Here is a 113,880-nt window from a genome sequence, read left to right on the forward strand (position 1 = left end):
TGGATGACGGATTTTGCGTCTTTCCGATCTGACCCTGTTCCCTGTGCAGGCTCGGGCTCAACGCAGTACGAGCCTGCGTCCCTGCTTACTTATGAAAACCACTTCCCGAACCAGCCATTGAATTTCATCATCACGAAATCAATCATCCGGCTGAAGAACCCGCCTTCCGGCACATCCTGCATCACCACCAGCGGCCGCTGCTCAATGGTTTTCCCGTCCAGCTGGAAATCAATGGTGCCGACCACCTGATTCTTCTTCAGCGGAGCTTCCAGCTGCGGCGTAGTGAGTCTGAAACTCGCCTTCAGATTCTTCATCTGCCCTTTAGGGATGGTCAGCGCAGCATCTTTCGCCACGCCCAGATTGACCTGGCTGCGATCACCGAACCAGACCCGCTGCTGCGCAAACGGTGCATCCGCTTTAATCGGCGTGACCGTTTCAAAGAAACGGAAGCCCCATGTCAGCAGCTTTTCACTTTCGCGGAAACGAATCGCATCGCTGGCGGTGCCCAGCACCACCGAGATCAGACGCATATCCCCTTCGGTTGCTGAAGCGACCAGGTTATTCCCCGCGCCTGAGGTGTGGCCGGTTTTGACGCCATCAACCTTGAGATTGGTGCTCCACAACAGGCGGTTGCGGTTGATCTGGCGAATATTATTGAAGGTGAACTCTTTCTCTTTATTCAGCGCGTACTCTTCGGGCACATCGCGGATCAGCGCCTGAGCAATCAGCGCCATGTCACGCGCGGTACTGTACTGCCCTTCTGCATCCAGACCGTGTACCGTCATAAAGTGGGTATTCTGCAGTCCCAGCGCCTTCACGTAGTTGTTCATCAGGCCGATAAACGAATCCTGACTGCCCGCCACATAATCCGCCAGCGCAATACAGGCATCATTGCCGGACTGGATCACGATTCCCTTATTCAGCTCATGCACCGGAATACGATCGCCCGGCTTGAGGAACATCAGCGACGAGCCGCGCAGCTTAGGGTTGCCGGTGGCCCAGGCATCCTGTCCGACGGTAACCAGGTCATCCGGCTTGATTTTGCCCGCTTTAATCGCCTGACCCACAACATAGCTGGTCATCATTTTAGTCAGACTGGCGGGGTCGAGGCGCTGATCGGCACTGGATTCGGTTAACACCTTACCGCTGGCGTAGTCGATCAGAATCCACGCTTTAGCATCAATGCCTGGCGCGGCGGGAGCCTGCTCAGCAAAAACGCTGACGGGGGCAAGAATCAGTAATGAAGTGGCAGCAAGGTGCCGCAGGCGAGATGTGAAGCGAGTGTTTGTCATGGGCTTGGCCGGATTGTCCTTGTTAAATCGAAATTCCAGGGGCAGAAAATTCTCACTCAAACGCTAACCCTTGACGGCAGCGAAAAAAACCGTCGAATCGTAAAGTTTTTTAGAGTTTAGTAGAGTAACCCTGGCATAAGTGCCGCGCGCGTGCCGCTTTTCCCCGATTCTGTCGCTATCAAAACTGCGTGAAATTCCGATTTTTCGCAGAAGAGTTAAGCCCGTCACAAATATCAGTTAACCTGAACGCCAGTCAGCCGAGGAGACCGACCATGGACTTAGCCCTTTTTGATCTGGATGAAACACTCATTTGTGAAGACAGCACCAGCCTGTGGCTGCGCTGGCTGGTATCACAGGGATTCGCTCCCAGTGAACTGATTGATCAGGAACAGGCATTAATGAGCCAGTACTATGCCGGTACGCTGTCGATTGAAGAGTATATGAATAAAACACTCTCCCCCCTGGCGGGCATGGCCACGCTTACCGTTGAAGGCTGGGTGCGCCGCTTCATTCACCGCGACATCATGCCACGCGTTTATCCTGCAGCCCGCGAGCGGATTGAGTGGCACCGGGCGCGTGGCGACAAGGTCATGATCATCTCCGCCAGCGGCGAGCATCTGGTGGTGCCGATTGCAGAAAAGCTGGGTGCCTGCGGCGCGCTGGCGATTGGCGTTGAAATCGTGGACGAGCGCTACAGCGGCAACACTTACGGCACCATGACCTATAAAGAGGGCAAAGTCACGCGACTGGGTGACTGGAAAGCGCTGCAGCAGGACGAGGCCTTTGACCGCACCTGGGCCTACAGCGATTCGATGAACGACCTGCCGCTACTGGAACAGGCCGATCATGCCCATGTCATCAACCCTGACGAACAGTTACACCAGGAAGCGTTAAACCGCGGCTGGCAGGTTTATCACTGGGCGCGCTGACTCAGAGCCTGGTCCATCAGGCGTAACTGTTGCTGGCAGCCTGGACACGGACAGCGCGGAACAATCCGTAGTACACGTAGTCCGTGAGGATTACTCGCTGCGCTCGCCCCTTCAGGGCCGCCCTGACGGGCGTTCAGGTTGCTAAAGCAGCCTGTGTGAGCACTGCCCAGGCCCAGACTGACCAATAAAATAGCCCGGGGACAGGCTCTTAGCCGCGGGACGCACCAGCGTCCTGCGCTAATCCCACTTTCAGCAGCTTGCCATTGGCCTCATCGGTCAGCACATAGAGCCAGCCATCCGGCCCCTGACGCACATCGCGAATGCGCGCCTTCTGATCGTCCAGCAGACGCTGCTCTTCCACCACTTTCTCGCCGTTGATACTCAGACGAATCAGGTTTTTCTCTTTCAGAGCGCCGATAAACAGCGAGTTTTTCCACTGCGGAAAACGGGCGCTATTGTAGAACGCCATGCCGCTGATGGCCGGAGAATCCTTCCAGTGATAAAGCGGCGGTTCGGTACCCGCAACCTGTGTGCCTTGTGACTCCGGCACTTTGTCACCGCTATAGTCGATGCCGTAGGTTGCCAGCGGCCAGCCGTAATTCTTGCCCCGCTCCATGATATTCACTTCATCGCCGCCGCGCGGGCCATGTTCATTTTCCCATATCTTGCCGGTCCAGGGGTTAAGCGCCAGCCCCTGCGGATTACGCAAACCATAGGCCCAGATCTCTGGCCGTGCGCCGCGCTGTTTCGCAAACGGGTTATCGTCCGGCACGCTGCCATCGGCGTTGAGCCGTAACAGTTTGCCCTGCAGCTTATCGAGATCCTGCGCAGCGCTGCTGGCAAAATTATCGCCGAAGGCGATCCAGAGATAGCCCTGGGTATCAAACGCCAGCCGGGTACCGATGTTGTTGCCGCTGGAGAGCATCGGCGTCTGCCGAATCACCTCGCGGAAATCGCTGAGTTGCCGGTTATCCTTGCTCAGCGTGCCAACGCCTACCACCGCGCCCGCTTTACCACTGCTGTTCGCTTCGGTATAGCTAAGCCAGACGCGACGACTGGTGGCAAAATCGGGTGCCAGCACCACGTCCAGCAGGCCACTCTGCCGTTCTGCCCAGACCTTTGGCACGCCCTGGATCGGCTGCGACAGGCCGCTCTCCGGGCTCCAGCTGCGCAGTTGTCCGCTACGTTCGGTAATCAGCAGCGTTTTGTTGTCGGGCAGGAAGGCGACGGACCATGGATGTTGTAACTTATCCTGTAATACCTCGACCTTTACGTCGGCGGCAAACAGGGGGGCGGTACAGAACAGGGAGCCACTTAGCAACAAGGCAGTTGAGAAACGGGCCATAACGATCTCCTGACGGGATAGAATGCCCTTAAGCGTAGTCAGCCCCTCTGCAATGATGTTGAGGATTTACAAAAGATTAATCAGGGCGACAGCGCTCTGCTGTCGCCCGTCAGAGTCAGGGCGCGTTAAAACTTACCGTGTCACGCACCATCGTATCGATACCAGGCTTCAGCTCGTCAAAGGTGATCGGCGTATTGCTGTTACTGACCGTTTTGCCAAAGGCTTTGCGAACCACCCGGATCATCGGTTTGCCCGTCACCGCATCGCTGGCTTCTATCTCCAGAAACAGTTCGCTGTTCTGAGTACGATGCCCTGACGCCGCCATGGTGCTGGCAACGACCGCGGCAACCGGTACCACTTCATAAAACTGCACGCCCTGATTTTCTGCTGACACGGCGGTAATGGCGGCCCTTACCTTCAGGGTATGCGGCGTAGCCTGATTCACCAGCGGCAGGCGGGTGGCTATCGCGCCTTTTAGCTGGATCTCGGTGTAACTGAGCACCTGATCCAGCGTTTGCTGAGTGACGCGTGGCGTGGGGTGCGCCGCCGGGTAGTAGATCAGCGATGTATAAAGCACATCTTTATAATGGCTGCTTTGATAGTCGGGTGATATCCAGCGCAGAGTCGGTTCACCACTGGCTGACGACGTCGGTTGCAACTGGCTGTAATCGCTTAAAAAACCTGAATATTGCTGCTTATCAGCAACATGAGAAGTACAACCACTGAGCAGCACGGCAGAGACCGCCAGAAGAGCAGCAACGGAAGTTTTACGCATCATCAACTCGCTTGTATCAGGAAGGTTTAAGCAAGCATAGATAAGCCAGAGGGGAAATGCAGAATAACAGAGGCGGTTTTACGCTGCTATGCAGAATAAATAGCAGGAAAACCCGCTGCAGAGCACAGCGGGCGAAAAAGATTACTCAAAGCAGGTATCAGGATTCTCAGACAGGGTGATGAACTGTTTGCCACCCTGGGTCAGCGCCATAATGGTGCCGCTTTCGATATCGTAAACCCAGCCGTGCAGACGCAGCTTACCGTTACGCAGCGCGACGGAGACGGAAGGATGGGTTTTCATGTTGTTCAACTGGGCGATGACGTTCTCTTTGACCATCTCGTTCAGCTTCTTCTCTGGTGAGTCATACTCACGCTGCTCAACCACCGCTTTTGCCGCATCGGCATAGCGCAGCCAGTGCTCAACCGCAGGCATGGTATCCATGCAGGCGCAGGAGGCGATGGCGTTCATGGCACCACAGTTAGAGTGACCACAGATGATGATGTCGGAGACGCCCAGCGCGACCACCGCATATTCGATAGTGGCGGAGACACCACCTGGCTCCGGGCCAAATGAGGGAACGATGTTGCCCGCATTGCGGATAACGAACAGCTCTCCTGGCTCCTGCTGCGTCACCAGTTCAGGCACCAGACGGCTATCTGAACAGGAGATGAACAGCGCTTTCGGATTTTGATTTGATGCCAGGCTTTTGAAAAGATCCTTCCTTTCAGGAAACACATTCTGCTGGAAATTCAGAAATCCGTTGATGATCTCTTTCATTATTTAGCTCTCACATTATCCATTTCATTACCTGAGGGGCATAGCCCCCTCAGTGGGGTTTGCCCGTTTATTATTAATGAAAACAAGTGAATATCAACCCGCCTTTTACCGGATGCTCTAAACAACGGCCACTGTCAGCGTTTCGCTTGTTCATCAGTCAGAGGCTCCGCAGCCAATTTCTTTTTATAGCACGGGAAGTTATTGGAAAAAGCACGGTTTGAACCGCCCGTTTTTTTGCCTGTGCTGTGGATCGGCTTTTACGCGTTTTTTCACTACTTTACGCCCCCGGCTCGCCAGCAGAAAAGGTTTCTCTTCTGCTGCTGTCTGACCTTATCTGGCAAGCGTGGCGGGCTATGGCGTTTTAGGGCATGGCGAAACGGCTGCGCATCTGGCAGCACGGGCGCTGCAGCAGAACCGTTGCAGCAAGGAATGAGGGATAAGATTGAGCAGGACGGGTTCATTAAAATAACCCCGGCAGCAGGGGTTAGCGGCTGCCGGGAGAGCAGGATTAACGCTTAGCCATACTGCTGCTGATGCGCTTTTTTACGTCGCAGATAGTCTTCATCTGCACGAAGTTTGTCCCAGTAGCCTTTGAAAACAGCCGCCGCCGCGGCTTTTTCCTCGTTGACGCCGCGCGGCAGCTCCTTGCCATCCGCGTCATATTTGCGTCCGCCCTTGTGGTTGCTGTAACGGCGCGCACGGGTATACCCCATCTGAATAAATTTGCGCGCCATATCCATGCCGACAAAATCATCTTTGCGCCGATACTCCTCAAACAGCGCCATGATTTTCTCAGCCGACTCTTCAGCAATGGGAACGGTACGAAAACGCCAGTGTGGCAGTATTTCGCCTTTATAAGGCTCGACCATCAGCACACCCTGCTCACCACGCCCGACCTGATAAAGCTCGGGGTGCTGGCGGAAGTCGATAGTGCTGAAGTCCTGATCATAATCGAAAGGTTTCATCTCTTTAGTTTAGGATCAAGTGCGTCGCGCAGCCCGTCTCCGAGTAAATTAAATGCCAGAACGGTGAGGAAGATGGCCAGGCTGGGGAAAATTGCCACGTGAGGCGCGATAACCATGTCGGCCCGCGCCTCATTCAGCATTGCACCCCACTCCGGCGTAGGCGGTTGCGCCCCCAGCCCCAGAAACGACAGGCTGGCCGCGGTAATGATTGAGGTACCGACCCGCATGGTGAAATAGACCACAATCGGCGATACCGTGCCGGGCAGGATATGCCGCATCAGGATAGTCCAGTCAGAAGCGCCGATACTGCGTGCCGACTCAATATAGGTCTGATGCTTCAGCACCAGCGTATTGCCGCGAACCAGCCGGGCAAACGCCGGGATACTGAAGATAGCGACCGCCACAATCACATTACTCATGCCGCTGCCCATAATCGCCACCACCGCAATCGCCAGCAGAATGCCGGGAAAGGCAAACAGCACATCGCAGATACGCATGGTGATGCGGTCCCACCAGCCTTCGTAATAGCCGGCTAACAGACCAAAGAATGTGCCGATCAGCGCGCCGATCACCACCGAAAAGAAGCCCGCAATCAGGGAAATCCGCGTGCCGACCAGCACCCGGCTGAAGATGTCGCGCCCCAGCGAATCGACGCCAAACAGATGCATCAGCGAGGGGCCGTCATTGAGCCGGTCATAATCGAAGTAATTCTCTGCGTCGAACGGCGCAATCCATGGGGCGATAACCGCCAGCACAATCAGTACCAGCACAAACAGCCCGGCCAGCAGCGCCACCGGCTGCCCTCTGAAACGCCGCCAGAATTCACGCCACGGCGTTCGCACCCGATTCTCCGCAATCAGCGGCATCGTTTTCAGTGCCGCTTCGCGTCGCCAGTTTTTCATCGCGACTCCTTAAAGCGAATAGCGGGATTAATCACCGCATAGAGCATGTCGACAAACAGATTGATCAGAATAAACTCCAGTGAAAACAGCAAAACTTCCGCCTGAATAACCGGGTAGTCGCGCATCGCCACGGAATCGACCAGCAGTCGCCCCAGGCCCGGCCAGTTAAACACCACCTCGACCACGATCGATCCGCCCAGCAGGAAACCAAACTGCAGCCCCATCATCGTTACCACCGGGATCATGGCGTTGCGCAGGCCATGCTTGACCACCACCAGCGACTCGCGCACCCCTTTGGCCCGGGCGGTCCGCATATAATCTTCCTGCATCACCTCCACGAACGAGGCACGGGTAAAGCGCGCCATCACCGCCGCCACCGCCGCACCCAGGGTGATGGAGGGCAGAATGTAATGTTTCCAGCTCTCTGCACCGACGGTTGGCAGCCATCCCAGCTCCACCGAGAAGACCTGCATCAGCAGCATGCCCAGTGCAAAGGCGGGAAACGAAATGCCCGACACCGCCAGCGTCATCCCCAGTCGATCGGGCCAGCGATTGCGCCAGACAGCGGAAACGATGCCGATTGCCATGCCAAAAATCACTGCCCAGATCATGCTGACCAGCGTCAGCCACAAAGTTGGCATAAAGCGTGAGGCGATCTCCTCCGCGACCGGCCGCTTCGAGACCATCGACTGGCCGAAATCGCCCTGCAGCGCATTCAGCATAAAGTGCCAGAACTGCTGCGGCAGCGGCAGGTCGAGTCCCAGCTCCTGACGCACCAGCGCCACAACCGAGGCATCGGCTTCCGGCCCGGCGATCAGACGCGCCGGGTCGCCCGGCAGCAGGTGAACAAACAGGAACACCAGCACCGCCACAATCAGCAGCGTGGGGATCAGCCCAAAGAGTCGTTTGAGAAAATAGTTAAACATGCAACATCCTGCAGCTGCGGCCAGCCTCACGGGCTGGCCGGCTCCGTTACTTCAGAGTTGCCTCATCGAAATTGAATGAGGTATCGGGCATCACATAAAAACCGCTGAGGTTTTTGCTGTTGGCAGAAACCAGCTGCTCAACCACCAGTGGGATCCACGGATGATCCTGCCAGATGGTATCCTGCGCATCTTTGTAGAGACGCGCTTTCTCGGCACGATCGGTGGTTTTCAGCGCATCTGCCAGATCTTTATCGACCTTAGGATTGCTGTAAAACGCGGTATTGAAGATCGCCGGTGGCCAGGCCGTAGTAGCAAACAGTGGCGTCAGTGCCCAGTCCGCTTCGCCGGTGGAGGCGGACCAGCCGGTGTAGAACATGCGCACGCCGCTCTCTTTCTGGCCCTTGCCTTCTACTTCAGCGGCACGCTGACCCGCATCCATCGCCGTAACTTTAACTTTCACGCCAACCTGCGCCAGCTGCTGCTGGGTGAACTGCAACACTTTCTGCGCGGTGCTGTGGTTGTGTGACGACCAGAGCGTGGTTTCAAACCCGTTCGGGTAACCCGCCTCTTTCAGCAGGGCTTTCGCTTTGGCCGGATCGTAGCTGATGGCCGGATAGGTCTGAGCGAAGTCGATGGTGGGCGGCACGATGCCGGTAGCAGGCGTGGCGTAACCGGAGAACGCCACTTTCGCCAGCGCCTGACGGTTGATGGCATACTCCAGCGCTTCACGCACCTTCGGATTATCGAACGGCTTCTGAGTGACGTTAAGGCTGATGTAACGCTGCATAATCGATGGCGTGGTTACCACAGCAAGCTTGCTGTTCTTCTCCAGCAGTTTTGCCTGCTCATAGGGCACCGGGAAAGCAAAGTTCGCTTCGCCGGTCTGCAGCATCGCCGCGCGGGTGTTGTTATCCACCACCGGTCGCCAGGTAATGCTGTCCAGCTTCGGATAGCCCGGCTTCCAGTAGCCGTCCCACTTTTTCACCTTCACAAAATCGGTCTGGTTCCAGGTTTCGAACACAAACGGGCCGGTTCCTACCGGATGGAAACCGATCTCTTTGCCATATTTTTTCAGCGCGGTGGGTGAAATCATCGCCGCCGCCGGATGGGCCAGAATGTTGATAAAGGCGGAGAACGGCTCTTTCAGCGTTACTTTTACCGTAGTTGGATCCACCACTTCGGTGCTGGCGATATGTTTAAACAGGTTGTAGCGCTTGAGATGGTTATCCGGATTGCTGGCGCGATCGAGGTTGACCTTTACCGCTTCCGCATTGAAGTCAGTGCCATCCTGGAATTTAACTCCGGAACGCAGTTTGATGGTGTAGGTCAGGCCGTCGGCGCTGGCCTGATAGCTCTCAGCCAGCACGTTAGTGAGCTTCATCTCTTTATCAAAGCCAAACAGGCCCTGATAGAAGGATTTCGCGACAGCCTGCGACAGCGTGTCGTTGGCGTCATAGGGATCGAGAGTGGTGAAGTTGGACGCGACGGCAATCACCGCATCCTGTGCTGCCCAGGCGGGCAATGCCATTGCGCTGCTTAACACGCCAGCCGCCAGTAACCCTTTACGCATCGTAATCTGCATCTTGTTCTCCTGTAATCCCTGTCGGGTTGGTCGCCGGGGCGACATCGTCACTGTTCAGGTCGCACTGATAACGTGGCGGGCGACGAAATGGCCCGGAGCCACCTCCATCAGCGGCGCCACTTCAGGTTCATCCCCTAACGCATGAATCGGGCTGGGGATCTCATCGACCAGTAAGGCTCGTTCGCGACGCCGGTGAGCCGGATCGGCTACCGGCACCGCTGCCATGAGTTTTCGGGTGTAAGGGTGCTGAGGCTGCTCAAACACCGCCTGACGCGGCCCCATCTCGACAATCTGACCGAGATACATCACCGCCACGCGGTGGCTGATACGCTCCACCACCGCCATATCATGAGAAATAAACAGGAAGGCGATGCCAAACTCGCGCTGCAGGTCGAGCATCAGATTAATAATCTGCGCCTGAATTGACACATCCAGCGCCGAGACGGACTCATCAGCGATCACCACTTTGGGATTCAGCGCCAGCGCGCGGGCTATACAGATGCGCTGACGCTGGCCGCCGGAAAACTCATGGGGATAGCGCTGAGCATGTTCCGGCAGCAAACCCACTTTATCCAGCAGCCAGGCGACGCGCTGCTCCGCCTCGCGACGCGGCATCGCCTTGTGGACAAGCAGCGGCTCCATAATGGAGAAGCCAACCGTCAGCCGGGGATCGAGCGAGGCGTAGGGATCCTGAAAGATAAACTGAATATCGCGTCGCAGATGGGCCAGCGCGGCACCTGACAAATGGTCTATCCGCTGTCCGTCAAAGGTCAGGGTGCCACCCTGACTGGCAACCAGCTTCAGCAGCGAACGCCCGGTGGTCGATTTACCACAGCCAGACTCTCCCACCAGCGCCAGTGTCTCACCGGCATAGAGATCAAAACTGACTTTTTCGACGGCATGCACCCGGCTTTTAACGCGGTTCAGCAGGCCGCCGCGAATATCAAAGCGGGTGACCAGATCGCGCACCTGCAAAATGGGTGGCTGCAGGCGGCGAACCGTATCCTGCGGCACGTCATCAACGGCATCGCTGTGCAGCAACGGAAATTTGGCCGGCAGGGGCTGGCCCTGCATCGAACCGAGCTTTGGCACCGCCGCCAGCAGCGCCTGGGTATAGGGCTGCTGCGGGGCGCTGAACAGTTCAGCGACCGGAGCATTTTCTACCACTTCGCCGCGGTACATCACCTGAACCCGATCGGCCATTTCGGCGACCACGCCCATATCGTGAGTGATAAAAATCACCCCCATCTGCATCTCTTTTTGCAGCACGCGGATAAGCTGCAGAATCTGCGCCTGAATGGTGACGTCGAGCGCTGTGGTCGGCTCATCGGCAATCAGCAGAGCCGGTTTGCAGCAGAGCGCCATAGCGATCATCACGCGCTGACGCATCCCGCCCGACAGCTGATGCGGGAAGCGGGATAATACATTTTGCGCATCCGGGATTCGTACCAGATCCAGCATCCGGCGCGCCTGGGCCAGCGCGCCGGCGTGGCTCAGGCCCTGATGCAGACGGATGGATTCCGCAATCTGCTCGCCCACGGAGAAGACCGGATTCAGCGAGGTCATCGGCTCCTGAAAGATCATCGCCATATCCGCACCGCGCACCCGCCGCATCTGACCTTTTGAGGCGCGCATCAGATCCAGCACGTCGCCGTTGCGACGCCGCAACAGCACCTCGCCGCTGACCCTCCCGCCAGCCTGCTCAATCAGCCGCATCAACGCCAGCGAGGTCACTGATTTCCCCGAGCCTGACTCCCCCACCAGCGCCAGCGTTTCGCCGCGAAACAGATCGAGTGACAAATGACGCACCGCGTCAGTGACGGTGGTTTCGTGCTGAAAACGCACATTGAGATCGCGCACCGCCAGGACCTGCTCAGGGGCCAGCGGCGGTAACGTTTGCCTGTCGCTCATCTGTGCTCCTTAACTTTCGCGATAGATAGCGACGTCTGCCACTTCGCCAACCCGCGCCACACCGCGATACATCCCTTCGCTGTTGAAAGGCAGCGCTACGTTGCCTGCGCGGTCGACGGCAATCAGCCCCCCGCTGCCGCCCAGCTCCAGCACACTGTCATGAATAACATTAACCGTGGCCTGCTGCAGTGAGCGCCCGGCGTAGCGCATCTGCGCTGCCACATCGTAGGCCGCCAGCGTCCGCATAAAGACTTCCCCGGTGCCGGTACAGGAGACCGCCACGCTGTCGTTACTGGCGTAGCAGCCTGCGCCCGGCAGCGGCGAGTCGCCGACCCGTCCGGCCTGCTTGTTGGTCATACCGCCCGTTGACGTGGCGGCCGCGAGGTTGCCCTCAAGATCCAGCGCGACGGCCCCCACCGTACCAAACTTACGGTCCGGGTCGAGCGGGTCATCGCTGTGCGCGGCACCATCATGGTCCAGCACCGCCGTATCGCTGTTCAGCGCGCGCTGCAACTGCTCCCAGCGTTCCGGAGTCGAGAAGTAATCAGGCGTGACCGTTTCCAGCCCGTGCGCTTCAGCAAACTGCTCTGCGCCCTCGCCGATAAACAGGACATGCTCGCTATGTTCCAGCACGGCACGTGCCGCCAGCACCGGATTCCGTACCCGCGTTACGCCCGCGACCGCCCCTGCACCCAGCGTGCGGCCATCCATGATGCAGGCATCGAGTTCATGGGTGCCCTGATGGGTGAAGACCGCGCCTTTACCGGCGTTGAACAGCGGGCACTCTTCCAGCAGCCGCACCGCTTCGGTCACCGCATCGAGTGCGCTGCCGCCCTGAGCCAGTATCTGCTGGCCCTGAGTGACAATATCGTGTAGCGCCTGACGATAGAGTTGCTCTTTTTCGGCGCTCATTGCTGAGCGCGTAATGGCACCGGCGCCTCCATGAATGGCGATCACTGCATTGACCATAACGATCTACCCTGTGGTTGCATCAGGACGAAAAACACTGATTTAAAATGGTTTTCACCCATTTTTGGTGATTTTTGACTATAGAAAGCCTGCTAAGTGTTGTAAAGCGGAAACTGTTCCTGTGGTTATAACCTTTTCTTACCGCCATATTTCACTTTGGCCACAACAACAGGCAAGTCAGGCCGACACCGATGTGACTCAGCGGCTAATTCCCACCATAATAGGCAGCATCTGAGATAACCAGGCTGGAATATCCATGGAAAGTTTTACTGCAGGCTTGATCTCCCTTGAGGAGGCACAACAAAAAATGCTGTCACAGCTGACGCCCGTCACCGACTCTCTTAGCGTGCCGCTGGCCGAAGCGGTCGGGCGTATCACCGCCAAAGCGGTGACCTCACCGATTGCCGTCCCGCCATTTGATAACTCTGCGATGGATGGCTACGCCGTCAGGCTGGCAGACGCCAGCAGCGGTCAGCCGCTGCCAGTGGCGGGTAAAGCCTTTGCCGGCGCACCGTTTAACGGTGAGTGGCCGCAGGGCAGCGTGATTCGCATCATGACCGGTGCGCCGGTGCCCGCAGGCTGTGAAGCAGTAGTAATGCAGGAGCAGACCGAAACACAGGGTGATGCGATTGTGATCACCGCGCCGGTCCGTCCCGGACAGAACATTCGTCTCATCGGCGATGATATTCAGCCAGGCACCGTGGTGCTGGAAGCAGGAACGCGGCTGGGCGCGGCGGAGCTGCCACTGCTCGCCTCACTGGGTATCGCGCAGGTCAGCGTGCTGCGAAAACTGCGGGTCGCTATCTTCTCCACCGGTGATGAACTCCAGCCGGTAGGCGAGCCGCTGGCCGAAGGCCAGATCTACGACACCAACCGCTTTGCGGTATCACTGATGCTGCATAAGCTGGGTTGCGAAGTCATCGACCTTGGCATCATCAAAGATGACCCGGCCGCACTGCGTGCTGCTTTCACCGAGGCCGATCGGCAGGCGGATGTCGTGATTACTACCGGCGGCGTCTCGGTGGGCGAAGCGGACTTCACCAAAACGATGCTGGAAGAGCTTGGTGCCATCAGCTTCTGGAAGCTGGCGATCAAGCCTGGCAAGCCATTTGCCTTTGGCCGCCTCAACAGCAGCTGGTTCTGCGGCCTGCCAGGTAATCCGGTCTCCGCCGCCGTGACCTTTTATCAGCTCGTTCAGCCGCTGCTTGCCACCCTCACCGGCCAGCAAAAATCAGCATTGCCGCCACGTCAGAAAGTGCGCTGCGCCTCGCGGCTGAAAAAGTCACCTGGCCGGCTCGATTTCCAGCGCGGTATCCTGCGACAGAACGCACAGGGTGAACTGGAGGTGGAAACCACCGGGATGCAGGGTTCGCACGTCTTCAGCTCCTTCGCCCAGGCAAACTGTTTTATTGTGCTGGAACGGGATCGCGGCAATGTTGAACCGGGCGAATGGGTCGAGGTGGAACCGTTCAACGCCCTGCTGGAGGCGTAAATGCTGCCTGAATTAAGCGATGAGGAGATGCTGCGCTACAACCGGCAGATTGTATTGCGCGGCTTTGATTTCGACGGTCAGGAGCGGCTGAAAGCGAGTCATGCGCTGATAGTCGGGCTGGGCGGACTCGGCTGCGCCGCTGCGCCCTATCTGGCGGCTGCCGGTGTCGGCAGCCTGACGCTGCTCGACTTCGATACCGTATCGCACTCTAACCTGCAACGGCAGATCCTGCATCACGATGCTGATATTGGTCGTGCCAAAGTGGACTCCGCCGCACAAAGCCTGGCCGCCATCAATCCGCACTGCCAGCTGCATCCTGTTAATGGACAGCTGGACGATGCAGCGCTGCTGGCGCTGATCGCCCGGCAGCAGGTAGTGCTGGACTGCACCGACAACGTTGCTGTGCGTGAGCAGCTTAACCGGCTCTGTCGTCAGCAGCGGGTGCCACTGGTCTCCGGCGCCGCGATTCGGATGGAAGGTCAGATCAGCGTATTCAACTGGCAGCCCGGCACACCCTGCTATCGCTGCATCAGCCGCCTGTTTGGGGAACAAACCCTGAGTTGCGTGGAAGCGGGCGTCATGGCTCCGCTGGTTGGCGTGATTGGTGCGATGCAGGCGATGGAAGCGATTAAAGTGCTGACGGCATTTGGCACGCCCGCCACCAGCCGGTTGCTGATGTACGATGCAATGAGCGCGGAGTTCCACAGCATGAAGGTGGCGCAGGATGCGCATTGTGAAGTGTGTGGTGGTAACGCGTAACGTCGGCAGGAACGCCTCTGCTCCCTGAAGCCCGTGCTGAACCAACAAACCACCAAAAAAAACGGGGTGACCTGCGCCACCCCGTTTCAATCAGACGATACCCTGACTCCGCAGGTAATCTTCGTAATTACCGGTGAAGTCCACCACGCGATCTGCTTTCAGCTCTATCACGCGGGTTGCCAGCGAGCTGACAAATTCACGGTCGTGTGAAACAAACACCAGCGTGCCTTCATACATCTCCAGCGCCATATTGAGCGATTCAATCGACTCCATATCGAGGTGGTTGGTCGGCTCATCCATAATCAGAATGTTCGGTTTTTCCATCATCAGCTTACCGAACAGCATACGACCCTTCTCTCCACCGGAAAGCACTTTGGCCGGCTTCTTAATATCATCCTGCGAAAACAGCAGGCGACCCAGAATACCGCGAATGGTCTGCTCATCATCGCCAGGCTGTTTCCACTGACTCATCCAGTCAAATACCGTCAGGTCATTGGCAAAATCATCGGCGTGATCCTGAGCGTAATAACCAATACGCGCATTCTCTGACCATTTAACGCTGCCGTTATCTGGCGTCAGCTGACCCACCAGCGATTTTAACAGTGTTGATTTACCGATACCGTTGGCACCGATCACCGCCAGCTTCTCACCCACTTCCAGCAGCAGATTTAAATTCTTAAACAGCGGACCGTTATCAAATCCTTTGGTCAAACCTTCCACTTCCAGCGCATTACGGAACAACTTCTTGTCCTGCTCAAAGCGGATAAACGGGTTCTGGCGGCTGGAGGCTTTCACTTCATCCAGTTTAATTTTATCCATCTGCTTAGCGCGTGATGTCGCCTGACGCGATTTAGAGGCGTTGGCGCTAAAACGACTGACGAACGATTGTAAGTCAGCAATCTGCGCTTTTTTCTTGGCGTTATCGGATAACAGACGTTCACGCGCCTGGGTCGCCGCGGTCATATATTCGTCATAATTACCGGAATAAACCCGCAGCTCGCCATAATCCAAATCAGCCATGTGCGTACAGACCATATTAAGGAAGTGACGGTCATGCGAAATGATAATCATGGTGCTGTCACGCTCGTTCAGCACCTGCTCCAGCCAGCGAATAGTATCGATGTCCAGGTTGTTCGTCGGTTCATCGAGTAACAGAATATCAGGATTAGAAAACAGCGCCTGCGCCAGCAGCACACGTAATTTAAAGCCCGGCGCAATTTCGCTCATCGGGCCATAATGCTGCTCAACCGGAATGCCGACGCCGAGTAATAACTCACCGGCACGAGACTCCGCGCTATAGCCGTCCATCTCACCGTAAAGTGCCTCAAGATCGCCGACTTTATACCCCTCTTCTTCGCTCATTTCTGGCAAAGAATAAATACGGTCGCGCTCCTGCTTCACTTCCCATAACTCATGGTGACCCATGATAACGGTGTCCAGCACGCTAAATTGTTCAAAGGCGAACTGATCCTGACGCAACTTACCGATGCGCTCGTTGGGATCGTAAGAAACATTGCCGCCTGAAGGCACCAGATCGCCACCCAAAATCTTCATGAAGGTGGATTTTCCGCTGCCGTTCGCACCGATTAAACCGTAACGATTACCGCCGCCAAATTTAACGGAGATATTTTCGAACAGTGGCTTGCTGCCAAACTGCATGGTGATATTGCTGCTAACTAACACGGCATTGACCTTTGTGAAGAGAATGGATGAAAAAACGGCGGCTATTATGCCAGATGTGACGCAGCGCACGCCAGCGTCAGCCGTGGATTCCTTGCGGGGTGATTGATATCCCGGCAGAAATAAAAAAGCCGGAAGGCCATGATGGCCCCCCGGCTCCCACTTACAAGGATTGTGTTGATCAATCGATCAGGAAACTGTCCAGGCTTTTACCGGAATCCAGCGCTTTTTTAATCGCTGCCGGGGTACGGCCCTGGCCAGTCCAGGATTTCTGCTCACCATTTTCGTCGGTGTAAGAATATTTAGCCGGACGCGGCGCACGCTTGGTACGTTTTTTCCCGCTTTCCAGTGCACCTAATAATTCATTAGGATCGATACCGTCAGCCAGCAGCATTTCGCGATATTTAGAAAGCTTTTCTTCTTTTTCGCGATTCTGCGTCTCTTCCGCTTCTGCTTCTTCACGGCGCTCAGTAACAACAACCGTTAATTTTTCCAGGATCTCTTCAAGATCGGTCAGTGGCAGTTCACGAGCCTGGGCACGTAATGTGCGAATATTGTTCAGTACCTTAAATGCGTCACTCATCACAATGTCCTTGATTAAGGGGGGTTAATAAAACTGTAGCGCCAAGACTACCTAATTCAAATAAAAAAATAAATTATTTTTACGCTACAGATAATTCCTAAGTATTAATTCGGCCGAAACAGAGCTATTAAAATCGGGCGTGCCTGACCTTTTATTAACGCTGAATTAACAACAAATGGCACTTTTACTCAGGAGTTGAAAACGATTTCAGGCAGATTATCCCGGCATAAGGCAGTTAACGCTATCAACTAAATGCGGGCCATGCAGCCTCATTATTTACGCTTACGGGCCGGAGATAACAGATTAAAAATGTGCCTGCCCGTGACCCCAGTCACACCAGCTTACAGATTATGCTTAAAAAGCCACCCCCGGCACCGTTAAATAGCGCAAAAGAATTAACGCTCTGGTAGCTTTTTTAATTATGCCCTTTGCCACCTGTTAACCATTTTTGCCGCTGCGATTTATAGCAGAGTCGGATTATTCGCAGATCGCTTAGCTGCGCAATAACAGTTCCGCCCGGCTCAGGCTGACTGAATAGCCTCACGCGCCCCCACTCGTTCAGTCGTAAGTTGCCTTAAAAAAACGTCAAAGAAATAAACTGAGAAAGGTGACAGAGCTCAAAAACCTGAATCCGGAAAGTGCCAGCAACATGAAAATAATCGCTCGCCGGAGGCGCTGATAATAACCCTGCGATTATCACTGTTTTATTTTCTGCTGGCTGCACCCGTTCCAGTGATGCTGAGAAGCTCTCTTTATCAACGGGTTAGATCATGATGAACAACATGGAGAGACAGGCAGCATCGGTTTAACGCTGCCGGAGGAGAGATAAAGCGGTAACTGCGCAGAGGCAGCTACCGCCGGATAACTAATTCGCCTGCGTGGCCGGGCCAAATACCGGATATTGCGGCATATCCACGTTCTGGTAAGTCTCCCAGCCGCCGCCCAGCGCTTTATAGAGCGCCACTAAATCGAGTGCACTCTGCATCCGCGCCTGTGTCGCCTGCTCCTCTGCCTGAGCCAGCTGACGCTGCGCATCCAGCACCTCCAGGAAGGTCGAGAGCCCCTGGCGATAACTGTCGCTGGCGAGATCAAACGCGCGCTGAAGCGCACCGGTTGTCTCATCCAGCGCGGTGACCCGCTGCTGATCGGCGCGATAGCTGACCAGCGCATTCTCCACATCCTGCAACGCCGTCAGCACCGTCTGGCGATAATCCAGCGCGGCACTGGCCTGCTGTGCCCGCGCTAACTTCACGCTCGACACCAGCTGTCCGCCCTGGAAAATCGGAATCGATAACGACGGGCCATAACTGTAGAAATGGCTGCTCCAGTTATCCAGATAGCTGACATCGGTGTTGCGCACGCCCAGCTGGCCGGTCAGTGACAGGCTCGGGAAAAGCTGCGCGACAGAAACCCCAATCTCAGCGGTTTGTGCATGCAGCGTCGCTTCAGCCTGACGAATATCAGGACGACGACGTGCCAGCGTAGAAGGAATGCCTACCGGGACAAACTGTGGCAGCGGGGGTAACGCTTTTGGCGTACTGAGTTCAGCATCCAGCGCCCCCGGCGTCTTGCCGAGCAGCACCGCTAACCCATTCATCGCCTGCCGTGCCTGCGACTGATACTGCGGCAGTTGCGCCTGCAGCGTGCTGAGCTGGGCACGCGCATTTTCCACATCGGTCAGCGGGGCCAGGCCATTACGCTGCTGGCTTTGGGTCAGCTCGGTCGTCTGCTGCGCCACCTCAATCTGCTGTTGCAGCGTCTGAATCGTGCTCTGCGCGCCACGCAGCTGCAGCCAGGCTCGCGCCACTTCGGCCTCCAGTGAGACCAGCGCATCGTTGCGCTGTTCTATCGCTGCCTGCTGCTGGGCATTGGCTGCCTCAACCTGACGGCGCACTTTGCCCCACAGATCCAGCTCCCAGCTGGCATCGAAGCTGCCCTGATAGAGGTTAACCGGCTGGGTCAATCCATTGAGCTGGCTGGCCACGTTGCTGTCGAGCTGATCGGTTGCGCCATTGGATTTCAGCAAGCCTTCCAGCCCGAGCTGCTGACGCGTCACTTTGGCTGAACCGCCCAGGGTGGGGAACAGGCTGCCCTGCGCCTGCGTCAGCTGTTCACGTGCCCCGGCAATGCGCAGCACCGTCTGCTGCAGGCTCAGGTTGCCCGCAATCGCGCGCTCAATCAGGCTGTCGAGCTGCGGATCATTGAAGCTGCGCCACCAGCGCGAATTAATCGCGGCATTTTGTGGCTTTGACGCCTCCTGCGAATCCAGGGTGTTGTAGCCACCCGGCACGGCAGGTTTCGGCGCCTGATAGTCAGGTCCGACGGCGCAGCCCGCCAGCCCGAGGGCCAGCAGTAAACTCAGGGGTTTCAGGCGATGAGAGTAAAAAACCTTCATGTTAGTGTGCTCCTGCACTGCCTTCGCTCTTAATCGGCGACAGCAGCCAACAAAATGGAATCAAAATCAGGGCGACAATACTCAGGCCTGAGAAGACATCGATGTAAGCGAGGATACGCGACTGCGCAATCATCTCCTGATAGAGCTGACCGGTTGCCAGCGTGACGGGATCGCCCACCGCCGAGGTAAAGTCGCGTATCGCCTGCGCCCAGTGCTGAAGCGTAATGTTGAACGGCTCATTCAGCGGCGTCATGTTATGCACCATGTGCGCTGACCGCACCTGTTCGCGCTCGGTAATGGCAGCGGTCGAGAGTGAAATCCCAATCGATCCGGCCACGTTACGGAACATGGTAAACAGCGCCGAGGCGTCAGCATTAAGCCGCTGCGGAATGGTGACAAAGGCGATAGTCGTCAGCGGGACAAACAGGAAACCCAGCCCGATTGACTGTGCGCTGCGCATCAACACCAAAGTGGTGAAATCGACGTTGGGCGTTAAGGTAGCGGAGTAGAGAAACGCCACGGCCAGACAGCTAAAGCCAAAGGCAATGATGTAGCGCGTCTGAACGATTGGCATCAGTTTCAGCACCAGCGGTATGGTCAGCACAATCAGCACCGCGCCAGGCGACAGCACCAGACCTGACCAGGTGGCGGTGTACCCCAGATCCTGCTGCGCCAGCTGTGGCAGCACTACGGAGCTGCCATACAGAATCATCGCCATCCCCGCCATCAACAGCCCGGCGACCCAGAAGTTGCGGTCTTTCATCACCAGAATATCGACCACTGGCTTACGGGCATACATCAGCCAGTAGATGGCGCCGACGATGCCAATCAAGGCCAGAATGGCGAACAGCACAATAAAGTGCGAGGCAAACCAGTCCTCATCCTCTCCGCGATCCAGCATCACCTGCAGACAACCCAGTCCTAAGGTAATCAGGCTGATGCCGATATAGTCGATCTTCAGCTTACCTTTGGCCCATTTACGCTCCCACGGTGGATCTTCCAGCAGCTGATAGATCGCCAGTACGGTAAGCACGCCGACCGGAATGTTGATAAAGAACACCCAGCGCCAGCTGTAGTTGTCGGTAATCCAGCCACCTAATGTCGGGCCAATCACCGGCGCGACAATAATGGCAATGGAGGAGAGCCCAAACGCCTTGCCGCGATCTTCCGCCTTGAAGTAGTCCAGCAGCACAGACTGCTGAACCGGCTGCAATCCGCCACCAAAAAAGCCCTGCAGCACGCGGAACAGAATGATTTGCCACAGTTCGGTAGCGATGCCGCACAGGAAGGAGCAGATGGTAAACATCACGATGCAGATCAGGAAAAACTGTTTACGGCCAAACAGTCGGCTGAAGAACGCAGAGATAGGCAGCACAATGCCGTTCGCCACCAGATAAGAGGTCAGCACCCAGGTTGACTCATCGTAACTGGAGGAGAGCGAACCGGCGATATGCGGCAGCGCCACGTTAACAATGGTGGTGTCGAGGATCTCCATAAACACCGCCAGCGTGACCGTGATCGCCACTAACCACGGATTACTGGCGGGTTTCCAGCTCTGCGCCGTACTCATTCCACCGTTACCTTCGGTTCAACAGAGAGACCCAGCGGCAGAGGATGGTTCGGATCAAGGCCCTTGTCGATGACGATTTTCACCGGCACGCGCTGAACGATTTTCACATAGTTACCGGTGGCGTTTTCTGACGGGAAAGTCGAGAAGCGTGAACCAGAGCCCATCTGAATACTGTCAACATGCCCTTCCAGCTTCATATCCGGCCAGGCATCGACGCTGATTTCAACTTTGTCGCCAGGATTCATGTGTTGCAGCTGAGACTCTTTGAAGTTAGCGGTGACCCAGATCTCAGGCGAGACCAGCGAAAACAGCGAAGATCCCGCCTGCACCAGTGTGCCCAGCTGAACGTTACGCTTGGTGACAAACCCGTCATAGGGCGCGCGAACCTGGGTATAGGAGAGATTAAGATCGGCCGTGCTTAACTGCGCCTTAGCCTGCTCAACCTGTTGCTGACGCGCTTCAACATTGGTCTCCTGCTGGCGAATCTGCAGAGCAACCTGTGACGCCACTTCAACCTGTGCTTTCGCGCTTTGTAGCTGCGCCTGCGCCGAACGTAACTGCGCGGACGCGCTGTCGATATTACGCTGACTGGTCGCACGCGGGTCGACGCCGCGCTGGCGACGATAATCCGCCTGTGCATTAAGCAGATTCGCTTCGGCTTTCGCCTGATCCGCCAGCGCCTGATCGCGCTGTGCCGGATACTGTACCTTTGACAGCGCCAGCTGAGCCTGCGCCTGATGCAGCTGTGCGACAGCTAAACCGAGCTGCGCATTAGCCTGTTCACGCTGGGCACGATTGTCGCTGGGATCGATCTCCACCAGCAGATCGCCCTTCTTCACCCGCTGGTTATCTTTCACCAGCAGCTTCACGACATAGCCGGAGGCTTTAGGCGCAATGGTAACGGCATCGCCTTCGGTAAAGGCGTCGTCGGTGGTTTCAATATTGCGGGTAGTGAACCAGAACCAGAAGCCGACAATCAGCATAATCACCACCACTACCGCCAGAATAATCAGCGGCTTTTTACCGGGGCGTTTACGCTCAGGCTGCTGGTCGTTGTCCTGATTTTCCTCTGACTGACGGTTTTTATCCGTCGCATTTTCTGCGTCCTGCTGGTGTGGATCGCGTTGGTTATTCTCGCTCATAGTTCCCATCACTGGCTAAGGCCCTAATTCCCGGGCATAAAGGTCCTGTTAACCTTATATCGGAAACTGACAAAATCCAGCGCAACTTTACGAAACTTGAGAAATGGCGCACATCCTGCCACCTGTGGCGGGTAGCAGGATGCGTCGGGCCTAATTGAGCAGCCGCAACAGCAGCCAGCCGCTGGCCATCGACCAGGCAAGCAGAGGGAGAGAAAAGAGATGGAAATGCCACCAGACGGCCCGATCTTTCGCCATACGCAGGGCAATAAGGTTAGCGAGCGAACCCGGCAGCAGACCGAATCCGCCAATATTGACCGCCCAGGCCAGCACATCGCCAGGCGGGACTTTTTGCAGCAGCAGAATCGTCGCCGGAACGTTGCTGATCACCTGTGACAGACCAATCGCCAGCAGGTAGAGCTGCCCCTGACCGAAATGAGAAACCGCATCAAAGTGAGCCTGCATCACCGGCAGACGCGTCATCAGGAAGACGTCAATAAACATGGCGATAAACACCGCCAGCAGGCTCCAGTCGATGCGCAGCAGCACTGGACGCGCCATCACCAGGAACGTGGCAAGAATCAGCAGCAGGACCCAACCGGTGATTTCCAGCTCCAGGCCGGCGATAAACAGCAGGTATAGCACCACGCTGACAATAAACAGCGGCTTCTGCCACTGCGGCTGTTCCGGGTTGTCATGCTTATCAATCGACCGCTTTGAAAAGCTGAACCAGGTTAATACCATCAGGCTAAGCAGCAGCCAGGCGGCCAGCGGCAGCATCTGCACAATAAACGCGACAACACTTAGTTTGCCGTGGCTCCACAGCAGAATGTTTTGCGGGTTGCCGACCGGCGTCAGCAGGGATCCGGCGTTGACCGCCAGCGCTTCGAAGATGATCAGTCGCGAGATGGGTAAGTGAGAGAACTTTCGCAGCGTCAGCGTCAGCGGCACCAGAATAAACAGCGCCACATCATTGGTCAGAAACGTAGAGAGCAACGCGGCAGCCAGCACCATAAACAGCGCCAGCGCACGTTCGTGCCGGAAACGCGCAATCAGTCGTCCCCCCAGCACGTCAAAGTAGCCACTGGTTTCCAGCCCTTTGGTCAGGATCAACAATCCGGTGAGCGTAATAATGGTATGCCAGTCTACGGCACCGGGCAGATCGGCCCAGCGAAAATCCGCCAGAAATGCCAGAACTACACCAATCACGATTAATAAATGCAAAACAGAGTCATGCAAAAAAGATCGAAGCAGTTGAGGCATGATGAAGGTACGCCTTAGCGTTAGCGGGTTTCGGAGAATTTCTTAAATACGGCCAGCGTTTCATCACTGACGTGATGCTCAATACCTTCTGAATCACGTCGGGCAGTTTCGGGACTGATGCCTAACGCCAGCAGAAAACTTTCAACAATGTGATGACGGGCGCGACTCTCCTCTGCCAGTTTCTCTCCTTCACCAGTCAGAAAGACACCGCGGTAAGGCACTTGTTCAACCAGCCCGGCACTGCCAAGCCGCTTCAGCATTTTCGCTACGGTCGGTTGTGAAACGCCCAGGCGGGCCGCCATATCAACCTGACGCGCTTCGCCAAATTCACCAATCAAATCAGAGATTAACTCAACGTAGTCATCAATTAATTCCCGACGATGCGCTTCACGCACCTGCCGAAAACCTTCGACATGCTCTTCAATATCTTTCAGTGGTCCTTTTGGCGCAGAAACCACGCTTTTAGCACGACGACTCATTCAGCTTCCTCATTATTTTTTCCCGTACTGTCACTGCTGTACGGATTTAGCTGCGCTCATTGTAAACCAGCCGCAAAGAAGCTCAAATTTTTCGTCATTAGCCTTGGCTAAAGGATATAGCCAGTGCTATATTTGACGATAATGTAAGCAGCAAAAGAGCGATCCCAGTTGATCCTCTGTTGCTCCGGTGATGATGACGCCTCTCACCGCAGGCTGCTGACTACCGCGTCGACAATGATTGGGAGGTGATTCTATGAGCACCCTGAAATGTTGCTTAGATTGCAGTAAATGCTTCCAGGCTGAGAAGAAAACAACCACGGAGATGAAATCCTGGCTGTGCCTGCTGACGCGTTCACCGTTCACACTGCGTCTGATGTTGCTGGAAAAACTGCTGGGCCATAAGTCTGACGATCGTCGCTGTCAGAATCTCATCTGGCGCGGCTAATCCTGATTCTATGCCTTTCAGCCGCTGGCTGAGAGGCGCACTCTCCCTTTCTGCTCTCTTTTTTTCCTGTTTCCCCATCGAATCAATATGACCTGCGGCTTCAACCAGCATGGCTGCTGATCGGCTACAGCGATCCGGGAAAGTCGGGAAACGTGCAGGCACGAGAGAAGGGTGAGTAAATCAGCACAATAAAAAACGGCCCACAAGGGGCCGCTTTTTTGCAGGTCAGCTAAGCTAAACTTAGAAGCTGTAACCTACGCCAGCAATCCAGGTGCCAACGTCAACGTTACGGATACGGCTCTGCTCGTAACCAACGTCAACTGCGAAGTCCTGAACTGGGTTAAACTGCAGACCTGCGCCGTAAGAGAAACCTACGTCGCTTGAATCAGTTTTATCGCGTGATGAAGTATCGTTCTGCTGGAATTTACCGTAGCCGATACCCACAACACCGTAGATGCTTGCCCAGTCGTTCAGACGGAAAGCAGGACCACCGGTCACACCGTAGTACTGGCCTTTGTTATAAATGCCAGAATCGGTGTTATCTTTTTCTGTGTAGGTGAATGAACCGATCCAACCCAGTGGGTTAGAACCGTCTTCGTAGCGGTATTTCAGGTTGAAGCCGTTAGCTTTGTTAGCTACGCCCTGATAGTCGCTCTGAGCATAGCCACCAGTTACGGTGCTCTGTGCCATTGCTGAACCTGCAGATACTGCCAGTACACAGGCTAATGCTGAAAGACATGCAATTTTTTTCATAACCACCTCAAATGTGAAAATACTTCTCTCCTGACAACGCTGAAAATATAACAAAAAATAGCGAGAAACTCTGCCCGGATTTTGTTGTCTAACAGAATGTTTGGTGTAACAGGAAGTTAATGCGACAACCTATGTCATTCATTTTTCTTATAAAATCCGTCATCTTTCTGCAATAATCATTTCGTGCTCATTTCGTTCTTTAAGTTAAATCCTAAAAAAACCTGACATTTCTTTACCTAAATGGCCCTGATTCTGGCCAAAAATCGTTCAGTTGAGAGAAATTTAAAACCCCATTCCATGATTTTTTGCCTGCTATTTCCTTTACACTGGCTGACTCACTACGTTGATGACCAGGAAAAGTACACAGGATGTCTGCCTCTCCCGCTTCTAAAAACCTTGCCCCGATAGTGATGCCGATTGCCGTACTGCTGATTGCGATGCTGTCGCTTCAGGGCGGTGCTTCGCTGGCGAAAAGCCTGTTTCCTGCCGTTGGCGCTACCGGCATCACCGCGCTGCGCCTGGGCTTTGGCACCCTGATACTCTGTATTATCTTCAAACCCTGGCGTTTACGCTTTAGCCGGGAACAACGTCTGCCACTCCTGATGTATGGACTGGCGCTGGGCACAATGAATTTCACGTTCTATCTGGCGATTCGTACCGTGCCGCTGGGTGTGGCGGTGGGACTGGAATTTACCGGCCCACTGGCGCTGGCGCTATTCGGATCGCGCCGGCCACTGGATTTTGTCTGGGTGCTGCTGGCCGTGATTGGTCTGTGGTTCCTGCTGCCTTTTGGCACAGGCATGACTGCGATTGATCCGCTGGGCGCTGCACTGGCAGTGAGTGCAGGCGCCTGCTGGGCGATCTATATCCTGGCGGGACAGCGGGCAGGCGCAGAACATGGCCCGGCGACAGTGGCTATCGGGTCGCTGATTGCCTCAGTGATTTTTGTACCGCTGGGGCTGACGTTCGCAGAAAGTGGCATCTGGACATGGGCCGTTATGCCGATCGCGTTGCTGGTTGCCCTGCTCTCCAGCGCCATCCCCTATTCGCTGGAGATGATCGCCCTCACCCGCTTACCGGCGCGCATCTTCGGCACGCTGATGAGTCTGGAACCCGCCATGGCTGCCTTTTCCGGCATGCTGTTTCTGGGGGAAACCCTGACCGGGCTTCAGTGGCTGGCGCTGCTGGCGATCATCATCGCCTCGGCAGGTTCAACGCTGACCATGCGGCCGAAAAAGAGTCAGTTAAACAGCGTTGAATTATCAGACGATATCCAAAAATAAACGCTATCCGCCCCGCCTGCAGGCGGGGCTAAATAATAATCATGCTCATCATGAGAATTATTCCTAATCTTCGCGCCTTCCTGCGCTGCCTATTTTGAAACAGACACTTACCAGTTATTTACACAATAGAATAACCTTATGATTTAAATAGCTATTTATTTGTTTTTATATTTTAACATGGCATTAACCTTCTTAGCCCAGCTCTGCTTTTAGTAAAGACGCACGCTATTTCATCCATCGACAAAGTCGTTTCTGCAAAGCTGAAAAGCGCTGCTATACTTATCCGGTACTTGATTAGGACAACCATCAAAGAGAGGACTGAAACGATGAGTACCGCTAAATTGGTTAAAACTAAATCTTCTGACCTGATTTATACCCGCAATGATGTGGCCGAAGACGATAAAAAAGCCACCATCGCGGTGTTAAACCGTATGGTAGTCGAGTTTATTGACCTGTCATTGATCACTAAGCAGGCGCACTGGAACATGCGCGGTGCTAATTTTATCGGTGTGCATGAGATGCTGGACGGCTTCCGCACCGCGATTACCGATCATCAGGATACTATTGCCGAGCGTGTGGTTCAGCTGGGTGGCGTGGCGCTGGGCACCACGCAGGTCGTTAACGATACGACTCCGCTGAAGAGCTATCCGCTGAATATTCACAGCGTTCAGGATCATCTGAAAGCGCTGGCAGACCGTTACAGCGTTGTCGCGAATGACACCCGTAAAGCAATCACTGAAGTGAAAGACGAAGATACCGCTGATATCTTTACTGCGGCATCACGTGACCTTGATAAATTCCTGTGGTTTATCGAAGCGAACATCGAATAAGACTCAATGCAGTCTGTCAGGCGGGGAAACCCGCCTTTTTTACGTCTGTGTTACCGCATTTTTATGACCCTGTTAACAGTTCTTCCCTCCTCCGCTTCACAGCCTTAACATCTGAGGCACACTACCGCTTGCACCAAAACAGCCACCTGCACCAAAATTGAGCACCAAACTGGTGCAATGGCAGAATTAACTGCAAAATCGTGTCAGCTATGTTATTTAACTCTCTGATTTCGCAGATTTTGCAAAGTTGGCATAATTCTTTCATATGACAAGCCGCAAACGCAGGCCCTGCCGCCTGGTAGTAAAAAAAGGAAAAATGATGAAGTCACTGTTAAAAGTTTCTGTGGCCGCGCTGGCGCTGGCCTTCTCTCTCTCTTCCACTGCAGCAGACAAGAAGCTGGTCGTCGCCACGGATACCGCCTTTGTTCCGTTTGAATTTAAACAGGGTGATAAATATGTCGGCTTCGATGTGGATCTGTGGGATGCCATTGCGAAAGAGCTGAAGCTCGATTACACCCTGAAGCCAATGGACTTCAGCGGCATTATCCCTGCACTGCAAACGCGCAATGTCGATCTGGCACTGGCGGGTATCACCATTACCGAAGAACGTAAAAAAGCGATTGAGTTCTCTGACGGCTATTACAAAAGCGGTCTGCAGGTGATGGTGCGTAACAATGAAAACGACATCAAAGGCATCAGCGATCTGAACGGTAAAGTGGTCGCAGTGAAAAGCGGCACCGGCTCCGTGGAATACGCGAAAGCCAACATCAAATCCAAAGATCTGCGTCAGTTCCCGAATATCGACAGCGCCTATATGGAACTGGGCACCAACCGTGCGGACGCCGTGCTGCATGACACGCCAAACATCCTTTACTTCATCCATACCGCCGGTAAAGGCCGCTTTAAAGCGGTAGGCGATTCAATTGAAGCGCAGCAGTATGGTATCGCCTTCCCGAAAGGCAGCGACGATTTACGTGAAAAAGTCAACGGCGCACTGAAAACCCTGAAAGAGAACGGCACCTACAACACGCTCTATAAAAAATGGTTTGGCACCGAACCTAAATAATAATTTGCCCGTTATCTGATTTCAGCAGGGAAACTTTTTCCCTGCTTTTTTCCATCGCAACATATCTGGAGTGACACCATGGAGTTTGACTGGAGCGTCATCTGGCCCGCCATGCCAGCGCTGCTTGAAGGCGCTAAACTGACCTTAATTATCTCAATTATTGGACTGATTGGCGGCCTCTTCATCGGCCTGGTAGCGGGCTTTGCCCGCGCTTACGGTGGCTGGATCACCAATAACATCGCACTGGTGTTTATCGAAATCATTCGCGGCACCCCTATCGTGGTGCAGGTGATGTTTATCTATTTTGCTTTGCCGATGGCGTTCCCCGACCTGCGCATTGATCCCTTCAGCGCGGCGGTGGTGACCATCATGATTAACTCCGGCGCTTACATTGCCGAGATTACCCGTGGTGCCGTGCTGTCGATCAACAAGGGCTTCCGCGAAGCCGGACTGGCGCTTGGCCTGTCGAGCCGCGAGACGCTGCGCTACGTGATTATGCCGCTGGCGCTGCGCCGCATGCTGCCTCCGCTGGGCAACCAGTGGATTGTCAGCATCAAAGATACTTCGCTGTTTATCGTTATTGGTGTGGCTGAACTGACCCGTCAGGGTCAGGAGATTATTGCCGGTAACTTCCGCGCGCTGGAAATCTGGAGCGCCGTCGCGATTATCTATCTGGTTATTACGCTGGTGTTGAGCTTTGTGCTGCGCCGCATTGAGAAAAGGGTGAAAATCCTGTGATTGAATTTAAAGATGTCTCCAAACATTTTGGCCAGACCCAGGTGCTGCACAATATCGACCTGAAGATTAACCAGGGCGAAGTGGTGGTGATTATCGGCCCATCCGGTTCCGGTAAATCAACCCTGCTGCGCTGTATTAACAAGCTGGAAGAGATCACCAGTGGCGAACTGATTGTCGATGGCCTGCGCGTCAATGATCCGAAAGTCGATGACCGCCTGATTCGTCAGGAAGCGGGCATGGTGTTTCAGCAGTTTCATCTGTTCCCACAGATGAGTGCGCTGGATAACGTCGCCTTTGGTCCTATCCGTGTGCGCGGTGCCAGCAAAGAGGCGGCACGCCAGCTGGCGCGTGAGTTGCTGGGCAAAGTGGGCCTCGCCGAGCGCGCGCACCACTTTCCGTCTGAGCTTTCCGGCGGTCAGCAGCAGCGCGTGGCGATTGCCCGTGCACTGGCAGTTAAGCCGAAAATGATGCTGTTTGATGAGCCAACCTCAGCGCTCGACCCGGAACTGCGTCACGAAGTGCTGAAGGTGATGCAGGATCTGGCCGAAGAAGGCATGACGATGGTGATTGTGACGCACGAAGTGGGCTTCGCACAGAAGGTGGCTTCACGGCTGATCTTTATCGATAAAGGCCGGATTGCGGAAGATGGCGATCCCGACAGCCTGATCAGCAACCCACCGAGCGAGCGTCTGCGCGAATTCCTGCAGCACGTCTCCTGATCAAAATGGGCCGCTAAGCGGCCCGTTAAAACTGATGACAATCCAAACCAGGGTAAATCTGGCAGCAACGAATAAACCCGAAGCACAGGGAACCCGGTCAGAAGAGGAAAGCGTCCCGCGCCAGGGACGGCGCGGGCCGAGCGTGTCATGGATGACAGCCTTTGCGTCTTTCCGATCTGACCGGGTTCCCTGTGCCAGCTCGGTCTTACCTCCACCGAGTCGGGCGTTGTCAACAATCAAAACGGGCCGCATCGCGGCCCGTTCTATTTTACTCTTCGCCCACAGATACACCTGTTACCATGTAAAGCGACACCTCAGTTCCCCAGGCGACTCAGCAGTTTAGTGCGCTGGGCGGCAGGCATAAAACTCCACGCCAGGAAGCGACTCTGCTTCTGACCCTGCGCCATATTAACCACCCGCATCTCCGCCACGTCGAGCGCCTGCAGCTGTTTTTCCAGCGCCGGTAAGTTCTCTTTGCGCGACACCAGCGAGGTAAACCAGCCGATCTGACGACTAAACGCCACGCTCTCGGCGATCATCTTGCCGATAAAGCCCTTTTCGCCACCGGGATACCATAATTCATTGTGCTGGCCGCCAAAATTGAGCGGCGCACTCTTATCCAGTCCGAGATTGCGGACCTTACGCTGCGATCCTGATACCGCTTCTTCCGCCGACGCGTGGAACGGCGGATTACACATCACTGCACTGAAAAATTCAGTTTTACTGACCACACCTGCCAGCACTGCATCGCTGTTTTTCTGACGACGCAGACGGATCTGGCGCGTCAGGCGCGGATTGGCCGCAACAATGCGGTTAGCGGCTTTGATGGCGGCTTCATCGACTTCGGTGCCGGTAAAGCGCCAGCCATATTCTGCCGCGCCAATCAGCGGATAGATGCAGTTTGCACCGCAGCCGACATCCAGAACGTCCGCCGTCGGGATCACGCCGTTGTTATCCAGCGCCAGCAGATCGGCAAGGTAGTGCAGATAATCGGCGCGTCCCGGCACGGGCGGGCAGAGTGAGCCGGGAGCCAGCTGCCAGTCGATGTCGTAAAATAGTTTGATCAGCGCCTGGTTCAGCAGCATCACCGCCTCCGGGTCCGCGAAATCCACGGACTGCACGCCATAACCATTGGGCCGGACTTTGGCTTTCAGCGGCGGATGGGCAGCGGTTAACGCGGCAAAATCGTATTCGCCCTGATGGCGATTGCGGGCGTGGAAAGGCGACGTGCTGGCTGACTTTTTCATACGTTCTCTCAATTATTCAGGCGCGCGTACAATACGCTGTAGGCGGCGGAAAATAAACCCGCACCATCCGCTTACCTCTTTCCGATTCCGTCGGGCGATGCTGTCGGGCTAAGATAAATAAAATTCCCTGCTGGAGAAGTTATGACCCGGAAACGCTATTCCTATCAACCCCGTGCTGGTCACGGTCTGCCGCACGATCCGCTGAACGCCATTATCGGGCCGCGCCCGATCGGCTGGATTAGCTCAGTGAGCAGCAGCGGCCAGCACAATCTGGCACCTTACAGCTTCTTTAACTGTTTCAACTATCATCCACCGATTATCGGTTTCGCCAGCAGTGGCTGGAAAGACAGCGTGAGAAATATTGCTGAGACCAAAGAGTTTGTCTGGAACCTGGCGACCCGTCCGCTGGCGGAAGCGATGAACGAAAGTTCCGCCTCGCTGCCTGCCGATCAGGATGAGTTCGCCTTTGCCGGTTTAACGCCGCTGGCGGCTTCACAGGTCAGCGCCAGTCTGGTGGCAGAGAGCCCGGTCAACTTCGAGTGCCGCCTGACGCAACTGATTCAGCTGCAGGATGCCAGCGGCAATCTGATCGACAGCTGGCTGGTGCTGGGTGAAGCGGTGGCGATTCACATCGATGAATCGCTGCTGGAAGAGGGCATTTATCAGACCGCTAAAGCCGAGCCGATTCTGCGCGCGGGCGGCCCCAGCGCCTATTACGGCATCAGCGAAGCGCAACGTTTTGATTTAGTCCGTCCGGACGCGCGCCGCAGGTAATCCTCACCCCACAAGCGCATCGGCCCGGTGCGCTTTAATCTGAGCTACCGCGCGGGCGATGTCGGGTGCCAGCCAGCGATCCTGCTGCCAGCGCTCAACAACCTGCCGCAAATGCTGCCAGGCGCGCCGCGTGCCTGCTGCCAGCTGTGATTCACCGTGAAACTCCAGCGCCTGCGCCGCCAGCAGATACTCAATCGCGATAATGTGATCAACATTGCTGACCAGTTTCAGCAGCTTCAGCGCCGAGCCGGTGCCGAGGCTCAGATGATCCTCCTGTAATCCTGAAGTGACATAGTTATCAAGCACCGCAGGCTGCGCCAGCTGACGGTTCTCCGCGCAGAGTGATGCCGCCACGTACTGCGCAATCATCATGCCGGAATTGACGCCCGGCTCGGCGACCAGAAATGGCGGCAGGCCGCTGACCAGCGGATTCACCAGCCGATCAAGCCGTCGCTCGGCGATGCTGCCCAGCTCCGCCATCGCAATCGCCAGCAGGTCGCAGGCCATTGCCACCGACTCGCCATGCGGATTGGACTGTGACACCACGCGCCAGGCCTGCGGCGTCCCAAGCACCAGCGGATTGTCGGTACAGGCGTTGAGTTCGGTCTCCACCTGACGGACAGCATGACTAAACTGATCGCGGCAGGCGCCGTGCACCTGCGGCATCGAGCGCAGACTGAGTGCATCCTGAGTCCGGATGCCAACGCTGGCTTTCAGCAGCGGGCTGTCACTCAGCAACTGGCGCAGTCGTTCGCCGCTGCGCTGAATCCCCGGGCTGGCCTTCAGCGCCAGTACCTCAGGGTCAAACGCCACCAGCTGACCGCGCAGCGCTTCAAAGCTCATCGCACCGGTGACGTCTGCCCAGTCCAGCAACCGTTCGGCATCGTCCAGCGCCAGACAGGCTAAGCCGGTCATGCAGGGCGTGCCGTTGACCAGGCTCAGCCCCTCTTTGGCGCCAGGCCGGTAAGCGGCTAATCCCGCCTGGGTTAGCGCCTGCTGCGCGGGCATGATTTCACCCTGCCACTCCACCTCGCCGATGCCAATCAGCGCCAGGCCGATATGCGCCATGTGGGTCAGATATCCCACCGATCCCTGCGACGGTACCTGTGGCGTAATCTGCAGGTTTAGCAAAGCCAGGAGATGTTGCACCAGCGCCACTGAAACACCCGATTTGCCGTGGCTGTAGTTCGCAATCGCAGCGCACAGAATGGCGCGGACCTCGGGTTTTGCCAGCACCGGCCCGACGCCACAGGCATGACTCAGCAGGGTATTGCGCGACAGCTGGCTCAGTTCATCTTCAGACAGGGTGATGTTGCACAACGCCCCCAGCCCGGTATTGATGCCGTAAGCCACCTGCCCCGCCGCCACGATATTACCGACGATTTCACGGCTCTGCGCAATTCGCTGCCAGGCACTGTCGCTCAGCGTCAGGGTGGCGCCGTGCCGGGCGACCTGCACCAGCGCCTGCCATTTCAGCGGGCCATCGCCCCAGACCAGCGTCTGACGTATTACGTCGCTCATACCACCGGCTCCACCTGATGATGACTGGAGATAAACTGCTTAAAGCGCGCCGATCCCGCCTCGCCAAACATCGCCTCTGGCGTGCCCTGACAATCAATAGTGCCCTGATGCATAAACACCACCCGGTTAGAGACGTTGCGGGCAAAACCCATCTCATGGGTCACCACCAGCATGGTGCGGCCCTCTTCCGCCAGGCTGCGCATGACCTTCAGCACCTCGCCTACCAGTTCCGGATCGAGTGCCGAAGTTGGCTCATCAAACAGCATCACCTCCGGGTCCATTGCCAGCGCCCGGGCGATCGCCACCCGCTGCTGCTGACCGCCTGAAAGCTGGGCGGGATAGAAATCTTTGCGATTCAGCAGACCGACCCGATCCAGCAGCTGTTCCGCCTGGGCAATACAGGCTTTTTTATCGCGCTTGAGGACGTAGTGCGGCCCTTCAATGACATTTTGCAGCACCGTCAGGTGCGACCAGAGGTTAAAGCTCTGAAACACCATACCGAGCCGGGAGCGCAGCCGCTCAATCTGACGCGGATTAGCCGCCAGCTGGTGTCCCCGGGCATGGCGCTTCATCTCAATGGTTTCACCGCCCACGCTGACCACGCCCGCGTCAGGCGTCTCAAGCAGATTAATGCAGCGCAGCAGCGTACTTTTGCCCGAGCCGCTGGCACCGAGTATTGAGATAACATCGCCCTGGTGCGCCTGCAGCGAGATGCCTTTCAGCACCTCCATGGCGCCAAAGGATTTATGGATATCGCTGGCCGACAGCGTGACGGGTGGCAGTTCAGACATGTTTATTTTCCTCCAGGAATCGGCTTAGCGGCCGGTAACGGCTTTTTTTCCGGTTTATGAACCGGCGTCAGGCGCCGCTCCAGCAGGGCATAGAGTTGCACAATGATGAAGTTGAGGATCAGGTAGATTGCCGCCGCACAGAGAAACACCTCCATGGTGCGGTAAGTACGCTGAATAATCTGCTGCGCCACCCCGGTGACATCCCAGACCGTGACCAGACTGGCCAGCGCGGTCGACTTCACCAGCAGAATCGCCTCGGTGGAGTAAGCGGGCAGCGCATAACGCAGCATCACCGGCGCGATAATGCGCCGCAGCAGCAGCCCGCGTGACATGCCGCACGCCATCCCCGCCTCCACCTGACCGGGCGGCACAGCCAGCAGCGCGCCGCGCAGGATCTCCGCGGTGTAGGCGGCGGTGCAGAGCGACAGTGCCAGCACCGCACAGGTAAAGGGCTCACGCAGAAACGGCCAGAAGAGACTGTGCCGGATCACACCAAACTGCCCCAGACCGTAGTAGATCAGGAACAGCTGGATCATCAGCGGCGAGCCGCGAAACACCAGAATGTAGCCACGGGCAAAAGCACTCAGCAGACGCCAGCGGCTCATGCGCAGCGCCAGAATACCCACCGCCAGCACGCCACCGCACAGAAAGGCGCTGATAAACAGGCCCAGCGTAACCGGCAACGCGGCGCTGAGTTTCAGGAAGGTGTCAGTGAGGAACGCGAAATCGATCATAAGTCTCCTTAATGCTGTGCAGCGGTGCGGCTTTGCCAGGCGCGACCAAGACGGGATTCAGCCCGCAGAAAGGCGCGGTTCGACAGCAGCGTCAGCAGCAGATAACAGGCACCGCCCACCAGGTAAAAGGAGAAGTAATCACGGGTGGAGCCGGCCGCAATCTGGCTGGCCCGCATCAGCTCGACAATGCCGGTCACTGACACCAGCGCCGAGTCTTTCAGGCTCATCTGCCAGACGTTTGACAGGCCGGGCAGCGCATAGCGCGCCACCTGCGGCAGCAGGATGCGTTGCCGGATGCGCCAGCGCGGCATACCAATAGCGACAGCGGCTTCGATCTCCCCTTTCGCCAGGGCCAGCCGTGCGGCACGATAGACTTCCGCCTGGTAAGAGCCGGAAATAAGCCCGATGGCCAGCGCCCCGATCAGGAACGGCGGCGCTTCGATAAACCCGTCCGCGCCAAACAGTTGTCCGATCTGCGTGATCAATCCCGATCCGCCGAAGTAGAACAGGTAGATCACCAGCAGCTCAGGAATGCCACGAAAGATCACCGAGTAGCCTTCCCCTGCCCAGCGCACCGCGCGGTGCGGGGATAACTTTGCAGCGGCAACGCCCGATCCCACTACCGCACCGACCAGCAGCGCGGCAAATGAGAGCAGCAACGTCGTCAGCGTGGCACTCAGAATCAACCGTCCCCAGCCCTCCGGGCCAAAACTCAGCAGGCTTATCATCAGTTACCTCACTCAGGGTGTGACGTCAGTTTTGAACCACTTCTCGCTCAGCTTTTTCACTGTGCCATCGGCCAGCGCGGCTTTGATCGCCTGATCCAGCCGGGCTTTCAGATCGTTGTCTGCCATGCGCACGCCCATCGCCTCGCCCTCACCCCAGATTGGGCCACCCAGCTGCGGACCGCTAAAGCTGAGGTTACGGTTATCCGGTCGCGCCAGCATCGACTGCGCAAAGGTCACATCGTCAAACACCGCGTCAATACGCCCCGCCTGCAAATCGAGGATCGCATCGGCTGAGCTGGTGTATTCCCGGACATCCGCCACCTCTTTGAAGTACTTGTCGATAAACGGCGTGTAGACGGTGCCGGAGGCGATACCGATGGTTTTGCCCTTCAGCGCCGCTTTCAGGGGTGCGATGGCAGGCTCCACGGTTTTCTCATCGTCGGTGAGTTTGATGATCTTACTGTCGGCAGGCAGCAACGACCCTTTCATCGTGATGAAGGTGGCGGGCGTAGAGGCGTAGGGCACGGTGAAATTGATCACTTTCTTGCGCTCGGGGGTGATCACAATTGCATCCATGATCACGTCATATTTTCCGGCATTCAGACCGGCGATCATTCCATCCCAGTTCTGCACAACCAGCTTGCACTGTATTGCCATACGCTGGCAGAGATCGGCCATCAGCTCCGGTTCAAAACCGCCCAGCTTGCCGCCTGGCAGGGTGAGGTTCCAGGGTTCATAACTGCCTTCGGTGGCAATGGTGATCGACTTCCACTCTTTGGCCTGGGCGCTGACGCCACAGAGCAGCAGGCTGGAAACCAGCGTAGTGAAACATAAACGACGAAGAGTCAGAGGGTGCGTCATACGGTTCTCCTGAAAGTAGCGGCCTGGTGATCGCCCTGACGAGATTTAACATAAATTTCACAGGATGATATGTCATGTATATACAAGTTAACGCAGCGCAGTTCATTGCCGGCTTTATCGTTTTGTGAGCCAGACAGAATTTATTAAGCAGATGGTGGCGCTGCTGCACTTGTACATACAACCAAGCAAAGGTTATGCCAGCTCTGCAGAGGTGGAAAAAAGCGGCGGGTGTCTGGGAGCAGGCAGGCGACCTGCCCGCCGCTGCACTTAATCAGGGCAGCGATGCACCGGAGTGGCGCATCGCTCTGGTGAGTTTTATTGCGGTTTAGCCTGCGCCAGCATGGCGTGGATCAGTGCCTTCAGCACGTTCTGCAACCGGGCGGCACGCGCCTGCTGCCAGGCGTAAGGTGGGGTTTCATCCATGTAGTTGAGCTGCGCCAGCTCCAGCTGGACCGCCTCAATCTGCTGCTGCGGCTGACCGTAGGCACGGGTAATGTAACCGCCTTTAAAGCGCCCGTTAATCACCCAGCTGTAGTCGTTCTGCGCCGCGCACACGGCCTCCAGCGCCGCACTCATTGCAGGCGTGCAGCTTGCGCCGTCGTTGGTGCCGATGTTGATATCGGGCAGACGGCCGTCAAACAGGCGGGGAATTTCACTGGCGATAGAGTGGGCGTCAAACAGCAGCGCATAGCCATGCTGCGCTTTGAGCCGCGCCAGCTCCTGTTGAATCTGCTGATGATAGGGCTGCCAGATCTGATCGATGTAGCCCTGACGCGCCGTGTCGTCGGGTGTTTTGCCTGGTGCAAAGGTCGGTGTACCGTCGAACAGGGTTTCCGGGAACAGGCCGGTGGTGGCGCTGGTGTAGAGCGGCTGGTTATCGGGCGGGCGATTGAGATCGACCACAAAGCGGGAGTAGCGGCCGATTAACACGCTGGCCCCGAGATCACGCACAAAATCATACAGCAGGGGAATATGCCAGTCGGTGTCGGGTAAGCCGCGCGCGGCCTCACTCAGTCCGGCTTCCACGTCGGGCGTCAGCTCGGTACCGGCGTGGGGAATGCTGACCAGCAGCGGCAGACTGCCCTGGGTAAAATGGAAAGGGTTCATTGCGGTTCTCCACGATAGATAACGGTACAGGGCAGTTCACCACCCAGCCAGTAAACCAGTTCTGCCGGACGGGCCAGCGGCCAGTGAACGAAGTTCGCCACTTTTCCCGCCTCCAGCGAGCCGTGACTGTCAGCCAGCCCCAGCGCTTTTGCCCCCCACAGCGTGACGCCCGCCAGCGCCTCTTCCGGCGTCATGCCAAACAGGGTACAGCCCATATTAAGCATCAGACGCAGCGACAGCGCAGGCGAGGTGCCGGGATTGGCATCGCTGGCCAGCGCCATCGGCACGCCATAGCGCCGGAAGAGATCCACCGGCGGACGCTGCGTCTCCCGCAGCAGATAAAATGCACCAGGCAGCAGCACCGCCACGGTGCCATGTTGTGCCATCGCTCTGGCATCCTCCTCGGTGGCATATTCAAGGTGGTCGGCAGAGAGCGCCCCATAGCGCGCCGCCAGTGCTGCGCCACCTGACGCCGAGAGCTGCTCCGCATGCAGTTTCACCGGCATGCCAAGCGCCACTGCCCGATCAAACACCCGCGCCACCTGCTGCGGTGAAAAGGCGAGATGCTCGCAGAACGCATCCACCGCATCCGCCAGTCCCAGTGCCTGCACCTGCGGCAGCAGCCGTTCGCAGATGATATCGACCCAGCCATCCGGGTCGTGCTTAAACTCCGGCGGAAAAGCATGTGCCGCCAGACAGGTGACGCGCACGTCAGCAGCTACGCTCTCTCCCAGCTGGCGAATCGCCCGCAGCATCCGCAGTTCGCTCTCTTCATCCAGGCCATAGCCGGACTTGATCTCCACGGTGGTGACGCCCTCGGCCAGCAGGCGGTTTAGCCGCCAGCGAGCCGATGCCACCAGTTCCTCTTCAGTGGCGGCACGGGTAGCGCGCACGGTTGAGAGGATGCCACCGCCCTGCGCGGCAATCTCTGCATAGCTGACGCCATTCAGGCGCTGTTCAAACTCCTGGCTGCGGTCGCCGCCAAACACCAGATGGGTATGACAATCCACCAGCCCCGGGGTCACGATGCCGCCCGGCAGATGATGATGCTGATCGGCGACGAACGCGGGCATCTCCGCCTGCGGCCCGACCCACACCAGCCTGCCCGCCCGCACCACCAGCGCCCCCTGCGGGATAAGATGGTACTTTCCGTCACGCATGGTGACCAGGTCAGCCCCGGTCCACACCGTCTCTACGCGCATCTCTTCTGCCATCGTTACCTCATGCCTCCGCCGTTTACACTGTGCCTCAAAGTATGTATATGTATATACAACCACATCCGATGAGGATCAACCATGGCGACTTTTTTTGCCTCGCGTGCCCTGCTGGCGGAGGGCTGGCAGCAGCAGGTGCGTATCACGGTCAATCAGGCCGGTTTTATCGACTCTATTACTCCGGATAGCCACGCTGATCAGGCTATCCGGCTCAACGGCGAGGTGATCCCGGCAATCGCCAACCTGCACTCGCACGCCTTCCAGCGTGCCATGGCGGGTCTGGCTGAAGTGGCGGGCGATCCTCAGGACAGTTTCTGGACGTGGCGGGATCTGATGTACCGCATGGTGCAGCGCCTGACGCCGCAACAGGTGGGCGATATTGCCGCCCTGCTCTACATCGAGATGCTGAAAGGCGGCTACACCCAGGTGGCAGAGTTTCACTACCTGCACCACGACACACAGGGTGCGCCCTACAGTGATGATGCGATGCTGCAACAGCTGATTGAAGCGGCGGAGATCGCCGGTATCGGCCAGACGCTGCTGCCGGTGCTCTACAGCTACAGCGGCTTCGGCAGCCAGCCAGCGTCGGCAGGTCAGAAGCGTTTTATCCAGCAGACCGACCGCTATCTGCAACAGCAGGCGCGGCTTGATACGTGGCAGCAGCAAAGGCCACTGCTGAACCGTGGCCTCTGTTTCCATTCACTGCGGGCGGTGAGTGAAAGCCAGATGCAGGACGTGCTGGCGGCCAGTGATCTGACACTGCCGGTACATATCCATGTGGCTGAACAGCAGAAAGAGGTGAATGACTCGCTGGCGTGGAGCGGCGAGCGTCCGGTGGCCTGGCTGCTGAACCGCTTTGAGGTGGATGCGCGCTGGTGCCTGATCCACGCCACCCATCTGGATGAGAGTGAGCTGGCGCGTCTCGCCCGCAGCGGCGCAGTGGCGGGTCTCTGCCCGACCACCGAAGCCAACCTCGGTGACGGCATCTTTCCGGCAGTGGAGTACATCGCGCAGGGCGGACGCTGGGGCATCGGCTCTGACAGTCACGTTTCGCTGAGCGCCCAGGAGGAGCTGCGCTGGCTGGAGTATGCTCAGCGACTGCGCGACCAGCGCCGCAACCGGATTACCCTGCCCGGCCAGCCGTCGGTAGGCGATCTGCTGTGGCAACAGGCAGCAGCAGGCGGTGCGCAGGCGTGTGGCATTCAGCAGGGCACGCTGGCGGTGGGACAACGTGCCGACTGGCTGGTGCTGCGGGATGAGGCGTGGCTCGGCAGCGTCGGGTCGCACGCCGTCCTCAACCGCTGGCTCTTTGCCGGGCAGCGCGATCAGATTCGGGACGTTTATGTGGCGGGTAAAGCCGTGGTAGAAGATGGGGTGCATCCGCACCAGACGGCGTGTGCCGCCCGCTTTGCTCAGGCGATGGAGGCGCTGCGATGATCGCCCGGTTCACATACCCGGAGCTGGCGGTCAGCCGCTGGCGCAACGGCGGCGGCGAAACCCGCGAAATCATCAGCTTTCCACCCGGCGCGGAGCGCTTCGGCTGGCGCGCCAGCATTGCGACGCTGGCGCAGGATGGTCCCTTCTCTGCCTTTCCTGACATTGATCGGGTGATTACCCTGCTGCATGGCGATCCGGTGTTGCTGACCGCGCCGGGCGTGCAGCACCTACTGACGCCTCAACAGCCCTGGGCGTTTGCCGGCGAACTCGCCTTAACGGCAAAGCTGCAGGGCAGCGTCAGCGAAGATTTTAATATTATGACGCGGCGCGGGGAATGGCAGGCAGCGGTGGAGGTGGTGACCACGCCGGTCAGCTCTCTGCATGGCGTCGCCTGGGTGCTGGCTGGCGCCTGGCAGACGGCTGACGGGGAACGGCTGACCGCGCAGCAGGGCGCGTGGTGGGTCGATGAAGAAACACAACTCAGCCCGTGCGATACCGATGCCCGGCTGCTGTTTACCCGTCTTAACCGTGTCCCCTGAAGCGGCCCAGCAGTTTGTAACGTGAGCCAGGATAGAGCAGCCGCGCATAGGTCACGATTTTAGTGTCGCTCCAGGTCTGACGGCGAATCAGCAGGCAGGGTTCGTGCTCATCCACCGACAGATGTTTACGCTGACGCGCATCGGGCAACACCGCTTCAACAATGTGCTCGCCCGCCGTCAGCGGCGCGACGCGCATCAGATAGGTGTAAGGCGTCATCTGCTGATAATCCTGCGTCAGGTAATCGGGTGCGACCAGCGGATTGACCAGACGGTCCTCCAGCTGCACCGGCAGATCATTTTCGTAATGCACAATCAGCGAATGATAGAGCGTCTGCCCGGTAGTCAGTCCCAGCACCGCCGCCTGCTCTGGATCGGCTTTGTCCTGACCGATGGCGAGGATTTTGCAGCTGTGCTGATGGCCGCGCTGAGCGATCTCATCGGCGATGTTATGCACCTCCAGCATGGCGGTGTAGCCTTTCATCTCCGCCACGAAGGTTCCAACGCCCTGCATCCGCACCAGAAAGCCTTCGCTGGTGAGTTCACGCAGCGCCCGGTTAATGGTCATGCGGCTGACGCCCAGTTCATTAACCAGTTCACTTTCTGATGGCACACGCTGATTCGCTTTCCACAACCCTTCACGGATCTGGCTGACGATGGCCTGCTTCACCCGCTGATAAATCGGGGCAGGCTCATCGCTCATTGCCGCCGCCAGTTGTGCCAGTGCCGTATGCTCAACCATTTGCTGTTCCTTATGCTGAAAGTCCCCTAAGTCTACTGTCTCACCGTGTGAATGTATATACATCCAGTACGCTGCGCGGTGCCCCAATGGTGCAGTCTGCGCATCCTGATGGTGCAGCCTCTGAGTAGCGCTAAATAGTCAACCCGCAGCGGACGGGCAATCGATTTTTGTGATCGGCCTGGCACGGCACTTGCTTGCTCCCTTTGATTGTATAGACAAGCATAGACAAGAATTAACGCTTATGTTTCACTCGTATTATTCCGCTGGATCAGGGCAAGGAGAGCAGTTTAGCCACACCAGCACACTTGTATAGACAGGAGTAGACTATGTCAGGTTCGTTTCAGGTTTTGCGCCTGGTGCCAGGCGAGGTGGACCTCGCCACATTACGCGCTATCTATCAGGGCAACGTCACGCTGACGCTTGATGAGCCCGCGCGTCAGGCAATTGCGGCGGCGCAGCAGACCGTGGATGCGATTGTCGCCTCTGGCAACGTGGTATATGGCATTAATACCGGCTTCGGCAAGCTGGCGCAGACGCAAATCCCGGCCAGTCGGCTGGCGGATCTGCAGCGTAATCTGGTGCTGTCACACAGCGTCGGGCTGGGCGATCTGCTGCCCGACAATGTTACCCGCCTGGTGGTCGCCACCAAAATCATCAGCCTGGCACGCGGTCACTCTGGCGTGCGAATCGAACTGGTTGAGGCGCTGCTGGCGCTGTTCAATGCGGGAGTCATGCCCTGCATCCCGGAAAAAGGCTCGGTCGGTGCCTCCGGCGATCTGGCACCGCTGGCGCACATGTCCCTGATGCTGCTGGGCGAAGGTCAGGTCCGGCTCAGGGGTGAGTTGATTCCGGCAACCGAAGGCCTGGCAAGCGTGGGCCTGTCGCCGTTTGTACTCGGCCCGAAAGAGGGACTGGCGCTGCTTAACGGCACCCAGGTCTCAACTGCGCTGGCGCTGCGCGGCCTGTTTGAGGGTGAAAACCTGTTTGCCGCCGGTCTGATGGCCGGTGCGCTGTCGCTGGAGGCGATTAAAGGCTCGCTAAAACCGTTCGACGCCCGTATCCATCAGGCGCGCGGTCAGCATGGTCAGATTGCGGTCGCCGCTGCCGTCAGCACCCTGATTGAGGGCAGTGAAATAGTGCTGTCGCATACGCATTGCGGCCGCGTTCAGGATCCCTACTCCATCCGCTGCGTGCCACAGGTGATGGGTGCCTGCCTGGACAACTTCAGCCACGCGGCGCGGATTCTGGAAATCGAAGCGAACGCGGCCTCTGACAACCCGCTGGTGTTCAGCGACAGCGGCGATGTGATCTCCGGCGGTAACTTCCACGCCGAGCCGGTGGCCTTTGCTGCGGACATCCTGGCGCTGGCGATTGCCGAAGTCGGGGCCATCTCCGAGCGGCGGCTGGCGCTGCTGCTGGACAGCGGCTTGTCGGGTCTGCCGCCCTTCCTGGTGCGCGACGGCGGCGTAAACTCCGGCTTTATGATCGCCCAGGTGACCGCCGCAGCCCTGGCCTCTGAGAACAAATCGCTGGCCCATCCGGGCAGCGTCGACAGCCTGCCGACCTCCGCTAATCAGGAAGATCACGTCTCGATGGCGACCTACGCCGCCCGCCGTCTCGGCAGCATGTGCTTTAACAGCGCCGCAGTCGTGGGCATTGAGGCGATGGCCGCCGCACAGGGCATTGAATTCAACCGGCCGCTGAAAAGCTCTGCGCTGATTGAGCAGGCCATCGACACCATTCGCGAGCGGGTCGCCTTCCTTGAGGAGGATCGCCTGCTGGCTCCCGATATCGAGGCAATGCGTCAGTGGGCAAGTCGCACTGACTGGCCTCAGGCATTGACCGCGCTGCTGCCGAGCATGCGCCCAACTTCTTGAATTAAGGAATCTTTCATGAGCGAAACTCTTTCTCAGGCTGTGGCACGTGAAATTCGCGCGCCTCACGGTACCACGCTGCACTGCGCCAACTGGCTGATTGAAGCCGCTTACCGCATGATTCAGAACAACCTCGATCCCGATGTTGCCGAGCGGCCGGAAGATCTGGTGGTTTATGGCGGCATCGGTAAGGCGGCGCGTAACTGGGAGTGCTTCGAGCAGATCCTGCGTTCACTGCGGGCACTGCAGCCGGATGAAACCCTGCTGATCCAGAGCGGCAAGCCGGTCGGCATCTTCCGCACCCACGCGGATGCACCCCGCGTGCTGCTGGCAAACTCCAATCTGGTGCCGCACTGGGCGACCTGGGATCACTTCCATGAGCTGGATAAAGCGGGTCTGATGATGTACGGCCAGATGACCGCCGGTTCCTGGATCTATATCGGCGCGCAGGGCATCGTGCAGGGCACCTACGAAACCTTCGTGGAAGCGGGACGTCAGCACTACAACAACGACCTCAGCGGACGCTGGATCCTCACCGCCGGGCTGGGCGGCATGGGCGGCGCGCAACCGCTGGCGGGCGTTCTGGCCGGGGCCTGTGTGCTGGCGATTGAGTGTCAGGAGTCGCGCATCGATTTCCGCCTGCGTACCCGCTATGTAGATTACAAAGCCACTACGCTGGATGAAGCGCTGGCGTTAATCAGCGAAGCGACCGCGGCGAAAAAAGCGATTTCGGTCGGGCTGCTGGGCAATGCCGCCGAGATCCTGCCGGAGCTGGTGAAACGCGCCCGGGCGGGCGGGCCAAAACCGGACATCGTCACCGATCAGACCTCGGCACACGATCCAATTAATGGCTACCTGCCGGCTGGCTGGGATCTGGCGCGCTGGCAGCAGGAGCGCGTCTCACAGCCGAAGGCAGTAGAGAAAGCAGCGCGTGCCTCAATGGCGGTCCACGTGCAGGCGATGCTCGACTTCTGTCATATGGGCATCCCGACCGTGGATTACGGCAACAATATCCGTCAGGTAGCGCTGGATGAGGGTGTCAGCAACGCCTTCGATTTCCCTGGCTTTGTACCGGCCTACATCCGTCCGCTGTTCTGCGAAGGAAAAGGCCCGTTCCGCTGGGTGGCGCTGTCCGGCGATCCGGAAGATATCTACAAGACCGACGCAAAACTCAAAGAACTGTTCCCGCATCACAAAACGCTGCATCGCTGGCTGGATATGGCGCAGGAGCGCATCGCCTTCCAGGGATTGCCAGCACGTATCTGCTGGCTGGGACTGGGCGAACGGCATCTTGCCGGTCTGGCGTTCAATGAAATGGTCCGCAACGGCGAGCTGAAAGCGCCGGTGGTGATTGGCCGCGACCATCTCGACTGCGGCTCGGTTGCCTCACCTAACCGTGAAACCGAAGCGATGAAGGATGGCTCGGATGCAATCTCAGACTGGCCACTGCTCAACGCGCTGCTGAATACCGCAGGCGGTGCGACCTGGGTCAGCCTGCATCACGGCGGCGGTGTCGGTATGGGCTTCTCGCAGCACGCCGGTATGGTGATTGTCTGTGATGGCAGCAAAGAGGCGGATGCGCGTCTGGGTCGGGTATTGTGGAATGACCCGGCCACCGGCGTGATGCGTCATGCCGACGCGGGTTATGAGCTGGCACAAAGTTGCGCGGCAGAGCATGACCTGAATCTGCCGATGCAGAAGTAATACGCTGAACGGGGCGGGCAGCGGCTTGCCCCGTTTTCTTCGCATTTTTCCCTTCTGAAGCCCTGCCCGGACATCACTTCCTTATTACTTATTCCATTTTGATTTAGCCTATAGCCAGATTTCGTCCTGCCGGCGATAGACGCAGCGCCACCCGACCTCTAAAGTGAAATCTTCTCATTCTGTATGGAGCGCGACTCTGCATGACCCTTTCCCCTGCCCTGCTTGAAGATGCCCTGCGCTGGCGCCGTGAGTTTCATCGCCACCCCGAATTAGGTTACCAGGAACAGCAAACCAGCCAGTTTATCGCTGATGAGTTAGAGCGGGCGGGATTGCAGGTGTTTCGTGGTCTGGCGGGCACCGGCGTGATCGGCACGCTGGAAAACGGTCCCGGCCCGGTTATCGGGCTGCGTGCGGATATGGATGCGCTGCCGATTACGGAAAAAGGCGACACTGAATGGCGCTCCGCCACTCCCGGCGTGATGCACGCCTGCGGGCACGACGGTCACAGCGCCATTCTGCTGGCCGCCGCCCGACAGCTGGCCGCCACACGCCAGTTCAGCGGCACGGTACATTTCATTTTTCAGCCTGCCGAAGAGAACCTGGGCGGTGCGCGCAAAATGGTGGAAGAGGGACTGTTCCAGCGCTTCCCGATGGATGCGATCTATGCGATGCACAACTGGCCGGGCCTGCCGCTGGGGTCACTGGCGGTTAACCCTGGCGCCATGATGGCGTCGCTGGATTCGTTTGAGATTACTCTGCACGGCAAAAGCTGCCACGCGGCGATGCCGGAAAGCGGTGCCGACCCAATGGTGGTGGCGGCTGAGCTGATTCTGGCGCTGCAGACGATTCCGTCACGTCGCCTCTCGCCGCTTGCCTCGGCGGTGGTCAGCGTGACGCAGATCCACGGTGGCGAAGCGATCAACGTGATCCCGGAACAGATTGTACTGCGCGGCACGGTGCGCTGCCTGCAGACCAGCGTGCGCGAAAAAGTACGCGGGCTGATTGATGAGTTTGTCGCTACCCTGCCACGTCCGTTTGGCGTCAGCGGTGAGATTGAGTGGTTACCGGGCTATCCGGTGACCGCCAACCATGCGGCCCCGGCTGAGCAGGTACGCGAGGTGGCGCTGGCGACGCTGGGGGCCGAACAGGTTCAGTGGCAGGTTAATCCGTCGATGGCGTCTGAAGATTTTGCCTGCATGATGGAGGCCTGTCCGGGTGCTTACTTCTGGCTGGGCGCGGATGGCGACACGCCTTCCGCCCCGCTGCACAACGCCCGCTATGACTTCAACGACGCGCTGCTGCCAATTGGCATTACTTTCTGGCAGAACCTGGTTGAACAGGCGCTGCCAGCAGCCTGAGTCAGTAACCGGCGGCGAGGATCTGCTGCTCTGCCGCCGCCAGCGAGTCGCACTGGCCGCTGGCGCGCAGGCAGCAGGCGAGTTGAAGTCGCAGTGATGCGGGCACCGGCCGCTGCTGATTCAGCACCTGCTCAATCCAGCGCGCGGTTACCTCTGCCGTCTTATCGGCCGGCAGTTCAACGGCCACTTCGGGCTGACGCTCAACCCACACTTCCGCTTCTGCGCCTGCGCCCTGAATCATGCTGATCGCCGGGCAGCGCTGTGGATTGGCATAGACTTCCCCTTCGGTGCCATTGAGCAGTATCGCAGGCGCATCGATGTCACTGAAGAATTTCGCCACACGCGGTACATACTCTGGGTGCGACACGCTCGACAGACGCAGCGCCGCACGTTCGGCAAACGGGGTCGCCAGTTTTGCCAGCGTATGCGCGCTGTTACGCACGCCCATTCGCCAGCGCAGCGACAGCTGTTTCGCCATTGGCGGGCAGAGATGATCGATGGTGATAAAGGCGAGTTCGCCCTGATCGAGTTTTGCCTGCGCCGCCTCTGCGGTGGTGACGGGGGTAATACCCAGCGCGGCAAACACCGCTTCACTGGTGATGCGCGTCGCGTCGTCGCTGACGCCATGCACCAGCACCGGGAAGCCGAGTTTCACCAGCAGCAGCGCCAGCAACGGCGTAAGATTGCCCTGCCGACGCGCACCGTTGTAGCTGGGGATCACAACCGGCATCGGGCGGTTTTCCGGCGCCTGCAGTTGCATCATCTGCGCCTGCATCGCCTGATAAAAGCCGCGCATTTCCGCTTCGCCTTCGCCTTTAATACGCAGCGCAATCAGAATGCCGCCCAGCTCCAGGTCCGGCACCTCGCCCGCCAGCATCGCGCCATAGAGCGCCACGGCAGTATCAAAGTCGATATCGCGGGCATGATTTTTACCGCGACCAATCTCTTTAATGATTTTATTCAGTTCCATCACTCGCTTCCGGTTAAGTGCGCGGCTCAGCGCCGCGTGGGACGTCGTTTACGCACCGTGTTTTTTGGCACCACGGTGGCCGGTATCGCTGCCGGCTCTGGCGTTTCCGGCTGCTCAATCGGGAAGATCGGCAGCGCCGCTAACAGCCGGCTGCCGTAAGATTTGCTCAGCAGACGGCGGTCGTAAATGACGATTTCGCCATAACATTGATGGCTGCGAATCAGGCGTCCGACCTGTTGAATCAGGGTAAAAGAGGCGCTGGGTAAGCTCTGCACCTCAAACGGATAGCGTTTAAGGCTTTTCAGCCACTCGCCTTCGGTCAAAATTACCGGACTGTCTACCGGGGGAAAAGCGATTTTATGGATATGCACCTGACTCAGCAGATCGCCTTTGAGATCCAGCCCTTCGGCAAACGACTGCAGGCCAATCAGGATGCTGGTTTCCCCTTTGGCGACGCGCTGACGATGCAAATCGACCAGGCGGCTGCGCGGCTGATCGCCCTGAACCAGCATTGAGAGGCGCAGGTCGGGCAGACAGGCGACAAACTGCTGCATCGCCCGGTTGCTGGCAAACAGCACCAGCACGCCTTTGTGCTTTTTCTCCGCCATCTGCTGCCGGAAGAAACCGGCCATCTCCGCGATATGCTCCGCTTCGTGCGTCATCAGCGGCTCATAGCGCATCTGCGGGATCACCAGCTTGCCCTGCTCCACGTGGTTAAACGGGGAGTCCAGTGCCACAAAGCGGTCGCCCGCCTTCTCGCTGAGTCCCGACATCTCCTGCAGGCGGTTGAAACTGTTAAGCGATCGCAGGGTGGCGGAGGTCACGACCACGTGCGGAATTTTACGCCACAGCATCTTCTCCAGCTGGTCGCTGACGCGGATACCGGCGCAATGAAACAGCAGGTGCGCCTGACCTTCACGCAGCTCGCGGGTGATCCACTTCGACACCGGCGCGCCAGAGGCTTTTTCCATCGCCGCCAGCCGCCACAGTTTACTGACCGATTCGAACCAGCCAAACTGGCGATTGAGCTGCAGCAGATTGCGATGCAGTCGCACCACATCCACCTTGCCGGTCTGCTCGCTCAGCGCATTAATCAAACCTTCACTCAGGCCGCGCAGCGCATCGCTGAGCTTAAAGAGCCGGGCGCAGAGATCCAGCAACTCCTGGGGCAACGCCCCCAGCACAAAGCGGAATTCGCCCGGCTGGTTATGCGGTGGCAGCAGCGGATTCAGCGCCTGAGCGGTAATCGTCAGCAGTTCACGCAGCTCATCGCAGTGCGCTTTCAGCCGCTCCGGGTTAGCCAGCGGCGGCGGCGATTTTGGCCGCATCTGCGTCATAATGCTCTCTACCAGCTTGATAAAGAGGTCGAGCTGCAGGCTGCTCCAGCCCGGCGTGATGTCGGCGCTCATCTCCAGCGCATCGCGGGCCACTTCCGGCAGGTGATGCCCTTCATCCAGCACCAGCATCAGGTTTTTTGCCGGTGGCAGCACCGACTCATTCTCCATTGCTGCCATGACCAGCGCATGGTTCGCCACCACTACATCGACCTGCTCGATTTCACGCCGCGCCACAAAGAACGGGCATTCACGATACCAGCGACAGTGTGCGCCAAGGCAGCTCGCTTTGTCGGTGGAAAGCCGCTGCCACAGGCTGTCGCTGACGTTCTCGTCGCTGTGATCGCGCAGGCCGTCCCACTGATAGCGATCCAGCGATTTCTGCAACCGGCCACACTGCGTCTGCTCCTCTTTAGTGCTGCTGACGGCGTCATCGTCCAGATAAAGCAGCAGATCGCCCTGCTCATCGTCATCGGCCGCCATCGCCGCCAGATTACGCGGACAGACATAGCGCCCGCGGCCAAAGGCGGCAGTAAAGGTGAGATCGGGAATGATTTTTTTCAGCAGCGGCAGATCTTTGGTGAAGATTTGATCCTGCAGCGCCACGTTGGCGGTGCTGATCACCAGCCGCTTCTCCTGGGCGCGGCTGGCCGCGATGCCCGGGATCAGATAAGAGAGGGTTTTGCCCACGCCGGTTGGCGCTTCAACCGCCAGATGGCGCGAATCGTCGCCCGCCAGGCATTTCGCCACTTCGGCGATCATCTGGCGCTGCGGCGCACGTGGGATGAAGTCAGGCACCTGCTCCTGAAGCGCTTTATACCACTGCGCTATCTGGCTTTTTACTGCGGCTGTCAGGGCCATGATTTGCGTTACCACACCGAAAATATGGCCTGTATTTTTACACAGTATCCTGTTGGCGTCAGCTTTCGCGCCGAATTTTTCGTGCGACGTCGTAAATTTCAGCAGTTGCCCGTTTCAGGGTCGTGCGGGCAGCCCGTCAACCCGGGCCGGTCCGGCACGAAGAAAGGCCAGCCGCATGAGCTAGCGGCTGGCTACGCCAGCACTTTGTACATATAGGTGGTGGCATCCAGCACGCCCGCGGTGGATTCGGCATAAAACGGGATCGACCCCGCCACCTGCCAGCCCAGCGAGCGATAGAGATCGCTGGCGACATCGCCGCTGCGCGTATCCAGCACCAGCAGCGTTTTGCCCTGCGCACGGGCCTGCTGCTCAGCGCGCTGCATCAGCTCACGCGCGATGCCCTGACGGCGCGCCTGCGGATGCACCAGCAATTTGCTGATCTCCGCCCGGTGTCGGCCATTAGGCATGGCGCTGCCATTGAGAAGGACAGTACCCACGATACGACCGTGCTGCCGCGCAACGAATAGTTCGCTGTCCCCGTCTGCCAGACCGGCGATCCGCTGCTGCCAGAATCGCGTCATCACCTCTTCGTCTGCGGCATCAATAAAGCCGACGCTGGCGCCGTCTGCCACACAGGCCTGCAGCACCGCTGTAAGTTCGCCCAGTTGCTGTTGCGCTTCGTCGGCGCGAAGTATTGTGTAATCGATCATGGTTTCGCCACCACCAGTAAATAGCGCGCACCGTCAGTCAGGTGCGCCTCAAAAGCCGATTTCCCGACCAGATGAAAACGTAAGCAGTCACCGGGCTTCAGCGCCCACTGCTGCGCCCCCATCGTGACGGTGAGGCCGCCCTCGCGCAGCCAGATATGCTGCTCCAGCCCCTGAATGGGTGGCGCATCATAATCTATACGTGCACCGGGTCGTAATTTGCCCTCAACCAGTTCGCATCGGAAATGAAGCGCAGGGGGTGAGACATTCCGGCGAATAAATCCGCTGGATTCATCCTGCCACACGGGCTGCTGGTCATCTCTGATCAGCAAACTGGACTCCTCCTCCACTTCACTGAGCAGGCGCGACATCGTTAATCCGTAGGCAACACACAGACGGTTAAGCAGCGCAGCAGTAGGGCTGGTCTCGCTTCGCTCAATGCGCGATAATGACGCACGACTGATGCCCGTTGCGACAGCAAGTTCATCCAGCGACCAGCCGCGTTGCAGGCGTAATTCTGCCAGCCTCACCGCCAGTCGTTGCTCCGTATTCAGCTCTGACATAGTGATTTCTCATATTTGGGAATAATTCTCTTATATGAGATATAACGGAGAAACGGCGTATCAGTCAAGTTGTACATCGAGAAATGTATTGTACAACTTAGTCGGCTTCGTTATGGTAATTGCACTCAGACCAATCGAAAGAGGAATTTATGACCTTATACAGTATCGGTGACGTCGCCGAGCGCTGTGGCATAAACCCAGTCACCCTGCGCGCCTGGCAGCGTCGTTATGGCTTACTGAAGCCGCAACGTACCGAAGGCGGACATCGTCAGTTTGACGAAGAAGATGTTCATCGCATCGAAGAGATTATGCGCTGGATTGAAAGCGGCGTGCCGGTCGGTAAAGTTAAGGCACTGCTGGAAGGTGGCGATGTTGATGCCCATGACGGCTGGACCACACTCCAGGATGAGCTGATCAGCGTCCTGCGTCACGTCAGACCCGCTAAACTTCGTAATAAAATTGCCGCGATTGGTCGCGAACATCCGATTGATGCGCTGATCGATCATGTTTTTATGCCGGTGCGCCAGAAGCTGAGTCTGGATCAGAACACCGCCCGCACCATGTGCAGTCTGCTGGATGGTTTGCTGATCGATTATGTCGCGTTTTGCCTGACCGGCAGCCGCAAAAAATCGGGTAAAGATGCGCTGATTATTGGCTGGGGTATCGACGATCGTACCCGAATCTGGCTGGAAGGCTGGCGTCTGTCGCAGCATGGCTGGCGGATTGATGTGCTGGCAGAACCGCTGGATTTACCGCGTCCTGAACTCTTTCCCGGCATGAATATGTTTGTCTTTACCGGTAAAAAACTGACCCGCCGCCAGCAGGAACAGCTGTCACACTGGCAGGAACAGGGCTATGCCGTGCGGTTGCACGATCCCGCCTGATAACAAAAACGCACGCCGGGCACTTTGCCTGCTGCCTTGCGCGCGCTATTATCCCCGCCTCACTGTTAACGAGCTCAGGTTTTACCCATGAACTGTAAAAAAGCTTTCTTCGCCACGCTGTTTTTTATTATGGCGGCAGGCGGCACCGGCGGTCTGATGCTGGTGGGATACTCTCTCATCGTTCACTCACGCTAAGCCAGCGCTGCAGGCGTTCAAACAGGCGATCGCTGACTATCGCCAGCAGCGCCACCAGTAATGCCCCCTGAATGACATAGGCTGTATTAAAGCCGCTTAAGCCGATAATCACCGGCGATCCCAGACTTTTCGCGCCGACCGTCGAGGCGATGGCAGCGGTGCCGATGTTGATGATCACCGAGGTGCGTATCCCGGCGATGATGACCGGCGCAGCCAGCGCCAGCTCAATCTGCCACAGTCGCTGCCAGCTACTCATGCCGACCCCGATGGCGATCTCCCGACTGCTGGCCGGTACGCTATCAATACCCGCCAGCGTCCCCTGTAAAATCGGCAGCAATCCGTAGAGCAGCAGCGCCACGACTGCGGGCCAGGCGCCAAATCCCATCACCGGCACCGCAATCGCCAGCACTGCCACCGGCGGAATCGTCTGCCCTGCCGCCACAATGGTTTCCATCAGCGGCCGGAAGGCCCGGCCCGCCCGCCGCGTCACCAGCACACCACTGCCAATGCCAATCACGATCGCCAGCAGGCTGGCGGTGATCACCAGAAACAGATGCGCCAGCGTCAGCTGCCAGAAGCTCTCCTGCTGATAGAGAGGCCGCGCCAGTTCGGGAAACCAGCGGTGAAACAGCGGCCCGCTGTAAGGCATCAGGGTCAGCAGCGCGCCGTAGAACAGCACCAGCCACAGCAGCGGATCCCTTAGCCTGCGCATGTTAAATCCTCGCGCAGTTGCAGCAGATCGCCAAAGTGGAGCACGCCCAGCGGCCGCTGCTGATCGTCAATGACCGGCAGTTTATCGGTACGCCGGGCGATAAACTGCGACAGGGCATCGCGCAGCGTCAGTGCCGCAGCGATCGGTTCGCCCGGCAGCCACTCGCCGCGCCGCACGGCATTACCGACCTGCTCCAGCGACAACAGCCGTACCCCCATTTCGCTGCGACCAAAGAAGTCGCGCACAAAATCATTTTTCGGCTGGGTCAGCAGCTCGACTGGCCTGCCCTGCTGAACAATCTCGCCGTTATCCATCAGCACAATACGGTCTGCCAGCGTCAGCGCTTCGTCGATGTCATGCGTCACCAGCACGATGGTGCGGCCCGACAGTTGATGAATGCGCAACATCTCCTGTTGCAGCACCCCGCGCGTCACCGGGTCGAGTGCACCAAACGGCTCATCCATCAGTAACACTTCCGGATCCGCCGCCAGCGCCCGCGCCACGCCGATGCGCTGCTGCTGCCCACCCGAGAGCTGATGCGGATAGCGGTCCAGCAGCTGCGCATCGAGATTCAGCAGCGCCAGCAGCGCCGTGATACGTTCATTGACCTGTGCCCGGGGCCAGCCCAGCAGCACTGGCACCGTGGCGATATTCTTCCGCACCGTCCAGTGCGGAAACAGACCAATCGACTGGATCGCGTAGCCCATGTGCCGCCGCAGCGTGCGGGCATCGAGCTGGCGAATCGACTCTCCGGCAAAGCGGATTTCACCACTGTCAAACTCCACCAGCCGGTTGATCATCTTCAGGGTGGTCGATTTGCCCGAACCGGAGGTGCCAAGCAGCACGCAAAATTCCCCTTTCGCCACCTGTAACGACAGATCTTTCACCGCCGCTTTACCGTTAAACGCGCGGGAAACGCCGTCAAACTCAATCATCTTTTCTCTCCAGCAGTGAGATCAGCAGGCGGAACAGCGCATCGATGACCACCGCCAGCGCAATCACTGGGATCACACCCAGCAACACCAAATCAAGCGCACTGCTTAGCAGTCCCTGGAAAATAATCGCGCCAAAGCCGCCCGCGCCAATCAGCGCCGCAACCACCGCCATGCCCAGCGTCTGCACCACCACTACCCGCAGGCCCGCCAGCCAGACCGGCAGCGCCAGCGGCACATCCACCGCAATAAACTGCTGCCAGCCACTCATGCCGACGCCACGTGCACTCTCACGTACCTCGTGCGGCACCTGTTGCAGCCCCACCACCACGCTGCGCACCAGCGGCAGCAGGGCGTAAAGCACCAGCGCGATCAGCGCCGGAGCCATCCCAATGCCGCTGATGCCCCAGTCGCCGAGCCACGGAAACTGCTGAGCCAGTCCGGCCAGCGGCGCAATCAGCAGACCAAACAGCGCCACCGAGGGCACAGTCTGAATCACATTCAGCACACCGAACACCCCGCCCTGCCAGCCAGGCCGCCGGAACAGCGTGACGCCCAGCGGCAGCGCAATCATCAGCGCAGGCACCACCGTGCCCGTCAGCAGGGTGAGATGACGGCTCAGCGCGGCATCAAACACCGCGTGGCGGTTGGCATACTCTTTCAGCAGGGAGAGATCGCTGAGCTGGCCACTGAACAGCAGCAAAAGCGGCAATAGCCAGACCTGCAGATTGAGCAGCAGCTGTGCCAGCCGATGGCGGGTCAGTTGCCGCACCTGATCGGTGATCAGCAGCAGGATCAGCGCGCCGCTGCACCACAATCCGCTGGCAAAGCTGGTGCGCGCCAGACGGCTGCCCTGCTGGCTGAGTAAAGTGGCCTGATGACCGCTGAGCCAGATGATCGCCGCCAGCATCAGTTCTGCCGCCAGCAGCGCCAGCATCAGCGTGATGCGGGTCGGATGCCGCCACAGCAGCAGCCACAGCGTCAACAGCGGCAGCAGCAACAGCCCGAAGCGGCTAATCTGCCAGCCCATCAGCGGTTCACCCGCCACCAGACGGTTTGGGGCGAAGTTCAGAAACGGCAATGCCACCAGCGCCAGAGTCAGCAGCGTCAGCAGCAGCAGTGCCACCGGCTGCTCAACCGGACGGCTTATCGCTTCCCGCGATATCTGCATCGGTTACAGCAGCTTTTTCTGCTGCAGCCATTCGGTCGCTACGCTGCTGGCATCCTGACCGTCGACCGCGATTTTGGCGTTGAGCTGCTGCAGCGTCTTCTCGTCAAGCGCGCTGAACACCGGCTTGAGCCACTCTGCAATCTCTGGATAGGCTTTGAGTACCGATTCACGGATCACCGGCGTCGGCGCATAAATCGGCTGAACCCCTTTAGGATCGCTGAGCGTCTGCAGACCTAATGCCGCTACCGGACCGTCGGTGCCGTACGCCATCGCCGCGTTTACGCCGGAAGTCTGCTGTGCCGCTGCGCTGATGGTAACAGCGGTATCGCCGCCAGCCAGCGACAGCAGCTGGTCCTGCTTGAGGTCAAAGCCATAGGCTTTTTCAAAGGCGGGTAAGGCATCGCTACGTTCAATAAATTCTGCTGAGGCCGCCAGTTTGAAGGTACCGCCTTTTTTCAGCCAGGCGCTGAGGTCCGCCAGAGAGTTGAGCTGATTTTTTTCAGCCAGATCTTTTCGCACAGCGATGGTCCAGGTGTTATTGGCCGGAGCGGGTGTCAGCCAGACCAGATGGTTTTTCTCCGCATCCAGCTTCTTCACTTTCTCGTAGCCTTCGGTGGCATTTTTCCAGGCGCTGTCTTTCTCATCATTGAAGAAAAATGCACCGTTGCCGGTATATTCCGGATAGATATCAAGTTCGCCCGCCGTGATGGCACCGCGCACCACCTGCGTGGTGCCGAGCTGAATTTTATTGACGGTTTTTACCCCGTGCTTTTCCAGCACCTGAAGAATCACATTGCCCAGCAGCGATCCTTCGGTATCAATTTTTGAGCCGACCCGCACCGGGTCCGCCGCCTGTGCTATCCCCATGCTGAGCAGCAAAGCGCTGACGCCCATCCAACCCCGAATTCTGACCATGGCTTTTTCCTTATCGCAGTGTGTTGTTTTTACGTTTTGTTCGTGCGTGATGATTAACAAGGCGTTGTGCGCCTGCGCGTTCAGGCTGCCCTCCTGCCACTCTGCGGGAGGCTGGCAAGGCGTACAGCGGAAATTATCTGCCTTAAAAGCGTAGCCTGGCGCAGCGGCGATGTAGCTGACTTTATCGCAAATTGATAACGATTTGAGATTATAAATTCATCTCATATAACCGAAATGAATTTACGTCTGGGTGTCTAAACGGCTATTCTCGGAAATCTGTTTTTATAATAAAAGACGCACAACATCATGTCCGACCTGACCTCTTCCGCCCACGTGGCAACAGCAGGGAGTTCGCCCGGTGGCGAAACACAGTGGATCCGCAGCGCAGCTGACGTCTCCCGATTAGTGAACAGTGGCGACAGCGCCCGTAATAATGCCCGCATTGTGGTGGCGATTGCGCTGGGGGGCGTCTTCCTTGACGCCTACGACCTGGGTGCGCTGGCCTTTGGCATCAAAGACATCACGCGCGAATTTAATCTCACCCCGACCGGCACCGGCATGGTTGCCTCGGCAATCACCTTCGGGGCCATTATCGGCGCACTGATCGGCGGCTATCTCACGGATAAAATTGGCCGTTATCGGGTGTTTATGGCCGATATGTTCTTTTTCGTGGTGGCGGCTATCGCCTGTGCGTTTGCCCCCAATGAGTATGTGCTGGCCGGCGCGCGTTTTGTGATGGGCCTGGGAGTCGGAATCGATCTGCCGGTGGCGATGGCGTTTCTGGCGGAGTTTTCCAGACTGCGTGGCAAGGGAAATAAAGCGGCTAGCGTGGCGATGTGGTGCCCAACCTGGTATGCGGCGATCAGCATCTCTTATCTGCTGGTGCTCTTGCTCTATGCCGTGTTACCCGAAAGCCACACCGACTGGCTCTGGCGTCTAATCCTCGGTTTTGGTGCCGTTCCGGCGATTATCATCATCGCCATCCGTAGCCGTTACATGAGCGAATCCCCGGTTTGGGCGGCGAATCAGGGCGACCTGAAAGGTGCCGCGGCGATTTTACGCAGTGCGTGGAGTATTAATGCTCAGGTGGCGCCCGACGCCGCGCTGACGCCTGCCACGCCGGTGCGCAAGGCGAGCTGGCGTAACTATGGCGCGCTGTTACAGGGCGTTTATCGCCGCCGTACCCTGCTGGCGACCATCACTTCCATTGCCTCATCTTTTGCTTATAACGCGGTGGCGTTTGGCTTGCCGGTGATCATCTCCAGCTTCTTTGCCCAGTCAATGCTTACCACCATTCTGGTGTCGCTGGCGTTGAATCTGCTGTTCGCCTTTGTCGGCGGGATACTGGCGGTGCGGCTGGTGCCGCGCCTCGGGGCGTGGAAGATGTCGGTGGCGGGATATGCCTGTCAGTGCGTGGCGCTGCTCGGGCTGGCGCTGATTGGTCGTCCGGAAGGCGGTCAGGAAGCCGCGCTGGCGATCGGCATGCTGGCGCTGTTCCTGTTTGGACAGGGATTCGGGCCGGGTTCGCATACCATGACTTTTGCGTCGCTGAGCTATCCGACGTCGCTGCGCGGCGTGGGTGTCGGCTTTAACCAGACGCTGATGCGCGGCAGCTCTACCGTTTCGCTGTTTCTGTTTCCGGTGCTGGTCGCGGCGCTGGGCACCGGCGTGTTCTGGGTGATCTTCCTTGCACCACTGGCGGGCCTGCTGGCGCTGCTGGCGATCCGCTGGGAACCGTCGGGTTATGATGTGGATGCGGAAGATTTTGAATTGCAGCGATAATCAACGGTCAGGGTGTGGATAGCGCGCAGGCTCAGGGAGCGGTGTAAGGTGCCTTTTTAACCTGATTGCAAAGCATCTGAATCACAAATCAGATAGCTAATGATTTATAACAAAGGCACTCGGGATGATTTATAAGAGAATGAAAAACATCTGTTAAAGGCGTTGAACGAGGGCTGGTAATGGACAAAAAACTGTTTGAGCGTTTGAAAGAAAGCATGACTCAGATGAATGAAATTGCAGAAGGCTCCCGCGAGCCATTCCGTGAGAATACTGTCACTGCGGTTAAAGTTAAAGCGAAGCAGAAAAGCTTACAGAAGATGAATCAACCGCAGGACCCGTAATAAGACCAAATTCTGGCATCGCTTAAAACCCGTTGATTTATTTAGTCCGGACTTCTCCCACCCACAACTAAACCGCACCTTAGTGCGGTTTTTTTATGCGGTGACTTGCGGGAAAGGAAACTGCTCCAGATAGTCCGGGATGCGCGGGAAGGTGTGCAAAAACCACGGTGTGAACTGCTGTGGCTGCTGCTGCATCTGCTGCTCAATCAGCGCCATCGGGCGATAATCCCAGGCATCCGCTTCCTGCGGATTCAGCTGCGGCAGGCTGTCGCAGACGGCAAAGAAGACGTGACCATACTCATGTTCAGTCAGGCCATTGCTCAGTTTCAGGTTGTAGCTCAGCTCAAACACCGGCGTCAGCGTCACCACCATCCCCATCTCTTCACGCAAGCGGCGCTCGGCGGCGTCGCGGGTTGATTCATGGGGATAAGGATGACCACAGCAGGTATTACTCCACAAGCCACCACAATGATATTTATCGCTGGCACGCCGTTGTAGCAACAGCTCCTGCCGGGAATTGAAGACGTAGACCGTCACCGCGCGGTGCAGTAATCCTTTTTCATGCACTTCCAGCTTTTCCATCTTGCCGGTGGGACGATCGAGGTGGTCAACGAGGATAACTTCAATAGCAGACATGGCGTTTCCTTGAGATTATTCCCAACTATTCTGGCACAGAATTATCGGTTTGGGCGGATCATCGAGGATTTTTTACCCGGGTCAGGCGGAGATAAGCGGATGAAGCAGAGAGAAAATCAGGCCAGCAAGGCTGGCCTGGAGAGGGATTACAGTCGGAAGCTCTGAACCACCCGCTCAAGCTGGGTGCTCTGCGATTCCATCGCCTGCGCGGCAGCAGAAACCTGCTCCACCAGCACGGCGTTCTGCTGCGTGGTGCCATCCAACTGGGTAATCGCAACGTTAACCTGTTCGATGCCCAGGCTCTGTTCGCGGCTGGCTGACATGATTTCACTCATCAGCGTTGTCACACTGCTCACGCCCTTCATCAGCTCATCCATGGTCTGACCCGCCTGCTCGACCAGCGCGCTGCCGGTATCGATGTTCGCCACCGACTCTTCGATTAACTTTTTAATCTCACGCGCCGAGTTGGCTGAACGCTGTGCCAGGTTGCGCACTTCCGATGCCACCACCGCAAAACCGCGACCCTGTTCACCGGCCCGTGCGGCTTCTACTGCGGCGTTCAGCGCCAGGATATTGGTCTGGAATGCGATGCTGTCGATCACGCTGATGATATCGACCACTTTACGGGATGAGTGATGAATCTCGCCCATGGTGGTCACCACCTGACGGACCACTTCGGTGCCACGTGCGGCCACCTGCGAGGCATCACCCGCCAGCTGGTTAGCGTGGGTGGCGTTGTCGGCGTTCTGACGCACGGTGCCGGTCAGCTGCTCCATCGACGCGGCCGTTTCTACAATCGAGCTGGCCTGATCTTCGGTACGGGAAGAGAGATTAGCGTTGCCGCTGGCAATTTCCCGCGACGCGGCAGTGATCGCCAGCGCGCTGTCGCCCACCTGCTGGAGCAGCCCCTGCAGATAGCTGATGAACTGGTTAAAGCTCTGCGCGACGGCGTTGAACTCCGGGCTGTTGCTGGCTGGCAGACGCTGAGTCAGATCCGCACCACCGGTCGACAGCGCTTCAATGTTGCTGTTCAGCACGTTAAGACGTTTCATCATGGCGCGGACAAAGCCCAGCGACACCAGCAGCAGGATTACCGCCAGAGGGATCTGCACCAGACCCAGACGAGTCAGCATGTTGTGCGACTGCGCTTTCAGCAGGCTGGTTGGCAGGCTGCTGGCGAGATACCACGGGCTGCCAGGAATGGCCTGCACGAACAGCGTCTGCTCGCCTTCACTGCTGTCATAGGTGGTTTCCAGCGGCTGATTGCCAACACCGTTAAGCAGCGTTTTCAGCGGTGCTGCCATCGGCATCTGCACGTCAGCCAGGTTCTCCAGCTTCGGTGCGGCATTCACCAGTGCGCCATTGCCCACGACTTTACCGTCGGCTTCGACGATCAGGACGTTGCCCTGAATGGTTTCACCCATCTGCTTCGCCAGCTGGTTAAAGAACCCCAGCGTCACGTCGATGGTGGCGACACCCCAGGCCGTGCCGTTTTTGTAGATGGCCATAGCACAGTTGGTGCGCGGCTGCGGGCTGGCGGCATCCTGATAGGCTTTTGCCCAGGCACACTGGCCTTTCGGAGCGGCCATGCCATCTTTGTACCAGGGTTGCTCCCAGTATTTGTCAGCCGCGTCGGAGTTCCAGTAGGTGTTCACCTGCAGTTCATTGCTGGCATTACGGGCAAAGAAGCTGCTGTCCTTCTCTTTGGCCGGGTCACGACGATTTGGCAGTGGCCAGATCCCGCCACCAAACACATTGCTGTCCTGATACTGGTTAACCAGCGTCGGTAAAAGGGTGTCGATAGTGGCGCTGTCCATGACGGATGCGGCTTCGGTAATGGCGCGCTGCTGGGCCTGAACGCGGTTCATCTGTTCAACGATACCGGAAGCCAGCGAATCCACCTGATAGCGAACCAGACGGCTTTCGCTATCGACCAGCTGTGGCGCGACAAACTGATTAATAACCCAGACTGTAACGAGTAAAAGCGCAACAAAGAACGCGATCATTGTTGCGGTGAAGCGGGATTGTGTTGTTTTAAACATCTTCGTTCCCCTGAACCTGGTGCGGCGCGATTGCCTGATCGGGTTTAACGGCGCGGCAAGCGGGAACTTGAGATGAGCAGGATCACATATTTGAGAAATGTTTGATTTATGTAAAAATTTAATTTCAGTGAGAAACTATCACATCCCCGGCGGGCGCCGGGGAATGGGCGAACAGGCGCATTATTGCTGGCCTACTCTTCTGAACTGACGACCTGCTGGCGCGGGCGGAAGATGTGATTATTGCCATCCGCCGTTAACAATTCCCGTAACTTCTGACCACCATGTTCATCCGCCTGCGCGAACTGCCGTTCCGTTTCCGTAATCGGCGTAGTCCAGAGCAGAGTCGGGCGATCGCCGTCGCGTTTTGGCAGCGAGAACTGCGCCTGTTCGGTTGCCAGCTCATTGGCGAGCAGGAAGCTTTCAAAGCCGACGGGTGCCACTTCCGACGCCAGCGTATGGCCCTCGCCCAGCCAGGTCAGCCGCGCCCACGGCAGATGCACGAACTCCGCCAGCGCGCTGGCCATCTGCACCGCGTTGCCTTCGGTCATGACCTCACCGTCAACCGCCATACCCAGTTCAATACGGCGATACTGCGGCGCCAGCTCATCAAACAGATAATCGACCTGCGGCATCGGCCGGATGCTCATGCCGATGGTCAGGAAATACCAGATGCCCTGATGCCAGTGCTGGGAGATCGCCATCGGCGGCCAGCTGCCCTGATCGATAGCGTAATACTTTACTGACTCGCCAAAGCGCGCCTGATAACAGGCCATCAGATCGTTCTGAACCTTATCCCACTCGCTGCCGTCGTGCCATTCGCGCCAGAACTGACGCTGATGCTCCGCACGTGCGTAGTAGTCATTGGTTGATGCCGAACCCAGCGGTGCCGTCAGCCGGTTCTTTTTGATGCAGCCAGCAGAGAAGCTCACCTGCTTCTCCTGATAGAGGCTCCAGCCGGGGATCACCGCCAGCAGCTGGCCGTAGTACCACAGCGCCGCGCCATCATCGCTCGGCTCCCACAGCACCTGCAGACCCGCCGGATCCAGCGCGGGTTCCGCTTCCAGATTACGGCAATACTCGGCGCTGAGCAGCGGCGCTATGCCCTGCTCCATCGCCTCGCGATCTTCCTGCGCCGGTGCCGGCAGCAGGTTTCGTAGCCAGCAGCCGCGTACCGCATACTGGCTGCGGAACAGGTCGGTTGGCCAGATGTAAAAATAGGCAGTGCGCTCATCCTGTTCGACAATGGCGGTCAGGGTGCGCTGCTGATTGTGGACTTCAGCAATCAGGGATTTGTACGTCATAGTGCCTCGACAAAGCCTGGAGGAATCCATTTTCCCCGAGAATAGAGCAGGATCCTGGCTGCGGCTATCTGAGACAAGGGTAATAGTCTCAAAGTGTGGGAGTTGGAGGGTGGTGAGGGTTTTTGGTGAAGTGCTGCGCTTTGGAAGAGTGGCCGTTGTTAGTATCAGAGACCACTATGAGCGAGGAGCGTAAGTTCGGAATAAATACTCATATTGATGACACTCAGGAGAAGTGGGCAAGCCATTCCAGAATCGTATGTTTAATTCAGCATAACGGTGTTTATTAAATATCCTTTTTACCTTAACCGTTAATTAAATTTCTGGCCGACTGTATAAATCTTTAACCCATTTATAGTCATTTGCTGCAGACGCAATTGATCAGCTTATCCTGGCGATCGCTTGAGTAGTCGCCTGCTGCTTATTATTATGGCATCGCTGATTACCAATGGAGCGGCCTTTAGTTGTTTACAGCTGATAATCAGAGAGTATTATCGATGATGTAATGTATAGGGAGATAAAAAATGGACGCAGCATTGCTTGAAATAATGCGCTCAGGCGGGAGGAATAAAGCCTGGGCTGAAACAATGGTCAACCTTGAAGCCAGGAAACTTATCGATACAGCTAACAGGTTGTCAGCTTTCTATCTCAGGGATGGGCTAACCCGGATGCAGTTTGTCCAGGAAATAAAATCGGTTATTGACCGGCAGTTCGCCGCCGCCCGGCAGGCAAAATCTGATGAAGAATGCATGAAGTGCGTTAAGCACCTTAGGTCAGAGACAGAAAATCTTGAAGAGCAGGGACAATTGCTGCGTTCAAAGACAGCAGAACTCTACGCCAAAGTGGAGTTTGTGCGTGAAAACAACAAAATTGTGGGTTACATGATTTCCGCTGTTCATGTTGTAATTTCAGGTTTTGCTGTTGTCGGCGGTGCTTTGATGATATCGACAATGACGCCACTCGGCGCACTGGCCGGTGCCGTTCTCGTTATGGACGGGCTTAATGGGCTGTCTAAAGAACTCATTCCGCGCCTCTCTGGCGAGAACACAGAAGGCATGTTTGCCGATGGTGCAATGCAAGCTGCTGAATTTATGGGTTTTAAGCCAGAGTCAGGACTGGCTTTTTATAATACGGTAACGCTTACTGCCGATATTTACAGCATTAGGGGGCTGGCGAGAAAGCCTGGCGCATGGCGGCTGTTCAGATGGATGCCCCGTGATTACTTCCGTAAAGTTGACACTATGAGCCGTCCGAAGCTGACCATGAAAATCGTTGGCTGGGGTGTTAAAGCTAAAGTGATATTTGATTTACTCAGCCTAAACGAGCAATCACGCTAACTCTTTATTCAACCGGCAGTAACGCCATGACTTCCAGGCCAGCATTGGCGGTTGAATAAACGTCACTATGACTACCCCGATTAGCAGAGACAGGCCTCCGCCTAAAATATATGTTTTAGTGGAGAAACACAGAAGAAATATAAAGACTAACGTGCAGCCAGAAATAATCCATAACAGCACCCTGAATCTGTTTTTTAAATCCGCTACGGCTTCCCCCAGAGTACCGCCATAGCTTTCAAGGTTATTTTTAATTTTTTTCAAATCAGCATCAGTAAAACCCGACTTTAGCAAATCTGCCTCACTAACTTTCATGGTGCTTCACCTTTCATCCATAAAATGTGCATTCATTCTACCGCAATTATATACGCGTATGTCTCTCATGCGGCAACTTCCGTCGCTGGCACAAAACGGATGTTAGTATCTGCCCCAATCAGCCTGTTGTAACTAACCCCCAATAAGTTAACGTCTGCACAAAAGCACCTGCCCAGGCCCCGATATCTAACACTGCGGTTGAGTAATCCTTTATGCGCTAAAGCAATCCACCCTTTTACCAGTGAACATCTCACCCCACATCCCTGCCCATCCGCACCATTGCCCGATACCAGGCACCACGCTGAATCGACCACCTTAACCCCACCGCAATCGCGTTAATTTTCCGGTCAATGATCGCCTGCTGAAAGCGGCCGATCTCAGTACCGGACATTGCCTGCGCCCAGGCTGGCATCAGCCCGAATCCCGACTTCAGCATGATTTTCATCACCGGTTTTGCCTGCCAGCTGGGTGCAGGGGCATTCATCAGCAATCGCGTTACTTCGGCAGTGCGATGATCAAAGCGCAGCTCTGAACGCATCTGTTGCAGATAATCCGCAACATCAACAACGCTTTTAGGGACCTTCTCAGCCCCCAGCGCTTCGGCAATCTGCGCCGCTTCCTGATAGTACTGATCCTGCCCGGCGCGGGTGAGGTGTGGATTTTTGTAGCGCAGATGGGCGGCCAGAAAACGGCTGGTCTCCGCCACATGCACCCAGGTCAGCAGATGCGGATCGCTGGCGGCATAGGGTTTGCCTTCGCTATCAACGCCGCTGACTTTCAGGTGAATGCGTTTCACCCGGTCGATCAGCGTCTGTGCATCCTGCGAATTACCGTAGGTGGTCACCGCGATAAACTGACTGGTGCGCCGCAGGCGGCCCATCATATCTTCGCGGAAATTGGAGTGATCCCAGACGCCCGCCAGCGCCGCCGGATGCAGCATCTGCAACAGCAGCGCGCTGATCCCACCGCACATCATGGAGGTGAAGTCACCGTGGACGCGCCAGATCACGCTGTCCGGGCCAAACAGGCCGGGATCGCCAGGCGGTTGAGAGAGGTCAAATTCATTCATCGACAGGCCGTTAAGGCGAAATACCTGCTGCTGAATGCGGTCACGCAGATTAATCATGATGGCTCTGATAGTGGATATGACGCGGCGCGCCGTAGCAGGACGCTAACGACGCGCCGCGTCACCTTCCCCTGACGTCAGGGGAAAGGCTGACGGTTATAAATAGTTGAACTGCCCATCCTCGGTACGAACGGAATCGAGTCCAATCATCACGTTGAATTTGCCGGGTTCTGCAACATGCTGCATCTGCTGGTTCCAGAACTTCAGCGCATCCACGTCGATTTTAAAGGTCACGGTTTGCGACTCGCCCGCTTTTAGCATGATGCGCTTAAAGCCACGCAGCTCCTGCACCGGACGGCTGATGGAAGCGACCGGATCGTTGAGGTACATCTGCACCACCGTCGCGCCATCGCGTTTACCGCTGTTGGTCACGGTCACGCTGGCTTCAATGCTGCCGTTACGCGGCATAGTCGGCGAGGACATTTTTACCGGCGACACGGTGAAAGTGGTGTAGCTCAGGCCGTAACCAAACGGATAGAGCGGACCGTTAACCGCGTCGTAGTAGTGCGAGGTGTACTTGTTCGGCTTAGCAAAGTTGTAAGGACGACCGGTTGGCAGATGGTTGTAATAGATCGGAATCTGACCCACTGAACGCGGGAAGGAAACCGGCAGTTTGCCCGACGGGTTGTAGTCGCCGAACAGCACATCGGCGATGGCGTTGCCGCCTTCGGTGCCGCTGAACCAGGTTTCCAGCATCGCATCGGCCAGCCGATCTTCATTCACCACTGACAGCGGGCGTCCGTTCATCAGCACAATCACTAGCGGCTTACCGGTGGCTTTCAGTGCTGCTAACAGCTTCTGCTGGCTCGGCGGGATCACCAGGTCGCTGCGGCTGGAGGCTTCGTGCGCCATACCCTGCGCTTCGCCCACGGCGGCAACCACCACATCGGCCTGCTTCGCTTTGGCGACCGCGTCATCAATCAACTGCTGCGGTGAACGCGTATCCACGGAAACCGCCTGCTCATAGAGGTTCAGGAAGTCCTGAATCCCTTTGTTGTCGGTGACGTTAGCGCCCTTCTCATAGAGCAGCGTAGCCTTGCCTTCGGTGGCATTGCGCATGCCCTGCAGCAGCGAAACGGATTGCTTCGCCACGCCAGCGGCGGACCAGCTGCCCATAATGTCGCGCTGGCTGTCTGCCAGCGGACCAATCAGGGCAATGGTGCCCGATTTTTTCAGCGGCAGCGTTTCCAGGCGGTTTTTCAGCAACACGATGCTCTTACGCGCGACGTCGCGCGCTTCAGCCCGGTGCAGACGGCTTTCCGCATTGGTGTCCTGCGGATCGCTCTCTTTCGGACCTAAATGGCTGTAGGGATCGTTAAACAGGCCCATGTCATATTTGACGTTGAGCACATGGCGCGCCGCATCATCAATCTCCGCCATGGTGACGGCGCCGCTCTTCACCAGAGCGGGCAGATACTTGCTGTAATATTCGTCGCTCATGCTCATATCGACGCCCGACTTCAGGGCGATGCGCACCGCTTCCTGCGGATCGCTGGCGACGCCATGTTTGATCAGCTCTTTGATTGCGCCATGGTCGCTGATGGTGATGCCTTTGAACTTCCACTTATCGCGCAGCAGATCTTTCAGCAGCCAGCTGTCCGCCGTGGCGGGTACGCCATTGATCGAGTTCAGCGCCACCATCACGCCGCCGCTGCCGGCATCCAGTGAAGCTTTATAGGGCGGCAGATAGTCCTGGAACATGCGCTGCGGGCTCATATCCACGGTGTTGTAATCGCGTCCGCCTTCAACTGCGCCATAGAGCGCGAAGTGCTTCACGCTGGTCATCACGCTGTAGCGATCGGCAGCACTTTTGCCCTGCATCGACTGCACCATGCTGCGACCCATTTCGCTGGTGAGATACGTATCCTCACCAAAGCCTTCAGAGCCACGGCCCCAGCGCGGTTCACGGCTGACATCCACCATCGGCGCCCAGGTCATGTTCAGGCCATCGTCGGCCGCTTCATAGGCAGAGACGCGCCCCACCTCTTTCACCGCATCCAGATCCCAGCTCGACGCCAGCGCCAAAGGAATCGGGAAAATGGTGCGCTGACCATGAATAACGTCGTAGGCGAAAAACAGCGGGATCTTCAGGCGGCTGAGCTGCATCGCCTGATCCTGCATCGCGCGGATATCCTGACGGGTTACGGTATTAAAAATCGCGCCAACCTGACTCTTCTGAATCATGTCACGAATCACTTCTTTCGGATTATCAGGTCCGACGCTGATTAAACGCAGCTGGCCGATCTTCTCGTCCAGCGTCATTTTTTTAAGCAGTTGGTTGACGAAGGCATCCCGCGCCTGTTCGGTCATCGGGTGGTTACCTGGCACTGTCTCAGCCAATGCCGGTTGCATCGCGAGGGAGACAGCGAGACTAACAGAGTAAATCCATTTCATCAGGTTGGGTTCTCTTAAGTAACTGCGCAATATCGAATAAACAGGCGGCAGTGTGCCACAAGATGAGAATAGCAGGTAGCTGCCGCTGTCACACTGCGTTGAGGTGAGTTGACGTGCTACAGTTAGGACGCACTGATAAGACAAGGGAATTGCTCATGATACAAACCTCTGCCCTGCTTTCTGACCTGCGCCGCCTGGTCGGCCCTACCCATCTGCTGACTGAACCTGAACAGACCGCGCGCTATCGCAAAGGCTTTCGCTCCGGCGAAGGCGAGGCGCTGGCGGTGGCGTTTCCCGGTACGCTGCTGGAGCTCTGGCGGGTACTGCAAACGCTGGTAAATGCCGATGTCATTATCCTGATGCAGGCGGCGAATACCGGCCTGACCGAAGGCTCGACGCCGCATGGCGACGATTACGATCGTCCGCTGGTGATTGTCAGCACCCTGCGGCTGGATAAGCTTCAGCTGATCGACGAAGGCCAGCAGGTGCTGGCGTTCCCCGGCAGCACACTCTACCAGCTGGAAAAAGCGCTAAAGCCGCTGGGGCGTGAACCCCACTCGGTGATTGGCTCCTCCTGTATTGGTGCCTCGGTGCTGGGCGGCATCTGTAATAACTCAGGCGGATCGCTGATCAAACGCGGACCGGCCTACAGTGAAATGGCGCTGTTTGCCCAGATTGATGCGCAGGGAAAACTGAAGCTGGTGAACCATCTCGGTATCGATCTTGGGACGTCACCGGAAGAGATTCTGGGGCGGCTGGATGATGACCGCTGGCAGCCCAAAGATGTGCAGCACGATGGCCGTCACGCCTCCGATCATGAATATGCCGACCGGGTTCGTGAAGTGGATGCGGATACGCCCGCCCGCTATAACGCCGATGCGCGTCGCCTGTTTGAAGCCTCCGGTTGTGCCGGGAAGCTGGCGGTCTTCGCGGTGCGACTCGATACCTTCGCCAGCGAACCGCAGCAGCAGGTGTTTTACATCGGCACCAACGAGCCCGGTGTTCTCAGCGATATTCGCCGTCACATGCTGGCGCATTTCACCCATCTGCCGGTGGCGGGCGAATATATGCACCGCGACATCTATGACATTGCGGAAGTCTACGGCAAAGATACCTTCCTGATGATCGACAAGCTGGGCACCGACAAGATGCCGCTGTTTTTCACGCTGAAGGGGCGGGTTGATGCCTGGCTGAGCAAACTCTCCTTCGTTAAACCGCACTTCAGCGATCGCCTGTTGCAGCGCCTGAGTAAACTGTTCCCGGCGCATCTGCCGAAACGCATGAAGCAGTATCGCGACAAATATGAACACCATCTGATGCTGAAGATGTCTGGCGACGGCGTGGCGGAAGCGCGTAACTATCTGCGCGACTACTTCCGTGAAGGCGGTGGCGAATTCTTCGAGTGTGAAGGCAAAGAAGGTGCGCACGCCTTTCTGCATCGCTTCGCAGCGGCGGGTGCGGCGGTGCGCTACCACGCGGTGCATTCTGATGAGGTCGAAGATATTCTGGCGCTGGATATCGCCCTGCGTCGTAACGACGCGGACTGGTTCGAAACCCTGCCCGATGAGATCCGTGCCTCGCTGAGCCATCGTCTCTACTATGGTCACTTCTTCTGTCATGTGTTTCATCAGGATTACATCGTCAGAAAAGGTGTCGATGTGCATGCGCTCAAAGCGCAGATGCTGGAGATTCTTCAGGCGCGGGGCGCGGAATATCCCGCTGAACATAACGTCGGACATCTTTATCAGGCCAAACCGCAGCTGGCGGCGTTCTATCGCCAGCTCGATCCCACCAACAGCTTCAATCCTGGGATTGGCAAAACCAGTAAGCAAAAGGGATGGGCGGTGAAGCAGGTTTAATCGCCTTATCGGTCAGCCTGCTTATCTGAGCAGGCTGATTGTCAAACAACCGGGAGGCCCGTTCGCCCCCCGACTTCCCGTTGCAGCGGCCCTGCTAATACCTAACATCTTTATCAAAAATCAATTTTCATTAACATATTGCACTTTCTTTATTTTCTATCTTTGGTTCTGTGCAATACCTCACAAAACATCCTGCTACTAATTGATAATTCGCGTCGCGAAAAATATATTATCACCACAAAAATAATGATGTAAGTAAGCATTTGGCTTTCATTCAGGGAGGAATGATCATGCGAAAAATTAATTACGCGTTAGCGTTAGTTGAAATAGCCACCGTATTAATAGAGTTAACTGCAATAAGTTCATCACCGGCTTACGCCAGCGGATTTATTGAGGACTCATCGCTTAAAGGTAATGTTTTTTACTGGCAGCGTCAGCGAGATCGCAGAGACACCGATCCCGCCAGTGAATATCAGGGGCAGTATCGGGCTAATTTACATCATGCCTCGCTCAACAGTAATCTCGACTATCAGTCAGGCTATGCCGGAGAGTGGATTGGTCTGGACCTCGCGATTTTCGGTGCTGCTGAGCTTTCCAACAGCGGCCCCGCCGCACCCAATGAAATTGGCTTCAGTAAGGCGCGTACCCGCTGGGATGAAAAGTGGAATGGCGACAGCGGCGGTGCTTCTGTTTATAAAGCCGCACTGAAATTAAAATATAACGATTACTGGTTGCGTGCCGGTTATATTCAGCCAACCGGCCAGACAATTATTGCGCCACACTGGAGTTTTTTACCCGGAACCTATCGCGGCGTCGAAATTGGTGCGCTGTATGATTTCCAGCAGGCCGGTGCATTATCGCTCTCCTGGATGTGGAGCGACAAATATAAAGCGCCCTGGTATCGTGATTTATATAATTTTCGTCAGGCTGATGGCAAAACGCCTGTCAGCTACCTGCATTCGTTCGGCATTAAATATGACTTCAGGAATAACCTGGTGCTTGAGGGCGCATTTGGCCAGGCGGCGGATTATATGGATCAATATTTTGCCAAAGCCTCGTGGTCAGCCACGCCCGGCGGCAATGCACTCTACACCAGCTATCAGTTTTACGGGGCGCACGACAAAGTAGCGGGCGGTGCCGCTAATCCCCGTGATGTCTATGACGGCCTGGCCTGGTTACAGGCGATCACGGTCGGCTATACCGTCGGCCCGGTTGATCTGCGACTCGAAGGCAGCTGGGTCAAAGCAGAGGGCAATCAGGGCTTCTTTTTGCAGCGCATGACGCCAGGCTACGCCAGCTCCAATGGACGACTGGATATCTGGTGGGATGCCCGTTCCGACTGGAACGCCAATGGCGAAAAAGCGATCTTTGCCGGGGCGATGCTCGCCTTAACGCCGTGGCAACTGGCGGGATGGAAAGTGGGCGCATCGTACGTCTGGGGCTGGGATGCCAGACCCGCCACGCTGCCCACCGTTGACCAGAGCCAGCGGCTGAAAGAGTCCGCCTGGAACCTTGATCTGATCTATCAAATCCAGCAGGGGCGCGCCAAAGATACCCTGTTTAAACTGCATTACACCCGCTACGACAATCACAGCAATCTGCCCAGTTACAGCGGCGGTTACGGCAACATTTTTCAGGACGAGAAGGACATCAAATTTATGGTTATCGTGCCGTTTACACTGTTCTGACGCCCTGCAGACTCCCGGATATCTCTTCAGCAGCAAGGATGAATCAATATGTTTAAGTTAAGCCTTATCGCGCTCACTCTGCTGGGCGCTGCAGCCACAGGCCACGCCAGCTCGTCAGCGCAGCAGGTGGTGAATCAGATCAGCCAGTTTGGCGTCACTTATCAGGTGAACGATAATCAGGCCGCCCTGCATGGCACCGACTGCGCCGCGCTGGGTGCCGACTATGCCGCCTGCAATCGCGCCACCATTACCCTGACCAATAACGGCCCAGCCCTGACCGATAAACACTGGGCAATCTACATGAGCAACGTCCACCAGACGCTGCGGGTCGATAACGAACAGTTTAAAATGACCCATCTGGTCGGCGACCTGACCCGGCTGGAGCCGACTGAGAAGTTCACCGGCATTGGCGCGGGCGAATCGGTGCAGATTCCGATCGTTAACGAATACTGGCAGCTGTTTGCCACGGATGTGATGCCGCGCTGGTATGTGACGTCCGGGCAGGCCACCCCCAAAATTATTGCCAGCACCGATCATGAAGATCCCAGCCAGTTTGTGTTGCCGCTAGGGGATAACTGGCGACGCAGTGCCGATGACCGGAATATCCTGATGCAACCCGCCAGCCGGTTTGATAAAAACAGCGATGTTGCCACCCTGCCCGCCTCCGCGCTGCGCGGTCAAATCACACCCACGCCGCTTGCGGTAAAACTGCGTCCGCAGGATGCCGATCTCAGCCGTGGCGTCAGTCTGTCTCTGACCGGGCTGACCCGTGAAACCGGTGAGGCGGTGAAGCAGCGTCTGACCCTGCTCGGCCTGAAAGAAGCGGCTGATGGATTTGCCATCAGGACGCAGATCAAACCGGGTCACTTCAGCGGCAAACAGGCTAAACCGGGCGCATACGATCTGGATATCACCCCTCGCCGTGCCATCGTGGTGGGCTACGATGCTGCCGGTGCGTTCTATGGTCTGATGTCGATTCTCTCGCTGATCCCTACAGAAGGCGCGCCGCGTATTGCCACGCTGGAAGCCCATGACTCGCCCCGCTTTGCCTATCGCGGCGCGTTTCTCGACGTTGCCCGTAACTTTCACAGTAAACAGGCGGTCATGCGGCTGCTTGATCAGATGGCGGCCTGGAAGATGAACCGCTTCCACTTTCACCTCAGTGACGATGAGGGCTGGCGGATTGAGATTCCTGGCTTACCGGAACTGACTGACGTGGGGGCTAAGCGCTGCCATGACCTGAGCGAACAGCACTGCCTGCTGCCGCAGCTCGGTTCCGGTCCGTTCAGCGATAACAACGGCAGCGGCTATTTCAGTCGTGCCGACTACATCGAGATTGTGAAGTATGCCCAGGCCCGTCACATCCAGGTGATCCCGGAAATCGATATGCCCGCCCATGCCCGTGCCGCCGTCATCGCCATGGAAGCACGCTATCAGCGGCTGATGAAGGAGGGAGAAGCTGAACAGGCCAGCGCGTATCGCCTGATCGATCCCACCGACGACTCCAATACTACCTCGGTGCAGCTCTATGACCGCACCAGCTATCTCAATCCCTGCATTGCGGGTTCACAGCGGTTTGTCGATAAAGTGATCGGTGAAGTTCAGGCGATGCACCGGGAAGCGGGACAGCCGCTCGGCGTCTGGCATTTTGGCGGTGACGAAGCGAAGAATATCCGGCTGGGCGCTGGCTACTCGGATAAACGCGACCCTAAACCGGGCACCGGTCTGCGCGACTGGAGTAAAGAAGATCTGCCGTGGGCGAAATCGCAGGTTTGTCAGGCGCTGGTGAAGAGCGGCAAAGTGGACGATCTGGCGCACCTGCCGAGCTACTTTGCCCTGACCGTCAGTGACATTGTTAACCGGCACGGTATTGGCAAAATGCAGGCCTGGCAGGATGGTTTAAAACATGCCAAAGATTCAGCAGCCTTTGCCACACCGCGCGTCGCGGTCAACTTCTGGGACACCCTCTACTGGGGCGGTTTTGACACAGCCAGTGACTGGTCACAGAAAGGTTACGACGTGGTGATCTCCAGCCCCGACTATCTCTATCTGGATTTTCCATATGAAGTTAACCCGCTGGAACGCGGTTATTACTGGGGCACACGCTTCAACGACGAGCGCAAAATCTTTGGCTTCGCGCCGGACAACCTGCCGCAGAATGCTGAAACCTCGGTGGATCGCGACGGCAACTTTTTCAGCGCCAAATCAGAGAAGCCCTGGAGCGGTGCTTACGGCATTTCGGCCCAGCTGTGGAGCGAAACGGTGCGCACTGATGCTCAAATGGAGCACATGATCTACCCTCGCCTGTTTGCAGTAGCGGAACGAAGCTGGCACCGCGCCAGCTGGGAGCAGGATTACAAGGCGGGTCAGGAGTATGCGGGGGGCAAAACCCATCTCGTCGATCAGCAGGCACGCCTTAATGACTGGCAGCGATTTGCCAATCTGCTGGGACAGCGGGAACTGGCGAAGCTGGATAAGGCGGGCATCGATTATCGCCTGCCGGTGCCGGGAGCCAGAATCGTTGATGGCATCCTGTCGATGAATGTGGCCTTACCGGGCGTTACGCTGGAGTACAGCCTGGACAAGGGCACAAACTGGCAGCGCTACGATGCCACCAGACCACCGCAGGTCAGCGGTACGGTGGCAATTCGCTCGGTGAGCCGCGACGGGCAGCACACAAGCCGCGTTGAATCCCTGTAGAAAGCGAAGTGAGAACGGGCTGAGAAGCCAGCGTTTGAATATGAAAAAGGCCGACAGAAGTCTAATGGCAGTCAGTTAAGCGACAGGGGATAACGCAGTCTGGTGCCGGGCAGGGGCTGGCGGTCCTCGCGCCGCTGCGCGGTTCCTTCACTTCATTCGCCAGCCTGACGGACTGCCGGGGATGGCACATCCTGTGCCGCCCCGCCTTTCGCCCGCGTCCTGCGGGCTCTCCTGGCAGACTCATTCTGTTCAGCGCTGCGGATTACCTGCCCCTGCCCGGCCCCAGCCTGCTCTGAAACTTCAGTGTGTATTGTTAAAAAGGGCACGATAGTGAAGGCCTGAGCGCCGCTGTTGCTCGCTCGCCCAGAAAAAAAGCTGCCACGTTTGACCGTGGCAGCCTTTACAAATCTGATCTTAACTGATCAGCATTAGACAGCAGTCGGCCCTTTCACACCTAAACCAGCTTCTCTTCGGGGACCGGCTCCGCACCCGCCATCTGCTGACGGCGCTCGATAATCATGGTTTGCGGTGTGGAGAGCAGGATGCCCTCTTTACGCAGACGCGTCAGAATATCGAACAGCAGATCGCTCTTCGCCCCTGCGATCTGGCGCTGACCCGCCACGTTACCGGTGACGCTCAGTATAATTCCCTGCTGAGTCAGATCTTTAAACGAAACGGATGGCTCTGGCGTCTCCAGAATGCGTTCATTTTCGTTGTAGACCTCCAGCAGAATATCGCGCACTTTCGCCGGATCGATGTCGAGCGGGAACGTCAGCGTAATCGTGACCACCCCCTGCGCATTACCCATGGTGGCATTTCGCACGTTCTGCGAGATAAACTGCGAGTTCGGCACAATCACCGTGGATTTATCGCCCAGCTGGATCTCGGTGGCGCGCACGTTAATCCGGCGGATATCCCCTTCGATACCGCTGATGCTCACCAGATCGCCAACCTTCACTGGCCGCTCGGTCAACAGAATCAGCCCCGAGATAAAGTTCTTCACAATCTCCTGTAAGCCAAAACCGATACCTACCGACAAGGCACTGACGATCCAGGCCAGCTTATTCCATTGCAGACCCATGATCGACAACGTCAGCAGGATGACCAGTACATAACCGATGTTGCTGAACAGCGTCACCAGCGACACCCGCATGCCCACATCCATGGTGGTTTTCGGCAGGAAATCAGTGTCGAGCCAGCGGCGCACCGTTCGCAGCACATAGATGCCGACGATCAGGCAGATAATCGCATTCACCATATGCGCCGGGACGATATTCAGGGATTCAAGCCCTTTACCGCCCCAGAACTCAATCACTTTTTGCAGCAGTTCAATCGGCGTTGAAGAGGCAAAGGTCCCGTTGACCAGCGCCAGCGCCACAACCAGCACCAGGAAGGTTTTACCGATGGCCGTCAGCAACGTAGCCGTTTGCTGCAGATGACGCTCATTGATGTTAAGCGAACTCTGAATGCGGCGACCGGTTGCGTTACTGGTCGAGAACAGGCTCTCACAGCCATCGTTGAGCAGATGACTGAGGAAGTAGAACGAACCAAACAGCAGGCCGCACCAGATCACTTCATAACTCAGAAAGCGCGCCAGCGTGACGTAACCGATGAGCAGCGACACCAGAATGGCGATGCCGGTCAGCGTCAGGCCCATCTGGATCAGTCCGACCAGCGTAGAACGGGCCTCCGGTGGTGTGCCCGCCTGTGTCATACGGCGACGAACCCGGTTGGTGCGCATGCTGATCGCCAGCGCGGTAGTACCAATCAGCAGTGCCGTCAGCCCGTTGGCAAAAATGGTGGTATTCAGGCTGGTGCCGACGCTGTAGTTAAACGCTTCGACCGTCTGGAAGATAAAGACCAGCACGGCGGTAATCGGTGGAAACGGTTTTAACGCCATCGCCACTTCATTGGAGATGGTCGGTAAACGCCAGCTGGGTCGACGGGTAGAGAGGAAAGCGCGTCCCAGTCCGGCAATCAGGCCACAAAAGACACTGAGCCGAACCAGTTGATCCACAAAGTCCTGAACGTTTTCAGAAACCTCATCACGGCGGGTAAAGGCCAGGGCGATAAAGTTAAAGGTGAGGACGACAGCCACCAGGGTGGTCAGGGCTATCGCTGCCGCCAGGAAACTGCGGCGCAGCTTCCCTTCCGGCAGTTTGTGAATGCTAATCCAGGCCAGAAACTCTTCGCTGTAACGACGGCCAGCCGTCATCACCAGCATCGCAGCCAGCAGCCAGAAGACACTGCCCACGCGCCAGCCCGGCTCCCATGAAAGTGCCGCAGTGTCCTGCAACTCCTGCAGGAATTCACCGATTTTCTCGCCATCCAGATCCTGACTATTGAGCAGCGGTGACCAGAAGCGCGGCCCCAGAATGGTGCCGGAGTTCAGCGCCAGCTGGCTTTTCAGCTGATCGCGGCGCAGGTTAACAATCTGCGAGGAGAGCATCAGCGCGCCATTTTTAATGCCTTCGGCCTGTTTGATCTGGTCGTCGAGTTTGCTTTTCTGACTCTCCAGCGCGTTACGCTTGCGCGTCACTTCCGACGTCTCTTTTACGCCGCTGTCGGCTTTAGGTGCCGGCCCCAGAACCTGCAACTGGGCTTCCAGTTGCTGGCGATCGGGGAGCAGCGCCTGGCCCAGCGTGTCGGCACTGCCTGAGAGCTCAAGCGCCATTTCATTCAGCTGAGTCAGCTTGTTTTCGCCAGCATCAACGGAGACCTGACTTTTGATTTTATCGAGGATCTTCTGCATTTTCGGCAGTTCAACCGCAGCATTCAGCTTCGGCGGAGCATCCTGTTCCTGAGCAGCACTGGCCTTATCATCCGCGGCCAGCGTCAGCGCCGGGGCAAATGCCACCAGCGCCAGCATTAACAATGCAAAAAAGGATCGTAGCTTAAACATATGAGTAAGATTCCGGCAGCTTAAATCAGGCGATCGTCCCTCGCCAGTCGCGCGTAGTGTAGGGCTTTGCAAGGGATGGCAATATAGGAATAACGGGCATTTTTCGGGCTAATTCGGTGCAGACAGAGGCGTGAAAATCGCTGTACGCCTCTGCCTGCACCATCCCGGATACCCGCTCAGCCTGCAGATAATGCCAGTGTCCGCAGCGCGTCACACCGGCTGTTTTCTACTCAACGTCGGCGCTGCTGGCCCCATTACTGGCAACCTGGCCCGATTTCTGTTTTTTATATGCCAGCGCGGCGGCCGGCACCGGAGCCGCTTTACCGGTCTCAATCCAGCTGCGCAGACGGTTAGCGTCGGCGAAGTGGGTATATTTGCCAAAGGCATCCAGCACCACCAGCGCCACCGGACGATTATTAATCATGGTGCGCATCACCAGGCAGTGGCCCGCCTCATCGGTGTAACCGGTTTTAGTCAGCTGAATATGCCAGTCATCTTTATAGACCAGATGGTTGGTGTTGCGGAACGGCAGCGCATAGCTCGGATGGGCAAACACCGCCGTCTCCTCTTTAGTGGTGCTGAGCGCGCCAAGCAGCGGATATTCCCGCGTAGCTTTGAGTAATTTAACCAGATCCTGCGCGCTGGAGACGTTTTGCGTCGACAGGCCGGTTGGCTCCACATAGCGGGTCTGTTTCATGCCCAGTGACCGCGCTTTCGCGTTCATCGCCCGGATAAAGGCGTTATAGCCGCCCGGATAAGCATGGGCCAGACTGGCGGCGGCGCGGTTTTCCGAGGACATCAGCGCCAGCAGCAGCATATTCCGGCGGCTGATCTGGCTATTGAGCTTAACGCGTGAGAAGACACCCCGCATTTCCGGCGTCTGGCTGACATCGACAGTTATCATCTCGTTCATCGGCAGATGCGCATCCAGCACCACCATAGCAGTCATCAGCTTGGTGATGGAGGCAATGGGCCTGACCCGGTCAGGGTGGCTGGAAAACAGCACTTTATTGGTCGTGAGATCGACAATCATCGCACTGCCAGAGGCGATCTGCGGCTGAGCAATCGGCGCCAGTTGCGACAGCGACGTCGTCGCCTGCGCCGGAAGTGAAACAATCTGCCCTGAAACGAGCAGCGCCAGCGAAAGCAGGGTGGAACGAATTTTTGCAGGCATCGTAGAAAAAACCCGGTTATGAATATGTACTGTGTCAGACCGACACAGGCCGCCCGCTTCAGTGAGGTCAGAGCGCGGGCTGGCGGCGATATCATACCCGTAAGGTTAAGAAATTTCCTGGTGAGAGTGTTTCCGGGCGTAAAAAGAGAACTGCCGCCAGAGCGGCGGCAGCGGTCGGTCAGAACAGATGCGGTCCATATCCCCACAGCACCACGGTTAATGCCAGTAATACTTCAAATACCAGCACGCCGATGGCCAGCGTTGAACCGGAAAAGCGCAGACTCTCTTCACGGTCGATATTAAGAAACAGTGGAATGCCGATATAGAGCAGATAACCGGTGTAGAGCAGCGCCAGCGCGCCCGCCAGCACGCAGAGCCAGACCAGCGGATAGAGCGCCACCAGCCCGCTGAGAAACAGCGGCGTGGCCACATAGCCCGCAAACACCGTACAGCGCTGTACGCCGGGGCGCTGCGGATAATCACGTGCCATCCAGTGAATCACGCGTCCCATTACCGCGACGCCACCCAGAATAATCAGATAGAACAGAATGCCAAGCCCAATCCCGGTCAACAGGTTGAGTTGCACATATTGCCCCTCGCCCAGATTCCAGCCCAGCTGAGTTGTGCCGATAAAGGCGCAGATCACCGGAATCGCCGCCATCAGCAGAACATGGTGGGTGTAATGGTGCGATACGCTCTCATTCTCTTGCTTGATATGACGCATTTCCTGATTCGGATGCGCCAGCAGACCCCAGACATGATTCATAGATTCACTCCTCTGATGCAGTGGGCCGCCCGATGATGCATCCGTCTTTGGGGGCAGCGTCCTCTCAAGTATAAACGGCAGCGAAACTTTCGTGGTGATCGGACAAAAAAACAGCATAAATAAACGGACCCATGAGGCACGGGCGGAAGCGAAGCCAAATCGCGTATAGACTTGAAGAAACAGTCACTGAACAGGGAGGGTCATTTTGCATCTGGATATCAACGCATTAATTACGCAGTACGGTTATCTGGCACTTTTTATTGGCTGTATCGCCGAGGGGGAAACATTTACGTTGCTGGGCGGCGTCGCCGCGCATGAAGGGCTGCTGCATTATGTGGGGGTGGTGCTGGCCGCGATGGGTGGCGGTATTGTCGGCGATCAACTGCTCTACTGGGTCGGTCGCCGCTGGGGCACGCAGATCCTGCACCGCTTTAAAAAGCATCAGGATAAAGTGGTCAAGGCGAACCGCCTGATTAAACGCCGTCCCAGCCTGTTTGTGATTGGCGTGCGCTTTATGTATGGTTTTCGACTGATTGGCCCAATCATCATCGGGGCCAGCCGCCTTAATCCGATGAAATTTTTTATTCTTAACGTCATCGGGGCGGCCATCTGGGCGCTGATCTTTGTCACCCTGGGCTATTTTGCGGGCGGCATCATCGCGCCATGGCTGCATAAACTCGACCAGCATCTGAAGCATCTGCTGTGGCTGGTCGGCGCAGTGGTATTCGCCTTTGCGCTGCGCTGGGTGATCCGCCGCTGGCACAATCGTCGTGCCGATCAGGAATAAATGAACCACGGATTCGCCAGCAGACGCCACCGGCTATGAGAGTGAGCTGACCGGTGGTACAGGTCGCCGACGCTGAGTAGCGCCTGGCGACCCTGCTGACGATTTCCCATGTCTCACCCGCCCTCACCCCTTCCCTGCCTCATTCAACCGTACGTTAACCATCTGTGCCCAAACGAAGCCGCATCAGATGGCTCAGCTATAGTTAGGATGGACACTGACAGGGAGATGAGGATGAGTAAGGTAAAACGTAAGATTGAAGACCATGGCGTGATCGGAGATTTGCGCACCTGCGCACTGGTCGCGAATGATGGCACCATTGATTATCTCTGCTGGCCGGAACTCGACAGCCCGTCGGTCTTTGCCGCCCTGCTCGACAGCGATGATGCCGGGCTTTTCTCCCTGGCCCCTGACTGGCCCAATGCGCGACGTCAGCAGCTCTACCTGCCCGATACCAACATCCTGCAGACCCGCTGGCTGGATGATGAAGGCGTGGCGGAGATCACCGACTACATGCCGATTTGTGATGACAAGGACAAGCTGCCGCGTCTGATCCGGCGGGTCAAAATGGTACGCGGCAGCGCGACCTTTAGCCTGCGCTGTTCACCGCGCCACGACTATGCCCGGGCGCAGACCCGCGCAGAGGCGCACAACGGCTGTATCGATTTTCATGCCGAAGGCCAGCCGTCGCTGCGCCTCGCCGCCAGCGTGGTGATGACGCTGGAGGATGAGAGCGCGACCGCCCTCTTCACGTTACAACCCGGTGAACATGCGCAGTTTGAATTTGGCAGCGTGGATGATGCGCATATCGAAGCGTTGACCACCGAACACTGCTTTGAAGAGACGCTGAACTACTGGCGACGCTGGAGCGCCCACAGTAACTATCAGGGACGCTGGCGCGAAATGGTGCAGCGTTCGGCGCTGGTCCTCAAACTGCTGACTTCGCATCAGCATGGCTCTATTGCGGCGGCAGCGACCTTTGGCCTGCCCGAAGAGCTGGGCGGTGAACGCAACTGGGACTATCGCGCCTCCTGGATCCGTGACGCCTCGTTCAGCATGTATGCCCTGATGCGGCTGGGCTATATCGATGAAGCCAAACACTTTACCCACTGGGTTGGTCGCTGCGTTGAAAACAGCCATCACGATGAGATGCGCCTGCAGGTCATGTACCGGCTGGACAGCGGCACCGAACTGCACGAGATGGAGCTGCTGAATCTCTCCGGCTATGCCGACTCCCGTCCGGTGCGCATCGGCAATGACGCCTGGCAGCAGACCCAGCTCGACATCTATGGCGAGCTGATGGATGCGGTCTATCTGGCCAATAAATATGGTGAGGCGATCTCCCAGCGCGGCTGGGAACATGTCGTCAAAATGATCGACTGGCTGTGTGAGAACTGGGATCAGCCCGATGCCGGTATCTGGGAGATGCGCGGTGAACCGGAACATTTCCTGCACTCGCGTCTGATGTGCTGGGTGGCGATGGATCGCGCGCTGCGTCTGGGCATGAAGCGATCGCTGCCGATGCCTTATGAACGCTGGGATCGGGCGCGCCGGGAGATCCGCGAGGATATCTGGGCTAACTTCTGGAACAGTGAGCGGGGTCACTTCTCTTCGACCCGTCATGGCGAACATCTCGACGCCTCAATGCTGCTGATGCCGCTGGTGCGTTTTGTGGGAGCCACCGACCCGGACTGGATTGCCACGCTGGATGCGATCAAAACCAATCTGGTCAGCGACGGTATGGTGCGCCGTTACAATACGCATGAGACGCCCGCCGATGGCCTGAAAGGCTCAGAAGGGTCGTTCGGAGCCTGCTCCTTCTGGTATGTCGAGTGTCTGGCGCGCGCGGGCCGGATTCAGGAAGCGCATTTTGAATTTGAAAAGTTGCTGAGCTACGCCAATCCACTGGGCCTCTACGCGGAGGAGTTTGACAGCCACGGCCATGCGCTGGGCAACACGCCGCAGGCGCTGACCCATCTGGCGTTAATCAGTGCCGCCTTTTTCCTGAACCGCAAACTCAGCGGCGAACAAACGCAGTGGCAACCTTAGTCAGGGATAAGCCCGGAAAGCCCCATTTTTAGCGCCCTGCTTTCGGTAAATGCGCTAACATCCGCGGTGAATTTACGTAAAGTATTGCAGGCAGGTTAAAATCCCGATTCACAACGTCAGATTAATGAACATATAATGCGCAGCAGGTCACATTGGCCAGCATGAATTCGACACACTGAACAGCCTGAAATATGGCGATAAAGAATTGTAAAATATGAAAATCATTCGCGCTTTCGCTTCAATCGCACTGGCTCTGGCGGCCTTCAGCCAGTCAGCCTTTGCTGTGGTTTACCCGTTACCGCCGGCCAACAGCCGTCTGATCGGCGAAAATATCGAAATTACTGTCCCTGAAGACAGCAAACTGCCGCTGGAAGCTTTTGCGGCGCAGTACCAGATGGGCCTCAGCAATATGCTTGAAGCCAATCCGGGCGTTGACGTTTATCTGCCTAAGGCTGGCAGCAAAATGATCATCCCACAGCAGCTGATCCTGCCAGACGCACCGCGTGAAGGCATTGTGATTAACAGCGCGGAGATGCGTCTTTACTACTATCCGAAAGGCAGCAAAACCGTGGTGGTGTTGCCTATTGGTATCGGTGAACTGGGTAAAGATACCCCGATTAACTGGACCACAGCGGTAGAACGTAAAAAAGATGGCCCGACCTGGACACCAACCAAAGGCATGCATGCGGATTACGCGGCGCGCGGTGAAACCCTGCCAGCGGTCTTCCCGCCAGGCCCGGATAACCCGATGGGCCTGTATGCGCTCTATATCGGTCGTCTCTATGCGATTCACGGCACCAACGCCAACTTCGGTATCGGCCTGCGCGTGAGCCATGGTTGTGTGCGTCTGCGCGCTGACGATATCAAATGGCTGTATCAGAACGTGCCGGTCGGCACGCGCGTACAGTTTGTTGATCAGCCGGTAAAAGCGACCGTGGAGCCAGACGGTTCACGGTATGTAGAAGTGCATAACCCGCTGTCGACCACCGAAGAGCAGTTCAACTCGCGTGAGCTGGTGCCGATTACGCTGAATCAGGCGGTGAGCAAAGTTCTGGTTGATGCCAGCGTCAATCAGGATCAGGTTAATGGCGCGATTCAGGGCCGTACCGGTATGCCAGTAAAAGTGAACGGCGTGGAGAACAACATCCAGACTGCGCCAGTTCCGATGCCGGAAAATCCGCAGGCTGTGCCACAGGAAGAGCCAATGACGCCGGTCACCTCTCAGGGCGCAAACAGTGATGCCGCGCAGCCACAGCAGCCGGCCACTGAGCCAGCCGCACCGGCCGCTCCGGTAACACCAGCAGCCCCTGCAGCCGCGGCCAATACCAGCTCGTAATTGCCGTCCTGCTTGCAGAAGCCAGCGCCTGTCGCTGGCTTTTTTATTGCCTGCGTTTCTGCGTTTTTCCCCGCACTCCGCTCAGAATGCCCCGTCCGACGATCATTAATCTGTCATATAAAGCGCGTATCAAACTGCGTTGACCCGGTGCAAATCAGCATCCGGCATCAGCCACCAGAGGTACACCATGAGCGAAAACAGTCTCTCCTCCTCATCAGCCCGAGGTCGCCCCGATTTCAACGGCAAAAATAGCCGTTTCAGTAAACCGCTGTTCTTTATTCTGCTGGTTGCCGGACTGGCGTTCGCCGGTCTCAATCTGGTCAGCGATGTTGAAGAGACCAATATGCCGGTCACCAGCTATCTGCCGTTCTTTCTGCTGGGGCTGGCACTGCTGATTGCGCTCGGCTTTGAGTTCGTGAATGGCTTTCACGATACCGCCAATGCCGTGGCGACCGTGATCTACACCCATTCGCTGACGCCCGGCGTCGCGGTGGTCTGGTCCGGTTTCTGTAACTTTCTGGGTGTGCTGCTCTCCAGCGGCGTGGTGGCGTTTGGCATTATCTCACTGCTGCCGGTGGAGTTGATCCTGCAGGCCAGCAGCGGCAGCGGGTTTGCCATGGTCTATGCGCTGCTCTTCTCAGCGATTATCTGGAACCTGGGCACCTGGTATTTAGGGCTGCCGTCGTCGTCGTCCCATACGCTGATCGGCTCGATCATCGGCGTCGGCGTTGCCAATGCGATGCTGCACGGACGCAGCGGTCTGAGCGGGGTTGACTGGGATCAGGCACTGAAGGTCGGCTATGCACTGCTGCTGTCGCCGGTGGTCGGCTTTGTCTGCGCCGGGCTGCTGCTGTGGGTGATGAAACTGTTTATCCGCAATCGCCAGCTTTATCAGGCGCCAGAAAGCAATCAGCCGCCACCGGTCTGGATCCGCGGCCTGCTGATCCTGACCTGTACCGGCGTGTCGTTTGCGCACGGCTCTAACGATGGTCAGAAAGGAATGGGGCTGATTATGCTGATCCTGGTGGGCACCATGCCGATCGCCTACGCCCTGAACCGATCGCTGCCACCCGATCAGATCCCGCGCGTCGCGGCGCTGAACGAAGTGACCGCCCATCAGCTGCTGCAACTGCAACCCGCTTCGGCGAACCCTCCTCCGGCCCGTGAGGTACTGACCGGCTTTGTTGGCAGCAACAGCATGAATCCCGACGTGCTGCCCGCGCTGGCGATGACGCTGCGCGAAGTCGGCGATGAGATTCGTCGTTACGGTTCAATGGAAAACATTCCAGCCCAGGCGGTGACCAATACCCGCAACCAGATGTATCTGGCGTCAGAATCGATCAAGCATCTGCAGAGCGCCGAGGTCAGACTGCCGCAGGAGACGGAACGCAACCTTAAGGCAGTGAAAACGGAACTCGACAGCGCCACCCGTTTTATTCCGATGTGGGTGAAAGTGGTGGTGGCGATTGCGCTGGGACTGGGCACCATGGTCGGCTGGCGCCGGATTGTGGTCACAGTGGGAGAACGGATCGGTAAAACCCATCTGAGCTATGCTCAGGGCGCCAGCGCCGAACTGGTGGCGATGATGACCATTGGCGCGGCAGACGGTTTCGGTTTACCGGTTTCCACCACTCACGTGCTCTCATCCGGCGTAGCGGGCACTATGGCGGCGAACCGTTCCGGCTTGCAGCTCTCGACGCTGCGTAACCTGGCCGTCGCCTGGATTTTAACGCTGCCGGTTTCTGTTCTGCTCTCTGCCCTGCTCTACTGGGCGTTCAGCCATTTTTAACGGTCTGCGGCTTATCGTCATTCAGGCGATAAGCCGCTGCTGCCAGTAAAGCCGCAGGGTAATCAGCAGCGCTCCCAGCACCATCAACGCCGCCGCCAGATAGACTGACTGCATCCCCCAGTGTCCGATAAGCAATCCCGCCACCGGGCCGGTTAAGCCCAGGCCCAGATCGAGAAAAGCGGAATAGGTGCCCAGCGCAGAGCCCTGATCCTGGCGCTCAACCCGTTTAACCGCCTCAACGCCCAGCGCCGGAAAGACCAGCGAAAATCCGCTGCCGGTGAGGAATGCGCCCGCCCCTACCAGCCAGGCGCTGTCCGCCTGCCAGATAATCAGCAGTCCCAGGCATTCCAGCAGGAATGAGAAGAGCGACACGCGCAGCCCGCCGAAACGGGTAATAAAGCGACCAAACCCCAGACGCACCAGCACAAACCCCAGGCTGAACAGCGTCAGCGCATAGGCCGCGCCCTGCCAGTCGCGGCTGGCAAAATAGAGGGTGATAAAGGTGGCGATAACGCCAAAACCGATGGTGCCGAAGCCCAGCGCCAGGCCATAGAGCCAGACGCGGGAGAAGACGCGGTGAAACGGAATGCGCTCGCCCACACTGACCGTCACCGCCGCTTTGCGGCTGGCCATCAGATAGCCCGCCACGCCCATCAGCGCAATCAGCCCGGCAAATCCACTCATACCAAATTCACTGTTCAGCAGCACACCCAGCGGTGCACCGACGGCCATTGCCAGATAGGTCGCAACACCGTTCCAGGAGATCACGCGCGCGGTCTGCATTGGCCCGACGATGTTCATACCCCACAGGGTAGAGCCGGTGCTGCTGAAGCTTTCACCCACGCCGAGAAACAGCCGCCCGATGGCCAGCAGCGCCAGACTCAGCCACGGCCAGCCGCTCAGCAGTGCGGCTACGATAGTTAGCACCCCGCTCATACCGCAGCAGAGCAGTCCCAGCATCACCACCCGCTTTGGCCCAAGGCGATCGGCCAGACGGCCCGACTGCGGACGGCTGAGCAGTGTTGCAAAATATTGAATGCTGATAATCAGTCCGGCGATAAAGGAGCTGAAGCCAAGATGATTTTTGACGAAGCCTGGCAGCACGGCCAGCGGCAGTCCGACAGAGAGATAGCAGAAGAAGGTGAAGATAATAACGGAGAGGATTCGTTTGTTGAGCTGGCTGTTGCTCAACACAGCGGAGTCAGACATAGCAGGCAAGGGGTCCAGGAAATTTTTCCCACTATACCGTCAGGCCGCTAAAGGGTCGCCTGATTTTTTATCACAAACCATGAACATGCGCGTGACGATCAATCGCCTGTGCAATGTCGCCCGACGATTTTAACGCACGGATTTCGCTGAATAAGCCATCGGCTTCGCCATAGGCTTTACGCAGATAACCGAGCCACTGTTTGATACGCGCCACGTGGTAGAGGCCGGTATCGCCCTGCTTTTCCAGCCGGCTGTATTTCTGTAATAACCGCACCACATCAGGCCAGGCCATCGGCGGTTCGTTATATTTCACTACCCGGCTCAGGTTGGGGATGTTCAGTGCGCCACGGCCAATCATCACCGCATCGCAGCCGGTTACCGCCATACAGTGTTGCGCGCTTTGCCAGTCCCAGATTTCGCCATTGGCAATCACCGGAATGCGCAGCCGCTGACGAATGTCGCCAATCGCCTGCCAGTTGATCGCCTCTGCGCGATAGCCCTCTTCTTTGGTCCGCCCATGCACCACCAGCTCGCTGGCACCGGCCTGTTGCACCGCATCGGCAATCTCCAGACTGCGGGCGCTGGAGTCCCAGCCGAGCCGCACTTTCACCGTTACGGGCAAATCTGCAGGCACCGCTTCACGCATCGCTTTCGCGCCGCGATAGATCAGATCGGGATCTTTAAGAAGAGTTGCGCCGCCTCCGCTGCCGTTGACCAGTTTAGAAGGACAACCACAGTTGAGATCCACACCCCATGAGCCCAGTTCCACCGCACGTGCGGCGTTTTCGGCTAACCATTCGGGATGCTGCCCCAGCAGCTGCATACGCACCCGCGTGCCGGAAGGCGTGCGGCTGGCGTTATGCAGTTCGGGGCAGAGACGGTAGAAAGATTTTACCGGCAGCAGTTGATCGACCACGCGCAAAAACTCAGTGATGCAGAGATCGTAGTCGTTTACTTCCGATAACAGCTGGCGCACCAGTGAATCCAGCACGCCCTCCATCGGTGCCAGTAAAACCCTCATACTCAGACGTTTCCGGTACGCTTCGCTGCTGCCGGACGACGCGGACGGGCTGCGGGCCTATCGCCCTGAGGAGCGGCCTGGCTCTGACGACGCGCCTGAGGACGCTTTTCGCCGGATGAAGATGAGCGCGATGCGCCTGCACGCTGTCCGCCCTGGCTGCGACCACGGCCGCCGCCACCGCCACCTGCACCGCCGCGAGACTGCTGCTGACGACCGTTGATGATCGGCTCCGCTTTGATGCTCGGATCGGGTTCATAACCTTCAACGGCCAGACGCGGGATTTCACGCTTCAGCAGACGTTCGATATCACGCAGCAGTTTATGCTCATCGACGCAGACCAGTGACAGGGCGACACCGGTCGCCGCCGCACGGCCGGTACGGCCAATACGGTGAACGTAATCTTCGGCGACGTTAGGCAGCTCATAGTTCACGACGTGTGGCAGCTCTTCGATATCCAGGCCACGGGCCGCGATATCGGTGGCAACCAGGACGCGAATTCCGCCTGACTTAAAGTCGGCCAGCGCGCGGGTACGTGCACCCTGGCTCTTGTTGCCGTGGATCGCGGCGGCGGAGATGCCATCTTTGCCCAGCTGCTCGGCAAGGTGGTTCGCGCCGTGTTTGGTCCGGGTGAAGACCAGCACCTGCTGCCAGTTGCCTTCGCCAATCAGCTGAGACAACAATTCACGCTTACGCTTCTTATCAACGAAAGCCACCTGCTGCGCGACCTGCTCGGAGGCGGTGTTGCGGCGAGCCACTTCAATCATTTCCGGGTTGGTCAGCAGTTTCTCAGCCAGGCCTTTGATCTCATCAGAGAAGGTGGCAGAGAACAGCAGGTTCTGACGTTTAGCCGGCAGACGCGCCAGTACGCGACGGATGTCGTGGATAAAGCCCATATCCAGCATACGGTCCGCTTCATCCAGCACCAGAATTTCGACCTGTGACAGGTCAACCGCATTCTGTTGTGCCAGATCCAGCAGGCGTCCAGGCGTTGCCACCAGGATATCGACGCCGCCACGCAGTTTTACCATCTGTGGATTGATGCTGACGCCACCAAACACCACCATGGAACGCAGCGAGAGATATTTGCTGTAGTCGCTGACGTTTTCGCCGACCTGCGCCGCGAGCTCACGGGTTGGGGTCAGGATCAGGGCGCGCACCGGGCGACGACCGCGGATGGGCGTGGCAGTGGCAGAGAGTTTTTGTAACATCGGTAAGGTAAAGCCGGCTGTTTTGCCGGTGCCGGTCTGGGCGCTCGCCAGCAGATCGCGGCCTGCCAGCACAACAGGAATCGCCTGGCGCTGGATAGGTGTGGGTTCGCTGTAGCCTTGTTCGGCGACCGCGCGCAAAATATCGGCACTCAGGCCGAGAGAGTCAAAAGACATTAAGTGATTTACTCCGGTCCGCTCTGACCGTGATTCACGGTGTAGTTTTCAGAGGGATAGTGACGCCAGCCAGGGCTGACGCGTGAAAAGGGCGCAAACTACGATGCGTAAGCGGGCGAGTGTAACAGCTTTAAGAGAAGTGTGCGAGATAGCTCACATTTCCTGACACAACTTAACCGCCTGAAAACAGGAAGGCCACCTTCCGGTGGCCTTCAACTTAACTACGTTTGTTTTCGATTCGTCGCGGTGGCTCTTTCACCAGCAGCGAGACCAGCGCCGGACCCAGCAACATCACTACGCCGAGACACGCCAGCAGCAGGTTGTTGTGGTAAATCCGCGACACCAGGAACAGTGTCATCATGGCGGCGCCAAAGTAGTAAGTGGTGGTCGCTTCTTCAAGATAATCGCCGAGAGTACGTAAACGGGCAATGCGCTGTGTCACCAGCATGGCAACAAAAACCAGTGCGTACATCGCCACCAGCGTACTGCAGACATCAACCAGCGCTTTGTGCTTCCAGCCCCAGATCAGTGCAGCGATCACCAGCAGATGCATAGCAATATGCAACAACGTTTGACCCGTGATAATTTGAATACGATTAGACCATTTCATTCAGTTCTCCTGGCAGACCCAACAGGTCGCCCAAGTGCTACCGGCACAAGCCGGAAACGATTTCCTCAATGTAAAACAATTTTCGGATAACGCCCTAATTTTCGCCCTCTTTCACCACCCATTTGTGACAAAGACTACACTTTGATTCTATTGATGATGAAAAGGAGTGCGTCGCGAGTATGCCACAAAACAAGCAAGGATTTTCAATAAAAGTCCTGACGATCAATACACATAAGGGTTTCGCCCCTTTCAATCGCCGCTTCATCCTGCCCGAATTACGCGACGCCGTTCGCGCGACGGAGGCGGATGTGGTCTTTCTGCAGGAGGTGATGGGCACGCATGCCATCCACTCCCTTAACCATGAGGAGTGGCCCGATTCTCCTCATTATGAGTTTCTGGCCGACACCATATGGAACGATTTCGCCTATGGGCGTAATGCGGTCTATCCGGAGGGGCATCACGGCAATGCGGTGCTGTCTCGCTTCCCGATCGCCGACTATGAGAACCGGGATATCTCGGTGGCGGGCAGTGAAAACCGCGGTATGCTGCACTGCCAGATCGCCCTGCCCGAGCCGCACGGCACGCTGCATGTCATCTGCGTTCATCTGGGTCTGAAAGTGGCCCATCGTCACGCGCAGATGAAGAAAATATGTGAAATGGTTAACTCACTGCCGCCCGACGCGCCGGTGGTGGTGGCGGGCGATTTCAACGACTGGCAGCGACGCGCTAACTCCATTCTGAAACATGGCGCAGGCCTGAAAGAGGTATTCAGCATGAAAACCGGACGCCCGGCGCGCACCTTCCCGGCGCGCTTCCCGATCCTGCGGCTTGACCGCATCTATGTCCGCAACGCCACCGTCAGTCATCCGTGGGCGCTGCCGCGTAAGCCCTGGTCCCATCTTTCCGACCATGCGCCGCTGGCGGTGGAGATTCACCTATGAATTTTAGCTGGCAGGAAGGCAACCGGCTGCTGTTGCTGGAAAATGGCGAAGCGTTTTTCCCGCGGGTCTTTGGCGCGATCCAGCGGGCGGAACGTACGGTATTAATCGAAACCTTTATTCTGTTTGAGGATGACGTGGGCAACGCACTGCACCGCGAACTGCTGGCGGCAGCCCAGCGCGGCGTGCGGGTCGAAGTGATGGTCGATGGTTATGGCTCTGCCGAACTCTCCGACAAATTTGTTAACAGCCTGACCAGCGCTGGCGTGCGTTTCATCTATTACGATCCGCGTCCGCTGGTGATGGGGATGCGCACCAACGTTTTCCGCCGCCTGCACCGCAAAACCGTGGTGGTGGATGACGTGGTAGCCTTTGTAGGCGGCATTAACTTCTCGGCCGAGCACAACACCGATTATGGCCCGGAAGCCAAACAGGATTATGCGGTGCAGGTCAAAGGCCCGGTGGTGGGCGACATCGCCCGCTATCTGCAACAGGCGATTGGCAGCGAACAGAATACCCGCCGCTGGTGGGGATCGCGCTCTCATCGTCCGGCGGTCAACGCCACGCCCGGCGATGCTCAGGTGCTCTATGTTTATCGCGATAACGACGAGCATCGCGACGACATCGAAGTCCACTACCTGGAGATGCTGCGCGAGGCGAAGCGGGATGTGATTATCGCCAACGCCTACTTCTTCCCGGGTTACCGGCTGCTGCGTGAGATGCGCAACGCCGCGCAGCGTGGCGTCCGGGTGCGACTGATTGTGCAGGGCGAACCGGATATGCCGATTGTGAAAGTGGGCGCGGAGCTGCTCTACAACTATCTGGTCGATGGCGGCGTCGAAGTCTACGAATATATCCGTCGCCCGCTGCACGGCAAGATCGCGGTAAAAGACGACTACTGGGCCACCGTCGGCTCCAGCAATCTCGATCCGCTCAGCCTGTCACTTAACCTTGAAGCCAATCTGATCATCCACGACAGGCCGTTTAACCAGACGCTGCGCGATAACCTGGAAGCGCTGCTGGCCAACGATTGCCAGCGCGTGCAGGAAGATCGGTTACCGCCGCGCAACTGGTGGCAACTGAGTAAAAGCGTGGTGGTATTCCACTTCCTGCGCCATTTCCCGGCCATCGCTGGCTGGCTGCCGGCGCATACGCCGCTGCTGGCCCAGGTGGGTGAGCCGGTACAGCCTGAAATGGAGACGCAGGATCGCGTTGAAACTGATAACCCGGGAGCAAAATCCTGATGGCAAAAAAACATCCACGCTGGCAACTGGCGAAAAAAATCCTCACCGTGCTCTTTTTCATCGCGGTGGTGGTTCTGCTGGTGGTCTATGCCCGCAAAGTGAACTGGGAAGATGTTTATGACGTCATCGTTAACTACAACCGCTTTGTGGTACTGACCGCCGCCGGACTGGTGGTGCTGAGTTACCTGGTGTATGGCTGCTATGACCTGATTGGACGCGCCTACTGCGGCCATAAGCTGGCGAAGCGGCAGGTGATGCTGGTGTCGTTTATCTGTTACGCCTTCAACCTGACGCTGAGCACCTGGGTGGGTGGCGTCGCGATGCGCTACCGGCTCTATTCACGGTTAGGGCTGGATAGCGGCACCATCACCCGCATCTTCTCTCTGAGCATCGCCACTAACTGGCTGGGCTATATCCTGCTGGCGGGCGTGGTATTCAGTGCGGGCATGGTCTCGATCCCCAGCGGCTGGTTTATTGGTGAAACCACCCTGCGGCTGATTGGTGGCGCTCTGCTGGTGCTGGTGGCGGTCTACCTCTGGGCCTGTGCCTTCTCAAAGCAGCGTCGCTGGACGGTAAAAGGCCAGACGCTGCAGCTGCCCTCGCTGCGCATGGCGCTGCTGCAGTTTGCGGTTTCCTGTGCCAACTGGATGGTGATGGGGGCGATTATCTGGCTGCTGCTGGGACGAGACGTCGGTTATCCGATGGTGCTGGGCGTGCTGCTGATCAGCAGTATTGCCGGGGTAATCATTCATATTCCGGCGGGCATTGGCGTACTGGAAGCGGTCTTCCTGGCGTTACTCAGCGGTCAGCACGCCTCGCATGGCACTATCATTGCGGCGCTGCTGGCTTATCGCGTGCTCTACTTTATCCTGCCGCTGCTGTTAGCGCTGGTGCTCTATCTGGGGCTGGAGAGTCGGGCGAAGCATCTGCGTCAGAAGAACGAGCAGAAGTTGCAGAAGTCGTAATAAAAAAGGGGAGGCGCAGACAGTGCGCCTCCCCCGCTACTCCCTCAGGCTTAACGGCGGTTGCCGAAAATCCGCAGCAGCATCAGGAACAGGTTGATAAAGTCGAGATACAGCGTCAGTGCGCCCATAATCGAGTAGCGACGCAGGTTTTCCGTATCGCGGGCATCGATCTGCTCACCGATATTTTTCAGCTTCTGCGTGTCATAGGCCGTTAACCCCACAAACACCACCACCCCGATGTAGGTAATCGCCCACATCAGCGCCGGGCTTTTCAGCCAGAAGTTCACCAGCGACGCCAGCACGATGCCAATCAGCGCCATAAACAGCAGACTGCCAAAACGGCTGAGATCGCGTTTGGTGGTATAGCCGTAGAAGCTCATCGCGCCAAACATCCCCGCCGTGATAAAGAAGGTGCTGGCGATCGAGGAGTTAGTGTAAACCAGGAAGATACTCGCCATGGTCAGGCCGGTCAGCGCCGAATAGAGCATAAACAGCCCGGTTGCCACGGCCCCGCTCAGGCGATGCACCATGCCTGACAGGAAGAAGACCAGCCCCAGCTGCACGATAATCAGCCCGAAGAAGGTGATGCGGTTAGCAAACACCAGCTCCATGATCGCTGGCGTGCGCGCAGCGTACCAGGAGACAAACGCCGTCAGTAACAGACCGCAGGTCATCCAGCCATAGACCTGCGCCATATAGGCTTGTAAACCGCGAGATGCGGATTGAACGATGGAATCATTTCGTGGATATCGGTCCATGATGCACCTCTTGTTAAACGGATTAGGACCGGCTCCACACAGGGAACCGGATGAATAACCTGGTCTGGCAGGCATACGTTGTTTCTGTTTCAGCCCGTTGGGCCAGCGACAGCGCGACACAACCGCCACGGGCCCATACGGCCTTATGAGGATGCGCACAGTTCAGGGCCAGGATAACAATAAAAGTCGCCCGGAACTGGCTCTAAGTGTGGCACAGCTCAGCTCAACTGCGCCACAACATGCCGCTTAACGTCGCGACAGGCACTGCTGATAACGGCTGTCGACACGCTGCGCAAACCACGCCGTGGTGAGATTACGGGTAATTTTCGGGCTTTCCAGCTTGATGCCCGGCAGCATTTCACGCGGTAACTTTCGACCCGCCATTTTATCCGCCAGGGTAAAGACCTGTTTCCAGAGTTCGCTGTCGCTGAACGACGCTTTCTCTCCTTTCTCCAGATCGCGGCGAATGTCGCTGTTGCTCATATCGATCTGTTTCGACAGCGTGCGCACCGCCAGTTCGGTGCCGCCCGCCGCATCCGATCCATAAAGAATCAGATCGCCATCCAGTGCCAGTTTCATGCCGGTGGCGCGCGACACCGCCGCCTGGAAGGCCGCATTGCGGCTGGCATACCAGCCCGCATTGTAGTCGGCAAAGCGGTAGAGCGGCTGGCTGTAGTCAGCCGGATAGCCGAGCAGGTGCATCGTCCCGAAATAGATCCCGCCATGGCGGGTAAAGACTTCACGCCGGATGGTGCCATCGATCGGCCACGGGTAGCCTTTGGCGTGCGCTTCGGCAAACGCAATGCTGACCTGCATCGGCCCGCCGGTGTGGATCGGATTGAGATTACCAAACAGCGTCTGGCCCATCGGCACCATATCGATCAGGTCATCGAAAATAGCGCTCAGCTCTTTCTCACTGCGCACTTTGTCCAGCCGGGCGGCGTAGCTTTCACCGGTAGGCGATTTGATCTGCAGCGCGGTACGCACCAGGAATGCCGGGACGTGCACCTGCGCCGCACGGCGGTTGATCTCGCCCCAGGCGATTTTTGGCAGACCCGGCACGGCGGCCTCGGCGCTGAAGTTGCTCTCCTGATCCGCCACGGCGATCACCGCGCAGAGGTTACTGGCGCTGGGATCGATCTGCTGAGTGCGGAAGGTGGTGTAGATATCGTCGCTCCACGCCGCTTTATTGCTGACGTGCGAGGGCAACAGCCGCTGGATCTGCGCTTTGACATCTTCAGGCTGCCGCACCGGCGCCTCAGGGGTTTTCTTGCTGCTACAACCTGCCAGCACCAGTGCGGCGACCAGTGTCAGACGTTGCAGAATCGGGGTGGATGACATGCCTGTCCTCAGAATGAACCAAAGCTCTACTCTACCATTGCCAGAGTTTCACAGGCAGGCGAGAACTGAACTAAGGTTATCTTTTTTACCGTTAAAGGAACTTACGATGTTTAAACTCTGGCCTGTTGCGGCATTCAGCCTGTTATTAACCGGCTGCGGCGCCAATAATACGCCTGCCCAGGTAAAATCACCGGGCGCACCCACCTCCTCCTCGCTTAAGGTGCTGGAGACCGGCGCCAGCGTGATGCAGTCACGTCCGCCCATCGACGCCATCAACACCTATCTCGACGGATTCCATTTTTATAACGGCGATAAGAACGGTCAGATGGAGGCGCACCACTATGTCACCGTACTGAACGACGATGTGATGCAGGCGGTGATTTACGACGGCAACACGCGCGATGCACGGCTGATGGGCGTGGAGTACATTATCAGCGAACGGCTGTTTAACACCCTGCCGCCCGAAGAAAAGAAGCTCTGGCACAGCCATCAGTATGAGGTGAAATCGGGCACGCTGATTGCACCAGGCTTACCGGAAGCCGCCGACCACGCCCTGATGAAGCGCATTGTGAACACCTACGGGAAAACCTGGCACACCTGGCACACCGATCGCGACAAAACGCTGCCGATCGGCATTCCGGCGCTGATGATGGGCTTTACGGAGGATGGTCAGATGGACTCGCGACTGCTGGCGGACCGCGATCGTCGTTTTGACGTCGACAGCAAAAAGATCCGCGCCCAGCGTGCGGATATCGTGGCGCATCCTGCCGCAGCAGGGGCCAATGCCTGGCAACAGGGCCAGGTCATTCAGCTGAAGCGCACCGCCGGCGGCGGCGAACACAGCCACGGTCAGACCGGTTTTGGTCCGGCTGAGCAGCTAAAGCAGCCTTAATCCCGCCCTAAGCGTCGTGATGTCCGGGGATGCGGGCAGCGGCGTGTCTGCGGTTAACGGCTCAGCGGGCGCAGACACTTCTGCCCGCTAAGCCGTTAACGTAGCTTAGTCCCAGCGCTGAGCCGCCTGGTGGTCGCTGTCGCGGGCATCCACCCAGCGATCGCCCTGCTCTGTCGCTTCGCGCTTCCAGAACGGCGCGCGGGTTTTCAGGTAATCCATGATGAACTCTGCAGCGGAAAAGGCGCTGCCACGATGGGCGCTGGTCACGCCCACCAGCACGATTTCATCGCCGGGAAACAGTTCGCCCACGCGATGGATCACCGTGACGCGCTGAAGCGGCCAGCGTTCGCGCGCCGCATCAACAATCTCCTGCAGCGCTTTTTCGGTCATGCCGGGATAGTGCTCCAGCGTCAGTGCCGCGACGTCGTTGCCCAGATTGTGGTTACGGACTTTGCCGGTAAAGGTCACTACAGCACCATCTTCATCACAGGCCGCCAGCCAGCGATACGCTTCCGCCATATCAAAGGGCGCGGGACCGACGCGAATCTGCGTTTCCATCTTAGCCTCCGGTCACGGGCGGGAAAAAGGCCACTTCATCACCGGCGTGCAGCGGATGACTCATCGGCACCAGCGTCTGATTCACCGCCGCCAGCAGCTTGCCCGACTCGAGCGCCAGCGCCCAGCGGTCATCGCGATCTGCCAGCGCACTGCGCAGCGCGGCCACATCCGGATAATCAGCACCGACCTCAAGCGATGAGGTGCCGATCAGCTCACGGACCTGGGCGAAAAACAGCACCTTAATCATGCGCGACCGCCTGGAAATCGCCGCTTTTGCCACCGCTCTTGCTGATTAACCGCAGCTGATCGATAACGATATCTTTCTGCACCGCTTTGCACATGTCGTAGATGGTGAGCGCGGCAACCGACGCGGCCGTCAGCGCTTCCATCTCCACGCCGGTTTTGCCGGTCAGGCGACAGAGCGTGGTGATGCGGACCCGGCTGTGGTCCGGTTCAGCCTCCAGGTTCACTTCCACTTTGCTCAGCATCAGCGGATGACAGAGCGGAATCAGTTCCCAGGTGCGTTTCGCCGCCTGAATACCGGCGATGCGCGCGGTGGCAAAGACATCCCCTTTGTGGTGGCTGCCTTCGATAATCATCTGCAGCGTTTCCGGCTGCATCAGCACCAGCACTTCTGCCCGCGCTTCGCGCACGGTTTCCGCCTTGGCGGAGACATCCACCATGTGCGCTTCGCCCGCGGCGTTAATGTGTGTGAGTTGAGACATACTTACCGTTTCTTGAGATGTGAGACAAAATTACAGGGCGCGGTGCGCGCATCAAGCTGGTCAGCGATAATGCGTTCCCAGGCGGTGCGGCAGGCGCTGGTGGAACCCGGCACGGCCAGGATCAGCGTCTGATTAGCCAGACCGGCAATCGCGCGCGACTGCAATGTCGAACCGCCAATCTCTTCATAGGAGATCATCCGGAACAGTTCGCCAAATCCATCAATCTCGCGGTCAAACAGCGGCAGCAGCGCTTCCGGCGTGCTGTTTTTCAGGTTAAAGCCAGTTCCGCCATTAATAATCACGACCTGAACATCTTCACTGGCGATCCAGCGCGACACGGTGGCGCGAATACGATAGAGATTATCCGGCACGATGGCGTGATCGACCACCTCATGCCCCGCTTCGGCTGCGGCTTCGCGCAGATAGTCGCCGGAGGTATCGTCACTGGCATCGCGACGATCTGACACGGTCATCACCGCAATCTGCACTGCCTGAAATTCGCTGGCTGGTTTACCCATACTGCCTCCTGAAATTAGCCGCCAATGTAAGAGAGATTCTGTGTGATGCCGGTGTTGCCCTGATGCAGAAAGTGCGTCTGCTTTTTCTGCCCCAGACTGCTGGCAATACGCGCCTGCAGTTCGGCCTGCTGGTCGTCTGACGCCAGCAGATCGCGCAGCGGCACACCGCCGTCACCAAACAGGCATAGATGCAGATTACCGTGCGCCGAAACGCGCAGACGGTTGCAGCTGGCACAGAAATCTTTGGCGTAGGGCATGATCAGACCAATCTCGCCGACATAATCGGGATGGTAAAAGACCTGCGCCGGGCCGTCGCTGCGTCCGCTCTCCCGACGCTGCCAGCCCTGGGCGATCAACTGATCGCGGATGACCATGCCGGAAACGTGCTGATCGCGGAACAGCGTGCCGCCGTCGCCGGTCTCCATCAGTTCGATAAAGCGCAGCTGAATCGGACGGGTACGGATCCAGTCGAGGAACGTGGCCAGATTACGGCTGTTGAGATCGCGCATCAGAACGCTGTTGACTTTGACCTGGCGAAAACCGGCGTCGAGGGCAGCATCAATACCGCTCATGACCTGATGGAATTTATCCTGACCGGTAATGGCGTGAAACTGACGGGCATCCAGGCTGTCGACGCTGACGTTGAGTGCGGTTAACCCCGCGTCACGCCACTGTTTCACGTCACGCGCCAGCCGGTAGCCATTGGTGGTTACCGCGATCTGGCGAATGGAGGCGTTTTCTCGCACCGCCGCAATGATGTCGGTGAAATCGCGGCGCAGCGACGGCTCACCGCCGGTCAGCCGCACTTTTTCCGTTCCGGCAGCGGCAAAGGCCCGCGTGACGCGGCGGATTTCATCCAGCGAGAGAAAGCTTTTGTTACGAATTCCCTGCGGTTTGTAGCCGTCAGGAAGACAGTAGGTACAGCGGAAATTACAGACATCCGTGACCGACAGGCGCAGGTAATAGAACTTACGCGCGTATGCATCAGTAAATTGTGACACCAGAACACCTTTCCAGATTGGGAGATGCAGTCATTTCTTCCTGCACCCTGGCAGCTCAATGGCTACGGCCTGAACCCCCTATCCGCAGACGTAGGCATTCAGGCTTGAGTGTACGCTGACCCGTTGATCAGCGCGGTAAGCATGATGGTAGCGTGATTTTCGTCACTCTTCCATTTGCTGTTTTCGCTATATATTCTTATACATATCGAATTTTCACCGCATTTTCGCGACAGGATACGTTAAAATGCGATCCAGATTTTGACGTAAGTCATCCGCGCGGGCTTAGCGATTAGAGCCACGCCACGCGAAGGGATATTAAGGAGAAGTATGAATCGCACACTGGCCGATCTTGATCGCGTTGTGGCACTGGGAGGCGGACACGGTTTAGGCCGCGTCATGTCTGCCCTTTCCCCGCTGGGCTCGCGTCTCACCGGCATCGTCACCACCACCGACAACGGCGGATCAACCGGCCGTATTCGTCGCTCAGAAGGCGGTATCGCCTGGGGCGATATGCGTAACTGCCTTAACCAGCTGATTGCAGAACCCAGCGTCGCTTCGGCGATGTTTGAGTACCGTTTTGCCGGTAACGGCGAACTGGCCGGACACAACCTGGGTAATCTGATGCTGCGGGCGCTGGATCATCTCAGCGTTCGTCCGCTGGAAGCGATCAACATTATCCGTAACCTGCTGAAGGTCGACGCCTTTTTAATCCCGATGTCGGAGCAGCCGGTGGATCTGGTGGCGATGGATGTTGAAGGCAACATGGTTTATGGCGAAACCGCAATTGACGAGATGAAGCAGCCGCCGCAGGAGCTGATGCTGCACCCTAACGTTCAGCCAACGCGGGAAGCGCTGCAGGCGGTTGGTGAAGCGGACCTGATCCTGATTGGACCCGGCAGCTTTTACACCAGCCTGATGCCGATTCTGCTGATGGAAGAGATGGCGCAGGCCTTGCGTCGCACGCCTGCCACTATGGTGTTTATCGGCAATCTGGGCCGCGAGCTGAGTCCTGCCGCCGCCAGTCTCTCAGTGGCTGACAAGCTGCAGATGATGGAGCGTTATATCGGCAAGCGGGTGATTGATGCGCTGGTCGTCAGCCCGGCAGTGGACACCCGTGGCATTGAAAACCGACTGATTGTCCGTGAACCGCTGGAGGCCGCCGATATCCAATATCGTCACGACCGCCAGCTGTTACGGGTGGCGCTGGAACACGCCATTCAGGGCTTTAACGGCGCTACGAGGCCGCAATAAACAGCGTTCGCAGTTCATGCAGCTGATCGCGCACGTTGGCCGCCTGTTCGAACTCCAGGTTCTGAGCATGCTGCTGCATCTGCCCTTCCAGCTCGTGGATCTTCTTCTGCAGAGCCTGTGGCGTTAACAGCTGGAAATCGGCCAGCGCCTGGGCTTCGCCAGGACGGGCTGGTTTCGCTTTGCCGCGGGTTTTCACCACGTTTTTGCCCAGTTCCAGAATATCGGTGATCTTCTTATTCAGGCCCTGCGGCACGATGCCATTCTCTTCGTTGTGCAACTGCTGTTTCTCACGGCGGCGCTCGGTCTCTTCAATGGCGCGCGCCATCGACGGCGTGATTTTATCGCCATAGAGAATCGCCTTACCGTTGATGTTACGCGCCGCACGGCCAATGGTCTGAATCAGCGAGCGTTCGGAGCGCAGGAAGCCCTCTTTATCCGCATCGAGAATCGCCACCAGCGACACTTCCGGCATATCCAGCCCCTCACGCAGTAAGTTAATGCCCACCAGCACATCAAACTCGCCCAGACGTAAGTCGCGTATAATCTCCATACGCTCTACCGTGTCGATATCGGAGTGCAGATAACGCACCTTCTCACCATGCTCAGACAGATATTCGGTGAGGTCTTCCGCCATGCGTTTGGTCAGCACCGTCACCAGTACACGTTCGTTGATCGCCACGCGCTGACGGATTTCTGACAGCAGATCGTCGACCTGGGTACCGACCGGACGCACTTCGATGATCGGATCCAGCAGACCGGTAGGACGCACCACCTGATCGATCACTTCGTCGCCCGACTTTTCCAGCTCATATTTGCCCGGCGTCGCCGAAACATAGATGGTCTGCGGGGCCAGCGCCTCAAACTCTTCAAACTTCATCGGACGGTTATCCAGCGCCGACGGCAGGCGGAAGCCATACTCCACCAGCGTCTCTTTACGCGCCCGGTCGCCTTTGTACATGCCGCCAATCTGCGGAATGGTCACGTGCGACTCATCCACCACCAGCAGGCCATCGGCGGGCAGATAGTCAAACAGCGTCGGCGGCGCTTCGCCCGGTCCGCGTGCGGAGAGGTAGCGTGAGTAGTTCTCGATGCCGGAGCAGTAGCCCAGCTCGCTCATCATCTCCAGGTCAAACTGGGTACGCTGAGTAATGCGTTGCTCTTCCAGCAGCTTATTGTTCTCCAGCAGCACCCGGCGGCGGTCCGCCAGCTCAACTTTGATATCTTCCATCGCCTGCAGAATACGCTCACGCGGCGTGACGTAGTGCGTCTTGGGGTAGATGGTAAAGCGCGGCACGACCGAATCGATCTGGCCAGTCAGCGGGTCAAAAAGCGACAGACGCTCAACCTCTTCGTCAAACAGCTCGACGCGCAGCGCAATATCGTCCGACTCCGCCGGGAAGATATCGATCACTTCGCCGCGCACCCGGAAGGTGCCGCGCTGGAACGCCTGGTCGTTGCGGGTGTACTGCAGCTCTGACAGACGGCGCAGAATACTGCGCTGATCGATAATCATGCCGCGGGTCAGGTGCAGCATCATTTTCAGATAGAGATCGGGATCGCCCAGACCGTAGATAGCCGAAACCGATGCCACCACAATGACATCGCGCCGTTCCAGCAGCGCCTTGGTGGCCGACAGACGCATCTGTTCGATATGTTCGTTCACCGACGCATCTTTTTCGATAAAGGTGTCGGAGCTCGGCACATAGGCTTCTGGCTGGTAATAGTCGTAGTAAGAGACGAAAAACTCGACGGCGTTATCCGGGAAAAACTCTTTCATCTCGCCATAGAGCTGGGCGGCCAGCGTCTTGTTGGGTGCCAGCACCATGGTCGGACGGTTGAGGTCGGCAATCACGTTGGCGACGGTAAACGTTTTACCGGAGCCGGTTACGCCTAATAAGGTCTGATGGGCCAGTCCATCCTCCAGCCCCTCTTCCAGGAGACGTATCGCCTCAGGCTGGTCGCCCGAAGGTTTAAAGGCGGAGTTCAATTTAAAGGCTTTGCTCATGAATGCAGTTCCTGCTGGAGAAGTCGGCGGGCAGGCACTTATTTTACTCTGCTATGGTGATTTTGCCAGAAAATAATACTGGATATAAAAACAGTATTGGTGCAATGTTAACGCCAGCAGGATGGCACCTGATGTCCCTGCAGGCTGGCAGCGTTATCGCTCAGCATGTTGCGCAATGTTATCCCCAGGCAGGGATCTGATTTAACATTTGTCAATAGAGTGTCACAAAATTACAGTACGGTTACCTGACAGATAATTCTCAGGCTTGTTTTTTGATAAACAACTGATTTTACTGACATAAGGCTATGAGGCCAGATTCTCGTCATTATGTTACCAGGCCGCGTATTTCCTCGCTTCCAACTGGTTTTCATTACCTAATGCACAAGGTTATCCACAGGAATGGTGGATAAGTGATGGCAGCCCCGACGCCATCAGCTGTGTATAATTTTTCCCTGCCTTCTCACTACCGTGAAAATAATTTTTTTTGCGTTAAATTTCGCGTCGCCTGCTGACGGATTATTCTGCAATTTTAAACTGTCACCGGGTGTCGTACGCAAATTTGCGCGCCTCATACTAAGATTCTTAATCGGACTTCCTGCCACGTTACAGTACGTCTGCACCAGAAACAGCGCTCCAGGGCACTGCAAAAGTGCAGGTGCGTGGTCACCGTGGGGAATTGATAAGTTTTTCTCACCTTTCATCCCTGACACGCGGCGCTCCGGCAGGAAACAGGGCCGTTTTTAGATCTGGCCTGGGAATTGCAGGAGTCAGTAGCGTCACCGCGCGAAATGCGCACTGTGCTGCAATGGCGAGGCTGCCGTTGCTGATGACTTGTTTGCCAGACGACAGAGCGCGGAAGCAATCAGGCTAACGATCGGGAAGGAGAGTGTCAGATGCTGAGTTTACGTTCGGTAAATCAATTTTACGGTCAAAACCATATTCTGTGGGATGTGGACCTGGATCTGTCGCCTGGCACCTGCACCGGCATTCTGGGCCGACCTGGCATGGGTAAAACCACGCTGGTGAACTGCATCATGGGCAGATTGCCGATTAACAGCGGCTCTATCTCCTGGAAAGAGGATGGCTCGCCGCCGGAAGATCTGCTGCTGCAACCGGCTGAACAGCGGGCGCAGATGGGGATTGGCTATGTGCCGCAGGGCCGCCATATTTTTACCCAGATGAGCGTGGAAGATAATCTGCTGATTGCCCTGCTGGCGGGTGCCAGCCAGCGCGACCGCCATCGCGCCATTCCTGAAATGGTGTTCGACCTCTTCCCGGCGCTCTACTCACTGCGCCAGCAGCGCAGCGGCGATCTGCCGATCGATCAGCAGCAACAGCTGGCCCTGGCGCGCGCGCTGGTGCTGCAGCCCAAACTGCTGATTCTGGATGAGCCGACCGACGGGATGTCGCCGTGGCTGGAAGAGGAGATGGGCAATCTGATCCGTCGGCTTAACCTCGACTACGGACTGACCATCCTGCTGCTGGAGCAGCGCCTGTCGCTGATCCGTCGCGTGGCGGACTATTTCCTGCTGCTGCACCGCGGCCGCAATGTGGCGCAGGGCAGCATGGAACAGCTTGATGACCACACCGTCGATAAATGGCTGACGGTAGCCTGATATTCAGCGCCTGCCCCACTAGGCGTAAGTGTTGCAGGCAGGCTGGAGACGGAGCGCGCAGAACCACCGGAGCGTGTACACAGCGCGCGAAAATGGTGAGCACTGCCCGGATTCAGCACGACAAATAAAATAGCCAGGCCAGGCGGTTACTCGGGCAGCGTCAGGTAGTGACCACAGGACGCCTGCTGCGCCGCATCGGTGAGAAACGGGATGGTGCCCAGACAGGGCGCAGGTAACCTGTTTTTCAGGCTGGTGAGATACTCCTGATAGCGTTTACCCGGTGGTTCGACGGTGTTGGCGATCCAGCCCACCAGCGGCAGGCCGCTTGCCCGCACCGCGTCAGCGGTGAGCATGGCGTGATTGATGCAGCCGAGCTTAATCCCTACCACCAGAATCACGGGCAGCTTTTCGCTGACCACCCAGTCCGCATAAGTATGCGTCTCCGACAACGGGGTATACCAGCCGCCCGCGCCCTCTACCAGAATCCAGTCTGCCAGCGGTTGCAGCGCCGCCAGACCTGCCGACAGCGCCAGATGGGTGATCGGCCTGCCCTCTTCGGCGCTGACGATGTGCGGCGAAGTCGGCTCGAGAAACGCCAGCGGATTGACCTGCTGATAGCTTAACGGCACGCTGCTGTAACGCTGCAGCGCCAGCGCATCGCTGTTACGGATGCCCTCTGGCGTCATCTCACAGCCTGAGGCAACCGGCTTATAGCCCGCACAGCGATAGCCCGCTGCGGCTGCCGCCTGCAGCAGCCCGCCGCTGGCCACGGTTTTACCGACCTCGGTGTCGGTGCCAGTGATAAACAGGCGTTTCATGATGCACTTACTCCATAGATTAAATGGTAACTCAGGCGATAGCCGTGCCGATCTCGCGGCCAGTGCGCCTCTAACTGGTTGAGCCGTTGTCGGGTTAATACCTGCCCGTCACGCCCCTGGTGCAGATGGGTCGCACCAATCCCCTTCAGGGAGCGCATGGCGCTGAGCGCATCGGGAAAATGCAGGGTCACCACCTCTGAGGTACAGCGCAGGTGCTCTGCGTGGCAGGCCGCCGCAATCTGTGGCTCGCTGAGAAAGCGGTTGGCGTGAGGCAGCGCATCCAGATGGGACCAGGCTTCATGAACCTCCTGCAGAGACCCGTCGCCCAGAGTGGAAAACAGCAGCATGCCATCGGGCCGCAGCACCCGCCGGAACTGGCTCAGCGCGCCGGGCAGATCCTCGCTCCACTGCACCGCCAGGTTGCTCCACACCAGGTCAATCGTGTTATCCGCCAGCGGCAGCGCGTCGATATCACCGGCCAGATAGTGCTGCGCCGCGTCATTGTCCCGCGCCTGTTGCAGCATCTGCGGAGAGAGATCCAGAGCCGTTACCTGTTTGCCACGTTCGCGCCACAGCCTGCTGAACCAGCCGGTGCCACAACCGGCATCCAGCAGCTGCAGACCGCTCTGTGCGGGCGCCTGTGCCAGCAGGGCATCGCCGCTGAGGCGTTGCAGCGCCGCATGGGCATCGTAATGGCTGGCCGCCCGGCCAAAGGCGCGTGCCACCGCCTGCTTGTCAACCCGCAGCGTCATGCAGCGCCTCCAGTAACCGGTCAATATCCTCGGGGCGATGAGCCGCGGTCAGAGTGATGCGCAGCCGGGCCGTCCCCGGCGGCACGGTCGGTGGCCGGATCGCGCTGACCCAGCAGCCCGCCTCAGCCAGCCGCTGGGAGAGCGCCATCGCATCGCCATTTTCGCCCACCAGCAGCGGCTGAATCGCGCTGCCGGAGTCCATCAGTTGCCACGGCAGCGAGGCCGCACCGCGCCGGAAATGGCCAATGTTCTGTTGCAGTTGCTGCCGCAGGGCATCGCCCTGCTGAACTTCACGCAACGCCGCCTGCAGCGCGCTCGCCTGCGCCGCGGGCATCGCGGTGGAGTAGATCAGATGTCGGCTGAACTGCAGGAAATAGTCGGCGGTGGCCGCGTCGCACAGCAGCGCGGCACCGCTGACGCCAAAGGCTTTGCCAAAGGTGACCACCAGTAGTTCCGGTTTAACGCCCTGCTGCCAGCAGCTGCCGCGCCCCTGCTCACCCACCACGCCGATGCCGTGCGCATCATCCACCAGCAGCCAGCCCTCTGCCTGGCGCGTCTGTTGCGCCAGGGCGGCCAGCGGCGCACTGTCGCCATCCATGCTGAAAATACCTTCCGTCACCACCAGCGTTTCGCCCTCGCAGGGAGAGGCGAGCCGGGCTGCCAGGCTCTCCGGCGCGTTGTGATGGAAACGTCGCAGCTGTGCCGGACTATGGCTGGCGGCGTCGAGCAGCGAGGCGTGGCTGAGTTTATCGGCCAGGATGCGATCGTTTTTCTCGCCCAGCAGATGAATAACTGCCTGATTGGCCGCAAAGCCAGAAATAAACAGCAGCGCACGGTCGTAGCCGAGCCAGTCGGCCAGCTGCGCCTCAAGATCGGCGTGCTGACGGTGATAACCCGTGACATGCCCTGAAGCACCGGCACCTGCGCCCGCCTGCGCCGCGCCCTGTTGCCAGCCCGCAATCACCGCCGGATGCTGGGTTAAGCCGAGATAATCATTGCTGGAGAAGTGGAGATAGCTGCGGCCGCCGCTGTGCAGCGTGCGGGTCGATTGCTGATCGATCACCCGTCGCTGCCGCCAGCCATCGGCCGCCCGGCGCTGCGTCAGCGCCTGACGGATACGTTGCTGCCAGCCCATTACAGCGCCGCGTTGTAGAACTGTTCAGTGTCGGCATGGAATAGCTGCTCGCTGAGTTGCTGCTCCTGCTGCTGATCGCCGTGCTGAGTGTGAGTATGCTCCGGGTTAAGACCCAGTTTGCGGAACAGCACGCGGTCTTTGTCCTCTTCCGGATTCGGCGTGGTCAGCAGTTTGCAGCCGTAGAAAATCGAGTTCGCCCCGGCCATAAAGCACATCGCCTGGGTCTGCTCACTCATCTGCTCACGGCCCGCTGAGAGGCGCACATGCGAGGTCGGCATCATGATGCGCGCCACCGCGATGGTGCGGATAAAATCGAACGGTTCCACATCATCGTTATCCGCCAACGGCGTGCCTTTGACCTTCACCAGCATATTGATCGGTACGCTTTCCGGCGGCGTTGGCAGGTTGGCTAACTGCACCAGCAGACCGGCGCGGTCGTTAACGGTTTCGCCCAGGCCGACAATGCCACCCGAACAGACTTTAATGCCGGCGTCGCGCACTTTGCCCAGCGTATCCAGACGTTCCTGATAGCTGCGGGTGGTGATGATGGAGCCGTAGAATTCCGGTGAGGTGTCGAGGTTATGGTTGTAGAAATCGAGACCTGCGCCCGCCAGTCGCTGCGCCTGGTGGTCGCTGAGCGTGCCCAGCGTCATGCAGGTTTCCATTCCCATCGCCTTCACGCCTTCTATCATCTTCTCCAGATAGGGCATATCGCGCTCGTGCGGATTTTTCCACGCGGCACCCATGCAGAAACGGGTTGAACCGGCGGCTTTGGCCTGACGCGCTGAAGTCAGCACCTCTTCCACTTCCATCAGCCGCTCCGACTCCAGGCCGGTCTTGTAGCGCGCGCTCTGCGGGCAGTATTTACAATCTTCCGGACAGGCACCGGTTTTAATCGACAGCAGGGTACTGACCTGCACCTGGCGCGGATCGAAGTGCTGCCGATGCACCTGCTGCGCTTTAAACATCAGTTCAAGAAAAGGTTGATCAAACAGCGCTTGCGCCTGTGCAATTGTCCAGCGTTGAGCCATTACTTACTCCAAAAAGGGTGTCATCCCGACGAAAAGCAGGGTTATACTTGTAAACTATATTTTTTTATTTTGGTTTACAACTCCGATGACTATCCCCGTTTTCTCCTCAGACGATGCCCGCTTTGACCGCCAGCATATCTGGCATCCCTACACCTCGATGCAGGATCCGCTGCCCTGCTACCCGGTGGTCGCCGCACAGGGTTTTCAGCTGCAACTGGCCGATGGCCGTGAGCTGGTGGATGGGATGTCCTCGTGGTGGGCGGCGATCCACGGTTACAACCATCCGCGCCTGAATCGGGCGCTGACAGAGCAGGTCACCCAGATGTCGCACGTGATGTTTGGCGGCATTACCCATCCGGCGGCGGTGGCGCTCTGCCGTCAGCTGGTGGCGATGACGCCTGAGGCGCTGGAGTGCGTCTTCCTGGCCGACTCAGGCTCGGTGGCGGTGGAAGTGTCGATGAAGATGGCGCTGCAGTACTGGCTGGGGCGTGGCGAGACGCGCCAGCAGTTCCTGACGCTGAAACGCGGCTATCACGGCGATACCTTTGCAGCGATGTCGGTGTGCGACCCCGAGAACTCGATGCACAGCCTGTGGCGCGGCTATCTGCCCGAGCATCACTTTGCGGCGGCCCCGGCCTGCGGCTTTGATGATGAATGGCACCAGCCTGATTTCGATGATTTCGCCAGGCTGATAGAACAGCATCACCGGCAACTGGCAGCGGTGATTCTGGAGCCGATTGTGCAGGGTGCGGGCGGCATGCGTTTCTACCATCCGCGTTATCTGCAGCAGGTACGGGAAGCCTGTGATCGCTATGGCGTGCTGTTGATTGCGGATGAGATCGCCACCGGCTTTGGCCGTACCGGCAAACTTTTTGCCTGCGAGCATGCGGGCATTACCCCGGATATTCTCTGCGTCGGCAAAGCGCTGACCGGTGGCATGATGACGCTGGCGGCGACCCTGACTACCCGCGAGGTCGCGGACACCATCAGCCGCAGCGCGGCGGGCTGCTTTATGCATGGCCCGACCTTTATGGGCAATCCGCTGGCCTGCGCGGTCGCGGCGGAGAGCCTGACCATGCTGGCGGAAGGTCACTGGCAGCGCCAGGTGGCGGCAATCGAACAGCAGTTACGGGCTGAGCTGCTGCCGCTGCGCAGTTCACCGCAGGTGGCCGATGTGCGCGTGCTGGGCGCGATTGGCGTAGTGGAAACCCATCAGGCGGTTAATATGGCGGCGCTGCAGCAGTTCTTTGTTGAACAGGGCGTCTGGATCCGGCCTTTTGGCCGGCTGATCTACCTGATGCCGCCCTACATCATCACGCCGCAGGCGCTGAGCAGGCTGGTGCAGGCGATTGGCGGCGCGCTGGAGCATTCTCAACATTTTGCCGCCTGAAGCAGGCTGACCGCTGGCACTGACGGCGCTTTTGGTTATGATGACAGGCTATTCATCGACAATTAAGGAGATGTGATGCGCGTTTTTAGTCAGGATTTTAATGACGGCGAGAAGATGCCTGAAAAGCATGTTTTCAACGGCATGGGTTATCAGGGCGAGAATATCTCTCCCCACCTTGCCTGGGAAGCGGCGCCGGAAGGCACCAAAAGTTTTGTGGTGACCTGCTACGATCCTGATGCCCCGACCGGTTCCGGCTGGTGGCACTGGGTGGTGGCGAATATTCCGGCCAGCACGACGTCACTGCCGCAGGGTGCCGGTTCCGGCAAAGCATCACTGCCAGCAGGCGCAATCCAGACCCGTACCGATTTCGGTCAGGCGGGCTACGGTGGCGCGGCGCCGCCACAGGGCGAAACCCATCGCTACATTTTCACCGTGCATGCGCTGGATGTGGAGACGATTGAAGTAGATGAAGGCGCCAGTGGCGCAATGGTCGGCTTTAATGTGCATTTCCACGCACTGGCGAGCGCCTCGCTGACCGTGAATTATCAGTAATTCAGCACGACAGACTACTGGCAAACCCAAGGCTGGGTGACCTGGCAGCAACGTATTAGCTCAAAACGCAGGGAACGGCGTCAGAAGAGGAAAGCGTCCCACGCCCAGGGACAAAAACGCCGGGAGCGTTTTTGAACAACGCAAAGCGTTGGCCCGGCTACGGGCGCACCTCAGGGATGAGGTGCGTAATCGCGGGGGCAGAGCGTGCCATGGATGGCGGTTTTTGCGTCTTTCCGATCTGACGCCGTTCCCTGTGTCAGCTCGATCTCACAGCTGGGCTGTGGCAGACTTCGTCAACTATCTCATACCTCTCCCTGACAGGAGAGGCGTTTTTCGTAGCGGGTTACGCCTGTAACTGATGAATCACAACCCACATCGGGCCCTGCCCCACCGCATAACGTCCCAGCGGCTTTAACAGCCCTTTCGGTTCGGTAATCGCATAAACTTCGATGTGATGAGATTTCTGTCCCGCCGCCACCAGATAGCGTCCGCTGTGATCGATATTAAATCCGCGCGGCTGCGTTTCCGTCGGCTGGAACCCTTCCAGGGTCAGCTCATCGCCCAGGTCGCTGACGCTGAAGACCGCCAGCGTGCTGCTGGTGCGATCGCAGGCATAGAGGAAACGGCCATCCGGCGTCAGATGAATATCGGCTGCCCAGCGCGTACCGCTGAAATCAGGCGGCATCATATCCAGCGTCTGCACGCTTTCTGCTTCACCTTCGCCCGTATTTAATGCCCACACCTCAACCGTGCTGTCGAGCTCGTTCACGCAGTAAGCGTACTGGCCGCCCGGATGGAACTGCATATGACGCGGGCCAGCGCCTTCTACCGTCGTGACCTGCGTCTGTTTACGCGGCGTCAGCTGACCATCTTCGCCCAGCTTAAACAGACAGATACGGTCCTGCTTCAGAGCCGGCACGTAGAGCGTCTTGTTGTCATTATCGATGTTGGCCGAGTGACAACCATCCAGTCCGCTGATCACCTGCAGCGGGGCCTGCGGAATGCCGTCATCGCCAATCGGGCTGACGCTGACGCAGGCATCATTGTAGGAGCCGCAGAACAGGAATCTGCCCTGGCGATCGGTGGAAATGTGAGTCGGACTGCCGGGCAACGGCGCCTGACCCGCTTCGGTCAGCGTGCCATCGGCGGCAATGCGAAACGCCAGCACGCGGAAATTGGGACGCACACCGACATAGAGAAAATCGCGGTTCGGACTCACCACCATCGGCTGAACCTGGCCGGCGACATCGGTCACCTGAAGCAACGTCAGCCCGCCCTCATCATTCATCTGCCAGACGTGAATCTGCTGGCTCTCGGGACTGGCGGTGTACACAACTTGTTTCATGCATTCTCCTTTTTTGCTGCCTGATCATGATCTGTGAATCACTGTAGCCTGTTTTATTGCCCTACGCTGGGATCATTTGTGCCCTGTTTTTTGTCTCCGGACCGTGGTGAGGTGTAGACTTCAGCCCCTGCAAACCAGGAAAAACGAGAGGATTAATGAGCTACCGTGTAATTGCCCTCGACCTCGACGGCACGCTGCTGACCCCAGCCAAAACGATTCTGCCGCAGTCAATCGAAGCGCTAAATCAGGCACGCCAGGCGGGCGTTCATGTCGCTATCGTGACCGGACGCCATCACTGCGCTATCCACCCTTTTTATCAGGCGTTACAGCTGGATACACCCGCAATCTGCTGTAATGGCACCTATTTGTATGATTACCAGGCGAAAAAGGTGCTGGCGTCCGATCCCCTCGACCCGCAACTGGCGTTGCAGGTGATTGAGATGCTGAATCAGCAGCAGATTCACGGTTTGCTCTACGTGGATGATGCGATGCTCTATCAGACCCCGACCGGCCACGTGATGCGCACCCTGAAGTGGGCCGAATCGCTGCCCGCCCACCAGCGTCCACTGTTCCGCCAGGTGCCCGACTTAGCCAAGGCGGCACGCGAAGCCGGTTCGATCTGGAAGTTTGCCCTGTCGCACAACAACATCCCGGAACTGCAGCAGTTCGCCACCAGAGTGGAAGCGGAACTGGGGCTGGCCTGCGAATGGTCGTGGCACGATCAGGTTGATATCGCCAAAGGCGGCAACAGCAAAGGCAAACGACTGGCGCAGTGGGTTGAATCACTGGGGCTGAGTATGTCCGATGTGATCGCGTTTGGTGATAACTATAACGATCTCAGCATGCTGGAAACGGCCGGACTGGGCGTGGCGATGGGTAATGCCGATGAGGCGATTAAAGCGCGGGCGAAAATGGTGATCGGCACCAACCTTGAAACCGGTATTGCCGATACCCTCTATCAGTACGTGTTGTAATCAGGGCGTCACCGAGACGCTTTTGATCTGGGCATAAAGCCACTGATCCGGCCGGATGCCCAGCTCATCCCGCGCCCACGGCGTGATGCGCGCCCAGAGTTCGCTGATGCCGATGCGCAGCTTCACCTCAACCTGGTCCCCGACCTCCAGCAATTCCACCACCTGAGCCGGTAAAATGTTGCGGATCGAGCTGTGTTGCGGCGGTTGCAGCGCCAGCGAGACATCGGCCGAGGCAATGCGAATACGCAGCGGGGTTTTAACCGGCTGATTCACCCGGCTGACCCAGATGTGCTGATCGCCCAGCGACAGCGCGGTCATCGGATAGTCGGGATGCTGCTCCAGCACCTGCACCCGCAGCACGCTGGTCAGTTCACTCACCGGCAGCCAGGGCCGCATCGCGCTGCTGCTCCAGACCCGCTCCAGCGGACCAAAGGCTTTGACCTTGCCCGCATCCAGCACCAGCACGTTATCAGCCAGCTGCAGGATCTCCTCCAGACTGTGCGAAACGTAGAGCATCGGAATATCGACCTGCTTCGCCAGCTTTTGCAGATAGGGCATCAGTTCACGTTTACGTGGCAGATCCAGTGACGCCAGCGGCTCATCCAGCAGCAGCATATCCGGTGCGGTCAGCAGCGCACGGCCAATCGCGACCCGCTGCTTTTCCCCGCCCGACAGCGACAGCGGAAAGCGCGGCAGCAGCACCTCCAGACCCAGCAGAGAGACCAGACTGTCGAACTGCGCTTTCATCTTAGGTGCCATACCATATTGCAGGTTGCCACGGACCCGATAGTGCGGGAACAGCCGCGCATCCTGGAACACATAACCGATACGCCGTTTTTCCGGCGGCAGCGCAATCTTCTGCTCTGCATCAAACAGCAGACGATCGTGCAGCTGGATCCGTCCCCTTTGCGGCTGAGTCAGCCCGCTGATCGCGTTGATCAGGGAGGTTTTTCCGGCACCTGACACGCCGAAAATAGTGGTGATCCCTTTGGCCGGGATCTGCAGGTCGACCTCCAGCACGTGATCGCCCTGCTGCTGCATAACGTTGAGTGATAGCATCAGTTTCCCATCCGCTTACGGCCTGCACGTGCCAGCCATTCCGACGCCAGCAGTGACGCCAGCGCCAGCACGATCGCGATGACGCAGAGCCGTGCCGCCGCCCCTTCCGCGCCCGGTGTCTCTATCAGGGTAAACATCGCCAGCGGCAGCGTGCGCGTCTCGCCGGGAATATTGGAAACAAAGGTGATGGTGGCGCCGAACTCGCCCAGCGATCGGGCAAACGCCAGCACCGTACCGACGATCACGCCTGGCAACGTCAGCGGGAGCGTAATGGTGAAAAAGACCCGCCAGCGTCCGGCGCCCAGCGTGCGCGCCGCCTGCTCCAGCCGGCTATCCACCGCCTCCAGCGCCAGCCGGATGGCGCGCACCATCAACGGAAAGGCGATCACGGCAGAGGCCAGTGCGGCACCGCGCCAGCTGAAAGCAAAGCTGAAGCCGAACCAGTCATAAAGCTTTTCGCCTATGATGCCGCGCCGCCCAAGGCTAATCAGCAGCAGATAACCCACCACCACTGGTGGCAGCACCAGCGGCAGGTGGATCAGGCTGTCGAGCAGCGCTTTACCAGGAAAACGGCAGCGCACCAGAATCCAGGCCATCAGGATGCCAAACGGCAGACTGCCTATCACGGCTATGCCAGAGACTTTAAGGCTAAGCAGTACCGCCTGCCATTCGGGATCGCTGAGTATCATTTCGTCGGTGTGAATCCGTAATGTTTAAAGATAGCCGCGGCCTGGGGCCCTTTCAGATAATCATAAAACGCTTTAACGGCGGCGTTGTCGTGATCGTTCACGATCGCCATCGGATATTCTACGGGTTTATGGCTGGTTGCCGGAAAATGCCCGACGACCTGCACTTTATCGCTGGCGACCGCGTCAGACCCGTAGACAATGCCATAGGGCGTTTCATTACGCTCGACCAGCGCCAGCGCTGCCCGCACATTATTGGCTGGCGCTAACGAAGGCGCAACGCCTTCCCAGGCACCCAGCTTTTGCAGCGCCTCTTTGGCGTAGATGCCCGCAGGAACGTGGTCCGGATCGCCGACTGCCAGACGCTCACCGTGCAGCAAGGTTTTCCAGTCAGTCTGCGGGTCCAGCGTCACCGCTTTCGCGTCAGCACTGCGTGGCGCAATCAATACCAGATCGTTGCCCAGCAGGGTATAGCGGCTACTGGTAATCACACTTTTTTTCGCCACCGCATCATCCATCCACTGCTGATCGGCAGAGATAAAGAGATCGGCAGGAGCACCCTGCTCAATCTGGCGCGCCAGCGTTGAAGAGGAGGCAAACGAAGAGACCACCGTCACCCCCTTTTCCTGCTTGTAACGGCTGGCAATATGCTGCATCGCGTTGGTCAGTGAAGCCGCGGCAAACACAGTGATGTTGTCGGCGGCCACAGCCTGCCCGGCCAGCGAAACGGTGATCAGGGCCGCGACGCCCCAGCGATAGTGTTTAAATGACATGATTTTCTCCGGCTATTCGTTGTGTAGCGGATAATATAGCGCAATGTCAGTGAGGTTCAGTAAATTATCGGCAGGGGGAACAAAAGGTTAAATCAGGAGAGATAAAAACGACCACGCCCGCGCAGATGGCGGGCGTAGCAGCAATTAATTGTGCGAACGGGCTGAGGATTTTTCGCGATGACCAATTTTAGAGATGACGTTAAACACTTCACCCAGGCCATAAATCATGCCCAGCATCAGCGCCATCACGACAGGCACCATCAGTATGGCAACGGCGAGGCTTTTAAGTAATTCCAGCATGGAGAGTCTCACTCTGCTAACAAAAAAGAGATTGTAACGGGTCAGCAAAATTTTGCGCAGCCCTTTTCGTGCTTTTACTTTGGTCACAAAACGCCGCTATCATCGGCCTTCGCCTTAACCCTTTGCCGGAGCTGTCATGGAAGCCGAACTGTCCCTTCATATCCGTTTACAACAGAAACTGTTTGCCGATCCGCGACGTATTGAGCTGCTGAAACGCGTACAGCAGACCGGGTCGATCAGTCAGGGTGCGAAGCTGGCCGGTATCAGCTACAAAAGTGCCTGGGATGCGATTAATGAGATGAACCAGATGGCGGATGAAACGCTGGTGGAGCGGGCCACCGGCGGTAAAGGCGGCGGTGGCGCAACGCTCACCCGCTACGGTGAACGCCTGATTCAGCTGTTCCAGCTGATGGAGCAGATCCAGCAGAAAGCCTTTGATGCGCTACAGCAGGATACGTTACCGCTCGACAGTCTGCTGGCGGCCATCGCCCGCTTCTCGCTGCAGACCAGCGCCCGTAACCAGCTGTTTGGCACCGTCGTCAGTAACGATGCGAAGCAGGTGGTCCAGCATCTGCTGATTCAACTGGCCGATGGCGTCACGCTGCTTAATGTGGCGCTGACCCAGCGTAGCGCCGATCGACTGCAACTGGCCGCCGGTAAAGAGGTGCTGGTGCTGATCAAGGCGCCGTGGATCCGCATCAGTCGTGACGCCGCACAGGATGACAATCAGCTGGCAGCGACGGTCAGTGCCATCGAACCCGGCGAGCAGATGAGTGAAGTGCTGATGAAGCTCGCCAGCGGCGAAACCCTGTGCGCGACCCTGAGCAACGATCAGCTGCAGCAACTCAGGCTGCAGCCCGGCGACGCCGTGATCGCCAGTTTCAATGCGGAACACGCCATCGTCGCCACCCTGCTCTAGCGGTTGATTTGACTTCATTACGGGCAATGGTTACAACTCAGTGACACGATGCAAAAAATGGAACAGATCATGGCTTCATTGCACATTTCGCAAGGCACATTTCGTCTTAGCGATACCCGGATACTGAGCCTGAATCAGGTGGCACTGCAGCGCGGCGAAAGCTGGGCGTTTGTCGGAGCCAACGGCAGCGGCAAATCATCACTGGCGCGCGCACTCTCTGGTGAACTTCCGCCGCTGGCCGGTTCAGTCAGCAGCGATTTCAGACGGCCGGTCCGGCTGTCGCTGGAGCAGCTACAAACCCTGGTGGCGCAGGAGTGGCAGCGCAATAACACCGATATGCTCAGCGAAGGTGAAGAGG

Annotated in this window: 103 protein-coding genes, 1 pseudogene and 1 riboswitch (1 of these 105 only partly in view); of the genes and pseudogenes, 39 read left to right on the plus strand and 65 right to left on the minus strand. The window is 57.6% G+C overall.

The annotated features are described in order from the left end of the window. Positions 1 to 89 precede the first annotated feature (89 nt). A complete protein-coding gene (locus tag PAG01S_RS06150; protein WP_010254406.1) occupies positions 90 to 1,292 on the minus strand; it encodes a serine hydrolase in 1,203 nt (400 codons plus the stop codon). Positions 1,293 to 1,564: 272 nt separating this feature from the next. Here PAG01S_RS06150 and PAG01S_RS06155 point away from each other — a divergent pair, with 272 nt between their 5' ends. Then, positions 1,565 to 2,221: an HAD family hydrolase gene (locus tag PAG01S_RS06155; RefSeq protein ID WP_033785519.1), complete on the plus strand. Its 657-nt coding sequence runs from the start codon at positions 1,565 to 1,567 to the stop codon at positions 2,219 to 2,221. Positions 2,222 to 2,429: 208 nt separating this feature from the next. Here PAG01S_RS06155 and PAG01S_RS06160 read toward each other — a convergent pair whose 3' ends face one another. From PAG01S_RS06160 to PAG01S_RS06200, 9 genes are all read right to left on the minus strand, one after another. Continuing rightward, positions 2,430 to 3,566, minus strand: coding sequence for a PQQ-dependent sugar dehydrogenase (locus PAG01S_RS06160; protein WP_010254401.1), 1,137 nt, complete (start codon positions 3,564 to 3,566; stop codon positions 2,430 to 2,432). A gap of 115 nt (positions 3,567 to 3,681) precedes the next feature. Continuing rightward, entirely contained in the window at positions 3,682 to 4,341 is a 660-nt protein-coding gene (locus PAG01S_RS06165; RefSeq protein WP_022625967.1) for a DUF3313 domain-containing protein, read from the minus strand. 141 nt (positions 4,342 to 4,482) lie between these two features. Beyond that, positions 4,483 to 5,118, minus strand: coding sequence for a carbonic anhydrase (locus PAG01S_RS06170; RefSeq protein WP_010254395.1), 636 nt, complete (start codon positions 5,116 to 5,118; stop codon positions 4,483 to 4,485). A 515-nt stretch (positions 5,119 to 5,633) separates the two neighbouring features. Then, on the minus strand, positions 5,634 to 6,083 hold the full coding sequence (locus PAG01S_RS06175) for a DUF4385 domain-containing protein (protein WP_010254385.1): 450 nt from the start codon (positions 6,081 to 6,083) through the stop codon (positions 5,634 to 5,636). Continuing rightward, complete coding sequence (gene gsiD / locus PAG01S_RS06180) at positions 6,080 to 6,985, minus strand: glutathione ABC transporter permease GsiD (RefSeq protein WP_010254377.1); 906 nt, start codon at positions 6,983 to 6,985, stop codon at positions 6,080 to 6,082. Before gsiD ends, PAG01S_RS06175 begins: the two co-directional genes overlap by 4 nt. Next, on the minus strand, positions 6,982 to 7,911 hold the full coding sequence (gene gsiC / locus PAG01S_RS06185) for a glutathione ABC transporter permease GsiC (protein ID WP_010254376.1): 930 nt from the start codon (positions 7,909 to 7,911) through the stop codon (positions 6,982 to 6,984). The genes gsiD and gsiC overlap by 4 nt, the downstream gene beginning before the upstream one ends. 46 nt (positions 7,912 to 7,957) lie before the next feature. Then, positions 7,958 to 9,493, minus strand: a complete 1,536-nt coding sequence (gene gsiB / locus PAG01S_RS06190) for a glutathione ABC transporter substrate-binding protein GsiB (protein ID WP_010669736.1) — start codon at positions 9,491 to 9,493, stop codon at positions 7,958 to 7,960. Positions 9,494 to 9,547: 54 nt separating this feature from the next. Beyond that, a complete protein-coding gene (locus PAG01S_RS06195; RefSeq protein WP_062758083.1) occupies positions 9,548 to 11,404 on the minus strand; it encodes a dipeptide ABC transporter ATP-binding protein in 1,857 nt (618 codons plus the stop codon). 9 nt (positions 11,405 to 11,413) lie between these two features. Further along, on the minus strand, positions 11,414 to 12,373 hold the full coding sequence (locus tag PAG01S_RS06200) for an isoaspartyl peptidase/L-asparaginase family protein (protein ID WP_010254371.1): 960 nt from the start codon (positions 12,371 to 12,373) through the stop codon (positions 11,414 to 11,416). Between the two features lie 256 nt (positions 12,374 to 12,629). On the opposite strand from PAG01S_RS06200, the gene moeA reads away from it, so the two are divergent. Then, entirely contained in the window at positions 12,630 to 13,865 is a 1,236-nt protein-coding gene (moeA, locus tag PAG01S_RS06205) for a molybdopterin molybdotransferase MoeA (protein WP_062758085.1), read from the plus strand. Then, positions 13,866 to 14,624, plus strand: coding sequence for a molybdopterin-synthase adenylyltransferase MoeB (moeB, locus tag PAG01S_RS06210; protein ID WP_062758087.1), 759 nt, complete (start codon positions 13,866 to 13,868; stop codon positions 14,622 to 14,624). Between the two features lie 90 nt (positions 14,625 to 14,714). Here the strand turns inward: moeB and PAG01S_RS06215 are convergent, their stop codons facing one another. The 7 genes from PAG01S_RS06215 to mntR all read right to left on the minus strand — a co-directional run bounded on the left by PAG01S_RS06215 (position 14,715) and on the right by mntR (position 23,733). Beyond that, on the minus strand, positions 14,715 to 16,307 hold the full coding sequence (locus tag PAG01S_RS06215; RefSeq protein ID WP_010254366.1) for an ABC-F family ATPase: 1,593 nt from the start codon (positions 16,305 to 16,307) through the stop codon (positions 14,715 to 14,717). Positions 16,308 to 16,485: 178 nt separating this feature from the next. Then, positions 16,486 to 16,887, minus strand: a complete 402-nt coding sequence (locus tag PAG01S_RS06220) for an H-NS family histone-like protein (protein WP_003850507.1) — start codon at positions 16,885 to 16,887, stop codon at positions 16,486 to 16,488. 865 nt (positions 16,888 to 17,752) lie between these two features. Next, complete coding sequence (locus PAG01S_RS06225) at positions 17,753 to 19,282, minus strand: efflux transporter outer membrane subunit (protein ID WP_010254363.1); 1,530 nt, start codon at positions 19,280 to 19,282, stop codon at positions 17,753 to 17,755. 1 nt (position 19,283) lies between these two features. Beyond that, positions 19,284 to 20,852 carry a DHA2 family efflux MFS transporter permease subunit gene (locus PAG01S_RS06230; RefSeq protein ID WP_010254360.1) on the minus strand — a complete coding sequence of 523 codons (1,569 nt, stop codon included), beginning with the start codon at positions 20,850 to 20,852 and terminating at the stop codon, positions 19,284 to 19,286. Continuing rightward, a complete protein-coding gene (locus PAG01S_RS06235) occupies positions 20,849 to 21,994 on the minus strand; it encodes an HlyD family secretion protein (protein ID WP_010254357.1) in 1,146 nt (381 codons plus the stop codon). The genes PAG01S_RS06230 and PAG01S_RS06235 overlap by 4 nt, the downstream gene beginning before the upstream one ends. Positions 21,995 to 22,144: 150 nt before the next feature. Further along, positions 22,145 to 23,254, minus strand: a complete 1,110-nt coding sequence (locus PAG01S_RS06240) for an SLC13 family permease (RefSeq protein WP_022625975.1) — start codon at positions 23,252 to 23,254, stop codon at positions 22,145 to 22,147. Positions 23,255 to 23,274: 20 nt separating this feature from the next. Then, a complete protein-coding gene (mntR, locus tag PAG01S_RS06245; RefSeq protein WP_010254350.1) occupies positions 23,275 to 23,733 on the minus strand; it encodes a manganese-binding transcriptional regulator MntR in 459 nt (152 codons plus the stop codon). A gap of 253 nt (positions 23,734 to 23,986) precedes the next feature. Between mntR and PAG01S_RS06250 the strand changes: the two genes are divergently transcribed. Continuing rightward, positions 23,987 to 24,178 (plus strand): hypothetical protein, encoded by a 192-nt coding sequence (locus tag PAG01S_RS06250; RefSeq protein ID WP_029518943.1) that lies wholly within the window; start codon positions 23,987 to 23,989, stop codon positions 24,176 to 24,178. A gap of 240 nt (positions 24,179 to 24,418) precedes the next feature. Here the strand turns inward: PAG01S_RS06250 and ompX are convergent, their stop codons facing one another. Beyond that, on the minus strand, positions 24,419 to 24,931 hold the full coding sequence (ompX, locus tag PAG01S_RS06255; protein WP_010254344.1) for an outer membrane protein OmpX: 513 nt from the start codon (positions 24,929 to 24,931) through the stop codon (positions 24,419 to 24,421). Positions 24,932 to 25,299: 368 nt separating this feature from the next. Between ompX and rhtA the strand changes: the two genes are divergently transcribed. From rhtA to glnQ, 5 genes are all read left to right on the plus strand, one after another. Further along, on the plus strand, positions 25,300 to 26,214 hold the full coding sequence (gene rhtA, locus PAG01S_RS06260; RefSeq protein WP_010254339.1) for a threonine/homoserine exporter RhtA: 915 nt from the start codon (positions 25,300 to 25,302) through the stop codon (positions 26,212 to 26,214). A 326-nt stretch (positions 26,215 to 26,540) separates the two neighbouring features. Next, positions 26,541 to 27,044 carry a DNA starvation/stationary phase protection protein Dps gene (gene dps, locus PAG01S_RS06265; RefSeq protein WP_031591741.1) on the plus strand — a complete coding sequence of 168 codons (504 nt, stop codon included), beginning with the start codon at positions 26,541 to 26,543 and terminating at the stop codon, positions 27,042 to 27,044. A gap of 319 nt (positions 27,045 to 27,363) precedes the next feature. Further along, a complete protein-coding gene (glnH, locus tag PAG01S_RS06270) occupies positions 27,364 to 28,110 on the plus strand; it encodes a glutamine ABC transporter substrate-binding protein GlnH (RefSeq protein ID WP_010254333.1) in 747 nt (248 codons plus the stop codon). A 78-nt stretch (positions 28,111 to 28,188) separates the two neighbouring features. Beyond that, positions 28,189 to 28,848 carry a glutamine ABC transporter permease GlnP gene (gene glnP / locus PAG01S_RS06275; RefSeq protein WP_010254329.1) on the plus strand — a complete coding sequence of 220 codons (660 nt, stop codon included), beginning with the start codon at positions 28,189 to 28,191 and terminating at the stop codon, positions 28,846 to 28,848. Then, positions 28,845 to 29,567: a glutamine ABC transporter ATP-binding protein GlnQ gene (gene glnQ / locus PAG01S_RS06280; RefSeq protein ID WP_010254327.1), complete on the plus strand. Its 723-nt coding sequence runs from the start codon at positions 28,845 to 28,847 to the stop codon at positions 29,565 to 29,567. Before glnP ends, glnQ begins: the two co-directional genes overlap by 4 nt. 314 nt (positions 29,568 to 29,881) lie before the next feature. On the opposite strand, the gene rlmF is transcribed toward glnQ, so the two are convergent. After that, the gene (rlmF, locus tag PAG01S_RS06285; protein WP_010254323.1) at positions 29,882 to 30,814 is read right to left on the minus strand and encodes a 23S rRNA (adenine(1618)-N(6))-methyltransferase RlmF; all 933 of its coding nucleotides are present in this window, start codon (positions 30,812 to 30,814) and stop codon (positions 29,882 to 29,884) included. A 141-nt stretch (positions 30,815 to 30,955) separates the two neighbouring features. On the opposite strand from rlmF, the gene PAG01S_RS06290 reads away from it, so the two are divergent. Further along, positions 30,956 to 31,588 (plus strand): flavin reductase family protein, encoded by a 633-nt coding sequence (locus PAG01S_RS06290; RefSeq protein ID WP_022625978.1) that lies wholly within the window; start codon positions 30,956 to 30,958, stop codon positions 31,586 to 31,588. Positions 31,589 to 31,591: 3 nt separating this feature from the next. On the opposite strand, the gene PAG01S_RS06295 is transcribed toward PAG01S_RS06290, so the two are convergent. The 5 genes from PAG01S_RS06295 to PAG01S_RS06315 are packed head-to-tail and all read right to left on the minus strand — an operon-like array spanning position 31,592 to position 36,223. Further along, on the minus strand, positions 31,592 to 33,109 hold the full coding sequence (locus PAG01S_RS06295) for an HAL/PAL/TAL family ammonia-lyase (protein ID WP_062758089.1): 1,518 nt from the start codon (positions 33,107 to 33,109) through the stop codon (positions 31,592 to 31,594). Further along, positions 33,106 to 33,900: an ABC transporter ATP-binding protein gene (locus PAG01S_RS06300; RefSeq protein ID WP_022625980.1), complete on the minus strand. Its 795-nt coding sequence runs from the start codon at positions 33,898 to 33,900 to the stop codon at positions 33,106 to 33,108. The genes PAG01S_RS06295 and PAG01S_RS06300 overlap by 4 nt, the downstream gene beginning before the upstream one ends. A gap of 2 nt (positions 33,901 to 33,902) precedes the next feature. Beyond that, on the minus strand, positions 33,903 to 34,634 hold the full coding sequence (locus tag PAG01S_RS06305; RefSeq protein WP_010254311.1) for an ABC transporter permease: 732 nt from the start codon (positions 34,632 to 34,634) through the stop codon (positions 33,903 to 33,905). An 8-nt stretch (positions 34,635 to 34,642) separates the two neighbouring features. Beyond that, positions 34,643 to 35,362, minus strand: coding sequence for an ABC transporter permease (locus PAG01S_RS06310; RefSeq protein ID WP_010254310.1), 720 nt, complete (start codon positions 35,360 to 35,362; stop codon positions 34,643 to 34,645). 12 nt (positions 35,363 to 35,374) lie between these two features. Beyond that, entirely contained in the window at positions 35,375 to 36,223 is an 849-nt protein-coding gene (locus PAG01S_RS06315; protein WP_062758091.1) for a transporter substrate-binding domain-containing protein, read from the minus strand. 194 nt (positions 36,224 to 36,417) lie between these two features. On the opposite strand from PAG01S_RS06315, the gene PAG01S_RS22575 reads away from it, so the two are divergent. Beyond that, the gene (locus PAG01S_RS22575; protein ID WP_255265341.1) at positions 36,418 to 36,552 is read left to right on the plus strand and encodes a hypothetical protein; all 135 of its coding nucleotides are present in this window, start codon (positions 36,418 to 36,420) and stop codon (positions 36,550 to 36,552) included. Here PAG01S_RS22575 and hutG read toward each other — a convergent pair. Further along, positions 36,539 to 37,330 carry an N-formylglutamate deformylase gene (gene hutG, locus PAG01S_RS06320; RefSeq protein WP_062758093.1) on the minus strand — a complete coding sequence of 264 codons (792 nt, stop codon included), beginning with the start codon at positions 37,328 to 37,330 and terminating at the stop codon, positions 36,539 to 36,541. The two genes, PAG01S_RS22575 and hutG, sit on opposite strands and share 14 nt — an antisense overlap. Further along, a complete protein-coding gene (gene hutI, locus PAG01S_RS06325) occupies positions 37,327 to 38,544 on the minus strand; it encodes an imidazolonepropionase (RefSeq protein WP_062758095.1) in 1,218 nt (405 codons plus the stop codon). Before hutI ends, hutG begins: the two co-directional genes overlap by 4 nt. Before the next feature lie 81 nt (positions 38,545 to 38,625). Here hutI and PAG01S_RS06330 point away from each other — a divergent pair, with 81 nt between their 5' ends. Then, positions 38,626 to 39,981: a formimidoylglutamate deiminase gene (locus PAG01S_RS06330; protein WP_062758097.1), complete on the plus strand. Its 1,356-nt coding sequence runs from the start codon at positions 38,626 to 38,628 to the stop codon at positions 39,979 to 39,981. Continuing rightward, positions 39,978 to 40,520, plus strand: coding sequence for a HutD/Ves family protein (locus PAG01S_RS06335; RefSeq protein WP_062758099.1), 543 nt, complete (start codon positions 39,978 to 39,980; stop codon positions 40,518 to 40,520). Before PAG01S_RS06330 ends, PAG01S_RS06335 begins: the two co-directional genes overlap by 4 nt. On the opposite strand, the gene hutC is transcribed toward PAG01S_RS06335, so the two are convergent. After that, positions 40,504 to 41,259, minus strand: coding sequence for a histidine utilization transcriptional repressor HutC (gene hutC, locus PAG01S_RS06340; protein ID WP_010254300.1), 756 nt, complete (start codon positions 41,257 to 41,259; stop codon positions 40,504 to 40,506). The two genes, PAG01S_RS06335 and hutC, sit on opposite strands and share 17 nt — an antisense overlap. 326 nt (positions 41,260 to 41,585) lie before the next feature. On the opposite strand from hutC, the gene hutH reads away from it, so the two are divergent. From hutH to PAG01S_RS06355, 3 genes are all read left to right on the plus strand, one after another. After that, complete coding sequence (hutH, locus tag PAG01S_RS06345; RefSeq protein ID WP_033771219.1) at positions 41,586 to 43,136, plus strand: histidine ammonia-lyase; 1,551 nt, start codon at positions 41,586 to 41,588, stop codon at positions 43,134 to 43,136. Positions 43,137 to 43,151: 15 nt separating this feature from the next. Beyond that, the gene (hutU, locus tag PAG01S_RS06350) at positions 43,152 to 44,837 is read left to right on the plus strand and encodes a urocanate hydratase (protein WP_010254290.1); all 1,686 of its coding nucleotides are present in this window, start codon (positions 43,152 to 43,154) and stop codon (positions 44,835 to 44,837) included. A gap of 200 nt (positions 44,838 to 45,037) precedes the next feature. Continuing rightward, on the plus strand, positions 45,038 to 46,195 hold the full coding sequence (locus PAG01S_RS06355; protein WP_010254287.1) for a M20 aminoacylase family protein: 1,158 nt from the start codon (positions 45,038 to 45,040) through the stop codon (positions 46,193 to 46,195). A 1-nt stretch (position 46,196) separates the two neighbouring features. On the opposite strand, the gene ybiB is transcribed toward PAG01S_RS06355, so the two are convergent. The 4 genes from ybiB to PAG01S_RS06375 form a co-directional block, all read right to left on the minus strand. After that, a complete protein-coding gene (gene ybiB, locus PAG01S_RS06360; protein ID WP_010254284.1) occupies positions 46,197 to 47,165 on the minus strand; it encodes a DNA-binding protein YbiB in 969 nt (322 codons plus the stop codon). A 26-nt stretch (positions 47,166 to 47,191) separates the two neighbouring features. After that, entirely contained in the window at positions 47,192 to 49,360 is a 2,169-nt protein-coding gene (gene dinG, locus PAG01S_RS06365) for an ATP-dependent DNA helicase DinG (protein WP_033767358.1), read from the minus strand. A gap of 191 nt (positions 49,361 to 49,551) precedes the next feature. Further along, on the minus strand, positions 49,552 to 50,070 hold the full coding sequence (locus PAG01S_RS06370; protein ID WP_062758101.1) for a GNAT family N-acetyltransferase: 519 nt from the start codon (positions 50,068 to 50,070) through the stop codon (positions 49,552 to 49,554). Further along, on the minus strand, positions 50,067 to 50,630 hold the full coding sequence (locus PAG01S_RS06375; protein WP_033771214.1) for an XRE family transcriptional regulator: 564 nt from the start codon (positions 50,628 to 50,630) through the stop codon (positions 50,067 to 50,069). Before PAG01S_RS06375 ends, PAG01S_RS06370 begins: the two co-directional genes overlap by 4 nt. 149 nt (positions 50,631 to 50,779) lie before the next feature. Here PAG01S_RS06375 and PAG01S_RS06380 point away from each other — a divergent pair, with 149 nt between their 5' ends. Further along, positions 50,780 to 51,514, plus strand: coding sequence for a MerR family transcriptional regulator (locus PAG01S_RS06380; protein ID WP_010254274.1), 735 nt, complete (start codon positions 50,780 to 50,782; stop codon positions 51,512 to 51,514). Between the two features lie 87 nt (positions 51,515 to 51,601). Beyond that, positions 51,602 to 51,709: a YohO family small membrane protein gene (locus tag PAG01S_RS22805; protein ID WP_010254271.1), complete on the plus strand. Its 108-nt coding sequence runs from the start codon at positions 51,602 to 51,604 to the stop codon at positions 51,707 to 51,709. On the opposite strand, the gene PAG01S_RS06385 is transcribed toward PAG01S_RS22805, so the two are convergent. The 4 genes from PAG01S_RS06385 to osmF are packed head-to-tail and all read right to left on the minus strand — an operon-like array spanning position 51,690 to position 55,439. Further along, positions 51,690 to 52,421 carry an ABC transporter permease gene (locus PAG01S_RS06385; RefSeq protein WP_010669716.1) on the minus strand — a complete coding sequence of 244 codons (732 nt, stop codon included), beginning with the start codon at positions 52,419 to 52,421 and terminating at the stop codon, positions 51,690 to 51,692. The genes PAG01S_RS22805 and PAG01S_RS06385 overlap by 20 nt on opposite strands. After that, positions 52,409 to 53,356 carry an ABC transporter ATP-binding protein gene (locus PAG01S_RS06390; protein WP_062758103.1) on the minus strand — a complete coding sequence of 316 codons (948 nt, stop codon included), beginning with the start codon at positions 53,354 to 53,356 and terminating at the stop codon, positions 52,409 to 52,411. Before PAG01S_RS06390 ends, PAG01S_RS06385 begins: the two co-directional genes overlap by 13 nt. Next, positions 53,349 to 54,524, minus strand: a complete 1,176-nt coding sequence (locus PAG01S_RS06395; protein ID WP_062758105.1) for an ABC transporter permease — start codon at positions 54,522 to 54,524, stop codon at positions 53,349 to 53,351. The genes PAG01S_RS06390 and PAG01S_RS06395 overlap by 8 nt, the downstream gene beginning before the upstream one ends. A 3-nt stretch (positions 54,525 to 54,527) precedes the next feature. Beyond that, positions 54,528 to 55,439 carry a glycine betaine ABC transporter substrate-binding protein OsmF gene (gene osmF / locus PAG01S_RS06400; protein WP_062758107.1) on the minus strand — a complete coding sequence of 304 codons (912 nt, stop codon included), beginning with the start codon at positions 55,437 to 55,439 and terminating at the stop codon, positions 54,528 to 54,530. A 306-nt stretch (positions 55,440 to 55,745) separates the two neighbouring features. On the opposite strand from osmF, the gene PAG01S_RS06405 reads away from it, so the two are divergent. Together PAG01S_RS06405 and PAG01S_RS06410 are read left to right on the plus strand one after the other, a co-directional pair. Further along, positions 55,746 to 57,221: an MFS transporter gene (locus PAG01S_RS06405; RefSeq protein ID WP_033785500.1), complete on the plus strand. Its 1,476-nt coding sequence runs from the start codon at positions 55,746 to 55,748 to the stop codon at positions 57,219 to 57,221. 179 nt (positions 57,222 to 57,400) lie between these two features. Next, a pseudogene (locus tag PAG01S_RS06410) lies at positions 57,401 to 57,514 on the plus strand (transcriptional regulator); the annotation flags it as partial. A gap of 141 nt (positions 57,515 to 57,655) precedes the next feature. On the opposite strand, the gene idi reads toward PAG01S_RS06410, so the two are convergent. The 3 genes from idi to PAG01S_RS06425 all read right to left on the minus strand — a co-directional run bounded on the left by idi (position 57,656) and on the right by PAG01S_RS06425 (position 61,541). Then, entirely contained in the window at positions 57,656 to 58,198 is a 543-nt protein-coding gene (gene idi / locus PAG01S_RS06415) for an isopentenyl-diphosphate Delta-isomerase (RefSeq protein WP_010254245.1), read from the minus strand. A 146-nt stretch (positions 58,199 to 58,344) separates the two neighbouring features. After that, positions 58,345 to 60,240 carry a methyl-accepting chemotaxis protein gene (locus PAG01S_RS06420; protein ID WP_022625996.1) on the minus strand — a complete coding sequence of 632 codons (1,896 nt, stop codon included), beginning with the start codon at positions 60,238 to 60,240 and terminating at the stop codon, positions 58,345 to 58,347. Positions 60,241 to 60,431: 191 nt separating this feature from the next. After that, positions 60,432 to 61,541, minus strand: coding sequence for a suppressor of fused domain protein (locus tag PAG01S_RS06425; protein ID WP_062758109.1), 1,110 nt, complete (start codon positions 61,539 to 61,541; stop codon positions 60,432 to 60,434). Positions 61,542 to 62,062: 521 nt separating this feature from the next. Between PAG01S_RS06425 and PAG01S_RS06430 the strand changes: the two genes are divergently transcribed. Next, a complete protein-coding gene (locus PAG01S_RS06430) occupies positions 62,063 to 62,875 on the plus strand; it encodes a DUF4225 domain-containing protein (protein WP_062758111.1) in 813 nt (270 codons plus the stop codon). On the opposite strand, the gene PAG01S_RS06435 is transcribed toward PAG01S_RS06430, so the two are convergent. The 3 genes from PAG01S_RS06435 to bglX form a co-directional block, all read right to left on the minus strand. Continuing rightward, a complete protein-coding gene (locus PAG01S_RS06435; protein WP_031591701.1) occupies positions 62,867 to 63,187 on the minus strand; it encodes a hypothetical protein in 321 nt (106 codons plus the stop codon). The two genes, PAG01S_RS06430 and PAG01S_RS06435, sit on opposite strands and share 9 nt — an antisense overlap. Before the next feature lie 250 nt (positions 63,188 to 63,437). Then, the gene (locus PAG01S_RS06440; RefSeq protein ID WP_061901640.1) at positions 63,438 to 64,313 is read right to left on the minus strand and encodes an oxygenase MpaB family protein; all 876 of its coding nucleotides are present in this window, start codon (positions 64,311 to 64,313) and stop codon (positions 63,438 to 63,440) included. A gap of 96 nt (positions 64,314 to 64,409) precedes the next feature. Continuing rightward, entirely contained in the window at positions 64,410 to 66,707 is a 2,298-nt protein-coding gene (gene bglX / locus PAG01S_RS06445) for a beta-glucosidase BglX (RefSeq protein WP_062758113.1), read from the minus strand. A 155-nt stretch (positions 66,708 to 66,862) separates the two neighbouring features. On the opposite strand from bglX, the gene dld reads away from it, so the two are divergent. From dld to PAG01S_RS06460, 3 genes are all read left to right on the plus strand, one after another. Then, the gene (dld, locus tag PAG01S_RS06450) at positions 66,863 to 68,566 is read left to right on the plus strand and encodes a D-lactate dehydrogenase (RefSeq protein ID WP_010260312.1); all 1,704 of its coding nucleotides are present in this window, start codon (positions 66,863 to 66,865) and stop codon (positions 68,564 to 68,566) included. A 290-nt stretch (positions 68,567 to 68,856) separates the two neighbouring features. Then, positions 68,857 to 70,254 (plus strand): chitoporin ChiP, encoded by a 1,398-nt coding sequence (gene chiP, locus PAG01S_RS06455; RefSeq protein ID WP_062758115.1) that lies wholly within the window; start codon positions 68,857 to 68,859, stop codon positions 70,252 to 70,254. 48 nt (positions 70,255 to 70,302) lie between these two features. Next, complete coding sequence (locus PAG01S_RS06460; RefSeq protein WP_062758117.1) at positions 70,303 to 72,954, plus strand: beta-N-acetylhexosaminidase; 2,652 nt, start codon at positions 70,303 to 70,305, stop codon at positions 72,952 to 72,954. A gap of 454 nt (positions 72,955 to 73,408) precedes the next feature. Here the strand turns inward: PAG01S_RS06460 and PAG01S_RS06465 are convergent, their stop codons facing one another. From PAG01S_RS06465 to PAG01S_RS06475, 3 genes are all read right to left on the minus strand, one after another. Continuing rightward, a complete protein-coding gene (locus PAG01S_RS06465) occupies positions 73,409 to 75,856 on the minus strand; it encodes a DUF3772 domain-containing protein (protein WP_045140614.1) in 2,448 nt (815 codons plus the stop codon). A gap of 226 nt (positions 75,857 to 76,082) precedes the next feature. Next, positions 76,083 to 77,030 carry a D-alanyl-D-alanine endopeptidase gene (gene pbpG / locus PAG01S_RS06470; RefSeq protein WP_010669685.1) on the minus strand — a complete coding sequence of 316 codons (948 nt, stop codon included), beginning with the start codon at positions 77,028 to 77,030 and terminating at the stop codon, positions 76,083 to 76,085. A 178-nt stretch (positions 77,031 to 77,208) separates the two neighbouring features. Continuing rightward, positions 77,209 to 77,796: a Yip1 family protein gene (locus PAG01S_RS06475; RefSeq protein WP_010260296.1), complete on the minus strand. Its 588-nt coding sequence runs from the start codon at positions 77,794 to 77,796 to the stop codon at positions 77,209 to 77,211. Between the two features lie 205 nt (positions 77,797 to 78,001). On the opposite strand from PAG01S_RS06475, the gene PAG01S_RS06480 reads away from it, so the two are divergent. The 4 genes from PAG01S_RS06480 (at position 78,002) to PAG01S_RS06495 (ending at position 83,754) form a co-directional block, all read left to right on the plus strand. Continuing rightward, on the plus strand, positions 78,002 to 78,583 hold the full coding sequence (locus tag PAG01S_RS06480; protein WP_062758118.1) for a DedA family protein: 582 nt from the start codon (positions 78,002 to 78,004) through the stop codon (positions 78,581 to 78,583). A 231-nt stretch (positions 78,584 to 78,814) separates the two neighbouring features. Continuing rightward, on the plus strand, positions 78,815 to 80,629 hold the full coding sequence (locus PAG01S_RS06485; protein ID WP_052270826.1) for a glycoside hydrolase family 15 protein: 1,815 nt from the start codon (positions 78,815 to 78,817) through the stop codon (positions 80,627 to 80,629). 214 nt (positions 80,630 to 80,843) lie between these two features. Beyond that, positions 80,844 to 81,965, plus strand: a complete 1,122-nt coding sequence (locus tag PAG01S_RS06490) for a L,D-transpeptidase family protein (protein ID WP_010260287.1) — start codon at positions 80,844 to 80,846, stop codon at positions 81,963 to 81,965. A 187-nt stretch (positions 81,966 to 82,152) separates the two neighbouring features. Further along, positions 82,153 to 83,754 (plus strand): inorganic phosphate transporter, encoded by a 1,602-nt coding sequence (locus PAG01S_RS06495; RefSeq protein ID WP_062758120.1) that lies wholly within the window; start codon positions 82,153 to 82,155, stop codon positions 83,752 to 83,754. 21 nt (positions 83,755 to 83,775) lie between these two features. Here PAG01S_RS06495 and PAG01S_RS06500 read toward each other — a convergent pair whose 3' ends face one another. The 4 genes from PAG01S_RS06500 to PAG01S_RS06515 all read right to left on the minus strand — a co-directional run bounded on the left by PAG01S_RS06500 (position 83,776) and on the right by PAG01S_RS06515 (position 87,976). After that, the gene (locus tag PAG01S_RS06500) at positions 83,776 to 84,963 is read right to left on the minus strand and encodes an MFS transporter (protein ID WP_033766739.1); all 1,188 of its coding nucleotides are present in this window, start codon (positions 84,961 to 84,963) and stop codon (positions 83,776 to 83,778) included. Between the two features lie 70 nt (positions 84,964 to 85,033). Next, positions 85,034 to 85,984: a tRNA dihydrouridine(16) synthase DusC gene (dusC, locus tag PAG01S_RS06505; RefSeq protein ID WP_033771193.1), complete on the minus strand. Its 951-nt coding sequence runs from the start codon at positions 85,982 to 85,984 to the stop codon at positions 85,034 to 85,036. A gap of 2 nt (positions 85,985 to 85,986) precedes the next feature. Continuing rightward, positions 85,987 to 87,366 (minus strand): ATP-dependent RNA helicase RhlE, encoded by a 1,380-nt coding sequence (rhlE, locus tag PAG01S_RS06510; protein WP_062758122.1) that lies wholly within the window; start codon positions 87,364 to 87,366, stop codon positions 85,987 to 85,989. Between the two features lie 217 nt (positions 87,367 to 87,583). Further along, positions 87,584 to 87,976 (minus strand): YbhQ family protein, encoded by a 393-nt coding sequence (locus PAG01S_RS06515; RefSeq protein WP_010669681.1) that lies wholly within the window; start codon positions 87,974 to 87,976, stop codon positions 87,584 to 87,586. Positions 87,977 to 88,155: 179 nt separating this feature from the next. Here PAG01S_RS06515 and PAG01S_RS06520 point away from each other — a divergent pair, with 179 nt between their 5' ends. Genes PAG01S_RS06520 through PAG01S_RS06530 form a run of 3 tightly spaced genes read left to right on the plus strand, consistent with a single transcriptional unit; the run spans position 88,156 to position 91,123 of the window. Next, positions 88,156 to 88,917 (plus strand): endonuclease/exonuclease/phosphatase family protein, encoded by a 762-nt coding sequence (locus tag PAG01S_RS06520; RefSeq protein ID WP_022626009.1) that lies wholly within the window; start codon positions 88,156 to 88,158, stop codon positions 88,915 to 88,917. Beyond that, positions 88,914 to 90,158 (plus strand): cardiolipin synthase ClsB, encoded by a 1,245-nt coding sequence (gene clsB, locus PAG01S_RS06525; protein WP_010260263.1) that lies wholly within the window; start codon positions 88,914 to 88,916, stop codon positions 90,156 to 90,158. Before PAG01S_RS06520 ends, clsB begins: the two co-directional genes overlap by 4 nt. Then, positions 90,158 to 91,123, plus strand: a complete 966-nt coding sequence (locus PAG01S_RS06530) for a lysylphosphatidylglycerol synthase domain-containing protein (protein WP_033757029.1) — start codon at positions 90,158 to 90,160, stop codon at positions 91,121 to 91,123. The genes clsB and PAG01S_RS06530 overlap by 1 nt, the downstream gene beginning before the upstream one ends. Before the next feature lie 50 nt (positions 91,124 to 91,173). Here the strand turns inward: PAG01S_RS06530 and PAG01S_RS06535 are convergent, their stop codons facing one another. Together PAG01S_RS06535 and PAG01S_RS06540 are read right to left on the minus strand one after the other, a co-directional pair. Beyond that, positions 91,174 to 91,881: a Bax inhibitor-1/YccA family protein gene (locus PAG01S_RS06535; RefSeq protein ID WP_010260256.1), complete on the minus strand. Its 708-nt coding sequence runs from the start codon at positions 91,879 to 91,881 to the stop codon at positions 91,174 to 91,176. A gap of 246 nt (positions 91,882 to 92,127) precedes the next feature. Continuing rightward, positions 92,128 to 93,222, minus strand: coding sequence for a DUF1615 domain-containing protein (locus PAG01S_RS06540; protein WP_010669679.1), 1,095 nt, complete (start codon positions 93,220 to 93,222; stop codon positions 92,128 to 92,130). Positions 93,223 to 93,328: 106 nt separating this feature from the next. Between PAG01S_RS06540 and PAG01S_RS06545 the strand changes: the two genes are divergently transcribed. Then, positions 93,329 to 94,114: an OBAP family protein gene (locus PAG01S_RS06545; protein WP_010260249.1), complete on the plus strand. Its 786-nt coding sequence runs from the start codon at positions 93,329 to 93,331 to the stop codon at positions 94,112 to 94,114. A 105-nt stretch (positions 94,115 to 94,219) separates the two neighbouring features. Here PAG01S_RS06545 and moaE read toward each other — a convergent pair whose 3' ends face one another. The 5 genes from moaE to moaA form a co-directional block, all read right to left on the minus strand. Next, positions 94,220 to 94,672 (minus strand): molybdopterin synthase catalytic subunit MoaE, encoded by a 453-nt coding sequence (gene moaE / locus PAG01S_RS06550; protein WP_010260246.1) that lies wholly within the window; start codon positions 94,670 to 94,672, stop codon positions 94,220 to 94,222. Position 94,673: 1 nt separating this feature from the next. Beyond that, positions 94,674 to 94,919 (minus strand): molybdopterin synthase sulfur carrier subunit, encoded by a 246-nt coding sequence (gene moaD / locus PAG01S_RS06555; protein WP_010260243.1) that lies wholly within the window; start codon positions 94,917 to 94,919, stop codon positions 94,674 to 94,676. Then, positions 94,912 to 95,397 (minus strand): cyclic pyranopterin monophosphate synthase MoaC, encoded by a 486-nt coding sequence (gene moaC / locus PAG01S_RS06560; protein ID WP_010260240.1) that lies wholly within the window; start codon positions 95,395 to 95,397, stop codon positions 94,912 to 94,914. The genes moaD and moaC overlap by 8 nt, the downstream gene beginning before the upstream one ends. Before the next feature lie 2 nt (positions 95,398 to 95,399). Further along, positions 95,400 to 95,915: a molybdenum cofactor biosynthesis protein B gene (moaB, locus tag PAG01S_RS06565; RefSeq protein ID WP_022626013.1), complete on the minus strand. Its 516-nt coding sequence runs from the start codon at positions 95,913 to 95,915 to the stop codon at positions 95,400 to 95,402. A 14-nt stretch (positions 95,916 to 95,929) separates the two neighbouring features. Then, positions 95,930 to 96,916: a GTP 3',8-cyclase MoaA gene (gene moaA, locus PAG01S_RS06570; RefSeq protein ID WP_022626014.1), complete on the minus strand. Its 987-nt coding sequence runs from the start codon at positions 96,914 to 96,916 to the stop codon at positions 95,930 to 95,932. Further along, positions 96,906 to 97,039, minus strand: a riboswitch (molybdenum cofactor riboswitch). (Overlaps the previous gene by 11 nt.) Before the next feature lie 204 nt (positions 97,040 to 97,243). Here moaA and PAG01S_RS06575 point away from each other — a divergent pair. Continuing rightward, entirely contained in the window at positions 97,244 to 98,167 is a 924-nt protein-coding gene (locus tag PAG01S_RS06575; RefSeq protein WP_010260233.1) for a gluconeogenesis factor YvcK family protein, read from the plus strand. Here the strand turns inward: PAG01S_RS06575 and uvrB are convergent. Further along, positions 98,151 to 100,172: an excinuclease ABC subunit UvrB gene (uvrB, locus tag PAG01S_RS06580; RefSeq protein WP_062758123.1), complete on the minus strand. Its 2,022-nt coding sequence runs from the start codon at positions 100,170 to 100,172 to the stop codon at positions 98,151 to 98,153. The two genes, PAG01S_RS06575 and uvrB, sit on opposite strands and share 17 nt — an antisense overlap. Before the next feature lie 893 nt (positions 100,173 to 101,065). Here uvrB and PAG01S_RS06590 point away from each other — a divergent pair. Next, positions 101,066 to 101,788 (plus strand): ABC transporter ATP-binding protein, encoded by a 723-nt coding sequence (locus PAG01S_RS06590; protein WP_010260222.1) that lies wholly within the window; start codon positions 101,066 to 101,068, stop codon positions 101,786 to 101,788. A 146-nt stretch (positions 101,789 to 101,934) separates the two neighbouring features. On the opposite strand, the gene bioD is transcribed toward PAG01S_RS06590, so the two are convergent. The 4 genes from bioD to bioB are packed head-to-tail and all read right to left on the minus strand — an operon-like array spanning position 101,935 to position 105,524. Continuing rightward, complete coding sequence (bioD, locus tag PAG01S_RS06595) at positions 101,935 to 102,606, minus strand: dethiobiotin synthase (RefSeq protein WP_062758126.1); 672 nt, start codon at positions 102,604 to 102,606, stop codon at positions 101,935 to 101,937. Then, positions 102,603 to 103,358 (minus strand): malonyl-ACP O-methyltransferase BioC, encoded by a 756-nt coding sequence (bioC, locus tag PAG01S_RS06600; protein ID WP_062758128.1) that lies wholly within the window; start codon positions 103,356 to 103,358, stop codon positions 102,603 to 102,605. The genes bioD and bioC overlap by 4 nt, the downstream gene beginning before the upstream one ends. Further along, positions 103,342 to 104,493: an 8-amino-7-oxononanoate synthase gene (bioF, locus tag PAG01S_RS06605; protein ID WP_033771178.1), complete on the minus strand. Its 1,152-nt coding sequence runs from the start codon at positions 104,491 to 104,493 to the stop codon at positions 103,342 to 103,344. Before bioF ends, bioC begins: the two co-directional genes overlap by 17 nt. Further along, entirely contained in the window at positions 104,493 to 105,524 is a 1,032-nt protein-coding gene (bioB, locus tag PAG01S_RS06610) for a biotin synthase BioB (protein WP_062758130.1), read from the minus strand. Before bioB ends, bioF begins: the two co-directional genes overlap by 1 nt. An 85-nt stretch (positions 105,525 to 105,609) precedes the next feature. On the opposite strand from bioB, the gene bioA reads away from it, so the two are divergent. Both bioA and PAG01S_RS06620 read left to right on the plus strand, forming a co-directional pair. Further along, on the plus strand, positions 105,610 to 106,914 hold the full coding sequence (bioA, locus tag PAG01S_RS06615) for an adenosylmethionine--8-amino-7-oxononanoate transaminase (protein WP_061704217.1): 1,305 nt from the start codon (positions 105,610 to 105,612) through the stop codon (positions 106,912 to 106,914). A 75-nt stretch (positions 106,915 to 106,989) separates the two neighbouring features. Further along, a complete protein-coding gene (locus PAG01S_RS06620) occupies positions 106,990 to 107,466 on the plus strand; it encodes a kinase inhibitor (protein ID WP_013357177.1) in 477 nt (158 codons plus the stop codon). A 343-nt stretch (positions 107,467 to 107,809) separates the two neighbouring features. On the opposite strand, the gene pgl is transcribed toward PAG01S_RS06620, so the two are convergent. Beyond that, positions 107,810 to 108,811, minus strand: a complete 1,002-nt coding sequence (gene pgl, locus PAG01S_RS06625; RefSeq protein ID WP_010260201.1) for a 6-phosphogluconolactonase — start codon at positions 108,809 to 108,811, stop codon at positions 107,810 to 107,812. A 155-nt stretch (positions 108,812 to 108,966) separates the two neighbouring features. Between pgl and PAG01S_RS06630 the strand changes: the two genes are divergently transcribed. After that, a complete protein-coding gene (locus PAG01S_RS06630) occupies positions 108,967 to 109,785 on the plus strand; it encodes a pyridoxal phosphatase (RefSeq protein WP_062758132.1) in 819 nt (272 codons plus the stop codon). Here PAG01S_RS06630 and modC read toward each other — a convergent pair whose 3' ends face one another. The 4 genes from modC to PAG01S_RS21580 all read right to left on the minus strand — a co-directional run bounded on the left by modC (position 109,786) and on the right by PAG01S_RS21580 (position 112,603). Then, positions 109,786 to 110,844, minus strand: coding sequence for a molybdenum ABC transporter ATP-binding protein ModC (gene modC, locus PAG01S_RS06635; RefSeq protein WP_062758134.1), 1,059 nt, complete (start codon positions 110,842 to 110,844; stop codon positions 109,786 to 109,788). Beyond that, positions 110,844 to 111,533, minus strand: coding sequence for a molybdate ABC transporter permease subunit (modB, locus tag PAG01S_RS06640; RefSeq protein ID WP_010260189.1), 690 nt, complete (start codon positions 111,531 to 111,533; stop codon positions 110,844 to 110,846). The genes modC and modB overlap by 1 nt, the downstream gene beginning before the upstream one ends. After that, positions 111,530 to 112,303: a molybdate ABC transporter substrate-binding protein gene (gene modA / locus PAG01S_RS06645; protein ID WP_062758137.1), complete on the minus strand. Its 774-nt coding sequence runs from the start codon at positions 112,301 to 112,303 to the stop codon at positions 111,530 to 111,532. The genes modB and modA overlap by 4 nt, the downstream gene beginning before the upstream one ends. A 144-nt stretch (positions 112,304 to 112,447) precedes the next feature. Continuing rightward, on the minus strand, positions 112,448 to 112,603 hold the full coding sequence (locus tag PAG01S_RS21580; RefSeq protein WP_010260183.1) for an AcrZ family multidrug efflux pump-associated protein: 156 nt from the start codon (positions 112,601 to 112,603) through the stop codon (positions 112,448 to 112,450). 136 nt (positions 112,604 to 112,739) lie between these two features. Between PAG01S_RS21580 and modE the strand changes: the two genes are divergently transcribed. Further along, entirely contained in the window at positions 112,740 to 113,522 is a 783-nt protein-coding gene (modE, locus tag PAG01S_RS06650; RefSeq protein WP_062758139.1) for a molybdenum-dependent transcriptional regulator, read from the plus strand. A 69-nt stretch (positions 113,523 to 113,591) separates the two neighbouring features. Beyond that, a protein-coding gene (gene modF, locus PAG01S_RS06655; RefSeq protein ID WP_062758141.1) for a molybdate ABC transporter ATP-binding protein ModF crosses the window boundary here: on the plus strand, positions 113,592 to 113,880 show its beginning. The gene runs 1,184 nt beyond the window's last position; the window shows 289 of its 1,473 coding nt (coding positions 1-289); the start codon lies at positions 113,592 to 113,594; the stop codon falls past the right edge of the window.

The organism is Pantoea agglomerans NBRC 102470 (assembly GCF_001598475.1).
In the GTDB taxonomy this organism is placed as follows: domain Bacteria; phylum Pseudomonadota; class Gammaproteobacteria; order Enterobacterales; family Enterobacteriaceae; genus Pantoea; species Pantoea agglomerans.

Bases quoted from the DNA above. Each gene is read 5' to 3' on its own strand.
- PAG01S_RS06150 (WP_010254406.1), bottom strand. From the start codon at position 1,292: ATGACAAACACTCGCTTCACATCTCGCCTGCGGCACCTTGCTGCCACT.
- PAG01S_RS06155 (WP_033785519.1), top strand. From the start codon at position 1,565: ATGGACTTAGCCCTTTTTGATCTGGATGAAACACTCATTTGTGAAGAC.
- PAG01S_RS06160 (WP_010254401.1), bottom strand. From the start codon at position 3,566: ATGGCCCGTTTCTCAACTGCCTTGTTGCTAAGTGGCTCCCTGTTCTGT.
- PAG01S_RS06165 (WP_022625967.1), bottom strand. From the start codon at position 4,341: ATGCGTAAAACTTCCGTTGCTGCTCTTCTGGCGGTCTCTGCCGTGCTG.
- PAG01S_RS06170 (WP_010254395.1), bottom strand. From the start codon at position 5,118: ATGAAAGAGATCATCAACGGATTTCTGAATTTCCAGCAGAATGTGTTT.
- PAG01S_RS06175 (WP_010254385.1), bottom strand. From the start codon at position 6,083: ATGAAACCTTTCGATTATGATCAGGACTTCAGCACTATCGACTTCCGC.
- gsiD (WP_010254377.1), bottom strand. From the start codon at position 6,985: ATGAAAAACTGGCGACGCGAAGCGGCACTGAAAACGATGCCGCTGATT.
- gsiC (WP_010254376.1), bottom strand. From the start codon at position 7,911: ATGTTTAACTATTTTCTCAAACGACTCTTTGGGCTGATCCCCACGCTG.
- gsiB (WP_010669736.1), bottom strand. From the start codon at position 9,493: ATGCAGATTACGATGCGTAAAGGGTTACTGGCGGCTGGCGTGTTAAGC.
- PAG01S_RS06195 (WP_062758083.1), bottom strand. From the start codon at position 11,404: ATGAGCGACAGGCAAACGTTACCGCCGCTGGCCCCTGAGCAGGTCCTG.
- PAG01S_RS06200 (WP_010254371.1), bottom strand. From the start codon at position 12,373: ATGGTCAATGCAGTGATCGCCATTCATGGAGGCGCCGGTGCCATTACG.
- moeA (WP_062758085.1), top strand. From the start codon at position 12,630: ATGGAAAGTTTTACTGCAGGCTTGATCTCCCTTGAGGAGGCACAACAA.
- moeB (WP_062758087.1), top strand. From the start codon at position 13,866: ATGCTGCCTGAATTAAGCGATGAGGAGATGCTGCGCTACAACCGGCAG.
- PAG01S_RS06220 (WP_003850507.1), bottom strand. From the start codon at position 16,887: ATGAGTGACGCATTTAAGGTACTGAACAATATTCGCACATTACGTGCC.
- PAG01S_RS06225 (WP_010254363.1), bottom strand. From the start codon at position 19,282: ATGAAGGTTTTTTACTCTCATCGCCTGAAACCCCTGAGTTTACTGCTG.
- PAG01S_RS06230 (WP_010254360.1), bottom strand. From the start codon at position 20,852: ATGAGTACGGCGCAGAGCTGGAAACCCGCCAGTAATCCGTGGTTAGTG.
- PAG01S_RS06235 (WP_010254357.1), bottom strand. From the start codon at position 21,994: ATGAGCGAGAATAACCAACGCGATCCACACCAGCAGGACGCAGAAAAT.
- PAG01S_RS06240 (WP_022625975.1), bottom strand. From the start codon at position 23,254: ATGCCTCAACTGCTTCGATCTTTTTTGCATGACTCTGTTTTGCATTTA.
- mntR (WP_010254350.1), bottom strand. From the start codon at position 23,733: ATGAGTCGTCGTGCTAAAAGCGTGGTTTCTGCGCCAAAAGGACCACTG.
- PAG01S_RS06250 (WP_029518943.1), top strand. From the start codon at position 23,987: ATGAGCACCCTGAAATGTTGCTTAGATTGCAGTAAATGCTTCCAGGCT.
- ompX (WP_010254344.1), bottom strand. From the start codon at position 24,931: ATGAAAAAAATTGCATGTCTTTCAGCATTAGCCTGTGTACTGGCAGTA.
- rhtA (WP_010254339.1), top strand. From the start codon at position 25,300: ATGTCTGCCTCTCCCGCTTCTAAAAACCTTGCCCCGATAGTGATGCCG.
- dps (WP_031591741.1), top strand. From the start codon at position 26,541: ATGAGTACCGCTAAATTGGTTAAAACTAAATCTTCTGACCTGATTTAT.
- glnH (WP_010254333.1), top strand. From the start codon at position 27,364: ATGAAGTCACTGTTAAAAGTTTCTGTGGCCGCGCTGGCGCTGGCCTTC.
- glnP (WP_010254329.1), top strand. From the start codon at position 28,189: ATGGAGTTTGACTGGAGCGTCATCTGGCCCGCCATGCCAGCGCTGCTT.
- rlmF (WP_010254323.1), bottom strand. From the start codon at position 30,814: ATGAAAAAGTCAGCCAGCACGTCGCCTTTCCACGCCCGCAATCGCCAT.
- PAG01S_RS06290 (WP_022625978.1), top strand. From the start codon at position 30,956: ATGACCCGGAAACGCTATTCCTATCAACCCCGTGCTGGTCACGGTCTG.
- PAG01S_RS06295 (WP_062758089.1), bottom strand. From the start codon at position 33,109: ATGAGCGACGTAATACGTCAGACGCTGGTCTGGGGCGATGGCCCGCTG.
- PAG01S_RS06300 (WP_022625980.1), bottom strand. From the start codon at position 33,900: ATGTCTGAACTGCCACCCGTCACGCTGTCGGCCAGCGATATCCATAAA.
- PAG01S_RS06305 (WP_010254311.1), bottom strand. From the start codon at position 34,634: ATGATCGATTTCGCGTTCCTCACTGACACCTTCCTGAAACTCAGCGCC.
- PAG01S_RS06310 (WP_010254310.1), bottom strand. From the start codon at position 35,362: ATGATAAGCCTGCTGAGTTTTGGCCCGGAGGGCTGGGGACGGTTGATT.
- PAG01S_RS06315 (WP_062758091.1), bottom strand. From the start codon at position 36,223: ATGACGCACCCTCTGACTCTTCGTCGTTTATGTTTCACTACGCTGGTT.
- PAG01S_RS22575 (WP_255265341.1), top strand. From the start codon at position 36,418: ATGCCAGCTCTGCAGAGGTGGAAAAAAGCGGCGGGTGTCTGGGAGCAG.
- hutG (WP_062758093.1), bottom strand. From the start codon at position 37,330: ATGAACCCTTTCCATTTTACCCAGGGCAGTCTGCCGCTGCTGGTCAGC.
- hutI (WP_062758095.1), bottom strand. From the start codon at position 38,544: ATGGCAGAAGAGATGCGCGTAGAGACGGTGTGGACCGGGGCTGACCTG.
- PAG01S_RS06330 (WP_062758097.1), top strand. From the start codon at position 38,626: ATGGCGACTTTTTTTGCCTCGCGTGCCCTGCTGGCGGAGGGCTGGCAG.
- PAG01S_RS06335 (WP_062758099.1), top strand. From the start codon at position 39,978: ATGATCGCCCGGTTCACATACCCGGAGCTGGCGGTCAGCCGCTGGCGC.
- hutC (WP_010254300.1), bottom strand. From the start codon at position 41,259: ATGGTTGAGCATACGGCACTGGCACAACTGGCGGCGGCAATGAGCGAT.
- hutH (WP_033771219.1), top strand. From the start codon at position 41,586: ATGTCAGGTTCGTTTCAGGTTTTGCGCCTGGTGCCAGGCGAGGTGGAC.
- hutU (WP_010254290.1), top strand. From the start codon at position 43,152: ATGAGCGAAACTCTTTCTCAGGCTGTGGCACGTGAAATTCGCGCGCCT.
- PAG01S_RS06355 (WP_010254287.1), top strand. From the start codon at position 45,038: ATGACCCTTTCCCCTGCCCTGCTTGAAGATGCCCTGCGCTGGCGCCGT.
- ybiB (WP_010254284.1), bottom strand. From the start codon at position 47,165: ATGGAACTGAATAAAATCATTAAAGAGATTGGTCGCGGTAAAAATCAT.
- dinG (WP_033767358.1), bottom strand. From the start codon at position 49,360: ATGGCCCTGACAGCCGCAGTAAAAAGCCAGATAGCGCAGTGGTATAAA.
- PAG01S_RS06370 (WP_062758101.1), bottom strand. From the start codon at position 50,070: ATGATCGATTACACAATACTTCGCGCCGACGAAGCGCAACAGCAACTG.
- PAG01S_RS06375 (WP_033771214.1), bottom strand. From the start codon at position 50,630: ATGTCAGAGCTGAATACGGAGCAACGACTGGCGGTGAGGCTGGCAGAA.
- PAG01S_RS06380 (WP_010254274.1), top strand. From the start codon at position 50,780: ATGACCTTATACAGTATCGGTGACGTCGCCGAGCGCTGTGGCATAAAC.
- PAG01S_RS22805 (WP_010254271.1), top strand. From the start codon at position 51,602: ATGAACTGTAAAAAAGCTTTCTTCGCCACGCTGTTTTTTATTATGGCG.
- PAG01S_RS06385 (WP_010669716.1), bottom strand. From the start codon at position 52,421: ATGCGCAGGCTAAGGGATCCGCTGCTGTGGCTGGTGCTGTTCTACGGC.
- PAG01S_RS06390 (WP_062758103.1), bottom strand. From the start codon at position 53,356: ATGATTGAGTTTGACGGCGTTTCCCGCGCGTTTAACGGTAAAGCGGCG.
- PAG01S_RS06395 (WP_062758105.1), bottom strand. From the start codon at position 54,524: ATGCAGATATCGCGGGAAGCGATAAGCCGTCCGGTTGAGCAGCCGGTG.
- osmF (WP_062758107.1), bottom strand. From the start codon at position 55,439: ATGGTCAGAATTCGGGGTTGGATGGGCGTCAGCGCTTTGCTGCTCAGC.
- PAG01S_RS06405 (WP_033785500.1), top strand. From the start codon at position 55,746: ATGTCCGACCTGACCTCTTCCGCCCACGTGGCAACAGCAGGGAGTTCG.
- idi (WP_010254245.1), bottom strand. From the start codon at position 58,198: ATGTCTGCTATTGAAGTTATCCTCGTTGACCACCTCGATCGTCCCACC.
- PAG01S_RS06420 (WP_022625996.1), bottom strand. From the start codon at position 60,240: ATGTTTAAAACAACACAATCCCGCTTCACCGCAACAATGATCGCGTTC.
- PAG01S_RS06425 (WP_062758109.1), bottom strand. From the start codon at position 61,541: ATGACGTACAAATCCCTGATTGCTGAAGTCCACAATCAGCAGCGCACC.
- PAG01S_RS06430 (WP_062758111.1), top strand. From the start codon at position 62,063: ATGGACGCAGCATTGCTTGAAATAATGCGCTCAGGCGGGAGGAATAAA.
- PAG01S_RS06435 (WP_031591701.1), bottom strand. From the start codon at position 63,187: ATGAAAGTTAGTGAGGCAGATTTGCTAAAGTCGGGTTTTACTGATGCT.
- PAG01S_RS06440 (WP_061901640.1), bottom strand. From the start codon at position 64,313: ATGATTAATCTGCGTGACCGCATTCAGCAGCAGGTATTTCGCCTTAAC.
- bglX (WP_062758113.1), bottom strand. From the start codon at position 66,707: ATGAAATGGATTTACTCTGTTAGTCTCGCTGTCTCCCTCGCGATGCAA.
- dld (WP_010260312.1), top strand. From the start codon at position 66,863: ATGATACAAACCTCTGCCCTGCTTTCTGACCTGCGCCGCCTGGTCGGC.
- chiP (WP_062758115.1), top strand. From the start codon at position 68,857: ATGCGAAAAATTAATTACGCGTTAGCGTTAGTTGAAATAGCCACCGTA.
- PAG01S_RS06460 (WP_062758117.1), top strand. From the start codon at position 70,303: ATGTTTAAGTTAAGCCTTATCGCGCTCACTCTGCTGGGCGCTGCAGCC.
- PAG01S_RS06465 (WP_045140614.1), bottom strand. From the start codon at position 75,856: ATGTTTAAGCTACGATCCTTTTTTGCATTGTTAATGCTGGCGCTGGTG.
- pbpG (WP_010669685.1), bottom strand. From the start codon at position 77,030: ATGCCTGCAAAAATTCGTTCCACCCTGCTTTCGCTGGCGCTGCTCGTT.
- PAG01S_RS06475 (WP_010260296.1), bottom strand. From the start codon at position 77,796: ATGAATCATGTCTGGGGTCTGCTGGCGCATCCGAATCAGGAAATGCGT.
- PAG01S_RS06485 (WP_052270826.1), top strand. From the start codon at position 78,815: ATGAGTAAGGTAAAACGTAAGATTGAAGACCATGGCGTGATCGGAGAT.
- PAG01S_RS06490 (WP_010260287.1), top strand. From the start codon at position 80,844: ATGAAAATCATTCGCGCTTTCGCTTCAATCGCACTGGCTCTGGCGGCC.
- PAG01S_RS06495 (WP_062758120.1), top strand. From the start codon at position 82,153: ATGAGCGAAAACAGTCTCTCCTCCTCATCAGCCCGAGGTCGCCCCGAT.
- PAG01S_RS06500 (WP_033766739.1), bottom strand. From the start codon at position 84,963: ATGTCTGACTCCGCTGTGTTGAGCAACAGCCAGCTCAACAAACGAATC.
- dusC (WP_033771193.1), bottom strand. From the start codon at position 85,984: ATGAGGGTTTTACTGGCACCGATGGAGGGCGTGCTGGATTCACTGGTG.
- rhlE (WP_062758122.1), bottom strand. From the start codon at position 87,366: ATGTCTTTTGACTCTCTCGGCCTGAGTGCCGATATTTTGCGCGCGGTC.
- PAG01S_RS06515 (WP_010669681.1), bottom strand. From the start codon at position 87,976: ATGAAATGGTCTAATCGTATTCAAATTATCACGGGTCAAACGTTGTTG.
- PAG01S_RS06520 (WP_022626009.1), top strand. From the start codon at position 88,156: ATGCCACAAAACAAGCAAGGATTTTCAATAAAAGTCCTGACGATCAAT.
- clsB (WP_010260263.1), top strand. From the start codon at position 88,914: ATGAATTTTAGCTGGCAGGAAGGCAACCGGCTGCTGTTGCTGGAAAAT.
- PAG01S_RS06530 (WP_033757029.1), top strand. From the start codon at position 90,158: ATGGCAAAAAAACATCCACGCTGGCAACTGGCGAAAAAAATCCTCACC.
- PAG01S_RS06535 (WP_010260256.1), bottom strand. From the start codon at position 91,881: ATGGACCGATATCCACGAAATGATTCCATCGTTCAATCCGCATCTCGC.
- PAG01S_RS06540 (WP_010669679.1), bottom strand. From the start codon at position 93,222: ATGTCATCCACCCCGATTCTGCAACGTCTGACACTGGTCGCCGCACTG.
- PAG01S_RS06545 (WP_010260249.1), top strand. From the start codon at position 93,329: ATGTTTAAACTCTGGCCTGTTGCGGCATTCAGCCTGTTATTAACCGGC.
- moaE (WP_010260246.1), bottom strand. From the start codon at position 94,672: ATGGAAACGCAGATTCGCGTCGGTCCCGCGCCCTTTGATATGGCGGAA.
- moaD (WP_010260243.1), bottom strand. From the start codon at position 94,919: ATGATTAAGGTGCTGTTTTTCGCCCAGGTCCGTGAGCTGATCGGCACC.
- moaC (WP_010260240.1), bottom strand. From the start codon at position 95,397: ATGTCTCAACTCACACACATTAACGCCGCGGGCGAAGCGCACATGGTG.
- moaB (WP_022626013.1), bottom strand. From the start codon at position 95,915: ATGGGTAAACCAGCCAGCGAATTTCAGGCAGTGCAGATTGCGGTGATG.
- PAG01S_RS06575 (WP_010260233.1), top strand. From the start codon at position 97,244: ATGAATCGCACACTGGCCGATCTTGATCGCGTTGTGGCACTGGGAGGC.
- uvrB (WP_062758123.1), bottom strand. From the start codon at position 100,172: ATGAGCAAAGCCTTTAAATTGAACTCCGCCTTTAAACCTTCGGGCGAC.
- PAG01S_RS06590 (WP_010260222.1), top strand. From the start codon at position 101,066: ATGCTGAGTTTACGTTCGGTAAATCAATTTTACGGTCAAAACCATATT.
- bioD (WP_062758126.1), bottom strand. From the start codon at position 102,606: ATGAAACGCCTGTTTATCACTGGCACCGACACCGAGGTCGGTAAAACC.
- bioC (WP_062758128.1), bottom strand. From the start codon at position 103,358: ATGACGCTGCGGGTTGACAAGCAGGCGGTGGCACGCGCCTTTGGCCGG.
- bioF (WP_033771178.1), bottom strand. From the start codon at position 104,493: ATGGGCTGGCAGCAACGTATCCGTCAGGCGCTGACGCAGCGCCGGGCG.
- bioB (WP_062758130.1), bottom strand. From the start codon at position 105,524: ATGGCTCAACGCTGGACAATTGCACAGGCGCAAGCGCTGTTTGATCAA.
- bioA (WP_061704217.1), top strand. From the start codon at position 105,610: ATGACTATCCCCGTTTTCTCCTCAGACGATGCCCGCTTTGACCGCCAG.
- PAG01S_RS06620 (WP_013357177.1), top strand. From the start codon at position 106,990: ATGCGCGTTTTTAGTCAGGATTTTAATGACGGCGAGAAGATGCCTGAA.
- pgl (WP_010260201.1), bottom strand. From the start codon at position 108,811: ATGAAACAAGTTGTGTACACCGCCAGTCCCGAGAGCCAGCAGATTCAC.
- PAG01S_RS06630 (WP_062758132.1), top strand. From the start codon at position 108,967: ATGAGCTACCGTGTAATTGCCCTCGACCTCGACGGCACGCTGCTGACC.
- modC (WP_062758134.1), bottom strand. From the start codon at position 110,844: ATGCTATCACTCAACGTTATGCAGCAGCAGGGCGATCACGTGCTGGAG.
- modB (WP_010260189.1), bottom strand. From the start codon at position 111,533: ATGATACTCAGCGATCCCGAATGGCAGGCGGTACTGCTTAGCCTTAAA.
- modA (WP_062758137.1), bottom strand. From the start codon at position 112,303: ATGTCATTTAAACACTATCGCTGGGGCGTCGCGGCCCTGATCACCGTT.
- PAG01S_RS21580 (WP_010260183.1), bottom strand. From the start codon at position 112,603: ATGCTGGAATTACTTAAAAGCCTCGCCGTTGCCATACTGATGGTGCCT.
- modE (WP_062758139.1), top strand. From the start codon at position 112,740: ATGGAAGCCGAACTGTCCCTTCATATCCGTTTACAACAGAAACTGTTT.